Origin of the sequence: Streptomyces sp. WP-1 (assembly GCF_030450125.1) — a bacterium.
GTDB lineage: Bacteria > Actinomycetota > Actinomycetes > Streptomycetales > Streptomycetaceae > Streptomyces > Streptomyces incarnatus.
The window spans coordinates 6,486,828-6,600,000 of record NZ_CP123923.1 but is presented as its reverse complement, the minus strand read 5'-3'; the positions used below and the strand labels follow the sequence as shown (position 1 = coordinate 6,600,000).

Genomic DNA, 113,173 nt, shown 5'->3' with positions numbered 1-113,173 from the left:
AGCGACCACCCCTATGTACTGGTGGCGCGCGACCTCGCGCCCGCCGACACGGCGCTGCTCGACCCCTCCCTGGTGCTCGGCTTCGTGACCGAGGAGGGCGGTCCCACCAGTCACAGCGCGATCCTGGCGCGGGCCCTCGGGGTGCCGGCCGTGGTGGCGCTGCCGGGCGCGGTGGAGCTGGGCGAGGGCACGGTGGTCGCGGTGGACGGCAGCACCGGTGAGGTGTTCGTGCACCCGAGCGAGGAGCGCAAGGCGGAGCTGACGGCGGCGGCTGCCGCGCGCCGGGCCGCGCTGGCCGCCTCGACCGGTCCCGGTGCGACGGCGGACGGGCACAAGGTGCCGCTGCTGGCCAATGTGGGCGGGCCCGCGGATGTACCGGCGGCGGTGGCGGCCGGGGCCGAGGGTGTCGGTCTGTTCCGTACCGAGTTCCTGTTCCTGGACGACAGTGAGAACGCTCCGTCCGAGGAGAAGCAGATCGCGGCCTACCGGCAGGTGCTGGAGGCGTTCCCCGAGGGCCGGGTGGTCGTACGGGTGCTGGACGCGGGCGCGGACAAGCCGCTGGCCTTCCTGACCCCGGCGGACGAGCCGAACCCGGCGCTGGGCGTGCGGGGGCTGCGGACGCTGCTGGACCATCCGGACGTCCTGCGCACCCAGCTGAGCGCGCTGGCGAAGGCCGCCGAGGGGCTGCCGGTCCACCTTGAGGTGATGGCCCCCATGGTGGCGGACCGCGCGGACGCGAGGGCGTTCGCGGACGCCTGCCGGGCGGCGGGGCTGCGGGCGAAGTTCGGGGCCATGGTGGAGATCCCGTCGGCGGCGCTGCGGGCGCGGTCGATCCTCCAGGAGGTCGAGTTCCTGTCGCTGGGCACCAATGACCTCGCGCAGTACACGTTCGCGGCGGACCGGCAGGTGGGCGCGGTGTCGCGGTTGCAGGACCCGTGGCAGCCGGCGCTGCTGGACCTGGTGGCGCTGGCCGCGGAGGCGGCCCGTGCCGAGGGCAGGAGCTGCGGGGTGTGCGGTGAGGCGGCGTCCGATCCGCTGCTGGCCTGTGTGCTGACCGGTCTGGGTGTCACCTCCCTGTCCATGGGTGCGGCGTCGCTGCCCTATGTCCGGGCGACGCTGGCGAAGTTCACGCTGGCGCAGTGCGAGCGGGCCGCGGCGGCGGCGCGGGCGGCGGACAGTGCCGAGGAGGCGCGGAGCGCGGCCCAGGCCGTGCTGTCCGGCGAGTAGTCGCAGGGCGGCCGGTGGCCGTGGCGCGCAGGGGCGTCCCGCCTTCGGGTGGGGCGCCCCTACGCGCGTCCCCTGGCTTCCTGTCCGGGGTGTCCGATGTGGTGTGGTCGGTCAGTGGCGGTGGTCCGGTGCGGTGGTCCCCTCCCCCAGGTCCGGTGGCGCGCAGTAGTCGACGCCGGGTTCCGGGGCGATGAGGTCGCCGGAGTCGGCGTCGGTGCAGTACGCGTCGAACACCTCGGCCGCGGTGAGGGGTTCGAGGGTGCCGGCGCGCAGCCGCCAGCCGTGGACGCGGTCCGCCGCGCCGGGGGCGCTGGTGCGCAGGACGAGTCCGCCGGGGCTGCGGGTGGCGAGGCCCAGGGCGAGGACGCTGGTGAACTCCAGGGCCTCGGCCTCGTCCAGGCGGGCGGCGCCGTGGGCGTCCTCGTCGCCGTGCAGGACGGAGACGAGGGTCTCCGGTGCTCCCATGACGGTGCACACGAGGTGGCGGTCGCCGGGCGGCGCGGTGTCGAGGATGCGGACCACGAGGTCAAAGGCGCGGGTGAAGGCGGCCCGGCCGATGTCCTCGCCGCAGGTGGGGCAGGGGCCGAGGCGGGTCAGCAGGGTGGTGGCGTACTCCCAGGTGGCCCGGCGCACGGCCGCGTCGACGAGGGTGGGGACGAGTGCGGTGAGCGGGCCGCCGTCGTAGGGGACGGTGGGTCCGGTGGCGGCGAGTTCGGCGGTGAAGCGGGTGCGGGTGGCGGGCAGGTCGGGGTTCAGGCCGGTCTCGGCGCAGTAGGCGGCGTAGTCCTCGGGGTCGAACAGGGCGAGGGTGGTGTGACCGCCGTACGCGGCGCGCTTCTTGAGCACGTCCTCGACCTGCCGGAGGTAGGTCGGGTGGTCGTCGAAGGTGAAGCTGCGGTAGCGCCGCATGGCGCGGAAGTCGTGTTCGTCGGCGAGCAGGCCGATGGTGCCGGCGATCTCGCGGCGCAGGACGCTGCGCATGGTCCGGTCGTCGGTGTGCGCCATGTTTCCCCCATGTGTGCGCGGTCGATCAATGCTCACTCACCGTAACCGTCGGCACTGACAATGCCGGGCGGGAGCGCCCTGACCTGCGATTTCCCTGGGGATGCCGACGGCCCCGGACCCCGCCGTCGCGGCAGGGTCCGGGGCCGTGGGCACACGGGTCGGGGCGTCAGCCGCGCTTGCGGGCCAGTTCCTCGTAGAAGGAGAGCAGCGTGAGGTCGTCGATGGAGCCGGGGTTGACCGCCTTCTCCAGCGGGGTGCCCTGGAGGAGGCGCTTGACCGGGACCTCGATGCGCTTGCCGGTGAGGGTGTGCGGGACGCCGGGCACCTCGATGATCTCGTCGGGGATGTGGCGCGGCGAGAGCTGTTCGCGGATGGCCCGCTTGACCTTGTCGAGCAGCGCGTCGTCCAGGCTCGCGCCCGGGGCGAGGTGCACGAACAGCGGCATCCAGTAGCCGCCGTCGGGCTGTTCGATGCCGATGACCAGGGATTCCTTGATCTCGGGCAGGCGCTCGACCACCTCGTAGATGTCGGCGGAGCCCATGCGGACGCCCTGCCGGTTGAGGGTGGAGTCGGAGCGGCCGTGGATGATCACGGTGCCGCGCCCGGTGCGGGTGATCCAGTCGCCGTGGCGCCAGACGCCGGGGTAGGTGTCGAAGTAGCTGTCGTGGTACCGGCTGCCGTCGGGGTCGTTCCAGAAGCGGGTCGGCATGGACGGCATGGGCTGGGTGACGACGAGTTCGCCCACCTCGTCCACGAGGGGCTTGCCCGCGGGGTCCCATGCCTGGAGGTCGGTGCCGAGGGCGGCGGCCTGGAGTTCGCCGGTGTACACGGGCAGGGTGGGTACGCCGCCCGCGAAGCAGGAGCAGACGTCGGTGCCGCCGCTGACGGAGGCGATCCACAGGTCCGCGCCGACCTCGTCGTGCAGCCAGCGGAAGCCGTCGGGCGGCAGCGGGGAGCCGGTGGTGGCGACGCACTTGACGCGGGAGACGTCGTAGTCGCGGGACGGGTGGACGTCGGCCTTGCGGCAGGCCATGACATAGGCGGCGGAGGTGCCGTACAGGGTGGCCCCGGTGCGTTCGGCGACCTTCCACTGGGCGCCGGTGTCGGGGTAGCCGGGGCTGCCGTCGTAGAGGACGATCGTCGTACCCGTGAGCAGGCCGGAGACGAGGAAGTTCCACATCATCCAGCCGGTCGAGGTGTACCAGAAGAAGCGGTCCTCGGGGCCGAGGTCGCAGTGCAGGCCCAGCTGCTTGAGGTGTTCGACCAGGATGCCGCCCTGGGACTGGACGATGGCCTTGGGCAGGCCGGTCGTACCGGAGGAGTAGAGCACCCACAGCGGATGGTCGAAGGGGACCTGTTCGAAGACGGGCGCGGTGTCGCCGGAGGTCACGGCGGACCATTCGAGGGCGCCCTCGGGTGCCTCGGTGCCGAGCAGCGGGATGTGCACCACGGCGCGCAGGGTGGGCAGTTCGCGGCGCAGCTCGGCGACGGTCTCGCGGCGGTCGTGCTCCTTGCCGCCGTAGCGGTAGCCGTCGACGGTGAACAGGACGACGGGTTCGACCTGCTGGAAGCGGTCGAGGACGCTGCGGGCGCCGAAGTCGGGGGCGCAGGAGGTCCATACGGCGCCGACGGCGGCGGTGGCGAGGAGGGCGACGACGGCCTGCGGGATGTTGGGCAGGTAGCCGCTGACGCGGTCGCCGGGGCGTACGCCGAGGGCGCGCAGTTCGGCGGCGAGCGAGCCGACCTGGCCGCGCAGTTCGGCCCAGGTGACGGGACGCGGCTCGTGGGTCTCGTCCACGTGCAGCAGCGCGGGCTGGTCGGGGCGGTCCTCGGCCGCGCGCAGGGCGTGCTCGGCGTAGTTGAGGGTGGCGCCGGGGAACCACTGGGCGCCGGGCATCGCGCGGTCGCCGAGGACCTGGGTGTACGGGGTGGCGAAGCGGACGTCGAACCACTCGGCGACGGCCTTCCAGAAGGCGTCCAGGTGGTCGACGGACCAGCGGTGCAGCGCGGCGTAGCCGCCGTCGGCCGGGGCCCCGTGGTGGGCGGCGGCCCACGCCTGGAACGCGGTGATGCGTGCCTGGGCGATCCGCGTGGGATCGGGCTGCCAGAGCGGCTGGGGGTTCGCGGTCGACATGGGGCGGCTCCCGGGCTGTACGCGTCGTGTGCGTCGGTCCGCGCACGGCTGGGTGTGCGCGTGACGCGGCTGACAGGGACGATGCCATGTGATCGACTTCCGCACCAGGGTGAGCTTCATATCATCCGTCCGGTGAAACGGCGGGTCCGGCAGAGGTGAACGGAAATTGAACGGCGCACGCGCGCGGGGCGCGCGGTGGCAGGGTGAGCAGCATGGACGGTCGTGACCTGGTGCGTTCGATGCGTGTGATCGGTTCGGGACGGGCTGCCCGGGGGGTGCGGGCGGCGTGGCGCAGACGGCGGATCGACGCTGCCGGACTGCCCCGGCGGGGGGTGGAGCGGGCGCGGGTGCCCGGGCAGGTGGAGTGTGCGGAGCCGGGGCCCGGCGGTGGGGTGATCCGGTTCGGCCGTTCGGAGCTGCGGGTCATGGTCGCGGCGAACGGCGCGGTGTTCTGGGGCTGGGACGGGGCGGCGCCGCAGCCGTCGTACGCGCTGGCGGGGAGCGGTCCCGAGCCGGATCCGCGGGCGGTCCTGGAGCCGGACAAGGACGGCGGCTGGCGGGTGGTGGCCGAGCGGGTGACGGTCGTGGTCTCGCGGCGCGGTGTGGTGGAGGTGTGCACGCCTGGTGGTGTGGTGCTGCGCCGGGAGCTGCCGCCGCGCTGGTGGGAGCCGGCCGGCGGGGGCGGGGCGCGGTGGATGCTGCGTTCGGAGGTGGCGGCGGACGCCCGGTTCTTCGGGCTCGGCGGGCGCGCGTCCGGGCCCCGGCTGCGCGACGGGTCGTACCGGCTGTGGAACACCGATCCCGGCGGTTCGTTCGAACCGGGTGACGATCCGCTGTATCTGACCATGCCGGTGCAGCTGGTGGTGGCGGACGCGGGGACGCACCTGATGTTCTACGACACCACGTGGGACGGCACGGTGGTGCTGCGCGAGGGCGAGGAGGGCGCTGGGTCCGGGCACGACCGGGCGGGGCGCTGCGAGCTGCGGATGGACGGCGGACCGCTGCGCTGCTGGGTGATGGTGGGCCCGCCGGCGCGGGTGCTGCTCACCTGGGCCTCGCTGACGGGGGCGCCCGCGCTGCCGCCGGCCTGGGCGCTCGGTCATCAGCACGCGGGGCGGGGGTTCGGCGGTGAGCAGGAGGTGCGCCGGACCGTCGCGGGCTATCAGGAGCGCGGGCTGCCGCTGGACGCCGTGCATCTGGACGTCGACCACCACGACGGCCACCGGGTCTTCACCGTGGACCGGGAGCGGTTCCCGAAGCTGCCGGTGCTCGCGGAGGAGCTGCGCCGGGACGGGATCCGGCTGGTCTCGGTCGTCGATCCGGCGGTGCGGGCGGCGCCGGGTGACGCGGTGTACGACGGCGGTACGGCGGTGGACGCGTTCGTGCGGGACGCCTCGGGGCGGCCGGTACGGGGGGTGGGGCGGGCCGGTGAGTCCGTGTACCCGGACTTCACGCGTCCGCGGGTGCGTCAGTGGTGGGGCGGGCTGTACGAGGAGCGGCTGGAGCAGGGGTTCGCCGGGTTCTGGCACGACATGAACGAGCCGGTGTCCTTCCACGCCTTCGGCGAGCCGACGCTGCCGCGCTCGGCCCGGCACGCGCTGGAGGGGCGCGGCGGGGACCATCGGGAGGCGCACAACGTGTACGGGCTGTGCATGGCGCGCGCGGGGTACGAGGGGCTGCGGGAACTGGCGCCCCAGGAGCGGCCGTTCCTGTTCTCGCGGTCGGGCTGGGCGGGGATGCAGCGGTACGGCGGCACCTGGTCGGGCGAGGTGGCGACGGGCTGGCCGGGGCTGCGGGCGTCCCTGTCGCTGGTGCTGGGGCTCGGGCTGTGCGGGGTGCCGTACTCGGGCCCCGATGCCGGCGGCTTCGACGGCAGCCCGTCGGCGGAGCTGTATCTGCGGTGGCTCCAACTCGGGGCGTATCTCCCGCTGTTCCGCACGCGGGCGAGCCCCCGGGCCGGGCGGCGTGAGCCGTGGGAGTTCGGTGCGGAGGTGCTGGAGCACGCGCGGGCGGCGCTGCTCGAACGCCGGCGGCTGCTGCCGTACTTCGTGACGCTCTCCCAGCTGGCCCGGCGCACCGGCGCGCCCTATGTGCGGCCGGTGTGGTGGAGCGCGCCGGAGGACCGGGAGCTGCGCGACTGCGAGGACACGTTTCTGCTGGGTGACGGCCTGCTGGTGGCACCGGTGCTCGACCCGGGCGCGGACCGGCGGGTGGTGCGGCTGCCGCGGGGGCGCTGGTACGACACGACGACGGAACGGGCCTACGAGGGCCCCGGCCAGGTCCTGGTGGACGCGCCACTGTCCCGGATACCGGTGTTCGCCCGGGCGGGCGCGGTGCTGCCCGTGCGCGGCGACGACGGCCTCGAACTGGAGACCTGGGCCCCGGGCCCCGGCCGGACCGGCGGCGGCCTGGTGATCCGGGACGCGGGCGACGGCTGGGAGATACCGGAGATAGAACGCTATGCGGCCCGCCACCTGGGCGGGAAGGTGATCGTCACGCGAGAGGGCGAGACCGGGGCGAGCGAGCCGGCGTGGCCGGTACGGGTGAGGGGGCTGGGCTAGGGCGGGAGGGGTGGTGGAGGTGGGTGTGTGGGTGGGGCGGGTGTGGGTGGGCCCGCGGGTGGGCGGACGCGGGTGGTGCGCGGGTGAGCGGGGAGTGCGCGGCGGGTGGGGCCGGGCTGGGTCGGAGGCGGGGCGGACCGGTGAGGCGGCTCGGGTGAGGCGATCGCTGCGGGGCCGGTGAGGCGAGCGTCGCGGCGCCGGTGAGGCGAGCGTCGCGGGGCCGGTAAGCCGGGCGTTGTAGGACCAGTGGGCCGGGTGGGTGCAGGACCCTGATCGGCTGGACGAATGTGCGAGGCCGGGTGGGCCGGACGCCCGGGCGAAGCGGGTGCGGGAGGCAGCCGGATGAGCCGGGAGTGCGCGGCGCGTGAGTCCGGGCTCGGCCAGGGGCGAGGCGGGACGGGTGAGGCGAGTGTTGCGGGGGCGGTGGGACAGGGCGGCGCGTGGGTCAGGGGTCGGAGCGGAGGGGAGGCGGGTCGGAGCGGCCGGGTGGGGCGGGAGTGCGCGGAGGGCCGGGGGTGCGGGGGCGCCGGGTGAGCCGGGCACTCGGGGACGCCCGGCTCGGTCGGTGGGTCAGTAGCGGCCCTCGAACCAGGCCCGGGCCGCGGCGCTGTGGAGGGGGAAGGCGAGTTCCCCGGGGCGGCGCAGGAGGTGCCAGCCCTCGGTCTCGGAGGTGGGGACGGGCGGGGGAAGGACGTCGGCCGGGCGTTCGGGGAGGAGACCGAAGAGGAGCAGGTGTCCGTCGGGTGAGCTCATGGCGTCGACGAGGCGGACGTCGCGGGCGGCGGCGTCGATACCGGTCTCCTCCCTGAGTTCGCGGACCACGGCCTGCTTCCAGTCCTCGCGGTCGTCCACGTAACCGCCGGGCAGCGCCGTGCCGCCGCGGGCGGGGGCGATGGTCCGGGTGATGACGACCAGGGCGGTGCCCTCGGCGTCGTACACGGGCTGGAGCGCGATCGCCACGGGCAGCGGGTTGCGGTAGGCGACCGTGCCGCAGGACGGGCAGGTGCGCGGCCAGCCGGTGACGCCCTCCCCATAGGGCGCCCCGCAGGCGGAACAGTGCGATCCCGGCACGGAGTTGGCAAGAGGTTGCTGATTCTCGGACACGCGCGGACTGTATCCGATCACGGGAAGCGCGTCTTCCGTACGCGGTGTTGTCCGGTACGGACACGGTCTGCCCTTTTCCGGCCGGGCGTGCGACACTCCTGACGCTCCGTCAGCTTCGTTCGATCCGCTGTGCCGGGAGGGGCTTTGCCGTACGCCAGGACACCCGTGATCACCGGCTGGTTCACCGGCGAGGGGGCCGGTTTCCGGCTCCTCGGCACCCGCTGCTCGTCCTGCGCCTCGGTCTTCTTCCCGCGCGAGGACGTCCACTGCCGCAATCCGCACTGCGCGGGCGGCGCCCTGGAGGAGACCCCGCTGTCCCGGACGGGGCGCGTCTGGTCGTACACCGACACCCGGTACCGCCCTCCGGCCCCCTTCCTGAGCGACGCGGAACTCCCCTGGGAGCCGTACGCGTTGATCGCGGTGGAGCTGGCGGCCGAGCGGATCGTGGTGCTGGGGCAGGCGGCCCCCGGGATCACCGTCGCCGATCTGGCCGTGGGGATGGAGGTGGAGGCCGTCGAGGGCGTGCTCCACGGCGACGGCGGGACGGAACCGACGGCGACGTGGAACTGGCGGCCGACGGAGGTGACGTCGTGACGGGGGACGTCGCCGTGCTCGGCGCGGGCATGCACCCCTGGGGCAAGTGGGGGCGCGGCTTCGTGGAGTACGGCGCCGCGGCGGCCCGCGCGGCGCTCGCGGACGCCGGTGTCGACTGGCGGGACGTGGGCGCCGTCGTCGGCGCGGACACGGTGCGCGGCGGCTATCCAGGGTACGTGGCGGGGGCGTCGTACGCCCGGGCGCTGGGCTGGCAGGGCGCCCGGGTCACCAGCGTGTACGCGGCCTGCGCGTCGGGGGCGCAGGCGATCGCCGCGGCGCGGGCGCAGATCCTCGCCCGCCTCGCCGACGTGGTGCTCGTGGTGGGCGCGGACGCGGCGCCCAAGGGCTTCTTCCGGCCCGCGGGCGGCGACCGGCCCGACGACCCCGACTGGCTGCGCTTCCGGCTGCTGGGCGCCACCAACCCGGCGTACTTCGGGCTGTACGCGCGCCGCCGGATGGCGGTGCACGGCGACACACCGGAGGACTTCGCGCTGGTCAAGGTGAAGAACGCCGCCATGGGCGCGCTGAATCCGTACGCCCGTTACCGCAGGCGGGTCACCGCCGAGGAGGTCGCCGCCTCCGCGGTGGTCGCCGATCCGCTGCGGCTGCTGGACATCTGCGCCACCTCCGACGGCGGTGCCGCCCTGGTGCTGTCCTCCCTGGAGTTCGCGCGCCGGCACGGCGCCGCGCGGCCGGTGCGGATCCGCGCGGTGTCCACGGTGACGCCCCGCTTCCCGAACCCGGTGCTCGACCTGCCGGACATCGCCACCGACCCGGCGGTCGCGGTGCCGCCCCCGGAGGAGACCTTCCGCGCCTCTCTCGCCCGCGCCGCCTACGAGGAGGCCGGCCTCGGCCCCGGGGATCTGGACCTGGCGGAGGTGTACGACCTGTCCACCGCGCTGGAGTTGCAGTGGTACGAGGATCTGGGGCTGTGCGGCGCGGGCGAGGGGGCGAGGCTGCTGCGCGAGGGCGCGACGGCGCCGGGCGGCCGGATCCCCGTCAACGCCAGCGGCGGGCTCGCCTCCTTCGGTGAGGCGGTCCCGGCCCAGGCCATCGCCCAGGTCTGCGAGCTGGCCTGGCAGTTGCGGGGCACGGCGGGCGAGCGGCAGATCGGGGGCGCGCGGGTGGGCATCACCGCCAACCAGGGGCTTTTCGGGCACGGTTCGGCCGTGGTGGTGGTGCGGTGAGGGGGCGTCGCACGGCTCGCGGACCTCGGGCGGCCGGTCACGCTGTCGCCGGCGACCGTGGTGTGCGGTCCGGGCAGCGCGCGCGACCACCGCCGGGCCGCCGCCCGGCTGGCCCCGCTGAAGCAGGCGGCCGAGGCGCTCGGCGGGGCGAGCCGGGTGCTCGGCCGCGCGGGGCTGACCGGCCATGAGGTACGGCGGGGCGGTGGCTCCGGTGCGGGCGGCGGCCGTCGGGCCGCAGGGGTGAACGGCCGCTCGGCGCAGGCGGCTTGGGCCCCGCTCTGCTCAGCTGCCGACCGGCTGGCGGTGGTCCGCCGTGTAGCGCATGGCGTGCTCGATGAGGTCGATGAGCACGTCCTTGGCCGACTCCCGGTCGCGGGCGTCGCACAGCACCACGGGCACCCCGGGGTCCAGGTCGAGCGCCCGGCGGACCGAGTCGGCGGGGTAACGGGCGGCGCCGTCGAAGCAGTTGACGGCGACCAGGAAGGGTATGGAGCGCCGCTCGAAGTAGTCGACGGCGGCGAAGCAGTCCTCCAGGCGGCGGGTGTCGGCGAGCACGACGGCGCCGAGCGCGCCCTCGGACAGCTCGTCCCACATGAACCAGAACCGCTCCTGCCCGGGTGTGCCGAACAGGTACAGCACCAGGTCCTCGCGCAGGGTGATCCGGCCGAAGTCCATGGCGACGGTGGTGGTGCTCTTGGCCTCCACCCCGCTGGTGTCGTCGACGGGGCGCCCGGCCTCGGTGAGCTGCTCCTCGGTGCGCAGCGGGCGGATCTCGCTGATCGCGCCGACCAGGGTGGTCTTGCCCACGCCGAAGCCGCCCGCCACCAGGATCTTGAGCGTGACGGGCTCGACCGGGAAATTGCCGTGCTCAGGACGCCCGAGGACCATCGTTCACTTCTCCTGCTTGCCGGGGTTCGGGCGACGGCCGGCCGTAGCCGCCGCCACCGGGGGTTTTGATGACGAGTAGGTCGCCGGGGCCGACGTCGGTGGAACCGCTGCCGCCGAGATCGGTGACGCTGCCGTCGGCCCGTTCGACACGGTTCGCGCCGAGCGCTCCGGGGGCGCCGCCCGCCATGCCGTACGGGGGCACGCGGCGGTGCTGGGAGAGGGTGGAGACGGTCATGGGTTCCAGGAACCGGATACGGCGGACCGCGCCGTCGCCGCCGCGCCAGGTGCCGGCGCCGCCGCTGCCGTGCCGGACGGCGAACTCCTCCAGGCGGACGGGCAGTCGCCACTCCAGGATCTCGGGGTCGGTGAGCCGGGAGTTGGTCATATGGGTCTGTACGACGTCGGCGCCGGGGAAGCCGTCGCCCGCGCCGGATCCGGAGGCGACGGTCTCGTAGTACTGGTGCCGTTCGTTGCCGAAGGTGACGTTGTTCATCGTGCCGGAGCCCTCGGCCTGGACGCCGAGCGCCGCGTACAGGGCGCCGGTGATGGCCTGGGAGGTCTCCACGTTGCCCGCGACGACGGCGGCCGGGGGCTCGGGGGCGAGCAGCGAGCCGGGCGGTACGACGATGTCCAGGGGGCGCAGGCAGCCGTCGTTGAGCGGGATGTCGTCGGCGACCAGGGTGCGGAAGACGTACAGGACGGCCGCGTTGACGACGGCGAAGGGGGCGTTGAAGTTGGTGGGGAGCTGCGCGGAGGTGCCGGTGAAGTCGATGGTGGCGCGGCGCTCGGCCCGCCGGACGCGGACCCGGACGCGGACGACGGCGCCCGCGTCGGTCTCGTAGGCGTACTCGCCGTCGTCCAGGGCGTCGATGACGCGGCGGACCGCTTCCTCCGCGTTGTCCTGGACGTGCCGCATGTAGGCCTGTACGACATCGAGGCCGAACTCGTCGATCATGCGGCGGACTTCGTCGACGCCCTTCTGGTTGGCGGCGATCTGGGCGCGCAGGTCGGCGAGGTTGGTGCGGGGGTTGCGGGAGGGGTAGGGGGCCTCGGTGAGCAGGCGCCGGGTCTCCTCCTCGCGGAAGCGGCCGCCCTCGGCCAGCGGCCAGTTGTCGAAGAGGACGCCTTCCTCCTCGATGGTGCGGCTGTGCGCGGGCATGGAGCCGGGGGCGATGCCGCCGATCTCGGCGTGGTGGCCGCGGGAGGCGACGTGGAAGAGGATCCGGGGCCGGGTCCCCGGGCCCGCCGGGGCGTCGGCGGCCGAAGCATCGGTGTCCGGGACGTCGGTGCCCGGGGCGTCGGTGTCGAAGACCGGGGTGATCACGGTGACGTCGGGCAGATGGGTGCCGCCGTGGTACGGGTCGTTGACGGCATAGGTGTCGCCCGGCCGCATCGCGTCACCCCGGCGGCGGATGACCTCCTTGACGCTGGTGCCCATGGAACCCAGGTGGACGGGGATGTGGGGGGCGTTGGCCACCAGGTTGCCGTCCGGGTCGAACAGGGCGCAGGAGAAGTCGAGGCGTTCCTTGATGTTGACGGACTGGGCGGTGGACTCCAGCCGGGCGCCCATCTGTTCGGCGATCGACATGAAGAGGTTGTTGAAGACCTCCAGGAGAACCGGATCGGCTTCCGTGCTCAGACGGGAACTCTGTGTGACCGCGCTGCGTTCCATGAGCAGATGCCCGTCGTCGGTGGCCGCGGCCCGCCAGCCGTCGTCCACGACGGTCGTCGCACCGGCCTCGGTGATGATCGCCGGGCCGGTCACGGTCTCGCCGGGAGGAAGGGCCTCGCGGCGGTGCAGGGGTACGTCGCGCCAGGAGCCGCCGGTGTGCAGGCGGACGGACCCGGGCGCGGCGGGCCTTCCCTCGTACGGGGCGAGGGCGGTCAGATCGGGGGGTGCGGTGATGCCGGTGGCCTCGGCGGAGAGGGCTTCCACGACGATCGGGCGGTCGAGGACGAAGGAGTAGGTGGCGCGATGGCGCTCCTCGAACGCGTCGCGCATGGCCTCGGGTTCGGCCAGTTCGACGGTGAGGGCGGTGTCGGTGCCGTCGTAGCGGAGCTGGGCGCGGTGGGTGACCCGGATACGGTCCTCGGGGATGTCCTCGGCCGTGAGTTCGGCGCGGGCGGCGGCCTCCAGATCGGCGGCGGCCTCGCGGATGCCGGGCATGGCGGCCTGCTCCAGGGGGGCCTCGACCGACTGTTCGCGCATGGCGGTGGTGTCGGCGAGTCCGATGCCGAGCGCGGAGAGGAACCCGGCCATGGGAGGTACGAGGACGGTGCGGATGCCGAGCGACTCGGCGACCCGGCACGCGTGCTGGCCGCCCGCGCCGCCGAAGGTGGTCAGCGCGTAGCGGGTGACGTCGTGCCCCTTCTGGACGGAGATCCGCTTGATCGCGTTGGCGATGTTCGCGACGGCGACGTCCAGATAGCCCTCGGCCACCTGTTCGGGGGTGCGGTCGTCGCCGGTGACCCGGTGGATCTCGCGGGCGAGATCGGTGAACCGGTCGCGGACGAGTCCGGCGTCCGGCCGCTGGTCGCCGCCGGGCCCGAACACGGCCGGGAAGTGGGCGGGCTGGATCCGGCCGAGCATCACATTGGCGTCGGTGACGGTGAGCGGCCCGCCGGCCCGGTAGCAGGCGGGGCCGGGGGCGGCGCCGGCCGAGTCGGGGCCGACGCGGTAGCGGGAGCCGTCGAAGTGGAGCACGGAACCGCCGCCCGCGGCCACGGTGTGGATGTCGAGCATCGGGGCGCGCAGCCGCACGCCCGCGACCTGGGTGTCGAAGACCCGCTCATAGGCGCCGGCGAAGTGCGAGACATCGGTGGAGGTGCCGCCCATGTCGAAGCCGATGACCCGGTCGAAGCCCGCGCGCTGGGACATCCGGGCCATGCCGACGATGCCGCCGGCCGGTCCGGACAGGATGGCGTCCTTGCCGCGGAACTGCCCCGCCTCGGTGAGCCCGCCGTTGGACTGCATGAACATCAGCCGCACCCCGCGCAGTTCGTCGGCCACCTGGCGGACGTAGCGGTGCAGCACCGGTGAGAGGTAGGCGTCGGCCACGGCGGTGTCGCCGCGCGGGACCAGCTTCATCAGCGGGCTGACCTCGCTGGACAGGGAGATCTGCGGGAAGCCGGTGCGGGCGGCGAGTTCGCCGATGGCCCGTTCGTGGGCGGGGTGCAGGTGGCTGTGCAGGCAGACGACGGCGACGGCGCGGATCCCGTCGTCGTACGCCTCTTGGAGGGCGGGCGCGAGCGCGTCCAGGTCGGGGGCGCGCAGCACGGTGCCGTCGGCGGCGATGCGTTCGTCGGCCTCGATCACCCGGGCGTAGAGCGGTTCGGGCAGGTCGATGCGGCGGGCGAAGATGCGCGGCCGGTTCTGGTAGGCGATGCGCAGGGCGTCGCGGAAGCCTCGGGTGATGACCAGGAGGGTGGGTTCGCCGGTGCGCTCCAGGAGCGCGTTGGTGGCGACGGTGGTGCCCATGCGGACGGCCTCGACGGGGTCCGGGGAGTCGCCGAGGAGGGCGCGGATGCCGGTGACGGCGGCATCGGGGTGGTGGCCGTCGCCTGGGATGCCGGGGCCGTCGTCCGGTCCGGGCCCGGGCTGGGCCGGGTGGTCGGAGAGCACCTTGCGCGTGAGCAGGCGGCCGTCCGGGCGACGCGCGACGATATCGGTGAAGGTGCCGCCTCGGTCGACCCAGAACTGCCAGCCTGTCACGTCAGTACTCCGCTTCCGCGCCGGTCACAGCGCCCGCAGGCCGTTGATCACGTCGCGCAGAATACTCTCGTCCGGCAGTTCGGCCGGGGGCACCGGCCGGGTGACATGGACGAGTTCCGCGTGCACCAGGTCGCCGACCAGGACCCGGACGACGCCGATGGGCAGGTCGAGTTCCGCGGCCAGCTCGGCGACCGACTGCGGGGCGCTGCGGCACAGGCCCACGATGTCCACGTGCTCGGGGGAGAGCGTCGGATCCGTCTCCGGGTCGTCGGCGGCGGGCTCCGTGACGACCACCGCGATCAGATCGAGGCGGTGCTGGGCCGTACTGGTCGTACGGCCGCGCGTCATGGCGTAGGGACGGACGACCGGTCCGGCGTCGTCGTCGAACCAGTGGCTGCTCACCTGACCGTCTTCGCTCATGCCATCCCACTACCCGCCCGTGGGCAGGCCCGTGCGCGGGGCGGTGCCCAGGTGCACACCCACCCGCTTGACCAGGAGCGTCATCTCGTAGGCGACCTGGCCGACGTCGGAGTCGGCGTCGGACAGGACGGCCAGGCAGCTGCCGTCGCCCGCCGCGGTGACGAACAGGAAGGCGTCCTCCAGTTCGACGACGGTCTGGCGGACGCCGCCCGCGTCGAAGTGGCGGCCCACGCCCTTGGCGAGGCTGTGGAAGCCGGACGCCACGGCGGCCAGGTGCTCGCCGTCCTCCCGGGTCAGGTCCTTGGACACGCCGGTGGCCAGCCCGTCGCCGGAGAGAATGACGGCCTTGCGGATGCTGGCGACGCGGTCGACCAGGTCGTCCAGGAGCCAGTTCAGCTCCCCGTCGCCCGTCGCCGTGTGGTCGGTCGCCTTCGGTGCGGTCATCGACCGTCCCCCTTAGTGGTTCCTTGTGCTGTGCCGGTGCGGGCGGTCTCGCCCGTGGCATTCTCCTCCCGGCCGCGCTGCCAGCCGCGCTGGAGCGAGGCCATCCGGCTGCGGACCTCGTCGGCGTCCCGGTCGTCGGGCGCGTCGGTGCGCCCGGGGCGCCGTTCGGGGTCCTGCCTGAGCTGAGGGGCGAGGCTGGCCTGCCGCACCCGGCGGGGCAGGGCGCTGTCGCCGGGTGCGGCGGGGCCGTCGCCGTCGCGGGGTGCGCGGGTGGGGCCGCCGGGGTTGCCCGGGCCGCCGGGGGCGTTCGCCGCGGGGCGGGTGCGCCGGGGCAGCGCGGGGATGCCGGGGCGAGCGGTTTCACCGGGTCCGGTGGTCGGCGCGAGGCCGTCGGCCGCTGCCGTCCCGTCCTCCCCGACGCGGTCGGCCGGTTCCGCCGGGCGCAGGGCGGGGGCCGCCCGGCGCGGCAGGGGGACCGGCCCGGCGCGGTGCGGTTCGCGGTCGGCGCGCTGCGGTTCGCGGTCGCCGCCGTACGGGTCGTACACGTCGTACGGGTTCCGGTCGCCGCCGTAAGCGCCCGCGTCGGGGCCGTACGCCTCCCCGGTCGCGCGGTCGTCCGGGGCCGCCGGGTCGCGGCGGGCGGGGTCGGGGCGGTGGGCGCGCTGGTCGGTGACCGGCCTGCCGTGCGAGCTGACCAGCTTGGGCGGCTGGCGGCGCGGCAGCGGTACGAGTCCGTGCTCGCCGGTCTCCTCCCCCACCGGGCGATCCGCCGGGCGCTCCACCGCGCGGTCGTCCCCGGGGTCCTGCCCCGGGCCGTCGTCGCCGCCCCGGGGCAGGGCGCGGCGGTGGCGGAAGAGCCCGCCGCGCTCGCTGTCCTCGTCCGGCAGGGCGCCGGGGAAGTCGTCCAGGGCGTCGAGGCCGACGGGCGCCTCCAGTTCCACCGGGCCGTCCAGGACGGTGGTGGGCAGGCCGGACAGCGGCAGCGGGGCCCGGGAGCCGCCTGCGGCGCGCCCGGAGTTCTTCGCCGTGCGCTCGCGGTCGAGGCGGAAGCCGATGCCGTTGGTGTCCGGGACCTCGTCGCTGAGCAGCGCGTCCGGGATGAACACGATCGCGGTGGTGCCGCCGTAGGGCGAGGGCTGGAGGGAGACGCGGACGTTCTGGCGCTGGGCGAGGCGGCTGACCACGAACAGGCCGAGCCGGTCGGTGTCGGAGAGTTCGAACTCGGGGGTCTCGGCGAGGCGCAGGTTGTTGTCCAGCAGCGCCTCGGGCGTCATGCCGAGCCCCCGGTCGTGTATCTCCAGGGTGAAGCCGTTGGCGACCCGCTCGCCGATGACCTGGACGGCGGTGTGCGGGGGCGAGAACACCGTGGCGTTCTCCAGGAGTTCGGCCACGAGATGGGTGAGGTCGGCGACGGCGGGGCCGGTCACGGCGACCCGCGGCAGGCGCCGTACCTCGACCCGCTCGTAGTCCTCGACCTCGGCGACGGCGGCGCGCACCACGTCCATCAGCTGCACGGGGCGGCGCCACTGCCGGGAGGGCGCGGCCCCGGAGAGGATCACCAGGCCCTCGGCGTGGCGGCGCATCCGGGTGGTGAGGTGGTCCAGGCGGAAGAGGTCGGCGAGTTCGTCGGTGTCCTCGGTGCGGCGTTCCATGGTGTCGAGGAGGGTGAGCTGCTTGTGCAGCAGCACCTGGCTGCGGCGGGCGAGGTTGACGAAGACCTCGGAGACACCGGCGCGCAGTTCGGACTGCTTGACGGCGGCCTCGACGGCGGCCCGCTGAAGGGTGTTGAGGGCCTGTCCGACCTCGCCGATCTCGTTCTGGTCGTACTCCAGGCGCGGCACCTCGGTCTCCACGTCGACCTGTTCACCGGCGGACAGGCGGCGCATCAGGCCGGGCAGCCGGACGCCGGACGCCTCATGCGCCTCCAGGCGCAGCCGCCGCAGGTCGCGGATGAGACCGCGGCCGATCCGGACGGACAGGACGAGGGAGAAGAGCAGGGCGAGCAGTCCGAGCAGACCCGCGACGGCGCCCTGGGCGATGACCCGCATGGCGACGGGGTGCATACGGTCCTGGAAGCGGTCGCTCGCCTGGTCGTCCAGCGTGCCGAGGTCGGCCAGGGCACTGCCCGCGGCCGAGTCCCAGCTCTTGGCGGTGACACCGTCGGGGGGGCCGGAGCCGTGCTCGATGACGGACTGCTCGGCCGAACGCAGCGGGGCGGTACCGGCGTTGTCCCAGAACCGCTCGTAGCGCTCGCGTTCGGAGGCGGGCAGCAGCGGCAGGCTGATGTCGTACAGCAGGGTGCGCTGGGCGACGAGGTCGGAGATCTCGCGGATCTCCTCGCGGGTGAGCCGGCCCGCCACGAGGGAGGAGCCGAGCAGGGCGTCCTCCCGGGAGAGCAGTTCACGGGCGCGGGTGAGGTTGACCAGGGCGTGCGACTGCTTGTCCATCTCGACGTCGTCGATGCCGTCGAGCCCGGCGAGCAGCGAGTAGCAGGGGTCGATCAGGCGGTTGTAGAGGTCGAGGGCCTGGGCGCGGCTGATGGTGCCGCTCTCGACGCTGTGGCGCAGCGAGTCCAGACCGCTGAAGGCGTCCAGGACGGCGGTGAGGTGTTCGCTGCCCTGGGTGCCGAGGCCGTGGCGCAGGTGGCGCTTCTGCGCGTTCTCGCGGACCTTCGCGATCGCACGGTCGCTGGCGGTGCGGGTGCGCTGGAGCGCCGGGAGGGAGTCGGAGGCGCGTGGGTCGGCGAGGTAGACGAGGGTCTGGCGGCGCTCCTGTTCGAGCACGCGGACGGTGTCCTCGGTGGGATAGCCGATGTTCTGCATGACATCGGAGACCCGGAAGAGCTGGGCCACATCACGGCCCGTGACCACCGTGGCGAAACCCCAGATGGCGGTCAGGGACAGCAGCGGCACGAGAAGCAGCGCCACGATCTTCCGGCGGATCGACTTCCCGCGAAAGCGCATGGCCTCCCCCAGCTCGACCCCCGCGGGCCGGGGGTGCGCATGTGCGTCAACAAACGGCGCGAGCCTACTACCGCCATACAGCTAACTCGAAGGCATGTCCGGAAGGTGAACCTCCGCAGCGGCGGCGGTACGGGGCGAGTTGTCCGGGCATTGCGGGAGATTGCCACCGCGATACGGCGGGTACCCCGAGGCCGGACAGCATGGCAGGGAATGGCGGTTGGCTGGAACTTTTCCCAAGGCGGGAATCTTCGCGGGGTCTTGTGCGTCCTTCTGTCAGGGAGTCGGGGGCGGATCGGGCCGCGAAAGCCCCGTCCCGCACACCGGCCGCGTAAATCCGCGCAAGCCGGGCAGCTACTGGGGAGTCGGGGCTTCGGGCATCGGGGCGAGGGGTCCTTGGGCGGTGGGGAGTGAGTGACACGGTGAAGGGCACTGCGGAGCGGTACGGGATACAGCCGGAGTACCGGCCGTTGTGGGTCGAGGAGCCCGCGCGGCGGCATCCGCTGCCCGATCCGGTGCGGGCGGCGGCGGTGCGCGCGCTGATCATCATCTCGGTCACGCTGATAGAGGCGATGGTGGCGTTCCTGTGCACCATGGCGGAGTCCTGGCCGGCGTTCCCCATGGTGATCAGCAGCGTGGTGAGCACCGTGGTGGCCACCTGGGCCGTGGTCGACGTCTGGGTGACCCGCCAGGTGTGGAACCAGCGGTACGGCGTGGTCTCCGAGCCCAGCAGCACGGCCCGCGCGCTGCGCCGTGAGCGGCGGGCGCGCCGGCGTGCGGAGCGGCGGGCCCTGCGGGAGCAGGCGCGGATACGGCGGCGGGGCGGCGCGGGGCAGCTGTCGCACCCCTGAGCCGAACCGCGAGCCGCCACCGCCGGTCGAGCCGTGGCAGGCTCCGGGCCGCCCGGAGCCTGCCCGGAGTCCGGCCACACCCTGTCCGGAACCCGTTCGGCCACCGGCTGGATTCGGCCACTTCGGTACGATGATGTTTCGTATGGCGCGAGCAGGAGCGCTGTGCGCAACAGATTCCGGACCGGCCGACAGGTGGTGGGAGACCAGCCATGGCCCACGCGCAGAAGCAGCAGGCGGCCGGGGCGGTGCAGTCGGTGGACCGCGCCGTGAGCGTGCTGGAGATCCTCGCCCGGGACGGCGAGGCGGGTGTCACCGAGATCGCCACCGAGCTGGACGTGCACAAGTCCACGGCGTTCCGGCTGCTCGGCGTCCTGGAGCACCGGGGTCTGGTGGCGCAGGCGAAGGACCGCGGCAAGTACTACCTGGGCGCCGGTGTGCTGCGGCTGGCCGGGGCGGCGGCGGTGCGGCTGGACATCTCCCAGGAGGGCGTCCCGGTCTGCCGCGAGGTCGCCGACGAGCTGGGCGAGACCGTGAACCTCGCGGTGCTGGACGAGGACGCCGCCGTCAACATCATGCAGGCCCGGGGCACCGCCTCGGTGGCCGCACAGAACTGGCTGGGCCGGCGCACCCCGCTGCACGCCACCTCCAGCGGCAAGGTGCTGCTCGCGCACCAGCCGCCCGCCGCGCGCGAGAGCCTGCTCGCCCGGCCCCTGCGCCGGTTCACCGAACGCACCGTCACCGACGCCGAGGCGCTGCGGGCCGACCTGGACCGGGTGGTGGAGCGGGGCTACGGTGTGACGGCCGAGGAGCTGGAGCCGGGCCTGGCCGCGGTGGCCGCCCCGGTGCGGGCCCACGACGGCGAGGTGATCGCGGCGATCAGCGTCTCCGGCCCGGTGTACCGGCTGAACCCGGACCGGCTGGCGGAGGTGGCCCGGCGCACGGCCGCGGCGGGCACGGAGCTGTCCCGCCGCATGGGGTACGGCTTCTGAGCGGCGGACACCGCAAGACTGCCCGCGCGCTGTAGGACGGGCGGACGGACTCCCCCTCTCCCCCTACGCGTTCACCGCCGCCGGCTTCTTGAACATCCTGGTCGCCGTGATCTCGCTGTGCCCCGCCTCCCCCGCCTGCGGCTGCTGGGGCAGACCGGGGCGCAGGTGTTCCTCGACGCTGATGTACTTCAGTCCCGCCCGCAGGTCCGCGTCGTTGCGCAGCCGGATGACCAGCGGGAACTCGGCCAGGGCCGTGGTGTCGAACAGGCCGGTGGTGTACAGGAGCTGGACGCCGAGGGCGTCGGAGACGGCTCGCTGGAGTTCCAGCAGATAGGTCGCGTTGGCGCGGCCGATGGGGTTGTCCAGGAACAGCGTGCCCGCGTGCCGGTGCTTGTCGCGGCCCCGGTCGTTCGAGCGCAGCGCGGCCATCGTGCAGTACAGGGCGATGGCCGCGGTGAGCAGCTGGCCGCCGGAGAAGACGTCGCCCATCTGCCCGACGGGCACCCGCTCGGCACGCAGCACCGCGTCGGGCTTGAGGATCTCGACGGCCACGCCCTTGGGCTCCAGGGCCGCCGCGACACCGCGCAGCAGCAGGGACATGCCGTCGCGCCGCATGTCGGAGTTCTTCTTGACGGCGGCGCGGGTGGCCTCGTCGATGACCTCGCCGAGCCGTTCGGTGAGCGTGGCCTGGTCGGGCTCCTCGAAGCGGATGCGCAGGAACTCCTGGCCCGACCACTCGCCGAGCCCCTCCGGGAGCCGGGACAGGCGCTGGGCGGAGCGCAGGGTGGCGAGGGCCGACTCCACCAGGCCGCGCAGCCGGTCCACGATCGAGTCGCGATTGCGCTCCAGCTGGGCCAGCTCGTCGGTGAGGACCCGCAGCCGGGGCGCGAAGGCGTCCGCCCACTTCTGCGCGTGCTCGGGCAGCGCGGCGGCGGGCAGCTCGCGGATCTGCTGCCGGGCGGGGGTGCGGACCTGCTCGTAGCGCGTGGAGTTGGCGTGCCGCACCAGCACATCGCTCGCCTCGCGCACCCCGGCCTCGGCAGCGGACAGATCGGCGGCGCAGCCGCGCAGCGAGCGGCGGGCCTCGGCGGCGGACTGCCGCGCCTCCTCCAGGGTCCCGGGGTAGGGCTCGGTCTCCTCCGGCTCCTCCTCGCCGGCCTGCTCGCGCAGCAGGTCGCGGAGCATCGCGGCGATCTCGTCGAAGCCGCCGGCCGCGTCCTCGGCCGCACGGTGGGCGGCCAGCAGTTCGCCGTGGGCGTCCCGGGCCTGGGCCAACGCCTCGGTACGGGTGGCGAGTTCGGTGGTCGCGGTGCGCAGCAGCGCCTGGGCGTGCTCGGCGTCGCGCGGCACCTGGTCCGCGGGCAGCTCGGTGTGCGCCTCGCCGTCCTCGGGGGCGTGCCGCTCGGCCTCGCCGCGCAGCCGGCCGAGCTGCTCGCTCGCGGTGGACATACGGGTCTCCAGGAGCTGCACCAGCTCCTCGGCACGGGCGGCGGCCGCCTGCCGGGAGGGCCCGTCGGAGCCGTCGGGCGACTGGAGGAGCTGCTCGGCACGGGTGCGGACCTTGTTGCTGAGCCGGTCCAGTTCGGTGCGGGCGGCGCTCTCGTCGCTCTCGGCGCGGGCCTGCTCGGCACGCAGATCGGCGCCGACGCCGACCTTCTCGTACACCTGGGACGCGGCCCGGTACGCCTCGCGCAGCGCGGGCAGCGACGCCTTCGGGGTGTCGCTCTCCTCGACCGGTACGTCGTCGGGGGCACCGGCGATCTCGGCGCGCTCGGCGCGCAGCGCGCGGGCGGTGCGGCGGGCGTCGTCGGCGGCGCGCTGGGCGGCGCGGCGGTCCTCGTCGGCGGCGCGGGCGCGGTCCAGACAGGTCTGGGCGCGGGCCTCGGACTCGGTGGCCTCGTCGGCGAGTTCCCGCAGCCGGGCCTGCCAGCCGGCGCGTTCGCGCAGCCGGTGGGCGAGTCCGGCCAGGGCGTCGGCGGCGCGCCGGGCCTTCTGGGCAGCCTCCTGGCGTTCGTCGCGCAGCCGTACGGCCTCGGCGGCGCTCTCCTCGGCCTCCGCGCGCAGGGTGCGGGCCTCGGCGAGTTCGGCCTCGGACTCCTCGGCGAAGGCGCGGGCCTCCTCGGCGGCGCGGGCCAGTTCGAGCAGGCGGCCCGCGGGGCAGCCGGTGCGCCAGGAGGTGAGCCGGGCGGCGAGTTCGCGGTCCTTGCCGAGCCGGGCGGCCAGGGCCCGGATCTCCTCGTCGCGCGCGGTGGCGCGGGCGCGCAGGGCCTGGCGCTCCTCGTCGGCGGCGTGCTCGTCGTGCATGGCCGGGTTCGGCGGCACCAGGAACACGCCGTGCGGGGCGGTGTCTTCGGCGGGGGTCGGGGCGAGCAGGGCGGCGGCGGTGCCGACGGCCACGGCGGAGCGCGGCAGCAGGGCGGCGTCGGCCAGTGCCTCGCGGGCCCGGGCGTGGGTGTCGGGGTCGGTGATGATGACGCCGTCGACCAGCTCGGGCCGGGCGGCGAGCACCCGGGCGTGGTCGGCGGGGTCGACGGCCTGGGCGAGATAGCGCCAGCCGGGCAGCGCGGGGATGCCGTGCTCGCCGAGGAACTCGACGGTGGCGAGGACGTCCGGGCCGGGCGGCAGCAGTCCGCCGTCGCCGAGCGCGCCGAGGATGCGGGAGTCGTCGGCGGCGGCCGTGCGCAGGTCGAAGAGCTGGCGTTCGGCGGTGCCCACCGCGTCGTCGAGGAGCTTTCGCAACTCGTCGGCGCAGCGGTCGAGTTCGGCGGCGGTGAGGGGTCCGGCGGCCAGGTCGTCCCGGTCGGTGCGCGGGGCGCCCTCGGTGTCGTCGGTGCGCTGGGCGGGCAGGCCGGCGCGGGGTGCCGTACCGGGCAGGCCGAGGAGTTCGGCGAGGCGTTCCTCGGCGGCCAGCGCGTCCGCGAGGCGGCGTTCGGCGTCGTGGGAGCGTGCGGCGGCGGTCGCGGCGTCGGCGGCGCGGGCCGCGGTCAGTTCGGCGCGGGACTCGGCGGCGGCCGTCTCCCGGGCGTGCTCGGTGGCTGTGCGGGCGGCCTCGCGGGCGGTGTCCCAGGCGGCGACGGCGGTCTTCTCGGCGTCGGAGGCGGCGAGTGCGGCGCGGGCCGGGTCGGCGTCGGGGGCGCTGTCGTCCAGCCAGCCGGCGCGGACCGCCTCGGCGGTCTCCTGCTCGACCTCGGTGAGCCGCTGGCGCAGATGTCCGGCCTCGCTGCGGGCGCGCTGCGCCTCGGTGGCGGCGGCGGTGGAGTCGCGGTAGGCGGCGTCACCGGCCTCCTGGAGGGCGGCGGAGCGCTCCTCCTCCTCGTTGGCCAGGTCCTCGGCGCTCCCGGCTGCCGCGTGCAGGGCCCGTACGAGGTCCACGGCGGCCCTGGCGCGGGCGGCGAGGGCGGGGGCCGCGTCCCGTTCGGCCTCCTGGATGGCGGCGGAGACCCGGGCGACCCGGTCGGCGGCGGCGCGGTGGCGCAGCACGGCCTCGGCGGCCTGCCAGGCGGAGTGCAGGGTGCGGGCGTCGGCCAGCTCGCGCTTCTGCGCGGCGGCGGACTTCTCGGCGGCGGCGAGGGCCAGCGAGGCGTGCCGGTAGGCGAGTTCGGCGGCGATGAGGGAGCTGCGCTCGCGGGCGCCCTCGGAGTGGGTGACGGCGTACGCGGCGGCGGTGACCCGCTGGGCGAGGTCGGCGGCCCGGACGCGTTCCTGTACGGCGCGGGCGGACAGCCGCCGGGCGAGGGTACGGGTGCGGCGCTCGGCGCCGGCGTGGATGTCCCGGGCGCGCCCGCGGGCGTCGGCGGCCTCCACGATCCGGCCGAGCAGGTCCACCGAGCCGGCCGTGAAGTCGCGTTCGGCGATCAGTTCGGCGCGCCGGCCGAGCTTGCTGCCGAAGCCGCTGACGAGGTCGGCGAGGCCGTCGGTGTCCCGGGTGTCGGTGACCGCGCGCAGCAGCAGGTCGGTGAAGTCGGAGTCCTTCTTGACCGCGAAGAGGCCGGCCGCCTCGCCCTCGTCGGCGTTCATCTCCCGCTGGTAGCGGAAGAGTTCGGGGTCGAGGCCGAGGTCGCCGAGGTGCTCGGTCCAGCGCTCGTGGATCTCCTCCCAGTGCACCTCCAGGTGCGGGTACGCCTTGCCGCCCTCGGTGAGGGCGTCGCGGAAGCCCTTCATGGTGCGGCGGCGGCCCTGGGCGCCGGACACGCCCTCGGCGGCCGGGCGTACGGCGGTGGACTCGGCCACCGGGAGGTTGTCCAGGCTGAGTCCGGGGCCCGGCCGGAAGGAGTACCAGGCCTCGGCGAACTTGCGCGGGTCGTTGGAGACCTGGCGGCCGCGCCACTCGCTGACCTTGCCGACCACCACGCAATCGCCGGTCTGCACATGCTGCCACTCCAGCGCCACATGGCCGCAGTCGTCGGCGAGCAGGAACTTGCGCAGCACGCCGGAGCTGGCGCCGCCGAGGGTGTTGCGGTGGCCGGGGAGCATCACCGAGAAGATCAGCTTGAGCAGGACGGACTTGCCGCCGCCGTTCTCCAGGAACAGCACGCCCGCGGGCGCGGGGCGGCGCGGCGGGCCGGACGGCTCCTCCGCGAAGAACTCCGCCTGCGTGGGCGCCGGATCGGGCACGGGCTCGCCCACGCCGCGCAGGTCAAGCACGGTGTCGGCGTAGCGCGCACCGGCGGGCCCGATGGAGTAGAGGCGGACCCGGGACAGCTCGTACATGGCGGACTCTCGTAAGTCTGGTGAAAGGTGCGGTCGTTCGGGGGCGCGGGGCGCTTCAGTGCGTCGTGCTTCGGTGCTTCAGCGCCTCAGGAGTGGAAGGGGAGGCCCGCGTCGGCCACCAGCTCCAGGTCGTCGGTGTCCTCGGCGGGCAGCAGGCTGGCGGTGCCGTCGGTCACCGGGACCACGCCCAGCTCGATCAGTTCGGCCATGGCGGCGGTACCGGCCATGTCGCGGACCTGGAGCTGGTAGCGGGCGGTGGTGCGGTAGGTGCCGCCGCCCTCGTCGCCGGTGCGCTGGAGGAAGCCGGAGTCGGTGAGGAAGACGAGGGCCTTGGCGACGATGCCGGTGGTGGAGGAGGCGGGCCGGCGGGCGTCCTTGGTGGCGCCGGTGGCGCTGCGTCTGGCCCAGATCCGCCAGGCTGCCTCAAGGCCGGGTGCGTCGGTGGCCGGGTCGGTGTTCTCGCCCTGTTCCTCGGCGCGTTCCTCCAGGCGGCGGCAGGCCTGGCGGACGAACGCGTCGACGCCGTTGACCGTGACACGGCCGATGTAGCCGTCGTCGGCCAGGTCCTCGGGGCGCGGGAACGCGAGGGCGGCGACGGCGAGATGGGCCAGGCCGTGCAGGAAGCGGTCGCCGGAGTCGGCGGTGGTGCGACGCGCGTAGTCGCCCATGCGGACGGCGAACACCGAGTCCTCGGCGGCGGTCACGGCCATCCCGGCGCGCGGGGACACCTCCAGGACGACGAGTCCGAGACCGGCGGCGACGGCGTCGGCGAGCCGGGCGAACGCCGGGTCCTCGCGGTAGCGGCGCAGCAGTTCGGTGTAGTCCTGGTCGCGGGCGGGCTGGAGCTTGGGCTGGAGCCCGTAGGCGACGAGCCGCGCCGCGTCGGCGGCGTCGGCGGGGGTGACGGCGGCGGGGGCCGCCGACGGGGCCGGGGCCTCGGTGTCACTCCACTCGACGTGCTCGCTCACGGCTTTGACTCCTTGTCGCTCTCTGACTCGCTCATGCTGCTTGCGGACCACTCGCGTGCGGTCGCTCTCCTGGCGCTCATTGCCCCCGGCCCGCTCCTACAGCCCGGTCCGCTCATGTAGCCCACTCCGCTCATGCCGTTCACGCCGCCCGGTCCACTCACGCCGCCCGGTCCGCCGCCATGCCGGCCGCGTCCAGCAGCGCCATGCCGACGATCAGATCGGCGCCGCCGAACTCGGGGTCGTCCAGCTCGGTGCCGTCGTCCACGGCGAACAGCAGCTTCTCCTCGCCCTGCCGGTAGGCGGTGCCGACGGCGGGGCTGGCCGCGTGCACCGCCAGCAGGGCCACCAGGTACGCGAGATCGGGGTCGCCGGTGCGCCGGGCCTCGGCGAGCAGCCCGGAGAGTCTGCGCGGGGCGTCGGCGGGCAGGTCGAGCAGCTCCATGGCGGTGGCCAGCTGCTCCTCGCTGAACCGGCTGTCGTCCGGCGTCGCGATCAGGTCGGGCTCGGGCATCTCCGCGCCCAGGTGCTCACGCTCCACGGGCGGGGTCAGCAGGATGTCCACGAGGTCGGCGACCCGCACCGAGACAGGGGTGCGCAGGCCGGTGCCGCGGGCGAAGAAGGCGTCCGTGACCCGGGTGGCCCGCTCGGCGGGGAGAGTCAGCACCGGGGCGACCAGGTGGCCGTACAGGTCTATCCCGGCGGTGCTCGCGGGGGCGGCGAAAGCCTGCCGGTCCTGTTCCGCGCGGAACAGCGGGCCCGCCTCCAGCAGCCGGGACTGGAGCTGGGTGTGCCTGCGGATGCAGTCCTTGACGATGTCGACCAGCTCGGCGGCGCGCCGCTTGTGCTCGGGCTCCTCGGTCTCGTCGCGGGCCTTGCGGATGTTGGTGAGGATCGCGTTCTCGTGCCGGTAGCGGTCGGCCACGTGTTCCAGGGCCTCGGCGATCATGTCGGGGACGGCGTTGAGCCAGTCGACCGCGCGCACGTTGCGCCGGGTGGCGTCGAGGGCGCGGCGCAGGGTCTCGGAGTACTGCACCGTGCGGTAGCGCGCCTGCTCGGCGGCGAGCTGGGCGTCGGCGAGCCGGCCCCGGTTGATCAGCACCTCCAGCTTGACCTCGGCGGCGATCTGGGCGCTGGTGACGTCGGTGTCGAGGGCGCCGACCAGGACGTTGACCGCCTCGTCGGTGGTGCGCAGGTACACCGTGCCGCCGGGGCCCGGGACCTCTTCGATGAGCTTGAAGTCGTAGTCGCGGCGCACATAGGTGCCGTCGGCCGCGAAGGTGCCGTAGACGGCGCGGAAGCCGCGGTCCACGCTGCCGACGTTGATCAGGTTCTCCATGACCCAGCGGGCCACGCGCTCGTGCTCGGCGGTGGGGCGGTGCGGAGCCTGGGCGGCGATGCGGGGGACCAGCCGGGCGACGATCTGCTCGTGGTCGGCGCCGGTGTCGAAGTCCATGTTCAGCGTGACCAGGTCGATGGCGGCGAGGGCCACCTCGGCCATTCCGTACACCGAGTACTCGCCCGCGAGGCTGCCCTTGCGGGCGTCCAGGTCGTGCAGCGGCGCGGTGCACGCGAGCGCGCGCAGCCGACGGGCGAGGCCCTCGTCGGCGGCGGGTCCCGGAGCGGGGCGCTGCGCTGTGCTGAGCTGCGGCTTAGCGGGGTCGGAAGTCACGGTGCACAGAGTAGGTCCTCGGTCTGACATCTACCCAAACGGGAAGCCGTGCCGCTTCGGCCGACCGAGTGCGGGCCGGATTTCGGCGCCGGTTCGACGGGCTTGTCGCGCAGTTCCCCACGCCCCCTTCGGGGCGCCTCATGGGGCGGAGTTCTCGCCCGTCCGGCGCCGGTAGGCCTCCACCACCCGCTCCAGCGAATCCGCCAGGTACCTCTCCAGCAGCCCCTCCGCCGCGCCCCGCTCCCCGGCCTCCAGCTCGCCCAGGATCTCCCTGTTGCGGGTCAGGTACGGCTCGTGCAGCCGGCGCGGGTCGTCCACCAGGTGGAAGGCGAGGCGGAGTTCGGCGAAGACGCTGCGCATCAGTTCGTCCGTGCGGGCGCTGCGGGCGAGGGCGACCAGTTCCTGGTGGAAGTGGATGTTGGCCGTACCCACCGCTTTCCAGTCATCCTCGGCGGCCGCCGTCTCGCCCTCGGTGACCGCGTCGCAGAGGCGCCGCAGGGGGTACGGCGCCTCGCCGAGGCCGCGCACGACGGCGCACTCGACGAGGGCGCGGGTGCGGTAGATGTCCTCGACGTCCTCGACGGTCAGGACCCGCACGAACACGCCCCGGTTGAGCTCGTGGACGAGGAGTCGTTCATGGGTGAGCAGCCGGAACGCCTCGCGCAGGGTGTTGCGGGAGACGCCGAGCGCGCCGCCGATGCTGTCCTCGGACAGCCGGGTGCCGGGCGGGAAGTACCCGTCCGCGACACGGCTCCTGAGGATGTCCGAAACCCGCTCCGCCGTGCTCGTACGGCCCAGGAGGGCGCGGTCGTCGGCCAGTCCCGCCAGTTGCTCTGCCATGCCCGGAATTCAACCGCAGGCAGCGGAACGAAACAACATGAGTATTGAGGGATCGTTGAACAATCCTCTACGGTGCTCGGCACGGCTCACTTCACCGCACCCTCCGTCCCCTCCTGCGAGGTGCCCATGAGCACGACCCCTCCTCCCCCCGCCACCGCACCCGCCCTCGAACACGCGCCCCAAGACGGCACGTTCGGCTGGCTGCGCGACCTCGGCCCGCACGGGTGGCGCGCGTTCGCCGGGGCTTTCGGCGGATATGCCCTGGATTCCTACGACTACTTCACGCTGCCGCTGAGCATGGTGGCGCTCTCCGCGTACTTCGGCCTGGACAGCGGCCAGACCGGGCTGTTCACCACCGTCACACTGGTGGTCTCGGCGGTCGGCGGCGCCCTGGCGGGTGTGTTCGCCGACCGGGTGGGCCGGGTCCGGGCGCTGGTGATCACGGTGCTCACCTACGCGGTGTTCACCGTGGCCTGCGGCTTCGCGCCGGACTTCGAGACGCTGCTGGTCTTCCGCGCGCTCCAGGGCCTCGGCTTCGGCGGCGAGTGGGCGGTCGGCGCGATCCTGGTCGCCGAGTACGCCTCCGCCCGCCACCGGGGCCGTACCCTCGGCGCGGTCCAGAGCTCCTGGGCGGTCGGCTGGGCGCTGGCCGCCGTCGTCTACACGCTGGTCTTCTCCTTCGCGGGCGACGACCTGGCCTGGCGGGTGATGTTCTGGACCGGCGCGCTGCCCGCGCTGCTGGTGCTGTGGCTGCGCCGCCGGGTGCACGACGCGCCGGTGGCCCTCGCGGCCCGCGAACAGGACCCGCGCCGCGGCTCGTTCACCGCGATCTTCCGGCCGGGCCGCGCCGGCGCCCCGGGCCTGCTGCGCACCACCGTGCTGGCGAGCCTGCTGTCCACGGGCGTACAGGGCGGCTACTACACGCTGGCCACCTGGGTGCCGACGTACCTGAAGTCCGACCGCGGCCTCTCCGTCGTCGGCACCGGCGGCTACCTCGCCTTCCTCATCTCCGGCGCGTTCCTCGGCTATCTGACCGGCGGCCACCTCACCGACCGGCTCGGCCGGCGCGCCACCATCTGGCTGTTCGCGCTGCTGTCGGCGGTGTGCGTGCTGGCGTACGCGCACATCCCGCAGGGCGCGAACACCGTGCTCCTGGTGCTGGGTTTCCCGCTCGGGTTCTGCATGTCGGCCATCTTCAGCGGCTTCGGCTCCTACCTCAGCGAGCTGTACCCGACGGCGGTGCGCGGCACGGGACAGGGCTTCACCTACAACACGGGCCGCGCGGTGGGCGCGGTCTTCCCCACCCTGGTCGGCTTCCTGGCCGACAGCTGGGGCGTCGGCGGCGCGCTGGTCTTCGGCGCGGTCGGCTACGGGATCGCGGCGCTGGCGCTGCTCGGGCTGCCCGAGACGCGCGGGAAGGAACTGGCATGACACGGGTGCAGCGCACCGAGGACCGTCCCGTCACCACGCTCGACGAGCGGGCGCCCGCCTGGAGCCCGCGGGCCGCGCGGGCCCGGTTCCGCGCGGGTCTCGCCGGCCCCACGGCCGGGGTCGCGGCCGGGCACACCCAGGCCAACCTGATCGCGGTGCCCGCCGACTGGGCCTACGACATGCTGCTGTTCTGCACGCGCAACCCCCGGCCCTGCCCGGTGCTCGACGTCACCGACGCCGGTTCCCCGACGACGGTGCTCGCCGAGGGCGCCGATCTGCGCACCGATCTGCCGCGCTACCGGGTGTGGCAGGACGGCGAGCTGGTCGCGGAGCCGACCGACGCGCGGCCCCACTGGCGCGGGGACCTGGTGACGTTCCTGCTCGGATGCAGTTTCACCTTCGAATGGGCGCTGAGCCGGGCGGGCGTGCCGATCCGCCACGTCGAGCAGGGCCGCAATGTGCCGATGTACGTCACCGGGCGCCCGTGCCGCCCGGCGGGCCGGCTGAGCGGTCCGATGGTGGTGTCCATGCGGCCGGTGCCGCCCGAGCGGCTCGGGGCCGCGATCCGCGAGAGCAGCCTGCTGCCGGCCGTGCACGGCGGGCCGGTGCACTGCGGGGACCCGGCGGGGCTCGGCATCGCGGACCTCGACCGGCCGGACTTCGGCGACCCGGTGGCCCGCCAGGAGGGCGACATCCCGGTGTTCTGGGCGTGCGGGGTGACCCCGCAGGCGGCGGTGATGGCCTCCCGGCCGCCGTTCGCCATCACCCACGCCCCGGGCCAGATGTTCCTGACCGACGCCCGCGACGAGCAGTACCGGCTGGTCGGCGTCGACTGACAGCGCCGCACGGAAGCCGAACCGGTGCACCGACAGACATACGGGCCGACATGCGTACAGGAGTACAGGCCGACAGACGTACGGCACGACAGACGTACGGACCGACTGGCCGAAGTGCCGACCACCCGACATATCGACTACCCGACTACCCGACCAGGCGACTACTCGATATCCCAACGAACCGACTAGCCAACAGCCCGACGAACGGACGAGCCGACCAACGGACGATCGGACGAACGGACAGGCCGATGAGCCGCCGAGCCGACGAACTCACAGCCCACCAAGCCGACATACCGACAAGCTCATGAGCCGACGAACCGGAGATACGGGAACGACCATGACCGTGATCGATCTGAACGCCGACCTCGGCGAGGGCTTCGGCCGCTGGCGGCTCACCGAGGACGAACAGCTGCTGTCCGTCGTCACCAGCGCCAACGTGGCCTGCGGCTTCCACGCCGGGGACGCGGCCACCATGCGCCGGGTGTGCGAACTGGCCGCCGCCCGCGGGGTGACGATCGGCGCCCAGGTCTCCTACCGGGACCTCGCCGGGTTCGGGCGGCGCGCGATGGAGGTGCCGGCCGCCGAGCTGACGGCCGAAGTGGCCTACCAGATCGGCGCGTTGGAGGTGTTCGCGCGCGCCGCCGGGGCCCGGGTGGCGTACGTCAAACCGCACGGCGCGCTCTACAACCGGGTCGTCCGCGACGAGGAGCAGGCGGGCGCGGTGATCGACGGCGTGCTCCTCGCCGGCCCCGCGCTGCCGGTCCTCGGCCTGCCCGGCTCGCGGCTGCTCGCGCTGGCCGAGAAGGCGGGACTGCCGGCCGTGCCGGAGGCGTTCGCGGACCGCGCGTACACCGACGAGGGCACGCTGGTGCCGCGCAGTCTGGACGGCGCGGTGGTGAGCGATCCGGAGGCGGTCGTACGGCGCTCGGTGGAGCTGGTGCGCTCCGGTACGGTCACCGCGCACTCCGGCGCACGGGTCCGGGTGCGCGCCCGCTCGCTGTGCCTGCACGGCGACACCCCCGGGGCGGTGGAGCTGGCCCGGCAGGTGCGGGCGCGGCTGGTCGCGGCCGGCGCCCGGGTGGAGGCGTTCGCATGAGGGCGCTGCCGGCCGGCCGGGAGGCGCTCCTCATCGAGGTGGACTCGGCCGAGGAGGCGGGGGCCCTGCACGCGGCGCTGCTGCGGCGCCGCGCGGAGGGCACGCTGACCGTCCGCGAGATCGTGCCGGCCGCGCGCACGGTCCTGCTGGACGGACTGCCCGACCCGGCCCGCTGGGCATCCGAACTTACCTCGCTGGAAGGGGAGTTGCCCGCTCCCCCGGCCCGCTCGCCGGTCGAGATCCCGGTGCGCTACGACGGCCCCGACCTCGCCGCCGTCGCCGCGCGCTGGGCGGTCTCCGAGCGGGAGGCGGTCCGTATCCACGCGGGCACCGAGTTCACGGTGGCCTTCTGCGGCTTCGCGCCCGGTTTCGGCTATCTGACCGGGCTCCCGGCCCGCTACGCCGTCCCGCGGCGGGCCACCCCGCGTACGGCGGTCCCGCCCGGCGCGGTGGCGCTCGCGGGGCCGTACACCGGTGTGTACCCGCGAGCCTCGCCGGGCGGCTGGCAGCTGATCGGCGCCACGGACGCGGTGCTCTGGGACCACACCCGCGAACCGGCCGCGCTGCTCTCGCCGGGCACCCGGGTGCGCTTCGTGCCGGTGGAGGGGCCATGACCGACCGTGCGCTCGTCGTCGTAAGGCCCGGGATGCTGACCACCGTGCAGGACCTCGGGCGGCCCGGGTACGCGCATCTGGGGGTGCCCCGCTCGGGGGCGCTGGATCCGCCCGCGGCGGCGCTCGTCAACCGGCTGGTGGGGAACGGGCCGGACGCCGCGGTGCTGGAGACGACGCTCGACGGGTGTGCGCTGCGCCCCCGTTCGACGGTGACCGTGGCGGTCGGCGGGGCGCCCTGCCCGGTGGCGGTCGGCGGCCGCCCGGCGGCGTGGGGCGCGCCCGTGCCGGTGCCCGCCGGTGCGCTCCTGGAGGTGGGCGCGGTGTCGGCGGGGGTGCGCGGCTATGTCGCCGTGCGCGGTGGCGTCACCGTCGAGCCGGTGCTCGGCAGCCGCGCCACCGATCTGCTGTCCGGCCTCGGGCCTCCCCCGCTCGCCGAGGGCACGGTGCTGCCGCTCGGCCGCCCGGCCGGACCGCCCGCGCACCTGGACACGGCCCCGCAGCCGGGCCCGCCGGCCGAACTCGTGCTCCGGGTGACGCCGGGTCCGCGCGCGGACTGGTTCACCACACGCGGCCGGTACGACCTGACCGCGCGCGCCTACCGGGTGTCCCCGGCGAGCAACCGCATCGGCCTGCGCACCGAGGGCCCCCCGCTGGAACGCGCCCGCGGGGACGAACTGCCCAGCGAGGGCATGGTGCTGGGCGCCGTACAGGTACCGCCGGACGGCCGCCCGGTGGTCTTCCTGGCCGACCACCCGACCACCGGGGGCTACCCGGTGATCGCCGTGGTCCACCCCGCCGACCTCCCGGCGGCGGCCCAGGCGGCACCGGGAACGCCTCTGCGCTTCGTGCCGGTGCGAGGACGCTGACGGCGGACGGGAAGGGGCAGGGCGGGGCGGGGCCTCACCGGCTACAAGGCGGCCCGCCCCCGGAGGGACGGCGGATGGCGCGGGCCCGCCCGGCAGGCGGCGCCGACACCTCTGCGACGCCGCCGAGACCGGTGCCCCGGGCGCACGGCGCCCGCGCCTCCCCCGCGTCACCGCCCGGCCGGCGCCCCCTGACCCGTCACAGCGGCGAGAGCCCCGGACGCGGATCGGGTGAGGGTCTCCGGGTCGGTCTCCTCGTCGGCCCAGGCGACATGGCCGTCGGGGCGTATCAGTGCCGCGGTGACCCCGCGCCAGGCGTCCCGGTCGTGCGGGGCGAGCGGTTCGGTGTGCACGACGGTGTCCGGTGTCCGGCCGTGAAGTCCCGCCGCCATCTTGCCGCTCAGGTCCAGCAGGACCCGGTCGCCGCCGCGCAGCAGCTCGAACAGCCGCCGCCCGTCGGCGAACCGGAGGTCGGGGGCCCGACGGCCGGTCAGCGGATGGGCCGGGGCGCCCTGGGCCGGGGGGTAGACCACGGAGAGGCCGGACATCCGCTCGGCGAGGGTGCGGCTGAACTCCGGCACGGTGGCGATGAATTCGCCGAGCAGCCCGCGCAGCGCCTGCCCTTCCGGGGCGTAGGTGGTCATCAGGGCGGTCTGCGCCCGGGTGTTGAGCAGCAGCTCGGCGCCGACCGGATGGCGCTCGCCGTGGTAGCTGTCGAGGAGGCCGTCCGGGGCGGTGCCCCGCAGGACGGCGGCCAGCTTCCAGCCGAGGTTGGTGGCGTCCTGCACCCCCACGTTCAGCCCGGGGCCGCCCGCAGGGAAGTGCATATGGGCGGCGTCCCCGGCCAGCAGCACCCGCCCGCGCCGGTAGGTCTCCGCCTGCCGGGTGGCGTTGCCGAAGCGGGAGAGCCAGCGGGGGTCGCGCATGCCGAAGTCGGTGCCCGCTATGGCCGTGACCCGCGTCCGCAGCTCCTCGAAGGTCAGCTCGCCGGGCCGCTCCTGGCGCAGGGTGTCCGGATCATTGCCCACCACCCGGTGCACCCCGCCCGGCAGCGGGAACACCATCAGCTGCCCGCGCGGCCCGCTCACCGCCGGAGTGGCCGGCGGCGCGTCCAGCACCACATCGCCCATCCAGGCCCACAGCGTCGCCGGAGTGCCGGGGAAGGCCACCCCGGCCGACTCCCGGACCGCGCTGCGTGTGCCGTCGCAGCCCACCACATAGGCGGCGCGGGTCCGGTAGGGACCGTCCGGGCCCTCGACGGTCAGCTCCACCGCGTCCGCGCCCGCCTCGACCCCGGTGACCCGGTGGCCGCGCAGGATCCGCACGCCGTGGCGCACCGCGTGCTCCTCCAGCAGCTCCTCGGTGCGGGCCTGGGGCAGCGAGAGGGTGAAGGGGAAGGGGGTGTCCAGCGGCCGGAAGTCCATCCGCTCGCTCAGCGCCGCGAAGTGCCCGCTGGGTATGCGCATCCCCTCCGCGAGGAAGGGTTCGACCACGCCCCGGCAGTCCAGCACCTCCAGGGTGCGCGGATGCACGGTGAGCGCGCGGGAGTGCGGGCTGCGCTGCGGCCGCGCCTCCAGCACGGTCACCGGCACGTCCCGCAGCCGCAGTTCCGCCGCGAGCCACAGGCCGACCGGGCCGCCGCCCGCGACAACGACCTGCTCCGGCACCGTCTCCATCTCCATCTCCGTCTTCGTCTCCATGAACTCCGTCAACTCCACGAACCCCTCCTCGGGCATACTCCGTCCATACGTCTTGGTCGGTGACCAAGGCGCATGTTCAGTAGACTAGGTCGGTGACCAAGAAGCAAGCTGCGGATGAGACAACCACCCGATCGAGGCTCGATCTGGAGTCCGTCGTACGGGCCGCCCTCGGCGTGCTCGACGAGCGCGGTGCCGAGGCCGTCTCGGTGCGCGGCACCGCCGACCGGCTCGGCGTGCGGATGAACACCGTGCTGTGGCACGCCAAGACCAAGTCACGGCTGCTGGAGCTGATGGCGGACGCGATCGCCGCCGAGGTGCCGTTGGACGGCCTGCCCGGGGACTGGCGCGCCCGGGTGCGCGAACTGGCCCACCGCTACCGCGCCGCGCTGCTCGCGCACCGGGACGGCGCCGCGCTGGTCACGGGCACCTACGCGGCCGAACCGGGCACCCTGCGCTACGCGGACACCATGATGGAGGCGCTGCTCGACGGCGGCCTGTCCGAGCGGGACGCGGCCTGGACCTTCTGGACGGTGCTCTATCTGACGCTCGCGCTCACCCAGGAGCAGCAGGCCCTGGGCGACGCGCGCGAGCACACGCTGAGCACCGCCCTCGCGGGGGGCGACTTCCCGTCGCTGAGCCGGGTGGCCACGCATCTGGAGGACATCGACTTCGACGAACGCTTCGACCACGGCCTGTCCCTGATCCTGCGGTCGCTGACCCCGGCCGAGTCGGACGGCGCCCGCCCGGCGGCCGGGCCCGGGGTCAGCTGATACCGACCTCCAGGTCGAGCGGGCCGGAATCAGGCAGTACGGCGCGCTGCCGGTGCCCGGTCGGGCCGGAATCGGGCAGTGCGGCGCGCTGCCGGGGGCCCGCCGGGGCACGGGCACCGGCCGGGCCCCGCTCCGGAAGCGCGGCCAGGGCGGCGGCGAGCGCGGCCGACGCGGCCAGGTCGAGATCGGCGCCGGTGCCCCGGGCGCTGTGGCGCAGTTCGTCCGCGGCGAGCCGCAGCAGTTGGGGCAGCAGGTCCCGGCAGCGCCGGGCCACCCAGGCGGTGCCGGCGGTGGCCAGCCACAGCAGGTTCGCCGCCCGGGTCGGGGCGGGGAACTCCGGTTCGGCCGAAGGCGGTGCACCGCTCGCGTGGCCCGTCTCGGTGAGCAGGGCGTGGAAGCGCCGGGCGAACTGCCGGTGGCCGCGTTCGCCGGGGTGCAGCCGGTCCGCGCTCCACAGGGTCCGGTCGGCGATCCAGCCGTCGTCGCAGGCGTGCAGGTGCACGGCGCCGTACCGGTCGGACAGGGCGTGCACGACCGCGTTGACCCCGCGCTGGCGGCGGGCCAGCGGTGCGGCCAGGGCGCCCGGCAGGCCGAGCAGCGCGCCGGGGTCGGGCAGGCAGGCGGTGAGCAGGGTGGCGCCCCCGCCGGCGCAGGCCGCGTAGACCTGGTCGAGGCGGGCGGCCACCGCGTGGAGGTCGAAGGTGTGGCGCAGGGTGTCGTTGACGCCGACGACCACCGCGACCAGGTCGGGGCGGAGCGCGAGGGCGGCCGGGGTCTGCCGTTCCAGTACGTCCCGGGTCTGCGCGCCGCTGACCGCGAGGTTGGTGAACCGCGTGCCCGCGCCGAGCGTGGGCGCGAGCAGCGCGGCCCAGCCGCGCGGGCCGTCCCCGGTGATGTCGCCCACGCCCTCGGTCAGGGAGTCCCCGAGGGCGACGAAGCGGACGGGTCTCATGCCACGCCCTCCGGGACCCCCCGGCGGCTGCCGTCGCGGCCGTCCGCAGGGCGCCCGGCGCGGTCCAGCACCTGGGTGTCGTGGGCGGCGAGGAACGCCTCCACGGCCGTGCTCCAGCCGAAGCACTCGGCCCGCGCGCGTGCCGCCTCCCGGCGCTCGGACTCGGGCCGGTCCAGGAGCAGTTCGACGGCGTCGGCGAACGCCTCCCCGTGGTCGGCGGCGGTCGCCCCGGCCGACCCGATGACCTCGGGCAGCGCGGAGGAGGCGCTGACCACCACGGGCGTGCCGCAGGCCATCGCCTCCAGCGCGGCGAGCCCGAAGGTCTCGGCGGGTCCGGGGGCGAGCGCGAGATCGGCACCGGCCTGGAGCGCGCCGAGCGCGGCCCGGTCGGAGAGGTGCCCGAGGAAGGTCACCGGCAGCCCCCGTTCCCGGGCGCGCTGCTTGAGGCGGCCCCGCAGCGGCCCGTCCCCCGCGACCACCAGCACCGCCGGCCGTCCGCGTCGTATCAGCGCCTCCAGGGTGTCGAGCGCGGTGCCGGGGCGCTTCTCCACGGACAGCCGGGAGCACATCACCAGCAGCGTCTCTCCCCCGCGCGCGTGCCGTGCGCGCACGCCGGGGTCGCGCAGCGCGGGGTGGCGGGCCGTCAGGTCGACGCCCAGGGGGGCGCGTACGACATTGCGCGCGCCGATCCGGGCGAACTCGCGCTCGGCGTACTCGGTGGTGCACACCACGCGTGAATAGACGTGCGCGGTACGGGTGTTGAGGGCGTCCGCGGCCCGCCTGGAGAGGTGCTCGGGCAGGCCCCAGGTGCGCAGCACGCCGTCGGCGGTCTCGTGGGAGACCATCACGGCGGGCACCCGCGCCCGGCGGGCCCAGCGGCCGGTCCAGCGCAGGGTGGTGCGGTCGGAGACCTCCAGCCGGTCGGGGCCGAGGCCCTCCAGGAGGGCGGCGAGGCGGCGCCTGTCGGTCAGCACGCGGTAGCCGCCGGTGCCGGGGAGCAGCGGTCCGGGCAGCGTGATGACGCGGCCCTGCTCGGTGTCGGTGTCGGTGTGCCGGTCACCGGGCACGATCAGCACCGGTTCGTGGCCCGCCGCCAGGAAGCCCTTGCCCAGTTCGCGCAGGGCGGTGCGCAGGCCACCGGAGGCGGGTGCGACGAAGTTGGCGAGCCGGACGATCCGCAGCGGCCGGGCGATCGCACCACTCGCATCGGCCATGCCGGTCGCGCCGGTGGTGCCGGTGGTGCCGGTGGTGCCGGTGGTGCCGGTCATGCCGCCACCGCCGTCCGGCGCCCGGCGAGCACGTCCTCGTAGTGTCCGATCAGCCGGTCGCCCACGGCGGCCCAGGTGCGGCCCTCGACCAGGGCGCGGGCGGCGGCGCCGAACGCGCCCCGGCGCGCGGGGTCCTCGGCCAGACAGCGCACGGCGTCCCGTACGGCCTCGGCGTCGCGCGGCGGCACCAGCAGTCCGGTACGGCCGTGGTGGACCAGGTCCAGCGGCCCGCCGACGGCCGGCGCGACGACCGGGACGCCGCTGGCCATGGCCTCCTGCACGGTCTGGCAGAAGGTCTCGAACGGTCCGGTGTGCGCGAACACGTCCAGCGAGGCGAAGATCCGCGCCAGTTCGTCGCCGGTACGGCGGCCGAGGAAGGCGGCGCCGGGCAGCGCCTCGGTCAGGTGGGCGTGGCTGGGTCCGTCGCCGACGACCACGAGCCTGACGCCGTCCAGGGCGGTGACACCGGCGAGCAGTTCGACGTGCTTCTCGGGGGCGAGCCGGCCGACGTAGCCGACGAGCAGCTCACCGCCTGGGGCGAGTTCCCGGCGCAGCGCCTCGTCACGGCGGTCCGGCCGGAACCGTACGGTGTCCACGCCCCGCGGCCACAGCCGCACCCGGGGCACCCCGTGCGTCTCCAGGTCGCCCAGGGCGGCGGTGGAGGGGGCGAGGGTGCGGTCGGCGGCGGCGTGCACGGCGCGGATCCGGCGCCAGGCGGCGGCCTCCCCGGCGCCCATGTAGGTGCGGGCGTAACCGGCGAGGTCGGTCTGGTAGACGGCCACGGCGGGCAGGCCGAGCCGGGCGGCCGCCGCCATCCCCCGGGCGCCGAGGACGAAGGGGCTGGCGAGGTGCACCACATCGGGCCGGTGCGTCACCAGGGCCGCGGCCAGGCGCCGGCTGGGGAGGGCGACGCGGACCTGCGGGTAGCCGGGGAGCGGGAGGGAGGGGACCCGGACGACCGGACAGGGGGCGTCCGTGTCGGGGCCGGTGCCGGGGGACGGGGCGGGGGCGACGACGAGCGGGTGGTGACCGCGATCTACGAGGTGCCGGGCGGTCTGGAGCGCGCAGTGGGCCACGCCGTTCACATCGGGGGGAAAGGATTCGGTCACGATGACGACACGCATACGGGTGTTGTCGCCGCGCCGGACGTGGCCGCGTCAACGTCGATCTTTCCGCGCGGGGAACGTCCCATGAGCGTTGGACTCCGCCGCCGGACGGGCGGGGCAGCGGCCACGGGGCGCTGGTCCGGGGGTCACCCGGCGTTCATCCAGGGCCCCCGGCGTTCGTGCCAGGGGCGGGCGCGCCGGTCGTGTGCGCCGGCGCGTGTCGAGTACGCGAGCCCGTCCTGACGTACGGCGTACGCGGGCTCGTCACGACGTACCACGCACGCCCGTCTCGACGTACCACGTACGCGGGCCCGTCCCGACCTACGCCGTGCGCGGGCCCCCTCGTCAGCCCGCCGACATGTCCGGCCCGAAGCGGCTGCGGACCGCCGTCTGGACCTCGTCCTCCTCGGCCGGGTCGGCGGCGAGGCGGCGGAGGCGTTCGACGACCCGGTTGTCGCCGGTCTCGGCGTGCCGGGCGGCGAGTTCGCGGGTGGTCTCCTCGCAGTCCCAGAGGCATTCGACGGCGAAGCCGGTGGCGAAGGAGGGATCGGTGGCGGCGAGGGCGCGGGCGGCGCGGCCGCGGAGATGGGAGGAGGCGGTCTCGCGGTAGACATGGCGCAGCACCGGCGCCGCGCAGCCGATGCCGAGGCGTCCCGCGCCGTCGACCAGGGTCCACAGCGTGGGCGCGTCGGGGCCCTCGCCGCGCACGGCCTCGCGCAGGGCGCCGAGCACGAGCGGGCTGTCCTGGGCGCCGCCGCGGCAGGCGAGGACGCGGCCGGCGGCGGCGCCGAGCACGTCGGGGCGCTGGGCCCAGCCACGGGCGCGGTCCACGGCGGCGACAGTGCGCATCCGTTCGAAGGCGTCGACGGCCGCCTCCACGACGACCTCGGTGCCGTCGGCGACCGCGGCCTCGACCAGATCGAGCGCCTCAAGATCACCGCTGTCCGCGAGATAGCGCAGGGCGGTGCAGCGGGCCCCGTCGGTGCCGGCGCGGGCGGCCAGCAGGATCTCCGGCCGGTCCTCGGGTCCGGCCACGGCGACCAGACAGCGGGCGGCGGGCACATGGAGGGCGGCGCCCCGGTCGAGGCCCTGCTGGGCCCACTCGAAGACGGCGCGCACGCTCCAGCCGGGGCGGGGCCCGGTCGGCCGCATCTGCCGCTGCCAGCGGTCGAAACATCCGGACTCGTGGGCGGCCCGCACCCGGGCGCCGATGCCGTCGCGCGGATCCTCGGCCCACAGCCGCCAGGGCCGGGGTTCGAAGGCGTCGCGCACGACGGTGGCCAGCTCGGCCTCGCCCTCGGGGTCGGCGGGGAACCGGGCCAGCACGGGAGCGGCGAGGGCGCGCAGCCCCGCGTCGTCGTCGCGCAGCGCCAGTTCGTCCAGCGCCCAGGCCCAGTTGGCGCCCCGGGCGGCGTACCGGCGCAGCAGGTCGAGGGCGTCCCGGCGGCCGTAGGAGGCGAGGTGGCCGAGCACCGCGAGGGCCAGGCCGGTGCGGGACTCGTCCGTCTCCAGGTGGTCCTCGGGGTCGAAGAGGTGGGCCTCGACGGCGTCCAGTTCGCCGTTCAGGTCGAGGAAGAGCCGGGCGTAGTAGAGGGAGCGGTTCTCCACCTGCCAGTCGTGGCGGGGATCGCGCAGCACACAGTGGTTCAGGGCCGCGAGCGCTTCCGCGCGGGGGGCGGTGAGCGCGTGCAGCGTGCCGTCGCCGCGGCCCCGCTGGAGCAGGCCGAGCAGCGTACCGCTGGGCGCTATGACCGGATCGAACATGGGAAACAGCCTCACATCAAGCGTCGACGCAACCGGGGAACACGCATTACCTGGCCGCGTGACACAACGTCGGAGCGTCCGCCGTCTCTTGCTTGCTGTAGCCCATTTCTCTCTGCCTCTCGTCGGTGGCCCATGCGGACCGCATCACGGTCCGCGCGGTGCGGCAACACCTGCCCAGCCATCACGACCGTGAATCACGTCGTCATGATGACCCGCGGTGTGTGCTGCCGCGACCGTATTTCCGGCGGCCCTGTACCGCCTCCCCCGTTTTCCGTGTCTTAGCTGGTCAGAAGCCCGGCGTCAGCTGATGCCGAACAGTTCGAGCACATCGGCCCGACCGAACATCCGGGCGGTGTCGACGGCTGACGGCGTGCCCTCGGCGGGGTCGGCGCCGCCCTCCAGGAGGGCCTTGACGACCTCCGTCTCGCCCTTGAAGACCGCGCCCGCGAGGGGGGTCTGGCCCCGGTCGTTGACCCGGTTCGCCTCGGCGCCGCGGGCGAGCAGCGCGCGCACCGCGCCGGCGTGTCCGTGGTACGCGGCGAGCATCACGAGGGAGTCCCCGCGGTCGTTGGTGAGGTTGGCCGGAACGCCCGCGTCGACGTACGCCACGAGTGCCTCGGTCTGCCCCTGCCGGGCCAGATCGAAGATCTTGGTCGCCAGCTCCACGACCTCGGGGTCGGGGGCTTCGCTCATCGGCCGGACCGCCTCTCATTACAACCGTTCAGGTGAACCGCAAGGGTACTGGCTCGTGCCTCACATGACCCGTTGTGCCCGACGTAAAGATCGCTACGGGCGGGCTCGTCCGCAAATCCCGTGCTCGACGATGCCGCCCCAGGCTCCACCGGACGGGCGAATAGTCACGATATTCACCCGCTTGCGCTCTTTGTCGTATAGGCACATTCTGTGATCCTGGAAGTACTGATGGTGACTGTCCCCCTCGACACCAGGAGGCACCCAATGATCCTCTCCATGTCCGGCGTCGTCCTGCTCGGCACCGTCGTGTTCCTCTACTTCCGCAAGGACGGCCTCAAGGGCTCGCACGCCTGCATCTCGACGCTGTTCGGCTTCTATCTGTCGAGCACGGCCATCGCGCCGAGCATCAAGGCCGGCGGGGAGAGCCTGGCCAGCCTCCTGGGCGGGATCAAGTTCTGACGCCGGTCCCGCACGACGCCCCGCCCGCACGCACCACCAGGAGACAGCAGTGGCCCGGCGCCCACTCCCCCGCATTCTGAGCAAGGACGGCGCGCAGCTCGCCCGGACGCAGCTGGTCCGGAGCCGGGAGCTGGCCCGGACGGCGGCCGACAGCGCCACCGACGTCCTCCATCCGCTGATCACCCTCTCCCGCGGGCTGCGCCTGCTGGCCGCGGCGGGGCGGACCCGGTGGACCGCCACCCCCAAGGACCGGCGCGGGCCGCTGCTGTTCCTGGTGGCCTGCGTGGTCCTGGTCGTGGCACTGGCACCGTACGGGCCGCTGCTCGCCGTCATCACCGTGATGGCGGCGGCGGCCTGGCTGGGCCGCGACCGCACCCCGCCCGCGCCCGAGGGGCCCGACGAGTCCCAGACCGAACGGCTGCGGGCGCTGTACGAGGCGCTGGTCCCGTACTTCTCCGTCCCCGAGGACCCCGCCCCGCTATACACGCACGGCGGGGAGTGGGAGAAGGCGTTCCTCGCGCACGAGTTCGACGACGCGGGGCGCGTCGGACAGCTGGTGCTCCGCTACCCCGCGTACTTCCCGGACGGCGAGCCCGAGACCCGCGCGCGGATCGAGCAGGTGCTCACCGCGAAGGCGGGGCGCGGGCGCGAGTACCGCTTCGGGTGGGACGAGGAGGGCAACCAGCTCGCCGTGACCGTCCTGCCGCCGCTGCCCGCCGACATCGTGGCCCAGCGGTTCGTGACCGCACCGGGCGAGAGCGTGCTCGGCTTCACCGACCCGAGCGAGGTGCAGCGCACCCTCCCCCTGACCTTCGGGGACTACGGGGACTCGTACGAGGAGCCGCGTGATGTCCCGCCGGTCGTCTGGCGCACCGGCACCCGCTCCACCGAGCCGCATCTGCTGGCGGTCGGCCAGCCCGGCAGCGGCACGTCCACCCTGCTGCGCTCCCTCGCCCTGCAGGCCCTCCAGTACGGCGACGTCCTCATCGTGGACGGCGGCGGCACCGGCGACTACGCGTGCCTGACCGGCCGGGACGGGGTGCTGGCCGTGGAGTGCGCGCTGCCCGGGGCGCTGGTGAGCCTGGAATGGGCCGCGCGGGAGACGGAACGGCGGCTGGTCGCGATCAACCTCGCCCGGCAGGCGGGCGACCCGCCGCCGGCCGACACCCGGCGCCCGCTGTGGATCCTCCTCGACCGGCCGAGCGTCCTCACGCACCTCGCCGAGGTGGACGGCCGCGAGGACCCGCAGGACCTGCTCCGGGTGCCGCTGCGGCACGGGCGGGCGGCGAACGTGACCGTCGTCGTCGCCGAGCAGTACGACGGCCTCGACGCGCTCGGCGACGCGGTACGGCAGCACACCCGGGCCCGGGTCGCCCTCGGGCCCGCGGCGACGCGGCAGCTGGAGGCGGTGCTGGGGGCTCCGCCGCGGACGACCCCGCCGGTGCAGGTGCCGCCGGGGCGGGGGTACGCGCGGCTGGGCCAGGGGCCGGTGCACCGGCTCCAGGTGCCGAGGACGCCGGATCCGTACGACGAAGCGACGAGTGAGGGGGACCGGCGGGCGGTGCTGGATCTGCTGCCGCCGAGGGTTGCGCAGCCGGCTCAGCCGATCGACCTCACGAAGCCGGAGCCGGTCCCTGCGGAGCCGGTCCCTGCGGAGCCTGTGGCCGTGGAGCCGGTGGCCGTGGAGCCGGTGGCCGTGGAGTAGGTCTTCGGCTGCGGGTGCGTGCTGGCTGGTCGCGCGGTTCCCCGCGCCCCCTCGGGGGCGCGCCTAGGCCACGAACGTCCGCGGTGACTCCGCCGCCGCTCCCGTTCCCCCGGTCTCCACCAGTCGCGCCGCGGCGGCCAGTCGTACCGCCGCCTCGTCCGCCACCGCTCCCCCGACGGTGAACGGCAGCCGGACGTAGCCCTCGAACGCGCCGTCGACGCCGAAGCGGGGGCCGGAGGGGACGCGGACGCCCGTGCGTTCGCCCATCTCCGCGAGGCGGGAGCCGGAGAGGCCGCCCGCGCGGACCCAGAGGGTCAGGCCGCCCTGGGGGACGGAGAACTCCCAGTCCGGCAGCTCCCGGCGGAGCGCGGCGACGAGGGCGTCCCGGTTCTCCCGGGCCTGCGCCCGCCGCAGCGCCACCGCCTGCTCCCAACCCCCCGTACTGAACAGCCAGTTGACGGCCAGCTGCTCCAGCACCGGCGTCCCCAGGTCGGCGTACGCCCGCGCCGCGACCAGGCTGCGGACGATGTCCGGCGCCGCCCGCACCCAGCCGATCCGCATCCCGGCCCAGAACGCCTTGCTGGCCGAGCCGACCGTGATCACCGTGGAGCCTGCGGGGTCGAACGCGCAGACCCGGCGCGGCATCCCGGCCGCCCCCACCTCCTCCTCCAGCCACAGCTCGCTCATCGTCTCGTCGGCGACGAGCACCGTGCCGGCCGCGCGGGCCGCGTCCACCAGGCGGCGCCGCTGGTCCTCGTCGGCGAGGGCGCCCGTGGGGTTGTGGAAGTCGGCGACCACATAGGCGAGTCGCGGCGCGGCCTCCCGCAGGACCTGGCGCCAGCGGTCCATGTCCCATCCGGCGAGCCCCTCGGCCATCGCGACCGGCACCAGCCGCGCGCCCGCCTCCCGCATCAGCTGGAGGATGTTGGCGTAGGAGGGGGACTCCACGGCGATGCGCTCGCCGCGGCCCGCGAAGAGATGGCAGATCGCGTCGATGGCGCCCATCGCCCCGGTCGTCACCATGATCTGCTCGGGCATCGTGGGGATCCCGCGCGCGGTGTAGCGCTCGGCGATCATCGCGCGCAGGGCGGGCAGCCCGGCCGGGTAGTCGCCGTGCGTGTGCGCGTACGGCGGCAGTTCCTCCAGCGCCCCCTGTACGGCGCGGGTGAGCCAGGGCTCGGGCGCGGGCAGGGAGGCGCAGCCCAGGTCGATCATCGAGCCGAGGGCCTCCGGGGGCAGCGGCTCCAGGCCGCGCGCGGGCACCGGATTGCCCGCCGGGACCGCGGTCCAGCTGCCCGCGCCGCGCCGGGACTCCAGGAAGCCCTCGCCGCGCAGCGCCTCGTAGGCGGCCGCGACCGTGGTGCGGCTCACCGAGAGGGAGAGGGCCAGTTCGCGCTCGGCGGGCAGCCGGGCGGCGACCGGGACCCGCCCCTCCAGCACCAGCAGCCGGATGCCGTCGGCCAGCGCCCGGTAGGCGGGCGGGCGGCGGCTGCCGGGACCGGCGGGCCGTTCCTGCTGGGAGTTGAGCAGCCGGGCGAGCTGCGCGGCCCCCACCGCCGAGGTCCACTGCGCCATGAGATCAGTCCACCTTTCCCGGATTGGCCATGGATGGAGTTTCCTCCCAAGCCACAGAGTGACATGCGTCAGGCCACTACCACTACCCAGGGGGGTATGTCGTGTCCACTCCCGGACCCGGACCTGTAGGACGCCGCTTGGTCCAGCTGTACGGCGGACTGACGCTCTACGGTGTGAGTTCCGCGCTGCTCGTCGCCTCGGGCCTCGGCCTGGAGCCCTGGGGGGTGCTGCACCAGGGGCTCGCGCGGCGCACCGGGCTGAGCATCGGCGAGGTGTCGATCGTCGTCGGGGCGGCGGTGCTGCTGCTGTGGATCCCGCTGCGGCTGCGCCCCGGCCTCGGCACCGTCTCCAATGTCTTCCTCATCGGCCTGGCCCTCGACGGGACGCTCGCGCTGCTGCCCCCGGCGCACGCGCTGCTCGCCCGCGTCCCGCTGATGCTCGCCGGAGTCCTGCTCAACGGTGCGGCCACCGGCCTGTACATCGCGGCGCGCTTCGGACCGGGCCCGCGCGACGGCCTGATGACGGGCCTGCACCAGCGCACCGGGCGCTCGATCCGGCTGATCCGCACGGTCATCGAGGTGACGGTGGTGGCCACCGGGTTCGCGCTGGGCGGCACCATCGGCGTGGGCACCGTGCTGTACGCCCTGTCCATCGGCCCGCTGGCCCAGTTCTTCCTGCGGGTGTTCGCTCTGCCCCCGGCATCGAGCGGCAGCGCGATCGTTGCCGAAAGGACACCCCGCGCAGCGATACTGCGTCGGTGACCACCGCGATACGCCACCCCTACCTCGACCACCCGGGCCCCCTCGCCTTCGCCCATCGCGGCGGAGCCGCCGACGGGGTGGAGAACACCGTGGCGCAGTTCCGCCGCGCCGTGGAACTGGGCTACCGCTACATCGAGACCGATGTGCACGCCACGGCGGACGGCCGGCTCGTGGCCTTCCACGACACGACCCTGGACCGGGTCACCGACGGCGCCGGCCGCATCGCCGACCTGCCCTGGGCCGAGGTCGAGCGGGCGCGGGTGGGCGGCCGTGAACCGGTGCCGCTGTTCGAGGAGTTGCTGGAGACCTTCCCCGAGGTCCGCTGGAACATCGACATCAAGGCGGAGCCCGCGCTGCGGCCGCTGCTCGACCTGCTGGAGCGCACCGGCGCCTGGGACCGGGTCTGCGTGGGCTCGTTCTCCGAGGCGCGGGTGCTGCGCGCCCAGCGGCTGGCCGGGCCCCGGCTGGCCACCTCCTTCGGCACCCGCGGGGTGCTGAGCCTGCGGCTGCGCTCCTGGGGGCTGCCGGCCGCGCCGCGCCGCTCGGCGGTCGCCGCGCAGGTGCCGGAGGCCCAGTCGGGCGTCCCGGTGGTCGACGCCCGCTTCGTCCGCGCCGCCCACGCGCGCGGGCTGCACGTCCACGTCTGGACGATCAACGAACCGGAACGCGTGCACCGGCTCCTGGACCTGGGCGTGGATGGCATCATGACCGATCACATCGACATGTTGCGCAAGGTCATGGAGGAGCGCGGGGTCTGGGTCTGAGCCGACCCGGCACCGGCCGCCCCCGCCTTCGCAGGGGAGCGGAAGCGAGGGCACGATGGGGACCGACACCGTGCGCGCGGGGGCGGCGGACGAGACCGCCGACCTCCGGCGCCAGCAAAGAGGCTGGTACTTCTACGACTGGGCGTACTCCGTCTATTCGGCGAGCGTCCTGACCGTCTTCATCGGCCCCTATCTCACCTCGGTCGCCGAGCACGCGGCGGACTCCGGCGGCTATGTGCACCCGCTGGGCATACCGGTGCGGGCGGGCTCGTACTTCGCCTACTCGGTGTCCCTGTCGGTGGTCCTGGCCGTCGTGGCGATGCCGCTGGTGGGCAGCGCGGCCGACCGCACGGGCCGTAAGAAGCCGCTGCTCGCGGCGGCGGCGTACACCGGCGCGGCGGCGACCACCGGCATGTTCTTCCTGGACGGCGACCGGTATCTGCTGGGCGGGGTGCTGCTCGTCGTGGCCAACGCGGCGGCGGCCGTCGGCGGGATGCTCTACAACTCCTATCTGCCGCAGATCGCCCCGCCCGAGGAGCGCGACGCGGTCTCCTCCCGGGGCTGGGCGTTCGGCTACGGCGCGGGCGCCATGGTCCTCGTCGCCAACCTGGTCCTGTACTCGGCCCACGACTCCTTCGGCCTGAGCCAGGGCCAGGCGGTGCGCATCTGCCTGGCCTCGGCGGGTCTGTGGTGGGGCGCCTTCACCCTCGTACCGCTGCGGCTGCTGCGCGACCGGCGGGCACGGGCGGCGGGCGAGACCGCGCCGGACGGGGTGCCGTCGACGGGGCTGCGGCAGCTGGCGGCGACGGCGCGGGACATGCGCCGGCACCCGCTGACGCTGTCCTTCCTGCTGGCCTACCTGATCTACAACGACGGCATCCAGACCGTCATCTCCCAGGCGTCCGTCTACGGCTCCCAGGAGCTGGGGCTCGGGCAGTCCACGCTGATCGTGGCGGTGCTGCTGGTCCAGGTGCTGGCCGTGGCGGGCGCGCTGGCGATGGGGCGCCTCGCGCGGACGTACGGCGCCCAGCGCACCATCCTCGGCTCGCTGGTGGCCTGGACGGTCACACTCGCCGCCGGGTACTTCCTGCCCGCGAAGGCGCCGGTCTACTTCTTCCTGCTGGCCGCCGCCATCGGCATGGTGCTCGGCGGCAGCCAGGCGCTGTCCCGCTCGCTCTTCTCCCATCTGGTCCCGCCGGGCAAGGAGGCCGAGTACTTCTCGGCGTACGAGCTCAGCGACCGCGGGATGAGCTGGCTGGGCCCGTTGCTGTTCGGCGTGACGTACCAGCTGACCGGTAGCTACCGGTCCGCGATCATCTCCCTGGTGGCCTTCTTCGTCATCGGGTTCGCGCTGCTCGCGCGGGTCCCGGTACGGCGTGCGATCGCCGCGGCGGGGAACCCGGTACCGGAGAAGATCTAGCGCCGATTTAGCGCTGGGCACGAAAGGGCGGTAGTGTACGCGTTTGGCCTGCCAGGCGTACCGTTACTGCGCGTCAAAGATGCCGAAACGCTGGGTGACATCTGCTAGCAGATGTGACAAACCGGGCGCCTGTGGGTAGAACAAGGGGCGGCTACGACGGCGACGCATGACCCGGAACGGGACTCGGAACGGGAATCTTTACCGCCGACCGGACGTTGACCGGATGACGACGACAGCGACACCTGTCCTGTGGGCGACAAGCCCGGGAGGCACGATTCATGAGTGAGCGAGCTCTTCGCGGTACGCGCCTCGTGGTGACCAGCTACGAGACGGACCGCGGCATCGACCTGGCCCCGCGCCAGGCCGTGGAGTACGCATGTGAGAAGGGACATCGTTTCGAGATGCCCTTCTCGGTCGAGGCGGAGATCCCGCCGGAGTGGGAGTGCAAGGTCTGCGGGGCCCCGGCACTCCTGGTGGACGGCGACGGCCCGGAGGAGAAGAAGGCCAAGCCCGCGCGTACCCATTGGGACATGCTGATGGAGCGGCGCACCCGTGAGGAGCTCGAAGAGGTCCTCGAGGAGCGCCTGGCGGTGCTGCGTTCGGGGGCGATGAACATCGCCGTGCACCCCCGGGACAGCCGCAAGTCGGCATAGCGGGCAAGCCGCGAACGCACCTGTACGGACCGCGGGCGCCGTACGTTCTTCGGGACGTACGGCGCCCGCGGTCCGTTGTGCTTCCGGTTCAGCGGGTCAGGGGCGGCCGCTGCTCGTCCGGTCCCGGACGCCCGGCGGGATCCTCGCGGACGACCTCGCCCTGGACGACCTTGCCGTCGGGGCGGTGCATACGGGCCTGCTGGAAGGCGTCGCCCAGGCTGCCCGGGGCGGCGGCCCGCAGCCGCTTCTCGACGGTGTTCTCCGCGAGCCGGCTCACGGCCTTCTGGACCGGGGGCAGCAGCAGGAGCAGGCCCAGGACGTCGGAGATCACGCCCGGGACGATCAGCAGCAGGCCGCCGAGCATGGTCAGCCCGTTGCCCTCGCCGCGCTTGGGGGAGCCGCCCCGCTGGAGCGCCTCGTTGAGGTTCTGGAAGGCCCGTCGGCCCGCCCGCTTGATCACCACGGAGCCGGCCACCACACCGGCCACGAGCAGCAGGAACACGGCCATGCCGCCCGCCGCGCCCGCGACCAGGGTCAGCAGCCAGATCTCCAGCACCAGCCACACGGCGAGGCCCAGCGGCAGATACCTGCGCAGCCGGGAGCGCCGGGGCCGGTCGGTGTACGGGGAGGTCGGAGCGCCTGTCGTCATACCCCCAGTGTGCCTGGCCCCGGCTCAGCGCCGGATAAGGGGCTACGGGGTGCGCTTGTCCTTGCCGGTGAGCTTGGCGACGCGGTCCCCGGCACCCCAGGCGGTGACCCGCCACAACGCCTCGACCAGGATGTCCTTGCTCATCTTGGAGTCGCCCAGCTCGCGCTCCACGAAGGTGATCGGGACCTCGATCACGTGGTAGCCGGCCTTGACCGCGCGGCGGGCGAGGTCGACCTGGAAGCAGTAGCCCTGCGAGGCGACCTCGTCCAGGCCCAGGCCCTTGAGGGTCTCGGCGCGGAAGGCGCGGTAGCCGCCGGTGATGTCGCGCAGCGGCAGATCGAGGGCGAGCCGGGAGTAGAGGCTGCCGCCCCGGGAGATGAACTCGCGGGACTTGGGCCAGTTGACCACCCGGCCGCCGGGCACCCAGCGGGAGCCGAGCACCAGGTCGGCGCTCTTGAGCGCGGTGAGCAGCCGGGGCAGCTCCTCGGGCTGGTGGGAGCCGTCGGCGTCCATCTCGACCAGCACGCCGTAGTCGCGCTCCAGGCCCCAGCGGAAGCCCGCGAGGTAGGCGGCGCCCAGGCCCTCCTTGCCCTTGCGGTGCATGACCTGGACGTTCTCGTCCTCGGCGGCCAGCTCGTCGGCCAGCTTGCCGGTGCCGTCGGGGCTGTTGTCGTCCGCGATCAGCACGTGCGCCTCGGGGACGGCCTTGCGCACCCGGCCCACGATGGTCTTGATGTTCTCCGCCTCGTTGTAGGTCGGGATGATCACCAAGGCCGTGCCGAGCGGACCGAACTCCCTCCCCTGGGCCTTGGCCGCGAGGGTCCCGTCGCCGTCGTTCACTGCTGCCCCTTCTGGTCGTACGCAGGCGTCCACCATAGTGGCCGCCGCCTGGGTGGACGTGACAGCTGGTACGTATGGTGGTGTCGATTGCACAAGAGTGGGGTAAGAACGCGCTTTTCGGGATGTTCCCGGCCTGTTTGCGGCACGTTCTTTTCCTCTTCCGACTGTTCGGATGGTTCCGAACCCGGATGGGTTGCCTCCCCCGCGCTGCGGATGGGGGCCCGGCGCCCTTCGGGCCGACCTGGGACCCGCTGGCTGCGGATCGACCGAGAGCCGTTGTCTACTGAGGCCGGGCCCCACCCGGGGTCACACCTGGCCGACCGGCTGGAACGCTTCCCCGCCGGCACGGGCGCTGAGCCTGGCTGCCAGTGGCGGTGCCCCGGTGCGGGGCGCCGTCCCTGACCCAGCGGTGCGGCGGGGAGGAGCGCGAACGCTTCCCGGTCGGGCGTCCGGTGGTGGACTCGGACGAACCTACCGGCCCTCGGCGCCCGACTGTCAACAGGCCTCTGGCCTGGGCGTCCTCCGTGCCGCCCGGGAGCGGTGCGGAGGATGCGCAGGTCGCGCGAGGCGCCCGGGGCGAGGGGCGGCCGCAGCGCCGCCTCCGGAGATCACTCGCCCGGCCGTACGAAGACCGTCCGGCCGCCCACCACGGTGCGCAGACAGCGCGGCAGCTCGCCGCCGGGGGTGAGGTCGGGCAGGCCGGGGGTGCCGGAGCGGGGGTCGGTCGACCAGCGGGCCACCCGGTCGTCGGGGGCCTGCACCACCAGCTCGCCGGTGCGCCAGACGGCGAAGTCGGCGGGCGCGCCGGGCACCAGGACGCCCGCGTCGTCCCGGCCGATCGCCCGCCAGCCGCCCCGGGTGTGCGCGGTGAAGGCGGCGCGCACGGAGACGCGGTGCTCGGGGGTGTGGTGGAAGGCGGCGGCGCGGACCGTGCCCCAGGGGTCGAGCGGGGTGACGGGGCTGTCGGAGCCGAAGGCCAGCGGGACGCCGGAGCGCAGCAGGGCCGCGTACGGGTTGAGGGTGCGGGCCCGTTCGGCGCCGAGGCGGCGGGCGTACATGCCGTCCGGGCCGCCCCACAGCGCGTCGAAGGCGGGCTGCACGGAGGCGATCAGGCCCAGTTCGGCGAAGCCGGCCACGGTCGTCGGGGTGAGCATCTCGGCGTGCTCGACGCGGTGCCGGGCGGCCCGGATCCGGGCGAGGCCGACCTTCTCGGCGGCGGCGCGCACCCCGTCGACCACCGAGGACACGGCGGCGTCCCCGATCGCGTGGAAGCCCGCCTGGAGGCCCGCCTCGGTGCAGGCGATCACATGGGCGGCGACGGCGTCGGCGTCCAGGTAGGCGGTGCCGCTGTGGTCCGCGTCGGCGTACGGCTCGTGCAGGCACGCGGTGTGCGAGCCGAGGGAGCCGTCGGCGAAGAGGTCGCCCGCGGCGCCGATCGCGCCCAGCTCGCGGGCCTTGTCGACGTCCTGCTCGGCCCAGTAGCCGAGGACCCGGGGTCCGGGCAGGCCGGCGGCGAGTTCGAGCAGGCCGGTGAAGTCGTCCTCGGAGGAGATCCGCGGTCCGCCGCACTCGTGCACCGAGCCGATGCCGAGGGAGGCGGCGTGCGCCAGCGCGGTGCGCTGGGCCTCGGCGCGCTGGGCGGGGGTGATCGCGGCGAAGGCGGCCTTGCGTACCGCGTGATGGGCGTCCTTGGTGAGGGGCGCGTCGGTGCGGGGCAGGCCGCCGCCGGCCATGTCCAGCAGGGCGGTGGTGACGACGGCCGAGTGCACGTCGATCCGGGAGAGGTACAGCGGGCGTCCGCCGGTGGCCTCGTCCAGCTCCGCGCGCGTGGGCGGCCGGCCCCCGGGCCAGCGGGCGGCGTCCCAGCCGTGGCCCAGCAGCACCCGGTCGCCGGGACGGGCGGCGGCGAACTCCCGGACCAGGGCCAGCGCGGCCTCCAGGGAGGGCGCGGCGCTCAGATCGAGGCCGGTCAGGGCGAGGCCGGTGGCCGTGGTGTGCACATGGGCGTCCGTGAACGCCGGGGTCACCAGCGCGCCGTCGAGATCGATCACCTCCCCCACCCCGTCGGCGAACGCGTCCGCCGCGCCCTCCGACCCGACCCAGGCGATATGGCCGGCCTCCACGACCATCGCGGTGGCGAAGGGATCGGCGGGACTGTGGACGTCGCCGTTGCGCAGGAGGAGGGTGCGGTCGCTCATAGGCGACAGTTTCTCTCGGACGGCGCGCGGTGCCGCACCTGGGGCGGCGGGTACCGGCGCGGGGAGCTGGCAACGGACGGGGCGCCGTCCGGCGAGCGGCGGACGGGCCGTCGTCAGATCAGCGGGGGACGGGCCTCGTACGGCGTCGAGAGGACCACCGTCGTACGGGTCGACACCCCGGCCAGGCTGCGCAGCCGGGCCAGGAGCTCCTCCAGTTCGTGCGGGGTCGCCACGCGGACCTTGAGGATGTAGTTCTCGTCGCCGGCGACGCTGTGGCACGCCTCGATCTCGGGCACGCCGGCGAGGCGGTCCGCGATGTCGTCGGGGGCGCTGGGGTCGAACGGTTTCACCGAGATGAACGCGGTGAGGGGCAGCCCGACGGCCTCCGGGTCGACCACCGCGGCATAGCCGCGGATGACGCCACGCTGTTCGAGCCGGCGCACCCGCTGGTGCACGGCCGACGTGGACAGGCCCGTGGCCTTGCCCAGGTCTGTGTAGCTCATCCGCCCGTCCTTGACGAGCAGCTGCACGATCTGACGGTCCAGCTCCTCCATGGCGCCAAAACCTACAGGGCGTTCGATCTTCTCGGACAGCCGACGGCCCTCCAGGGATGCCGGTACGGTCATCTGCTCGCGTCATGTGACGAACGCCACACCGTTCGAACGGGCTCCGTGATGTTCTCGTGATTACCACAGAGGGCGGACGGGAAGTGCTTGCTGTGGTCGTGGCCGCCGAGCCTTTCACGGCCCAGCCTTAGGGGGAGAATCCCATGCAGAGTGTCAAGCGCCCTGGTCGATCCGCGTCCAAGCGGCAGCAGCCGGTGGTCGAGCCCGAGCCGGAGGGCGTCGAACCCGACGCCTTCGAGGACGAGCTGGACGCCTACGACACCTTGGAGATGTACCGGGTGATCTGCCCGGACTGCGCGCAGCCGATCGCGCTGCTGGCGGACGAGGAGATCCTGCCGGAGCACGCGCTGTGCGCCTCGCCGTGGAACCCGTTCGGGCTCACCGTGTGCGCGGGTACGGGCCGTTCGGCCACCGACGCCCGCGCCGCGGACGCGTCCGTCACCCCGCAGGAGCAGGACACCGCCCTGCTGCTGACGCTCCCCCAGGGCCTGGACTGGCGGACACAGCCCTTCTCGCACGTCGGCGGTCCGGGCTCGCGCCCGATGCGGGTGCCGGAGATGCGCCGCCGGGCCGCCTGAGCCCCGCGCACCGGGCCCGCTCCGCGGCGGGACGTCCCTGGACTGACGCTCGATTCGGGCGGGCGGTGACCTGTGCGCCGGGTGCCGCGTTCTCACCGGTATGACACCCCTGCACCCGGTCGCCGGGCGTCGGCTCCAGATCTTCGTGCCGCGTCCCGCGGTGCCGGACCGGTCCAGCGCCGCGCAGGACCCGCCCATCTACCGCGATCTGCTGCGCGCCTGGGCGGATCGCGGCCGTACGCTGCCGGGCCGCCAGGACCCCGAGTGGGTGCGGCTGGCGGCGCCGACGGTGCGTCCGGGCCAGTTCGGCTCGGACCGGTTCAGCGGGCTTCGGGTCCCGCCACGTGACGGGCGATGACCATCCGCTGGATCTGGTTGGTGCCCTCGACGATCTGGAGCACCTTGGCCTCGCGCATGTAGCGCTCGGCCGGGAAGTCGGCGGTGTAGCCGTAGCCGCCGAGGATCTGTACGGCGTCCGTGGTGACCTTCATGGCGGTGTCGGTGCAGTGCAGCTTGGCCATGGCGGCCTGTTTGGCGAACGGCCTGCCGGCGTCGCGCAGCCGGGCCGCGGCGAGGTAGAGGGCGCGGCCCGCCTCGATCTGGGTGGCCATGTCGGCGATCATGAAGCGCAGGCCCTGGAAGTCGGCGATGGGATGGCCGAACTGCCGCCGCCCGGTGGCGTAGGCGACCGCTTCGTCCAGCGCGGCCTGGGCGACGCCGATGGCGCAGGCGGCGATGCCGAGGCGGCCGGAGTCCAGGGCGGACAGGGCGATGCCGAAGCCCTGGCCCTCTTCGCCGATGCGGCGGTCGTCGCCGACGCGGACGCCGTCGAAGTGGACCTGGGCGGTGGGCGAGCCCTTCATGCCCATCTTCTTCTCGGGGGCGGCCGCGCTGAGGCCGGGGGCGTCGCCGGGCACGAGGAAGGCGGTGATGCCCCGGGGGCCGTCCTCGCCGGTGCGGGCCATCACGGTGTAGAAGTCGGCGATGCCGCCGTGGGTGATCCAGGCCTTGGTGCCGGTGAGCACCCAGTCGTCGCCGTCCCGCACGGCCCGGGTGCGCAGGGAGGCGGCGTCGGAACCGGAGGCGGGTTCGGACAGGCAGTAGGCGCCGAGGAGTCCGCCGCCGAGCATCGCGGGGAGGTGTTCGACCTGCTGCTGCTTGGTGCCGTAGGTGGCGAGCGCGTAGGAGGCGAGGGTGTGCACGCTGAGGCCGAGGCCGACGGTGAGCCGGGCCGCGGCCAGCTCCTCCAGTACCTGGAGGTAGACCTCGTACGGCTGTTCGCCGCCGCCGTGCTCCGCGTCGTACGGCAGGCCGAGCAGGCCCGATCCGGAGAGCAGGGTGAAGACCTCGCGCGGGAAACGGCCCGCGTCCTCCTCCTCGGCGGCCCTCGGGGCGATCTCGCGCCGGGCTATCTCGCGGACGAGGGTGAGCAGATCCCTCGCCTCGTCCGTCGGCAATGGACGCTCCACCGGCTGCGGGTCGCGGTCGGACATGGCGTCGGTCTCCTCCCTGGTGGGGAACCGGCGGCACGGCCCACGGGTCAGGGCGGCTCCGCCTGATCGTTCCGTTACGGCCACGGTGCGCACCCCCGGATCACGGAAGCCCGCTGACCAGCGGCTGCGCTGAGTATGCCCGAACATCGGACTCCCGTCACCAGTTAACGACCGCTCACTCCAACATTCCAGCCGGGGGCCGGACGGGTGCGTCCTGACGGGGCCTCCGGGGCAGCTGGGACCACCACCGAAGCCGACCTCCCGGACGACCGGGAACCGGAATCCCGGCGGGGCTGAGCCCAAGATCCAGGGCACTGCTCCGACGGGGGCGACGGGGTGTCGGGGCCGAGGGGGGGCGAGCGGAACCGGGGGCCGGACGCGAGGTGCCCGGGGGCGGAGGCATGAGGAAGCGCGACACCGCAGCCCCGGGACCTCTGGCATTCGGAAGCCCGACGGCCCATGCGGCGGCCCGCCGCATGGCGAGACCCCGGTGGCAGGCCACGCGGGGTTTCGGGGGCAGGCGAGAAGCGCGGCGCGTGGGTTCCGGAGAGCCGGGATCCGGGACGGCCGGGATCGGCGGCCCGGTTACCGGTGACGGTCCGTCCCGGCACCGGTAACCGGAACCAGCGGGCGGAACACCACGGCGTCCCTCGGAACGCCGTTCGGGATCTTCGGAAGCCGCAGCCGGAGGACGAGGGAGGTCGCAGCGGCCTGCCGCAGCGGCCGGGGGCGGATTCGCGATGCGCGCCAGGTCACGGAAACCGGAAGCCGTAGGTCCGGCGCACGCCCGGGCGGCTGGAAACAGCTCCCCCGGCGTTGACCTACTGGTCTAGTCCTCCTACGGTGCTGGACCGGCGCGTCGGCGCGACGCGGGTGTTTCTCTCACGGATGCGAGGAGGCACGATGCGGCAATCTCAGCGGTTTCGGGTGCGGACGCTGGTCTCGGCGGTGTGTGCGGCCGCGATCGGGGTCGGACTGCTCCTCGGGGCGGGAGCCGTCAGCGGGGGCCGGGGCGGGGCCCTCCCGCACGGCAACGCGCCGGGGCTGATCAAGTCCCTGGAGTAGGCGCCCGGCTCAGAGCAGGCCCAGCTGGGTGACCAGCATCGCGGTGACCACGACGAGCACCCAGCCCAGCACGTGTTCGAGGATCTTGGGCCCGTCGTCGCGGGGACCGCCGGTGCGGGCGCGGGCGGCGGTGGCGGAGTGTGCGGTCATGCTGGTACTCACAGAGGTCGGACGTACAGAGCGGTCTCCCCCACCCGTCCGTCCACCTTGCCACCCGCGACGGCGTACGCGGCGATGAGCTTGCTCACATGGTCAGCGCACCCCCACCGCGGCCAGGGCCTTGCGCTGGTGGGCGCTCGGACGGGCCGGGAAGTAGAGGTAGCAGACCCCGCCGGTACCGGAGGCGACTTTGCCGGTGGCGTTGTAGCGCTTGGTGCGCAGCCAGATGTTCTCGAACTCCCGGCGTCGGTACACCCGTCGTACCGCGTCGTCCCCCGGCGAGGCCGGATCGTTGGCGATCACATCGCCGTCCGCGGTGAAGCCGATCACCGTCATCAGGTGTCCGGACGTGCCGTAACCCGCCCCGGTCAGCTCGGTGTTCAGGAACGACTGGGACGTCATGGCCGGGATGCCGGCCGCGATCAGCGTCTCCAGGTCCGTCAGCGAGGCGAGCCGGGTGACGACGCCCTGGAGGCCGGCGAAGGTCGCCGCGTAGGCCGCGTTGAACGGCCAGTTGCCGCAGCCCTCGTACTGGTAGTCGTACGTGAAGCGCGCGGCCGCGTCGACCTGCGGATCGGCGTAGGACGGGTCGACCCAGGACAGCTGGTCGGCCGTGAGCCGGCCGCCCCAGTACTCCACGATCATCTGCGAGGAGGTCGGACTGCACCATGCCTCGCCGCCGCTGTCGTACTGCGGGTACTGGCCCTTGTGGATCTCCTGCGAGTAGCGCGGCACCACCAGTTCCTGCGCGAGGCCGGGTGTGGAGGCCGGGACGGTGAAGCGGTCGGGGATGTCGGAGCCCATCGCGCCGAGCCGCCACACGGTCGGGGTGAGCCGCGTGCCCGGCCTGCGGTACAGGGTCAGGCGCAGCCGGTACGACACCAGGCGCAGCCCGGTGCTCGCGTCGTCGATGGCGAAGGTGTCGGTCCAGACGCTGCTCCTGCCGTCGCTCTGGCCGTCCACCGAGGTCCGCTTGATGTCCTGGTCGCCGGCCGCCCAGCGGCCCATCACGTACCAGGGCGTGTCGCCGCCGTCCGAGTACGTCCCGCTCAACTCCACCTGGATCCAGGTGCCGTCGGGGGTGTGCGCGTTCCAGGAGGAGACGACCTCGGTGGCGGGGACCGTGAGCCGGTACCGGGGGGAGGTCCAGGTGGCGTACTCCCAGGGCGCGGTGGTGCCGGTGTGCGGGTCGGTGTAGTCGACGGTGCCCGCGGGGGCGCCGATGACCACGCCGGGGCGGGCGCCGGAGACCGCGCGGGCGCCCCGGGCGGTGCCGGTGCGCCACTCGCTGTAGGTGGTCCAGGCGTGGTAGTCGATGGGGCGGGCCCCCGTAGGAGCGGATGCGGCGTCGGCGACCGTCCGCGTGGTGGCGGTCCCCCGCCGGGCGGCGGCCGCGGCGGGCGTGGCGGCGCCGGCCACCGCGGCGGCGACCGCGACGGTCAGAACGGTGCGGCGGGACGGCTGTTGGGCTCTGCTCATGGGCGCGATTACCCCCAGGTGTCCGGAGTCGTGGCTGGATCATGTGCACGTCGTGCGCCAACTATGAAGCAGCCGCGGGGCCCCTGCCAGCACTTGGGCGGATGCCGCGCCATGAATATTGGTCTGATCCGGTGGCGGTGCCCGCGCAGGAGCGACAAAGGCCCCGGCCCCGATACCGTGGAAGCGGTGCCGGGGCCGGGGCCTGGATGCGCGTGGATCTCAACAGATCATCAGATCAAGTCCATGGCCGCGATCTCGTCCGGGCGGCCGTAGCTGATCGGCCCCTGGAAGCGGCGGCGGGCGGTGGCGAACCACCAGACGGTGGCCACGAGCAGGACGACGACGAGCGCGATCGGCGCGTAGTTGAAGGAGTCCACGGTGATCGGGGACGCCTGCGGCAGCATGAACAGGATGCTGCTGAGCGCGATCCAGATCACGGCGAGCCAGCCGACCGGCTTGCTCCAGCGGCCCAGGTTCCACGGGCCGGACTCGAACGCGTCACCGAGCCGCAGCCGCAGGAAGATCGGGACGGCGTAGGCGAGGAACAGGCCGACCACGTTGACGCTGACGATCGCGGTGAAGGCGGTGTGCGACCACCAGCCGGGCACGATGAGCGCCAGCGAGCAGGCCACTGCGAGCCAGACCGCCTTGACGGGCGTACGGGTGCGCGGCGAGACGGAGTGCCACAGCCGGGAGCCGGGCATGGCGCCGTCGCGGGAGAAGGCGAAGATCTGCCGGGTGTTGCTGGTGAGGTTGGCGAGGCCGCAGAAGAGCATCGCGCCGATGACGATGAGGAGCATGACCTTGGCGGTGCTCAGACCGAGGCCGTCGATCAGGATCTGCACGGGCGGCGCGCCGTTGGCCGCCTCCTTGGCGTAGTCCTTAATGCTGTAGACCAGCGCCAGCATCAGGATGAGACCGGTGATCGCCGAATAACCGATGGCGCGGGTGATCCCCTTGGGCGCGTTGACCGTGGCTTGCACCGTTTCCTCGGACATGTGGAAGCTGCCGTCGAAGCCGGTGAACGTCCAGCTGGTGACCAGCAGGCCGAGCATGCCGCCGTAAAGTCCGCTCGTGAAGCCGGTGTTGTTCTCGAAATGCGTGACGAAGGACGCCGACTGATGGTGATCCGGTATCACTATGAGTGCGCCCACGATCACGACGAGTCCGATCAGCAGCCACCACACGGAAATGCGGTTGAGGACGGCGACGAGCTGCACCGTGTACGTGTTGGCGAGTCCCTGAAGCACGATGATCAAGGCCGTGATCAGCACCGTCTGATGGACGGTCGGCTGGTAGGAAGGCCACTGGAGCTGCACGAACGCCTGGATGAAGGTGGCCGCCGCATAGCCGGTCGCGGCGGTGCCGCCGATCTGCCCGACGAAATTCAACCAGCCCGTGTACCAGGACCAGGCACCCTTGTGCCGCTTGGCGAGCTTACCTGCGGAGAAATAGAGGGCACCGCTCGTCGGATACGCGGAGGCGACCTCTCCCATGGCCGCTCCGATGAGCAGAACCATGATCGAGACACCGATCCAGCCGAACACGAGAATGCGGGGGCCACCCGCGTTCATACCGAATCCGAAGGACGAGAAGATACCCGAGAGAATATTGATGATGGTGAAGGAGATCGCGAAATTGTCGAACGCCTTGAAACGGCGGGTGAGTTTCCGCGGATAACCCATCGCGTGCAGGGTCGCGTCGTCGTCGAGCACGACCGCGTCTTCTCCGGCACGGGCCTTGACCCGGGGAGCAGACATCCGTTCTGACACAGATCGGCCTTTCTCTCGTGCCTCTCGGGCGCTCGGGGGGCGGCGCCCGATGAGGGTGGGGGACGGGTGACGACAAAGGGGGTCAGGCGGGTCCGGGCACGGGCAGCCCGCAGGCGCGGCGCGCCCGGGAGAGCTGTTCGGCGGGGTCGCCGAAGGCACTCCAGGGCATGCGCGAGGCGTACGGGCCCATCGCCGTGAAGACCGCGCGGGCCTCGAACTCGCGCTGGCCCATGACCAGCGCGTGCGCGAGATAGGCCAGGTCGAGCACCGGCGTGAAGCGGTAGCCGGGCACCGCCGGGAGCCAGTTGTGGTAGATCGCGAGCGCGGTGGCGCGCCACTGGGGCTGCTCCCAGACGCGGTCGGCGAGCAGCTGGGTCGGGTTGTAGCTCTCCACCAGGGCGACCAGGGGCAGCAGGCGCAGCGCGGAGTCGGCGGGCGCGCGCTGGCTGAGGAAGGCGGCCACGTCCCAGGCCGCGTTGACCGAGCCGCCGTGCCGGGCGAAGAACGCGGAGAGGAAGCGGTGGTGCGCCTCGCGGTGCCAGGGGTCGAGGGTGAGGATGTGCGCGAACAGCCGCCACGGGCCGGGCGGCGCGGTCAGCAGGCCCTGCGGGGCGGGGTCGCGCAGCCGGTGCAGCCGGGCCATGGCGAGCTTGGCGACCCAGGGGGTGGGGTCCCCCGGGGCCAGCGCGGCGGCCCGGTCGCAGGCGGTGAGCGCTATGCGTTCCAGGGCCTCGGCCCGGTCGTCGTTGCCGTCGGCGGCGCGCAGGGCGCGCTGGACGGCGACGCGGGCCCACATGAGGGCCGCCTCGGGCGAGGGCTCCTCGTCCAGCCAGCGTTCGACCAGGTCGGTGCCGGCCGCCTCGGAGGCGAGGACCAGGGAGCGGTGGGCGCGCAGCGCGAAATCCTGGCGCGTCTCGGCCAGCGCCTCGTACGCGTGCCGATAACGGCCCGCGCGGACATCGACGCAAACGCCGGCCAGGACTCGGTCGTCGGCAGCCGGGTGCCACACATACTGCCCTTCGAATAACTCCGCGGCCATGTCCCCTGCCTTGTCCCCGTACCGTGTCCCCGGCCGCCGCTTCTCGCGGTAGCGCAGGAGGCACCTTACTCAGCACGGCGGACACCCGGAACGCCGAATTCGACATATCGGTCAGCGATTCGAGAATGTTTATAGAAGTGCGCGGGGCGGCCCCGGGCGGAGGGTGGTTCAAGGGGTGACTTTCTTTCGCGGGCCCCTCGGCGGCCCGGCCGCCGTGCGCCGCTACTAGACTCTTTCCGGAAAACCCCCCACACCGCATCACACCTTCGGGAATCGTCATTCAGCACCTCGCCGCCCGGCTGCGGGCCCTGCCGCCCTCCCTCGGACCGGTCCGGCTGATCGCCGTCGACGGGCACGCGGGCTCCGGGAAGTCGACCTTCGCCGGGCGGCTGGCCACCGCGCTGGGCGGGGCGCCGGTGCTCCATCTCGACGACATCGCCAGCCATGAGCGGCTGTTCGCCTGGACCGACCGGCTGATGACACAGGTGATCGAGCCGCTGGCCCGGGGCGAGGCCGCCGCCTATCTGCCCTACGACTGGAACGCCCGGACGTCCGGCCCGCCGCGCCCGCTGCCGCCCGCGCCGGTGATCCTGCTGGAGGGCGTGGGCGCGGGCCGCCGCGCGCTGCGGCCGTTTCTGGCCGAACTGCTCTGGATGGAACTGCCCCGCGAGGAGTCCTGGGCGCGCGGCCGGCGGCGGGACGGGGCGGCGCAGCGGGAGTTCTGGGACGGCTGGGTCGAGGCCGAGCGCGCGCACTTCGCCGACGACCCCACCCGCCCCCACGCCGGGCTTCTGGTGCGCCAGACGGACCGGGGGTACGAGGTGCTGCCGGGGCCCGAGCGACCCCAGGGATCGGGCCAAGGAGTGACCCACAGTGATGGCCCCACCCCCATGTGGTGAAATTGTGAAGGCTCTTGTCGGCCAACTTCCCGAAGTGCCCCAACTTCGCTTGACCCGGGGGCCGTACAGGTCTTACGTTCTCAATGTGCGGCGAATCGAAGCCGCCCGAAGACGCGAAGCCCCCGGTTGTTCCCCCGTGATCGGGGGCTTCGTTCTGCCCGCGCACCGCTTTCCGGGCCCGCTGCGCGCCGATCCGATCACCCTCGGTCACTGAAGCGCCCGGATTCCGTCCGCTCCCACCTCGCCGAACGGCCTGTACCGCACCCTTCGGCACGCGGTACCCACGCGGGTACGATGCCCTTGGTGCGACCTTCGGGGACAGCCTCGCGCACCTGCAACTCCGGTCCGCGGCACGGCGGTTCGGCCGCGGCGGCCGCCGGGCGACCGTCCGGCGGTGAACCACGGGGCACGGTCTGTGGGGGACGTGATGGACTTCGGCACGCAGGGCCCCGAGGCCCCGGCCGACCTCGCCTGGCTGCGCGGGGTCGACGCCTACACCATGGGCGCCTATCCGCAGGCGGAGGAGGAGTTCCGGGCCGCGGTGCGGATGGACCCGGGCATGGCGGACGGCTGGCTCGGGCTGCACGCGCTCCGGGTCGACACCACCACCGCGCTGCTGCGGATGTTCCGGCACCGCGAGCGCTTCGGCGAACAGCGCGCCCGGCACCGCCGTACGATCAACTCCTGGTACTGGCTCGGCTGGTGGGTGCAGCCGGTGCTGGAGAGCCCGCGCGATCTGCTGCTGGCGCACGCCTCGCACTGGCTGGACGGCCGGCATGTGCCCGAGCTGGACCGGGCGCTGGCCGGGCTGCCCCCGGTCGACACCGATCCCCAGGTCCGCTTTCTGCACGCCTGCCGCTCCTACCTGGTCAAGGACTGGGAACAGCTGGTGCGGCACACCGATCCGCTGCTGGACGATCCCCTGCTCGGCATAGAGGCGGGGCTGTTCGGCGGCATGGCCCGGGTCCGCCTGGAGATGTACGGCCAGGCCGAACCGCTGCTGTCGGCGGCGCTGATGCGGTGCCGCAGCGAGCAGCCCCAGCGCAAGGAGCTGCGCTACTGGCTCGCGCGGGCGCACGAGGGCACCGGCCGCTCCGCCGCCGCACTCCCCCTCTACCGGGCCGTGCACCGCGTCGACCCCGCCTTCATGGACACCTCGGCGCGGCTCGCGGCGATCTCCGAGGGGGACGGGTACGACGACGCGGCCGACCTCGCCGCGATCACGCTGACCGGTGCCGGGCAGGACACGGTGGACGGACCCGACGGGTTCGATCCGTTCTTCGGCACCGAGGGACGGGATCTGCGGCTGACGGAGCCGGATCTGCCGACCGGGCCGCTGCCGGCCGTCTCCGAGCCGGGGGTCCGCGCCCGGGGCGGGGCGCCCGGCTCCCCGCTGCCCACCGGGCCCACCGATCCCGCGCTGCTCGAACAGGCGCTCGCCGAGCTGGAGCGGATGGTCGGGCTCGAACCGGTCAAGCGCCAGGTGAAGGCGCTGTCCGCACAGCTGAACATGGCGCGGCTGCGGGCCGGTCAGGGGCTGCCCGTGCAGCCGCCGAAGCGGCACTTCGTCTTCTCCGGGCCGTCCGGGACCGGCAAGACGACGGTGGCGCGCATCCTGGGGCGGGTCTTCTACGCCCTCGGGCTGCTCGGCGGCGACCACCTCGTCGAGGCGCAGCGGGCCGATCTGGTCGGCGAGTACCTCGGGCAGACCGCGGTGAAGGCCAACGAACTGATCGACTCCGCGATCGGCGGGGTGCTGTTCGTGGACGAGGCGTACTCGCTCTCCAACTCCGGGTACGGCAAGGGGGACGCGTACGGCGACGAGGCGCTCCAGGTGCTGCTGAAGCGGGCCGAGGACAACCGGGACCACCTCGTGGTGATCCTCGCGGGGTATCCCGAGGGCATGGACCGGCTGCTCGCGGCGAACCCCGGGCTGTCGTCCCGCTTCACGAGCCGTGTCGACTTCCCCTCGTACCGGCCCGGGGAACTCACCGAGATCGGGAAGGTGCTGGCCGCGGAGAACGGGGACCAGTGGGACGAGGAGGCGCAGGAGGAGCTGCGGTCGATCGCCGGGCACGTGGTCGACCAGGGGTGGATCGACGAGCTGGGCAACGGGCGGTTCCTGCGCACGCTGTACGAGAAGAGCTGCGCGTACCGGGATCTGCGGCTGTCCACGTACGCCGGGTCGCTGACCCGCGACGACCTCGCGACGCTGCGGCTGGCCGATCTGATGCAGGCGTACGGCGAGGTGCTGTCGGGGAGGGGACCGCAGGACCCGTCCCCGGCGTAGGAGGCGACGTGCCCCGTGAGGGGCGCGGGGACTGCGCGAGCGACCCATCACCGAGCCGCATTCGCACAGCCCCCGCACCCCCCTGTGCGGGGAGCGCCTATGTGGCGAGCGCCTGTTCCGGGAAGCCGGGGATCTCCCGGTGCGCGGGGTCCCGGACCTCGCCGACCAGCATCTCCAGGACGTCCTCCAGCGCGACCAGACCCAGCACCTTGCCGGACGGGTCCGCCACCTGCGCCAGGTGGGTGGCGGCGCGGCGCATGACCGTGAGGGCGTCGTCCAGGGGCAGCTCGGCCCGCAGGGTCGTCATCGGGCGCCAGATGTTCTGCGGCACCGCCCGTTCGGAGTCCTCCAGGTCGAGTACGTCCTTGACGTGGACGTACCCCATGAAGGCGCCCTGCTCGGTCGCCGCGACCGGGAAGCGGGAGTACCCGGTGCGCGCGGTGAGCCGCACGATCTCCCCCGGGGTGACCGCGGGCGTGACCGTGACCAGGGACTCACGGCGCAGCAGGACGTCGGTGACCGGGCGGGAGCCCAGTTCCAGGGCGTCCTCCAGGCGCTCCCTCTCCTCCGGGTCGAGCAGGCCCGCCTGTCCGGAGTCCTCCAGGAGCCGGTTGAGCTGCTCGCTGGTGACCACCGCCTCGACCTCGTCCTTGGGCTCCACCCGGAACAGCCGCAGCACGGCCTGGGCGACGGCGCCCAGCGACACCGTGATCGGCTTGCACACCCGGGCGAACCAGACCAGACCCGGGCTGAGCCACAGCGCCGCCTTCTCGGGCGCCGCCATCGCGAGGTTCTTCGGCACCATCTCGCCGATGACCAGGTGGAAGAAGACCACCGCGGCCAGCGCGATGACATAGCCGAGCGGATGGATCACGCCGTCCGGGAGGTGGACCGCCTCGAACACCGGCTCCAGCAGATGTGCCACGGTCGGTTCGGCGACCGCGCCGAGCGTCAGGGAGCACAGGGTGATCCCGAACTGGGCGGCGGCCATCATCTGCGGCAGCCGCTCCAGGCCGTACAGCACCTGCCGGGCCCGGGTGGTGCCGAGCGGTTCGATCTGGCTGCGGCGCACGGAGACGAGCGCGAACTCGGCGCCGACGAAGAAGCCGTTCGCCAGCACCAGCAGCGCGGCGAGGACCAGTTGGAGCACGCTCATCGGGCGGCCTCCGCGATGTTCGCCGCCGGGGCCGTCCTGACCAGGCGGACCCGTTCGGCGCGGTAGTGGCCGACCTGGCGGACCGCGAGCCGCCAGCCGGGCAGTTCGGCCCGGTCGCCGGGGGCCGGGATCCGGCCGAGCAGATCGGCGACCAGTCCGGCGACGGTCTCGTACGGCCCCTCGGGCACGTCCAGGCCTATGCGCTGGAGGATGTCGACCCGGCAGCTGCCGGCCACGTCCCAGGCGGGCCTGCCGTCCTCGGGCGGGGCGGCGGCCAGCTCGGGCACGTCCTTGGCGTCGTGCTCGTCGCGGACCTCGCCGACCAGTTCCTCGACGATGTCCTCCAGGGTGACCACGCCGGCCGTGCCGCCGTACTCGTCCACCACGACCGCGATGGGCTGTTCGCTGCGCAGCCGGGCCAGCAGGGGCTGGACGGGCAGGGTCTCGGGGACCAGCAGCGCGGGGCGGGCGATGCGGCCGACCGGGGTGCGCAGCCGGTCGTGCGCCGGGACGGCGAGGGCGTCCTTGAGGTGGGCCATGCCGACGATCTCGTCGATCTTCTCCCGGTAGACGGGGAAGCGGGACAGTCCGGTGGCCCGGGTGAGGTTGACCACGTCCTCGGCGGTGGCCGAGTCCTGGAGCGCGCTGACCTTCACGCGCGGGGTCATCACGTGCTGCGCGGTCAGCTCGCCCAGCGAGAGGGTGCGTACGAACAGGTCGGCGGTGTCCTGCTCCAGGGCGCCGGCCTGCGCGGAGTGCCGGGCCAGGGAGACCAGTTCGCCGGGGGTGCGGGCGGAGGCCAGTTCGTCGGCGGGTTCGACGCCGAGGGCGCGGACCAGCCGGTTGGCGACCGTGTTGAGCGCGGCGATCACCGGCCGGAACAGCCGGGAGAACCGATGCTGGGGGCCCGCGACGAAGCGCGCGACCTGGAGCGGCCGGGAGACCGCCCAGTTCTTGGGCACCAGTTCGCCGATCACCATCTGGATCGCGGAGGCCAGCAGCATGCCGACGAGCACGGCGGCACCGGAGGCGATGCCGTCGGGCAGGCCGAGCGCGGCGAACGGGGCGCCCAGCAGCCGGCCCAGGGCGGGTTCGGCGAGCATGCCGACGACCAGGGAGGTGATGGTGATGCCGAGCTGGGTGCCGGAGAGCTGGAAGGAGAGTTCCTTCAGCGCCTCCACGACCGTACGAGCGCGCTTGTCGCCGTCGGCGGCGGCCTTCTCGGCCTCGGGGCGCTCGACCGTCACCAGACCGAATTCGGCGGCCACGAAGAATCCGTTGGCCAGGATCAGCACGAACGCGGCTGCGAGGAGCAGCAGAGGGGTGGTCACGATGCCGCCGCCTCCCCGGTATGTCGGGTGGGGGCGGCGCAGGTACTACAGGACGATCCGTCCATCGCCGGGGGGATTCACTCCTCGGGTCGCAGGAACCCCTGGCACCGGGCGGCGCACAGGGGCGGAGGCGCGATCGGCGCGGCCTCCGCCCACCAGGTTAATCAAGACCGGGGCCGGGCGGGCAGGGTGGGCGACCCGGAGTCGCCCCCGGGTCAGCCCTGATCTTCCCCCGGGCGGACGGCCGAGCGGGCCTCGGCGAGCGCCCGCAGCGCCTTGGCGTCGGCGATCGCCCGCTGCCTGGCGATGCCCGGCTGGATGCCGAGCGCGGGCAGGCTGGTGCCGTCGCTGAGGTTGAGGAACACCCAGGGATCGCCCGGACGGAGGTTCACCTGAAGGATCTCCGCCCAGTCCAGGCGCCGCCTGCTGGCGATGTTCACGACGGTGACGCCGCTCTCGTCGGCGACCACCTTGATCCGGGCCAGCTGGGCGAGCACCCAGAAGATCAGCGCCCCGGTGACCACGAAACTCATCCGCTCCCCCGGGCCGAGGCCCTCCAGGAGCAGGGCGACCGCCGAGATGGTGAGGAAGATCGCCACGGCGGCGGTGAGCAGGACGGCCCGGGTGTGGCCCGGCCGGAAGGTGACGGGGAGGCTGGGCAGGGTCGGCAGGTCGGACATCACATACCCCTCAGAGGCGGCAGGCGTGGATGGCCGTGGTCAGGATGGCGCGGGCGCCGATGGCGTAGAGGTCGTCCATGATCCGCTGCGCCTCCTTGGCGGGGACCATGGCGCGGACCGCGACCCAGCCCTCGTTGTGCAGCGGGGACACGGTCGGGGACTCCAGGCCGGGGGTGAGGGCGACGGCCTTCTCCAGCTGCTCGACCCGGCAGTCGTAGTCCATCATCACGTACGTCCGGGCGACCAGGACGCCCTGGAGGCGGCGCAGGAACTGCTGGACCCTGGGCTCCTCCGTGTCCGCGCCGGTGCGGCGGACCACGATGGCCTCGGACTTCATGATCGGCTCGCCGAAGACCTCCAGGCCCGCGTTGCGCAGGCTGGTGCCGGTCTCCACGACGTCGGCGATGACCTCGGCGACGCCCAGCTCGATCGCGGTCTCCACGGCGCCGTCCAGGTGGACGACGGAGGCGTCGACGCCGCTGTCGGCGAGGTGCCGGGCGACGATGCCCTCGTACGAGGTGGCGACCGTACGGCCCTTCAGGTCCTCGACGCCGGTCGCGGTGCCCGGCTTGCCGGCGTAGCGGAAGGTGGAGCGGGCGAAGCCGAGCGCCAGGATCTCCTCGGCGTCCGCGCCGGAGTCGACCAGCAGGTCGCGGCCGGTGATGCCGATGTCGAGGCGGCCGGAGGAGACGTAGATGGCGATGTCGCGGGGGCGGAGGTAGAACAGCTCGACCTCGTTGCCCGGGTCCACGACCCGCAGTTCCTTGGTCTCCCGGCGCTGCCGGTAGCCGGCCTCATGCAGCATGTCCGCCGCAGGGCCGGACAGGGAACCCTTGTTGGGGACGGCGATGCGCAGCATGAGGACGGCTTCCTTTGCGGTGAAGGGGGCTGGTGCGGTGTGCCGCGGCACGGCGCGGCGGTTCGGTCAGAGGTGGGCGTAGACGTCGTCCAGGGAGATCCCGCGGGCGACCATCATCACCTGGACGTGGTACAGCAGCTGGGAGATCTCCTCGGCTGCCGCCTCCTTGCCCTCGTACTCGGCGGCCATCCAGACCTCGGCGGCCTCTTCGACGACCTTCTTGCCGATGGCATGGACCCCCTTGCCGACCAGTTCGGCGGTGCGGGAGGTGGCGGGATCGCCGTGGGCGGCCTTGTGCTGGAGCTCGGTGAAGAGCTCCTCGAACGTCTTCTTGGACATGGTGGTCCTCACCCTACGCGCTCCGACCGGCGCCTCAGTGCCAGGGTTCGGATACCGAACGCAGCGTCGCGGCCGTCGAGACCGCCGCGATCACCGCCTCGTGGCCCTTGTCCTCGCTGGAGCCCTCGATGCCGGCCCGGTCCAGGGCCTGCTCCTCGGTGTCGCAGGTGAGCACGCCGAAGCCGACCGGGACGCCGGTCTCCACGGAGACCTGGGTGAGGCCCTGGGTGACGCCCTGGCACACGTAGTCGAAGTGGGGGGTGCCGCCGCGGATGACGACGCCGAGGGCGACCACCGCGTCGTAGCCGCGCGCGGCCAGCACCTTGGCGGCGACCGGGAGCTCGAAGCTGCCGGGGACCCGGATCAGGGTCGGCTCGTCGATCCCGAGGTCGCCGAGGGCGCGCAGGGCGCCGTTCACCAGACCGTCCATCACCTTCTCGTGCCACTGCGCCGCGATGACGGCGACCCTGAGGTCGCCGACGTTGCGTACGGACAGTTCCGGTGCACCCTTGCCGCTCACGTCTCTCCTAAGTGCCTTCTCGCCGGTGTTGCTTGCTTACTGGTTCTACTGGTTCGGGCAGGTGGCCGGGGTGTCCAGCCAGGGCAGGTCGTGGCCCATCCGGTCCCGCTTGGTGCGCAGATAGCGCAGATTGTGCTCGCCCGCCTGGACCGGCATCGGCTCCCGCCCGGCGACCCGCACGCCGTGGCGCTCCAGCGCGTCGGCCTTGTCGGGGTTGTTGGTCATCAGCCGGACGCTGCGCACGCCGAGGTCGGCGAGGATCTGGGCGCCGGCCCCGTAGTCGCGGGCGTCGGCGGGCAGGCCGAGTTCCAGGTTGGCGTCGAGCGTGTCACGGCCCCGCTCCTGGAGTTCGTAGGCGCGCAGCTTGGACAGCAGGCCGATGCCGCGGCCCTCGTGCCCGCGCAGGTAGACCACGACGCCGCGGCCCTCCTCCTGGATGCGGGCGAGGGAGCTGTCCAGCTGGGGGCCGCAGTCGCAGCGCAGCGAGCCGAAGACATCGCCGGTGAGGCACTCGGAGTGCACCCGGACCAGGACGTCCTCGCCGGTGCCGATCTCGCCGTGGACGAGGGCGACGTGCTCGACGCCGTCGACGGTGGAGCGGTAGCCGTGCGCGGTGAAGGTGCCGTGCCGGGTGGGCAGCAGGGTCTCGGCCTCGCGGCGGACGGTGGGCTCGGTGCCGCGGCGGTGGGCGATCAGGTCCTCGATGGAGATGATCGTCAGGCCGTGCTTGCGGGCGAACGGGATCAGCTCGGGCAGCCGCAGCATCCGGCCGTCCTCACCGGCGATCTCCACGATGGCGCCGGCCGGGCGCAGCCCCGCGAGCCGGGCGAGGTCGACGGCGGCCTCGGTGTGGCCGTTGCGCTCCAGGACACCGCCGGGCCGGGCGCGCAGCGGGAAGACATGGCCGGGGCGCACGAAGTCGGCGGGCCCCGCGGTGCCGCTCGCGAGCAGCTGGAGGGTGGTGGCGCGGTCGGCGGCGGAGATGCCGGTGGTCACGCCGTGCGCGCCGGAGGCGTCCACGGAGACGGTGAAGGCGGTCTTCATCGACTCGGTGTTGTCCTCGACCATCTGCGGCAGCCGCAGCCGGTCGAGTTCCGCGGCCTCCATGGGGGCGCAGACCAGGCCCCGGCACTCGCTCATCATGAAGGCGACGATCTCGGGGGTCACCTTCTCGGCGGCGATGACGAGGTCGCCCTCGTTCTCCCGGTCCTCGTCGTCGACGACGATCACGGGGCGCCCGGCGGCGATGTCGGCGACGGCCTGCCCGACGGGGTCGAGGGTGAACTCCTCGACGCTGTCGCCGTCGTAGGAGTAGGAGTAGGGGTCGTAGAGCGGGGTGGCCGAGGTCATGCCGGTGCTCCTTCCAGAGCGGGCCGCGTGCTCTTGCGGGAGCGCAGCCACCAGTCGCGCATGCCCCACAGGACGAGTGCGCCGTAGATGACGTAGACGAAGCCGGAGAAGGCGTAGCCGTTGGTGAAGTTGAGGGGGACGCCGACGACGTCGACGAGCAGCCAGGCGAACCAGAACTCGACCATGCCCTTGGCCTGCGCGTACATCGCGACGACGGTGCCGACGAAGATGTAGGCGTCCGGCCAGGGGTCCCAGGACAGTTCCGGGAACGCGGTGAACAGCAGGGCGACGGCGACGGTGCCGATCGCGGCGGCGCCGATCAGGGCGGCGCGCTCGCGCCAGGTGGCGAAGCGGGGAGAGATGTGGCCGTCGCCGGTCCCGCCCCGGCCGCGGTTCCACTGCCAGAAGCCGTAGAGGGCGACGACCATGACGACGGCCTGCTTGCCGGCGCTGCCGGTGAGGTGGCCGTAGAAGGCGGCGAAGAGGACCAGGCCGGAGACGAACTGCACCGGCCAGCTCCACAGGGAGCGGCGCCAGCCGAGGACGAGTCCGATCAGGCCGAGGATGTTGCCGGTCATGTCGGACCACAGGATGTGCTGTCCGAAGAGGGTGAACGCCTCGGTGTTCAGCGAGTTCACCGGCCGGCCTCCTGTCCGCTCCCGTCGGCGCGGCCCACCGTGAGGAGGCGCTCGACGTACTTGGCGATGACGTCCACCTCGAGGTTGACCGGGTCGCCGGGCTGCTTCACGCCGAGCGTGGTCAGGGCGAGGGTGGTGGGGATGAGGCTGACGGTGAAGTGGCCGGGGCCGGCGTCCACGACGGTGAGGCTGATGCCGTCGACGGTGATGGAGCCCTTCTCGACCACGTAGCGGGCGAGGCCGGCGGGCAGGGAGATCTTCACGATCTCCCAGTGCTCGGAGGCCGTGCGCTCCAGGACCTCGCCGGTGCCGTCGACATGGCCCTGCACGATGTGGCCGCCGAGACGGGCGCCGACGGCGGTGGGGCGTTCGAGGTTGACGCGGGAGCCGGTGGTGAGCGCGCCCAGGCTGGAGCGCTTCAGGGTCTCGGCCATGACGTCGGCGGTGAACTCGTCGCCCTCGTGGTCGACGACGGTGAGACAGACCCCGTTCACGGCGATGGAGTCGCCATGCCGGGCGCCGTCGGTGACGACGGGGCCGCGGAGCCGGAAACGGGAGGCGTCGCCGAGGTTCTCGACGGCGGTGACCTCACCCAGCTCTTCGACGATTCCGGTGAACACTTCCCGGGTCCTCCTGCCTCATGGGGCACGGACTCCGGGGCCTGTCGACGGACGACAGAATCTACGGGTGAGCACACACTCGGGGCGTCGCCGAAAAGGGCCCGTCCGGATACGGACGAGACCGGATACGGCGGCGCGCACACGGAACGCATGCCCGCCCGCCGCGCACTGCCTCCCATCCGGACTTTAACCGTCGGTCCAGGAATTTCACCTGGTCAACCGGTCGCTGGAGGCGACCGGGTCGCGGACTGTAACCGCCGGTTCGGACTTTCACCGACCCCGGAGTGCGCTGCTTCTGGTACACGGCCAGTGTGCCACGCCGGGCGGCCGCGCCGACAGGGGGTCCGTGTGGGCTCGCTCACACTCCGTACCCCCCGGAGGCGGGCGCCGCGAGCCCCGCCCCCAACTCCCCCCTCTTCGGTGCGGGTTGGCCCCTCCAGCCCCATTGACCGTAATGGTCTAGTCCTTTTAGGGTGCCGATCGGGCCCGGCGGCGGTGACGACGGCCCTTGCCCGCCGCCGGGTCGCCCAGCCCTCCGGAACCGGGGCGATGCCGCGTCTCGCCCTCGCGCCCTGTCCGGGCGCGGTCCGCCGACGGGATCCGGCCCGTGGGTCCGGTCCGGCCGGCGCCGCTACGACGGGACCGGTGACCGGAGCGGGGCGGACCACAGCTCGTCCTGGGCCTGGTCGCGGGCCGTCAGCAGGGCGCCCCGCAGGACGGCGGAGCCACCGAGTGCGCCGACGCGGACCTCGGTGGGCAGGGGCGACATCGCCCCGAGCCGCTCCGCCACGAGCCCGGCGAGCACATCGCCCCCGGCGTGGCCGATCTCTCCGCCGAGCACCACGCAGCCGGGGTCCAGCACGGCGACGACGGAGGCGGCGCCGATGGCGAGACGGTCGGCGAGGGCGGAGAGGAAGCGCGCACAGGCGTCGGCCTCCGCCGCCGTCCCGGCGAACCCCGTCACCGGCTTCCCCTCCTCCGCCGCCCCCGCGAACTCCCTCGCCGGCTCCCCCTTCTGTTCCGGCCCGCCCAGCCCGCCGGACTCCCCCGCCGCCGTGACCCGCTCCACCGCCCACCGCACGACCCCCGCCGCCCCGGGGCCGTCCGGTGTCGTCGGTGTCGGCAGGCCGTGTTCCCCGGCGAGGGAGACGACCGCCGCCGCACCCGCCAGTGTGTGGAAGCCGCCCGTGCAGTCCGTGGCGGAGGGGAGCGTGGGGGTGCCCGGCACCGGGAGGAAGCCGATCTCGCCGGTGCCGCCGGAGGCGCCGCGGCGCAGGGTGCCGTCGAGGACGACCGCCGCGCCGGTGCCGTGGCCGAGCCAGAGGAGGACGAAGGTGTCGCGGTCGCGGGCGGCGCCCTCGCGCTGTTCGGCGAGGGCGGCGAGGTTGGTCTCGTTCTCCACGGTGACGCGGGCCCCCGGCAGCCGTTCCTGGAGGGCGGCGGACAGGCTGCGGTGCCACGCGGGCAGCCCCGCGGAGTCGCGCAGGTCACCCGTGGCCGGGTCGATGAGGCCCGGCGCGCCGATGCCGGCCGTGTGCAGCCCCTCGACGCCGGCCCGCCCGACGGCCCCCGCCACCGCCGCCACCACCCGCCGCACCGCGGGCCCGGTCCCGGTGTCCCCCTCGATCGGCACGGACGCCTCCGCGAGCACCCGCCCCACCAGGTCGGCGACCAGCACGACGACCCCCTCGGTGCGCACATCGAGCGCCGCCAGATGGGCGCGGTCGGCGGCGATGCCGTAGAGCCGGGCGTTCGGTCCCCGGCGGGCCGCGCCGGACTCCCCCACGACGGTGATCAGCCCGGCCGCGCCGAGCCGTTCGACGAGATCGGCGACCGTCGGCCGGGACAGCCCCGTCAGCTGCTTCAACTGCCCCGCGGTCAGCGGGCCCTGGTCCTGGAGGAGCCCCAGGGCCAGCCGGTCGTTGATGGCCCGGGCGGTGCTCGGTGATGCGGGCATGGCGGGGATCCTTCCACATCGGCGGGGCGGGGCCTCGGCGGAATAAGCGCTATCTATCAGGCAGGGTCCCTGATAGTTTACGACGCGCCATCACCCGGGGAGGAACGCAGACATGCGGGACCTGAGCGCAGTGCGCCGCGCGCGGTACGCCGTCGCGGCCGTGTTCGCCGTCCACGGCGCCGTGACCGGCTCCTTCGCGACCCGGGTGCCCTGGGTCCAGGACCACGCCTCGCTCGGCGCGGGCCGGCTGGGCTTCGCGCTCGCCTTCACCGCGCTCGGCGCCTCCTGCGCGATGCCGCTCGCGGGCCGGATCAGCCACCGCTTCGGCAGCCGCAACGCCCTGCGCGGGCTGATCGCCCTGTGGACCCTCTCCCTCGTCCTGCCGTCCCTCGCCCCGAATCTGCCCACCCTGTGCCTCGCGATGTTCGTCTACGGCGCGTGCGCGGGCATGGCGGACGTGGCGATGAACGCGCTCGGCGTCGAGGTGGAGCGGCGGCTCGGCAAGTCGGTGATGTCCGGCCTGCACGGGATGTGGAGCGCGGGCGCCCTGATCGGCTCGGCCGCCGGCACCCTCGCCGCCCACCTCGGGGCCGACGCGCGCACCCACTTCCTGCTGGCCTCGGCCGTCCTGACCGTGCTCGGCCTGCTCTCCTGCACCTGGGTGCCGGACATACAGCCCACCGAGGACGAGGAGCCCCCGCCCCGGTTCGCGCTGCCGCCCCGCTCCGCGCTGCTGATCGGCATGGTCGGCTTCTGCGCGGTGTTCGCGGAGGGCGCGAGCCTCGACTGGTCGGCGGTGTTCCTGCGGGACCGGCTGGACAGCTCGGCCACCCTCGCGGCGGCGTCGACCACCGCGTTCATGCTGACGATGGCCGTGGCCCGGATCGCCGGGGACGCGGTGGTGAACCGGTTCGGCGCGGTGCGCACGGTCCGGGCAGGCGGTGTGCTGGCCGTCCTCGGCGGTCTGCTGGTGGTGCTCGCCGGGCAGCCCGCGGTGGCGATGGGCGGCTTCGCCCTGATGGGGCTCGGCATCGCGGTCGTCGTACCGCTGTGCTTCGCCGCCGCCGGGCACGCCGGGCCCAACCCGAGCCAGGCCATCGCGGGCGTGGCAACCATCACCTACACCTCGGGGCTGATCGCGCCCAGCTTGATCGGCGGAGTGGCGCAGGCGACCAGCCTGGTGGTCTCGTTCGGCGTGGTGACGGTGCTCGCGTGCGGGCTCACGGTGTGCGCGGGTGTGCTGCGCTCCGCCGAGCGCGGTGGGGCGCGGGAGGTCAGCCCGCGGGCCGCAGCAGTTCCCGGGCCACGGCCCTGAAGCCGTCGCTCCACGGCGCCGGGCGCAGGGTGGTCGCGTCGAGCCGGACCAGCACCCGCTCGCCCCGGGCGTAGGTCGCGGCGCCGTCCGCCGAGCAGAAGCGGAAGCCGTAGGTCAGGCCGGTGTTGCCGAGCCGTTCCAGCCACAGGTGCACGGCGTAGCGGCCGGGGCTGGTGACCGGGGCCTCGTAGCCGATGCGCAGTTCGCGCACCGCGTTGCAGGCGTCCCCGGCCGCCACCCAGTCACCGTCGAAGCGGATGCCGTGCTCGTGCCACAGCTCGGTCCAGGCGCGCTCGACCAGCAGCGGATAGCGGGCGTTGTGCAGCAGGCCGAGCGCGTCGAGGTCGTCGAAGTGGACGGTGACGGGGATCAGCCGGCCGTACGAGACGGCGGGGACGGAGGGGGCTTCGACGGTCACGGCGGACTCCTGGGGCAAGGCGGCCGGGGGCGGCCCCCGGGACGTACGGTCATCCATACTAAGCGACCGCTCAGCACGCCCCCCGGGACGCCCCGGGCACACCCCCGGCGCACACCCCCGGCGCGCCCCCGCGCGGACGGTGTGCGCGGAGCGCGCCGACGACCGGCGACAATGGTGCGGACACCCCCCTGTCCCCCGGCCCGCTCGGCTGCCCGGACACGAGGACGCAAGGACGCACCACAGAAAGCGAAACCCCACCATGGACCTCGGCGTGCGCTGGAAACTGCACGGTGACGGCAAGACGCCCGCGCCCGGAGCGGTGGTACGGCCCGACGAACGGCTGTCCTGGCCCCGGACGGTGGGCCTCGGCGCCCAGCACGTGGTCGCGATGTTCGGCGCCTCCTTCGTGGCGCCGGTGCTGATGGGCCTGGACCCCAACCTGGCGATCATGATGTCCGGCGTCGCCACGGTCATCTTCCTGCTCGCCACCCGCGGCCGGGTGCCCAGCTACCTCGGCTGCTCGCTGTCGTTCGTGGGCGTGGCCGCCGTCATCCGCGCGCAGGGCGGCACGAGCGCCACGGTGACCGGCGCGACCCTCGCCGTCGGCGTGGTGCTGTTCCTGGTGGGTCTCGCGGTGCAGAAGTTCGGGGCGCGGATCATCCACGCGGCCATGCCGCCCATCGTGACCGGCGCGGTCGTGATGCTGATCGGCTTCAACCTGGCCCCGGTGACCGCCTCCACCTACTGGCCGCAGGACCAGTGGACGGCGCTGCTGGTGATGCTGTTCACCGGGCTCGCGGTGGTCTGCCTGCGCGGCTTCTGGTCCCGGATCGCGATCTTCCTCGGGCTGATCTTCGGCTACGGCATCTCCTGGGTCTTCGACCGGGTCTTCGGCAGGATCCACTCCGTGGGCGGCGACGGCAGGCTGACCGACCACTGGCGGCTGGACCTCTCGGGCGTGTCCAAGGCCGACTGGATCGGTCTGCCGCACTTCCACGGCCCGTCCTTCCAGTGGTCGGCGATCCTGGTCGCGCTCCCGGTCGTCATCGCGCTGGTCGCGGAGAACGCGGGCCACGTCAAGGCGGTCGGCGAGATGACCGGCGACCCGCTGGACGACAAGCTGGGTACGGCGATCTCGGCCGACGGCGTCGCCTCCGTGCTGTCCACCGCGGTGGGCGGACCGCCGAACACCACGTACTCCGAGAACATCGGCGTGATGGCCGCGACCCGCGTCTACTCCACCGCCGCGTACTGGGCGGCCGCCTGCTTCGCCCTGCTGTTCGGCCTGTGCCCGAAGTTCGGCGCGATCGTGGCCGCCATCCCGGGCGGTGTGCTCGGCGGCATCACGGTCATCCTGTACGGCATGATCGGCCTGCTCGGCGCGCAGATCTGGCTCAACGCCAAGGTGGACCTGCGCAACCCGCTGAACCTGGTGCCGGCCGCCGCGGGCATCATCATCGGCGTGGGCAACGTCAGCATGAAGTTCACCAGCAACTTCTCGCTCAGCGGTATCGCGCTGGGCACCCTGGTCGTCATCACCGGCTACCACGCGCTGCGCGCCTTCGCCCCGGCCCACCTCAAGCAGCAGGCGCCGCTGCTGGACGAGGGCACCTCCAGCTACGACCCGGAGTCCGGGAAGCCCCCGGCCGCGGAGTCGTAAGGAGCCGTTCCCCCGTTCCGGCGACGCACCGGGCCGGTCGGCACCCCGGCCGGGCCCGGGCTGCGACCCTTCCCCCATGTCGCAGTCGTCCCCCGTCATCGGCCCCGCCGGCACCACCGGCCCCGTCGAGGCCGTGGTCTCCCGGATGCGGGCGCTGGCCGCCGTCCTGCCCGAGCGGGACGGCGTCGCCGTCTTCAACCGGGTCTACCTCACCGTCACCGAGGACATCGACCGGCGTCTGGGCGCCGGGGAGTTCCCCGATCCCCGGGCGGCCGCGGCGCTGGACGTGCGCTTCGCCGAGCGCTACCTCACCGCGATCGACGCCGCCGAGGCGGACCTGAGGCCGCCCGCCTGCTGGCGCCCGCTGTTCCAGCTGCGCCGCCACCCCCATGTCCGGCCGCTCCAGTTCGCGCTCGCGGGCGTCAACGCGCACATCGGGCACGACCTGGCCCTCGCCGTGGTGGACGCCTGCCGCACCGTCGGCTGCGAACCCGCCGATCTGGCCGACGAGTTCGACCATGTCGGCGAGATCCTCACGGCCCTGGAGGAACGGGTCCGCGAAGACCTGATGCCGGGTCCCGATCTCCTCCAGCTCGCCGACCCGCTCACCCATCTCCTGGCCGCCTGGAGCCTGGAGCGCGCCCGGGACGCGGCCTGGACGGCGGCGCGGGCCCTGTGGGCGCTGCGGCACAGCCCGGACATCGCCGGGGAGTTCGCCGAACGGCTGGACGCGGCGGTGGGGTTCGCGGGCAGGATGCTGCTGACGCCGCTCGCGTGCTGAGAGCGGCGCGCGCCCGACAACCCCCTGCTCGGCAAGAACCCGATGGTGAAGGAGCGTTGGTATGACGACCCGGCTCGGTCTCGGTCTCCCCCAGATGCGGCAGTTCTCGATCGGCAAGGACGTCCCGGCGGTGGCCCGCGCCGCCGAGGGCATCGGCTACGACAGCCTGTGGGTCTTCGAACGGGCCCTGTTCCCGGAGCCCGCCACCCAGGGGCTGTACGGCATCGACGGCCTGCCCTGGCCCGACGAGTACCGCTCGGTGGCGGAGCCGCTGGTCGCCCTCACCCTGGCCGCCGCGGCCACCGAGCGCGTGGAACTGGGCACCAGTGTGCTGGTGGCGCCGCTGCATCTGCCGTTCCAGCTGGCCAGGGCGCTGGCCACGCTCGACGCGGCGAGCGGCGGCCGGGTACTGGCGGGCCTCGGCACCGGCTGGTCCCTGGACGAGTACGCGGCCGCGGGCGTACGGCCCTTCGAGGAGCGCGGCGCGGTGCTGGACGAGATCATCGACGTGTGCCGCGCGGTGTGGGGCCCGGACCCGGTCGCCCACGACGGCCCCCTGACGACCATCGCCCCGGCCGTCGTCGGGCCCAAGCCCGCGCGCCCGATCCCGATCCTGCTGGCCGCGGGCAACCGGCGGTCCTGGCGGCGCCTGGTCGACAAGGCCGACGGCTGGCTGCCGGTGGCCATGGGCGGCACACGGGTCGCCGACCAGTGGCGGCAGCTGCGCGAACTGGCCGAGGAGCGCGGCCGTACGGAGCCGATCCGCTCGGTGCTGCGGGTGAACGCCGAGCTGCGGCGCGAGACGTACGAGGGCGGCGACCGCCGTCCGTTCCAGGGCAGCGTCGACCAGATCGTGCGGGACCTGGCGGAGTACGCGGAGATCGGCCTGGAGGAGATCCTCCTCGACCTCCAGAGCACCGCGCGGGACGCGGCGGAGCTGACGGACGTCGCCGCCGAGGTGTTCGAGAAGGCGCGGGCCGCCGGGGTCTGACCGGCCGCCCGCGCCTCTGTCCCGGGCCGGTGCCGCCCGGTCAGTCCTCCGGGAGTTCCACGGGCGCGATCTCGTCGTAGACGTCGCCCGGGCCCGGGTTGGTCGCGTCGGTCTCGCCGCCGAAGTGGTGCATGACGCCCCAGACCGCGTTCAGCGCGGTCTGGATGGCGCCCTCGGCCCAGCCCGCCGTCCAGGAGATGTCGTCGCCGGCGAGGAAGATGCCCCGCTTGTCGGCGGGCAGCCGGTCCTGCATGAAGTGCGTGAACAGGCGCCGCTGGTAGCGGTAGTGGCCGGGCAGGTTGGCCTTGAACGCGCCCATGAAGTAGGGCTCGTTCTCCCAGGAGACGGTCACCGGGTTGCCGATGATGTGCTTCCGGATGTCGACCTTCGGGTAGATCTCGCCGAGCGACTTCAGCATGACCTCCATCCGCTCGTTCGCGGACAGCGGCAGCCACTTCAGACTGTCGTCGCACCAGGTGTACGACAGGCAGATCACGGCCGGCTTGTCCGGACCGTCGTCCAGGAGGTAGGTGCCGCGCGTCATGCGGTCGGTGAGGGTCATCGACATGACGTCGCGCCCCGTCGGATTTCCCCTGTCGTCGACGGCCTTGTCCAGCCAGAACGGCCGGTCGACGGGCACGAAGAGCTTGCTGGACTCCATGTAGTGGGTGCGCTCGATGGCGGTCCAGTGGTCGATCGGGAACAGCGAGTCGTCGCAGGCGATCTTGGACAGCAGCATCCAGGACTGGGCGGTGAAGATCGCCGCCTTGTAGGTGCGGATGTCGCCGTTCGCGTCCGTCACGGTGATCTGGTTGCCCGCGGTGCGGTGCAGCCGGGTCACGGCCGGGCGCGGCTCGCCGTTCGGGTGCAGGGAGCCGAGCGAGGTGCCGTGCGGCCAGTGGACGATCTTCGCCGGTTCGCGCTCCCACAGGCGCAGCGGCAGCTGCTGGGAGCCGCCGACGATGCCCCGGTGGTGGTCGTCGGCCTCGGTGTAGACGACGCGCAGGATCTCCAGGATGGAGTTGGGGAAGTCGGTGTCCCAGCCGCCGGTGCCGAAGCCGACCTGGCCGAAGATCTCCCGGTGCCGGAAGGACTTGAAGGCCTCGGAGTCGCACAGGAAGCCGTAGAAGGTCTGGTTGTCGAGCTTCTCGACCAGCTTCGCCCAGATCTCGCGGATGCGCGGCACGTCACGCTCGCGCATCGCGCGGTTCATGTCGGAGAAGTCGGCGCCCTCTTCGAGGCACTTGTTCCAGGCGTCGGCGACGTCCCGGTACACCTGGGGCAGGTCGTCGACGGTGACGGCGTAGTGCGACTCGCCCTTGAGGTCCACGACGGTCGAGGGGGTCGCCTCGGCCAGCGGGTTCGGGAAGGGCCGGGTGGTGAGGCCGACCAGGTCGATGTAGTGCTGGAGGGCGGTGGAGGAGGGCGGGAAGCGCATCGCGCCCAGCTCGCAGTTCAGCTCCTCGTCGCAGCCCTCGAAGCCGACGGTGCGCAGCCGGCCGCCGAGCTGGTCGGCCTCGTAGACGACGGGCTTGAGGCCCATCTTCATCAGCTCGTAGGCGGCGACGACACCGGACAGGCCGCCGCCGATGACGGCGACCTCGGTGCCGTGCTCGGTCGCCGGGATCTGGCCGATGCCCGCCGGGTGGGCGAGGTAGTCGTCGTAGGCGTAGGGGAAGTCCGGGCCGAACATGGTGATCGGCGGCTGCTGCCCGTCGGTGTGCTCGACGGCGTTGGGCACCGTGGACGTCATGGGGTACGGACTCCTTGCGCGGAAGAACTGAGAGAAGAGAAGGGCCGGTCGAGGGAGCGTCGGGTCAGCTCAGGGAGCCGTACAGGTCCGGACGGCGGTCCTTCAGGTAGGGGTTGGCCTCGCGGGAGGCGGCCAGGAAGGCCGGGTCGGCGTCGGCGAACACCAGCTGCTCGGCGCGGCCGGCGCGGGTCCGCGGGACACCGTCGGGTCCGGCGAGGACGGAGAGGCCGACGAACTCGAACTCCCCTTCCTGCCCGACCCGGTTGACGTACGCGACGTAGAGCTGGTTCTCGAAGGCGCGCACCGGGATCATCGACTCGGCGACGAACTGGTACGGGTGCATCTGCGCGGTCGGGACCAGCAGCAGGTCGGTGCCGGCGAGGGCGTGGGCCCGGACGTTCTCCGGGAACTCGACGTCGTAGCAGATCAGCAGGCCGACGGTGAGGCCGTTCAGCTCGGCCTGGACGACCTGGTGCCCGCCCGGGGTGAAGTGGTCGCGCTCGAAGCAGCCGAAGAGGTGGGTCTTGCGGTAGTTCGCGAGCCGGGTGCCGTCGGCGGAGATCAGCTGCGCGGAGTTGTAGACCGTGTCGCCGTCGCGCTCGGGGTAGCCGTAGGCGATCGCGAGGCCGCGGCGGACGGCGATCTCCGCGACCGCGGCGGCCGAGGCGCCGTCGGCGGGCTCGGCGAGGCGGCCGATCCCGTCGCCGATCGCGTAGCCGGTGAGGAACATCTCGGGTGCGGTCAGCAGCGCGGCGCCCGCGGCGGCGGCCCGGCCCGCGGCCTCGTCCAGAACCTGGAGGTTCTCGGCGACGGAGCCGGGGTGGCCGGAGCTCTGGAGCAGGGCGGTGCGCATGCGTCTACCTCACCGGTCACGGAGGGGGTTCGGGGTCAGATAGACGGTACGGTCGGCGCGCTCGGCCGGACAAGGAGCAGCCGTTGCGCGCCGGTGCGCGGTTCGTTGCGTACGAGGGGGGCGGGGCGGCGATTCGTTGCGCGCCCGCGCCGGGAGGCGGCCGGGGGGCGCTGTGCGGGCGCCCCCGTGCGCTTCGGGGCCGGCGTTACTTGCCGGTGCCGACCGGGTCGACGGTGATGCCGGAGCCGCCGTTCTCGGTGACCGGGACGTTGACGCGGGCGTTCAGGGTCGTGGAGTGGGTCTCGTTCGGCGGGGTGACGACGAGCTGGGTGAAGGTCACACCCGAGCCGCCGGAGTTGTTCGGCGGGTAGTGCAGGGTGAAGCGGGTCTCGGCGCCCGGCTGGAGGGTGACGGTGGGGGCGGCGAGCTTGCTGCGGGTGGCGCTGTCCGTGCCGTCCTTGCTCTTCAGGTCCACGCCCGGGAAGCCGTGCAGGGTGCAGTTGGCCGAGCCGGTGTTCTTCATGTTGACGATCAGCTGGCCCTCACCCATGCCGCCCGAGGTGCTGAAGGCCAGGTGGGCGGTGGTGCAGGCGGCGCCGGAGGCACGGCCGGAACCGGTGGGGCCGTGGGTGCCGCCCGACTGGCCGCCGTTCTGGCCGGTGGAGCCGCTGGAGCCGGTGGTGCCGGATCCCGAGGAGGCGGTGGCGCCCGTCGAACCGCCGCTGCCGCCCGATGCCTGGGCGCCCGAGGTGTCCGAGGCGGCGCCGCTCGGCGCGGAGGAGTCGCTGCCGCCGGAGTTGCTGTCGCTGCTCCCGCAGGCGGTGAGCGACAGGCCCGCGGCGACGGCGACGGCGAGCAGCGAGATCTTCTGGACGCGCATGTTTCCCCTTAAGAGGTCCGGCTGACGTGCTGTTCCCTGAGACAACCCGGGTGGATCAAGGGTTCCGGCCGACACGGGTCCCCTACATGGCTGTTACAAACACTAGATCTCGCGCAGCCGGTCGACGATCTCCCGCAGGAGCCCGGGGTCGGCGGTGGGGCCGCCGGCCGGGTCGCGGCGGGGCGCGGCGATGCGGACGAGGCCCGCCTCGGCCAGGTCGCCGAGCAGCACCCGCACCACGGTCAGGGGCAGGTCGGCGTCCGCGGCCAGCTCGGCGACCGGGCGGGGGCCGCGTCGTACCAGGTCCAGCAGGGCGGCGCGCGCGTGGTCGACGCCGGCGCCCGCGGCGTCCGCCGCCTCCAGGGCGGTGACTTGGGACATCAGGTCGACGGCATGCCGGTCCGAGGGCCGGGTGCGGCCCCGGGTCACGGTGTAGGGGCGCACCATCGACCCGGTCTCGTCCTCGTACCAGTGCTCGTCGCTCACGGCGGGATCATGGGGTGGCACGGGCCGCCGCGTCCAGATGACTGCCGAGACGGCGGACCAACAGGGCCATCTCGTGGGCGAGTTGGCCGACGTCGGTGTTGGCCTCGCTGAGTACGGCGAGGCGGCTGCCGTGCCCTGCCGGGGTGATGAACAGGTAGGCCTCGTCCAGCATCACCATGGTCTGGCGCACCCTGCCCGCGGCGAACCGCTGCCCCGCGGAACGGGCGAGGCCGTGGAAGCCGGAGCAGACGGCGGCCAGGTGCTCGATGTCCTGCCGGGGCATGCCCTCGGAGCTGCTCAGCGCGAGGCCGTCGGCGGTGAGCAGCACGGCCTGGCGGACGTGGTCGGTGCGCGCCACGAGGTCGTCCAGCAGCCAGCCGAGGTCCGTGCCGGGTGTTCCGGCGGGCGCGGCGGGCGCGGCGGGCGCGGCGGGCGCGGCGGGCGCGGCGGGCGCGGCGGGCGCGGCGGGCGCGGCGGGCGCGGCGGGCGCGGCGGGCTGGTCACGGGTCTGGTCGTCACCGTGCATCGTCGGTGTCCGTCCCTTCGTCGACGTGGTTGTTCACGGTGTCGCCATCACTGGCCCCGGCCTGCGCGGGCCGCGCGGGCATCCCCTTGCGCCCCTGATCGAGCCCACGCTGGAACGCCCCGAAGATCGCCCTCATCTCCTCGGCATCCACCTCCCGCCGCCCGCCCCGCGCCTGCGGCTCCTCCCGCAACTGCCGCGCGAGCGAGGCTTGCCGGACACGGGTGGGGAGAGCGGGGGCGGCAGGCTCGGACGGCTTCTGCCACCCGGCACCGGCCGGGGACGCACCGGAACTCCCGGCCGGCGCGGACCCGGCCCCCGCCGCATCCCGGCCGGCACCGGACTCGTGCGTTCCCGGACGCCCGGACGGCGTCGGCCGCCCGGCCCCGCCCCCGTCCGTACCGGGCAGCACGGGCGACGGCGGCCCGGACTCCGCAGGATCGTTCCTGCGCCGTGACGGCAACGGCCGTACCCCGCCATGCCCGGCACCGGTCAGCGCGGCGGTCGGCTCGGGTGCCGTCGGTGGGGCCGGCTCCCCGGTCTCCGCCAGGATCGACTCCGGGAGGAGGACCACCGCGGTCGTACCCCCGTACGGGGAGTCCCGGAGGCTGACGTCGATGCCGTGGCGGGCGGCGAGGCGGCCGACGACGTAGAGGCCGAGGCGGTCGTGGCGGGTGGGGTCGAAGGCGTCGGGGTCGGTGAGGGTGCGCTCGGCGTGGGCGCGGGCCTCGGCGTCGAGGCCGAGGCCACGGTCGTCGATCTCCAGCACGAAACCGCCGCCGACCCGCCCGGTGCGCAGCGTCACCTGGGTGTGCGGCGGCGAGAACACCGTGGCGTTCTCCAGGAGTTCGGCGCAGAGATGGACGACGTCGGCGACCGCGTCCGCCGCGATCCCGGTGTCCGGCATCGGCGGCACCACCACCCGCGCGTAGTCCTCGATCTCGCCGACCGCCGAGGAGACCACCCGCGCGATGGGCACGGGCCGGCGCCAACGGCGGCCGGGCGCCGAGCCGGAGAGGATGATCAGGCTCTCCGCGTGCCGCCGCATCCGGGTGGTGAGATGGTCGATGCGGAACAGCTCGCGCAGGATGTCGGGGTCCTCGGTGCGCCGCTCCAGCGTGTCCACCAGCTTCAACTGCCGGTGCACCAGCGCCTGGTTGCGGCGCGCGATGTTGAGCAGCACCGCGAACAGGCCCCGGCGCAGGGTCGCCTGCCGCACCGCGGCCTCGACGGCGGCGAGCCGCGCGGCGTTGAAGGACCGGCCGACCTGCCCGATCTCGTCGTCGCGGTCCCCGGCGGCGGCGAGCGGCGGCGCCTCGGCCACCGCGTCCACCTCCTCACCGGCGCTCAACCTGCGCATCACATCGGGAAGCTGCCGCCCGGCGAGCACATCCGCCGCGTCCCGCAGCGCCTCCAGGCGGCGCGAGATCCGCCGCGCGCCGCGCATCGCGAACCACAGCGACAGCCCCGCGACGGCCAGCCCGGCGGCACCGGCGATCGCGGCCTTGGTCAGCTCCCGGTAGGCGAACGCCCGCCCGCGCGCGGCGGAGTTGTCACCGGCCTCGGTGCACAGATCGCGGTACTGCTCGACGATCCGGTCGGCGGTCGAGCGCCAGCCGTCCGCCGCGACCGCCCGGGACGCCCCGCCCGCCCCGGCCCGCAGCAGCGCGTCCTCGCCCTGGACCAGCGAGCGGTACAGCGCGCCGTCCTGGAACTTCTCGAACAGGGCCCGGGAGTCGGCGGGCAGGTCGGGCACATAGGTCTGCTGGAAGACGCGCCGGTCCTCGATGGTCTGGGTGAGCGCGCCGTACTGGCCCGGGGTCAGCGCGGTGCCCGCCGCCCCCGCCCCGACGACCAGCGCGTCCTCGCGGGAGACGAACTCGCGCACCCGCACCAGCTCGAAGACGGTCCCGGTCTCCCGGGCGAGCTGCCCGGCCTGGAGCGCGGTCAGCGTGGACTGCACATCGAAGGTGGGCTCGATCAGCGCGCTGTACTGCTCGACCGCCCGGTCCCAGCCGATCCTCCGGGTGAGCACCCGCTGCCGCAGCCCGTCCAGCCGGTCGGTGGCCGTGACCATCGCGTCCAGCGACTGCCGCTGGCGCGCCGTGAGCCGGCTCCGGTCGCCGCCGCGGATCGCCTGCCGCATGGCCTCGACCGCCTGGTCGGTGCGGCGCTGCTGGCCGAGCAGCCGGCCCGCCCCCGCGGCGTCCCGGCCGCCCGCGCCCAGATAGGCGGCGGACATCCGGCGCTCGATCTGGATCTGCCCGACGGCGGTGTCCACGGGGGTCCCGAAGTCGTCGTACACCCCCTGGACCCGGATCAGCGCGCGCAGCTCCGCGGTGACGGACACCATGGCGAAGCCCCACAGGGCCGTCAGGGCGACCGCCGGGGCGAGCGCGAGCGCCACGATCCGGGTGCGGACGGTGGTGGGACGGCCGAGGGGCCAGCGCATGGAAGACCTACCGGTATTACCAGTCAGTAGAGAGCCCGCACAACCTACGGGACGGTCACCGCGAACCGCAACGGCGACCGCCGGTAACCCCAGGTCAGCTCACAGGGAACGCAAAGGAGGCGAGGACCGCCGCATGGTCGGAGGGCCATTCGTTTCCGGCCACGTCCGGCCAGGGGCGGGGGTCCCCGGTGACCAGGGTGCGCGCGCCCCGGACGGTCAGGCCCCGGTGCAGCACGTAGTCGATCCGGTCCTGCGGCTCGGCCCGGCCGCTGCCGTCCTCGTGCACCGGGTGGATCGGCGACCAGGTGTGCCCGGGGGCCGCGACGGGGTCGGGGTGGGCCTGGCGGTAGGCGTCGGCGAGCCCCGCCTCCTCGGCGGCCTTCGTCACCGGCCAGGCCACCTCGGGCCGATCCAGGTGCGAGGGGCAGTTGAAGTCGCCGGTCAGGACGACCGGGACGCCCTCCTCGGACGCCTGCTCGATCCGCTCCAGCGCCTCGCGCAGCTGGGTGAGCCGGACCTCCTCGTGGGCGATCAGCCCGGCCGCCGGCAGCCCGTCGAAGGCGGACTCGTAGGGCCCGTACGGCGTGTAGTGCAGATGCGCGGTCCATACGTCGACCGCGCGGCCGGGGGCGATCCGGACGCGGACGCCCGTGGCGCCGTAGAAGCCGACGTCCGGGTCGCCGAAGCGGGCGGTGATCGGGTGGCGGCTGATGACGCCGAGGTTCTCGCCGGCCCGGTGGTGGTGCCAGCCGAGGGCCTCGGCCAGCTCCTGGGCGGCGGTGCCCGCGGTCTCCTGGAGCCCGACGACATCGGCGCCGCTGTCCAGGATCACCTTGACCTGCTTGGCCCGGTGGTCGTCGACCTTCGCGCCGCCGAGCCAGAGGTTCCAGCTCAGGACGGTCAGCGCGGGCGCGGCCATGGCCCTCAGCTCCTCGACGGTGACGTCCGCCAGGCTGCCCCGCACGGTGCGGCCGGGCGCGGCGGCGATCGGGGCGAGGGAGGGTACGGCGAGCACCGCGCACCCGGCGGCCTCGGCGGAGGCCACGCCGGTCGGGGTGTCCTCGACGGCCACGCAGGCGCCCGGCTCGACGCCGAGGGCGCGGCAGGCGGCGAGGTAGGGCTCGGGGTCGGGCTTGGTGCGGACGGTGTCGTCGGCCGTGACGGAGAGCGCGAACCGGTGGCTGCCGAGGGCCTCGATGACGAGGTCGGCGACCGCGCGCGGGGACGCGGTGACCAGCGCGGTCGGCACGCCCTCGGCGGCGAGCGCGTCGAGCAGGGCGAGGGCGCCGGGGCGGGGCACGATCCCGGTGCGGACCCGGTCGGCGAACTCGCGGTGGAGCCCGGCGGCGAGGTCGTGGGCGGCCCGCCCGGTGGCGCGGGCGAGCCAGTGGGCGGTGTGCTCCACCGGGCGGCCGAGGACGTCCGGCTGGTCGGCCTCGGTCAGCGGCCGTCCGGCGACCGCCTCGACCGCCTCCCACCACAGGTGCTCGGTGTCCACGAGCGTGCCGTCCATGTCGAACAGGACGGCCTGGAGCGGGAGTCGGGGGTTGTGGGGGGTGGTCACGTGGGTGTCTGTCCTCAGTTCTCGGTGCGGGCGGCCACGAGCACGGGGCGCTCCGGCAGCGACGCGGTGACGGCGGCTGTGGCGCCCAGGCCCGCGGCCTCGTGCGCGGGCAGGTCGGCCTTGGCCTCGGTGCCGTCGGCGAGCCGTACGGTGAGCCGGACGACGGCGCCGAGGAAGGCGGTGGCGACGACCCGGGCGCCGCCCTGCTCGTCGGCCCGTACCCGCAGGTTCTCGGGCCGTACCAGCACGTCCACCGTGCCGTCCGCGGCCTCGCCGTCGGCGGGCAGCCGCTGTCCGAGCACCTCGACGGTGCCGTCCTTCAGCTCGCCGGGGATCCGGCTCATGGTGCCGACGAACTCGGCGACGAAGGCGGTGGCGGGGCGGCCGTACAACTCGGCGGGTTCGGCGCACTGTTCGAGCCGTCCGGAGCGCATCACGGCGACCCGGTCGGCGACGGACAGGGCCTCCTCCTGGTCATGGGTGACGAACAGGGTGGTGATGCCGAGTTCCTGCTGGAGCCGGCGGATCTCCTCGCGCAGGCTCAGCCGGACCTTGGCGTCCAGCGCGGACAGCGGCTCGTCGAGCAGCAGGACGCGGGGGCGCAGGGCGAGGGCGCGGGCGAGCGCGATGCGCTGCTGCTGGCCGCCGGAGAGCTGGTGGGGGAAGCGCTCCCCCTTGTCGCCGAGGCCGACCAGCTCCAGCAACTCGGCCGCCCTGGAGCGCCGTTCGGCCGCGCGCACGCCCCGCATGCGCAGCCCGAAGGCCACGTTGTCGACGGCGTTCAGATGCGGGAAGAGGCTGTACGACTGGAAGACCATCCCGGCGTCGCGGCGGTGGGCCGGCACCTGGGTGATGTCCCGGCCATCGACCAGTACCGCGCCGGAGTCGGGGTGTTCGAACCCGGCGAGCATGCGCAGGGCGGTGGTCTTGCCGCAGCCGGAGGGGCCGAGCAGGGCCAGGAACTCGCCGGGGCGGACGGTGAGGTCGAGTCCGTCGAGGGCGACGGTGGCACCGAACTCGCGGCGCAGAGAGCGGAATTCGACGGTCGCGGCCTGCTCGGTGGCGGGCTTCTCACGTGTGGTGGCGGTCATGGTGTGTGGTCATCCCCGGGAAGGAGCGGTTCGGTTGCGTCCGCCGCCGACGCCGGCGAGCGCGAGGAGCAGGGCCCAGGTGACGAGCAGGCTGAGCACGGACACGGCGACGGACATCTGGGCCTGGTCGCTGCCGACGTTGTAGATCCATACGGCGAAGGGCTGGTAGCCGAGCAGCTGGGCGACGGTGAACTCGCCGAGGACCAGTGCCAGGGTGAGGAAGGCCGCGTTCAGCAGTGCCCCGCGCAGGTTGGGCAGTACGGCCCGGACCAGCGCCTGCGGCCAGGAGGCGCCGCAGCTGCGGGCGGCCTCCACCAGGGTGCGCACGTCGATGGCGCGCAGGCCCGCGTCCAGCGCCCGGTACACGAAGGGCAGCGCCATCACGACGTAGGCGAGGACGAGTACGACGGGGAAGCCGGGGTTCTGGATCGCCACGAAGGTCTGGAACAGCGGGGTCCTGGACAGATGGTCCGGTCCCCATTTGAGCACGGTGACGATGCCCGCGACGAACGCGATCGGCGGCACCACCAGCGGCAGCGAGCAGACCACCTCCACCACCGGGCGCAGCCGGGGCGCGCCGAGCCTGAGGGCGACCACGGCGGGCACCATCAGCAGCAGCACGACGACGATGGTGGCCACGGCCAGCTCCAGCGACAGCAGCAGGCTGGAGACGAAGCCGCCGGTGGAGAGGATCCTGGTGTAGGCGTCGAAGCTGATGCCGTCGGGGTCGTCCACCGTGAAGACCACGGAGGCGGCGAGCGGGACCAGGAAGTACAGGGCGGCGAGGCCGAGGACGGCCCACCGCCAGGGGGTCAGGCGTCGAGCCATCGGGCGCTCCGGCGTTGCAGGGGCAGGTACACGGCCATCACCACGCCGGCCACCAGGACCATGTCGAGGCTGAGGGCGAGGGCGACGTTCTCCTGCCCGACCAGGACGTTGCCGGACAGGGCGTCGGCGATCTGGAGGGTGACCAGCGGGACCGCGCTGCCGACCATCGCGGCGGCGGTGGCGTAGGCGGCGAAGGCGCTGCCGAACAGCAGCACGAATCCGCCGAGCAGGGAGGGCGCGAGCACGGGCAGGGCCACGTGCCGCCAGTACTGCACGCCGGTGGCGCCGTTGTTCAGCGCGGCCTCCCGCCACTGGGCGCGCAGGCCGTCGAGGGCGGGGGTGATGGTGAGGACCATCAGCGGGATGAGGAAGTACAGGTAGACGAGGACCAGGCCCCAGAAGCTGTACAGGTCCCAGCCGCTGTCCTTGAGGCCGAGGTGCAGGGTGAGCACGCCCGCGTTGCCGAGGGTGGCCACGAAGGCGAAGGCCAGCGGGACGCCGCCGAAGTTGGCGAGCACCCCGGAGGCGGTCAGCACGGCCTCGCGCAGGGCGCGGGAGCGGGAGCCGGCGACGGCCTGGGCGAGCGGCAGTCCGAACAGGGCGCCGAGCACCGCGGAGATCGCGGACAGCTTGACGCTGCCGAGCAGGGCGGTGAGGTACGCCCCGTGCAGCGAGGCCGTCATGTTGGCGCCGGTGTAGGAGGTGGCGCCGGTGGTGGCGTCCTTCGCGGTGAAGGCGCCGTCGAGGATCGCGAGGGCGGGCAGGCCGAAGGCGACGGCGGTGAAGACCAGCAGCGGGAGCACGGCCAGCCAGCCCGGGGCGCGGCGCCGTCGCTTCGCCGAAGCGACGGGCGCCACGTCCGTGCGCGTCAGAGCGGTGGTCATCCGGAGACGGCCTTACCCCAGCTCTGCGCGATGACCGTCTTGGCCTTGCTCTGCTCGGCCTCGGTCGGGAAGGACGCCGATCCGGTGACCTTGGGCAGCTTGGCGGCGGCCGTCTTGTCGAGGGTGCCGGCCGATTCCATGGAGGTCATCAGGGCCGGGCGGGCGTAGCCCTTGAGCCACAGGTTCTGGCCCTCGGTGCTGTACAGGAACTCCTGCCACAGGCGGGCGGCCGCGGGGTGCGGGGCGTCCTTGGTGACGGCCTGGGAGTAGTACTGGGCGTACTGGCCGTCACTCGGTACGACGACCTTCCAGTCGAGGCCCTTGGACCTGAACTCGTCGGCGTAACCGGCGTTCAGGTAGTCCCAGTCGATGGAGATCGGGGTCTCGCCCTTCTCCACGGTGGCCGGGGTGGACTCGACCGGCGTGTAGTTGCCGTTCTTCTTCAGCTTGGCGAAGAAGTCCAGGCCGGGCTGGATGCTGTCGAAGGAGCCGCCGTTCGCGAGCGCCGCCGCGTAGACGCCGCCGAAGGCCGAACCGGACTTGGTGGGGTTGCCGTTGAGCGCGACCTGGCCCTTGTACTGGGGCTTGAGCAGGTCCTTGAAGGTGGTCGGGCACTCCTTGACGCGCCCCGCGTCGCAGCCGATGGAGATGTAGCCGCCGTAGTCGTTGTACCAGCGCGCCTGCGGGTCCTTCTGGCCGGCCGGGATGTCGCCGAAGGACGACACCTTGTAGGGGGCGAGCAGGCCCTGCTGGGCGGCGCTGAGCGCGAAGGAGCTGCCGAGGTCGAGGACGTCGGGGGCGCGGTCCTGGCCCTTGCGGGAGGTGACGGCGTTGATCTCGTCCTGGCTGGAGCCGTCGGGGCTCTCGTCCTGGATCTTGATGCCGTACTTCTTCTGGAAGGCGTCGATGATCGCGCCGTAGTTCGCCCAGTCGCGGGGCACCGCGATGATGTGCAGCGAGCCCTCCTTCTTGGCCGCCTCGACGAGGGCGTCCATGCCGCCGAAGTCGGCCGCGGAGGTGGCGGTGGCGGCGCTCTTGCCGTCCTTGGTGGTGGTCGACGCGTTGTCGGGGGCGGCGCCGCAGGCGCTCAGCGCGAGCGCGGCGACGACGGCGAGGGAGCCGCCGAGCACGGCGTTTCTCGGCAGGGACAACTTCACGGTCTCTCCAGGGGAAGCACGGGAGTGAGGTGCTACGAGGGTTTGTAGACCCGCTCGACAAACTTGTCTGAACAAGTCGGCCTCAGTACGCCCGTCCTCGGTGACCGGTCCGTAAACACGGAGGGAACATCAGCAGCTGTTTCCCTGCACAGTTGCGGCCCGCCCGGCACACCGTGCAACGTCGATTAGGCTGGTCACGCTGTGCACAGCCGCCTACGCAGAGGGGAAGCATGACGGCGCGACACGAGGAGATCGCCGACGAGCTGCGCCGCGCGATCGACCGCGAGCAGTACACGGTCGGCAGCCGGCTGCCCTCGGAGTCGGAGCTGGCCGCCCACTACGGCGTCTCGCGCGGCACGGTCCGCCAGGCCGTCGCCGCGCTCACCGCGGAGGGGCTGATCGGCTCCCGCCAGGGCGCCCGCCGCGTGGTCCTCGCGAGCCGCCGCAGCCAGAGCTTCGAGGAACTGCGCAGCTTCGCCCAGTGGGCCCGCGCGATGGGCCGCGAGGCGACCGGCCGGGTGGTCGAGCAGTCCTACCGCCCGGCCACCCACGAGGACGCCGTCCGCCTCCAGCTCCCGCTGCGCACCCCGGTGCTGCACGTCCTGCGGCTGCGCGGCCTGGACGGCGACCCGGTCCTGCTGGAACGCACGGTCTACGCCGACTGGATCTCCCCCGCCGTCGAGTCCATCGAGCCCGGCTGCCCCTCCGTCACCCAGCGCCTGTACGACGACACCGGACTGGTCTTCGCCTACGGCGAGCACATCATCGACGCGGTCGCCAGCGGCGCGCGCGACGCCGAACTGCTCCATGTCCGCCGCACGAGCCCGCTGCTGCGGGTGCGGCGCGTGACGACGACGCGGGAGGGGCGGCCGGTGGAGTGGTCGGACGACCGCTACCGCCCGGACGCGGTGACGTTCCGCGTGCACAACTCGATCGGGAACAACGCGCTGTCGCGGAAGGCGGCGGATTAGAGCGCCCCGAGGAAGCGCGGGAACCGCGCGAGGAGCCACGACGGAGCCGCGGCCGGGGACACGACGACCGGAGCCGGGTGCTATCCCGGCGCCCCCGAGGAGAACCTCCGCAACAGGGGCGACAGCACCAGCACGGACTTCGTCCGCTCCACGAACGGCTCCCCCGCGATCCGCTCCAGGACCCGTTCGAAGTGCCGCATGTCGGAGGCGAAGACCTGCGCGATCGCGTCCGCCTCCCCGGTGACCGTCGACGCCGCCACGACCTCCTGGTACCGCTCCAGGCCCCGCAGGATCGTCTCCGGCGAGGTGTTCCGCCGGCAGTAGATCTCGATGTAGCCCTCGGTCTCCCAGCCGAGCGCCGCGGGATCCACCCGCACGGTGAATCCGGTGATCGCGCCGGTGGCCCGCAACCGGTCCACCCGCCGTTTCACCGCGGGCGCGGACAGTCCGACCAGTTGCCCGATGTCCGCGTAGGAGCGGCGGGCGTCCTCGGCGAGGGCGTGCACGATGCGTTCGTCGAGATCGTTCAGCACAGCAGGTGGTTCACTTACTTCTTTGCGAGTACTTCTTCAGCGAGACGGGACCGGCGAAAGCCGTACAGGAAGTAGAACACGATCCCGACCGCCAGCCAGACACCGAACACCGTCCAGGTCACGGCGGACAGGCTTCCCATGAGCCACACGCAGAAGAAGAAGCCGAGCGCGGGCAGCAGCGGCGACAGCGGCACCCGGAAGGTGCGCCGCATCCCGGGCCGTGTCCGCCGCAGCACCACGACCGCCACATTGACGAGCGCGAAGGCGAACAGCGTGCCGATGCTGGTGGCGTCGGCCAGCTGTCCCAAGGGCACCGCCGCCGCGAGGACGCCGCAGAACAGGGACACGATGACGGTGTTGGCCCGCGGGGTGCCGCTCCCCGGATGCACCCGCTCGAAGATCCTCGGCATCAGGCCGTCGCGGGACATGGCGAACAGGATGCGCGTCTGGCCGTAGAGCACGGTCAGCACCACGCTGGCGATGGCGATGACCGCGCAGAAGGCCAGCAGGGTCGCCCAGAAGCGCTGTCCGGTGACGTCCCGCATGATCTGGGCCAGCGCCGCCTCGGAGCCGCCGAAGGTCCGCCACGGCCTCGCGCCGACCGCGACGGCGGCGACCAGCACGTACAGGGCCGTCACGATGACCAGCGACAGCATGATCGCGCGGGGCAGGTCGCGCGGCGCGTCCTTCGCCTCCTCGCCCGCGGTGGAGGCCGCGTCGAAGCCGATGTACGAGAAGAACAGGGTGCCCCCGGCCGCGCTGACCCCGGCCATGCCGAGCGGCATGAAGGGCCGGTAGTTCCCGGCCCGGACGCCCATGAGGCCGACGGCGCAGAACAGGATCAGCGCGGCGATCTTCACGCACACCATCACGGTGTTGACCCGCGCGGACTCCTTGGCGCCGCCGAGCAGGAACACCATGGCGAGCAGGACGACGATCAGGGCGGGCAGGTTGAAGACGCCGCCGTGGCCCGGCGGGGCGGACAGCGCGGCCGGGAAGGCGAAGCCGACGGTGCCGTCCAGCAGCTCGTTCAGGTACTGGCCCCAGCCGACCGCCACGGCGGCGACCGAGACGCCGTACTCCAGGAGCAGGCACCAGCCGCAGACCCAGGCGATCAGCTCGCCCATCGTGGCGTAGGCGTACGAGTAGGAGGAGCCGGCGACCGGGATGGTGCCGGCGAGTTCGGCGTAGGACAGGGCCGAGAACAGTGCGGTGAAGCCGGCGAGCACGAAGGACAGGATGACGGCGGGACCCGCCTTGGGGACGGCCTCGCCGAGGACCACGAAGATGCCGGTGCCGAGCGTGGCCCCGATGCTGATCATGGTCAGCTGCCACAGCCCGAGGGAGCGCCGCAGCGTTCCGCCCTCACCCCGGCCGCCCTCGGCGACCAGGAGTTCCACGGGCTTGCGGCGCATCAGGCGCGCCCCGAGGCCCGCGGACGGCTGCCGACGCGTGATCATCGCGTCCACGGTACGTCACCCGGCGCGACACCGCGCTCCGGTCGCCGGACGCCGTCGGCCCCCGACGGGCGCGGCGGGGGCCGACGGGCGCGGGATCAGCTCCAGCTGGCGTGCAGCGGCTTGCCCTCGGCGTAACCGGCGGCGCTCTGGACGCCGACGATGGCCCGCTCGGCGAACTCCTCCAGCGAGTCGGCACCGGCGTAGGTGCAGGAGGAGCGGACGCCCGCGATGATCGAGTCGATCAGGTCCTCGACGCCCGGCCGGGCCTGGTCGAGGAACATCCGGGAGGTGGAGATGCCCTCCTCGAACAGCGCCTTGCGGGCGCGGTCGTACGACGACTCCTCCGAGGTGCGGTTGCGCACCGCGCGCGCGGACGCCATGCCGAACGACTCCTTGTAGGGGCGGCCGTTCGCGTCGTGCTGGAGGTCGCCCGGGGACTCGTACGTACCGGCGAACCAGGAGCCCACCATCACGTTCGAGGCACCGGCGGCGAGCGCCATGGCCACGTCGCGCGGGTGGCGGACACCGCCGTCGGCCCACACGTGCTTGCCGTACTTCTTCGCCTCGGCGGCGCATTCGAGGACCGCGGAGAACTGCGGGCGGCCCACGCCGGTCATCATCCGGGTGGTGCACATGGCGCCGGGTCCGACACCGACCTTGATGATGTCCGCGCCCGCGTCGATCAGGTCCTTGACGCCCTCGGCGGAGACGATGTTGCCCGCGACGATCGGCACCTGCGGGTCGAGGGCCCGCACCACCTTGATCGCGTCGATCATCGACTCCTGGTGGCCGTGCGCGGTGTCGATGACGAGCGTGTCCACGCCCGCGTCGAGCAGCTCCTTGGCCTTGCCCGCCACATCGCCGTTGATGCCGACGGCGGCGGCGACGCGCAGCCTGCCGTTCGCGTCCACGGCCGGGGTGTACAGGGTGGCCCGCAGGGCGCCCTTGCGGGTGAGGATGCCGGCCAGGCGGCCGTCCTTGTCGACGGCCGGGGCGTAGCGGCGGTTGTGGACGTCGAGGGTGTTGAAGGCCTCGCGCGGGTCGATGTCCGCGTCCAGCAGGAGCAGGTCCTTGGACATGACCGCTTCGAGCTGGGTGAAGCGGTCGACGCCGGACAGGTCCGTGTCGGTGACGACGCCGATGGGCCGCCGCTCGCCGTCCACGACCACGCCCGCGTTGTGCGCCCGCTTGGGCAGCAGCGCGAGGGCGTCGGCGACGGTCTGGTGCGGGGCCAGCACGATGGGGGTGTCCAGCACCAGGTGGCGGCTCTTGACCCAGGAGACCACGTCGATGATCACATCGTTCGGGATGTCCTGCGGGATGACCACGAGGCCGCCCCGGCGGGCCACGGTCTCGGCCATGCGGCGGCCGGCGATGGCGGTCATGTTGGCGACGACGAGCGGGATGGTCGTTCCCGTGCCGTCCGGCGAACTGAGGTCCACGCCCTGCCGGGAGCCCACCGCGGAGCGGCTCGGCACCATGAACACGTCGTCGTACGTCAGGTCGTACGTGGGCCGGATGTCATTGAGGAAACGCACGTGCCGCACATCCCAGTCGTTCAGAGGTGACCCCCCGACGGGTGCGCCAGGGGGAAAAGAGCACGTACTTCATTCTCCCATGACCCGGGCCCACGCGTCCCCGGGCGGAACCTCCAGGGTGACCGGCCCGGTTTCGGAGGATCCGCCGAAGGCCCTCCCGGTCAGTGCAGCGCGGTGCGCGCCTGGTCCAGGAACGCCTCGCGGGCCCTGTCCAGCACGTCCGGGCGGGCGTCGCGCCGCACCTGCTCCAGGAGCGCCGTGGCGGCGGCCGCCACCTCGCCGGGTCCCTCCAGGACCACCAGGTCATGGGCGCGCTGGAGGTCGGTGCGGTCCCCGGGCCGCCCCTCGCCGGTCCGGCGGGTCTCGGCGACGGCGCCCACCGCCTCCAGGAACCGGATGTACGTCTGCCGCCGCTGGTCGTGGACGCGCGCCGCCCGCTGCTCGGCGGTGCTCAGCCGCAGCGCCTCCAGGGCGGCCGCCGCCTGGCGCTCCCCCGCCTCCCGGGTGGAGCGCGCCGATATGACGCTGCCGCCGAGCGCGGCGCCGGCGCCGATGAGCGCGGCCAGCAGGGCGATGAGCCACTCGTTCATGGAGTGCATTCTGCATGGACACGGCATACCGCCGGGCCGATTCGGCCGTCCTCGGTACGATCACCTGGCCGGCCCGGCGCGTCCCGGCACCCCGTGCGGGGAGGAGCGCGCCGAGCAGACGGGAGAGTCAGGTGAAGGACGGCCGGGCGACGGGCGGCGAGCGCTCCGTCCTGTTCGCCGCGCGGTCGCAGAACGCCCTGCACCGGCTGCTCGACACGCTCCCCGTCTTCGCGGGCGACGACCGGGTGCACCGCTGCTTCACCCTCGTCCCGGGCTCCGCGTTCTCCCTGGACGCGCTCGCCGCCATCGACCGCGCGGGCGGCCGCACCCTTCCCTGGACCACGGCCGTCGAACGGACCTTCGACCTGATCCTCGCCGCGAGCCCCAAGGGCGATCTGCACGCCCTGCACGGCCCCCGTGTGCTGCTCCCGCACGGCGCCGGGTTCAACAAGTCGGTGCCGGGCGAGGGCACCGAGGACTCCGCCTCCGGTCTGGACCCCGCGCATCTGCTGCGGCCCGACGGCGCCCCGCTCGCCACCCGGTACCTGTTCTCCCACCCCAGCCAGATCGCCCGGCTGGCGCCGTCCAGCCCTGCGGTGGCGGCCCGTTCGACGGTCGTCGGCGACCCGCTGATGGAACGGTTCCTGGAGTCCCAGGACCGCCGCGACCGCTATCGCGCCGCCCTGCGCACCGGCGCCCGCACCCTCGTCGTGCTGCTCTCCACCTGGGGCCCGGAGTCCCTGATCGGCCGCCGCCCCGGCCTCCCCGCCGAACTGGCCGCGGCCTTCCCCCACGACGAGTACCAGCTCGCCCTGGTCCTGCATCCGAACGAGCGCGCCCGGCGCGGGGCGCTCGACCTCGCCGAGTACCTGGACCCCGCCCGCCAGGCCGGTCTGATCCTGCCCGCGGTCCACGAGGAGTGGGCGTCGGTCGCCATCGCGGCGGACCTCCTGATCACCGACCACGGCTCGGCGGCCCTCTACCCGGCCGCCCTCGACCGCCCCCTGCTCGGCGCCTACGACGGCGGCGGGGAACTCCTCCCCGGCAGCCCGATGTCCGCCCTCCTCACCGACGTCCCCCGCCTCTCCCCGCACCTCCCCGGCCCGGACGCGGCGTCCCGCCTGGCCACGGCGCTCCTCGCACACCGCCCGGGCAGCAGCCGCGCCCTCGCGGAGCCGGCCTTCGCCGAACAGGGCCAGGCTCTCGACCGGCTGCGGGAGACCCTGTACGACCTGCTGGACCTCACCCCGTCCGGCCGCCCCGTCCTCCCCCGGCTGCTCCCCGACCCGGCACCGGCACCGCTCACCCCCGCCGCCTTCGCGGTCCGCGTCGAGTACGACGGCCACGGGACCCCGCGGGTGCTGCGGCACCCGGCGCATCTCGTGCCGCCCGCCCCCGCGCACCACCTGTCCGCCGAGGTGGGCGCCGCGCACCGCCGGTTCACCCAGAGCGCGGCCCTGCTGCACCGCCATGCGGGCGACCGCCAGGGCGCCTGGACGGAACCGGCCGGCGAGTGGACACTGCGCACCCTGGCGGACCACCCCGGCGGCCGACGCACCGCCGCGATCGTCCTCTCCCCCACCCACTGCCTGCTGCGCCCCCGCTCCGGCCCGCTGCTGTCCGTGCGGCTGGGCCCGGGGGACGGCGGGCGGCGGCCCGCACCGGTCGACCCGGTGGCCGTCCTGTCGGCGGTCCATGCCGCGCTGCTCACCGGGCGGGCCGCCCCGGGCACCCGGCTGGTCTGCGCGGTGGGCCCCCACCGGGTGACGGCCCATCTGACCCGGGCCGACCCCGAGGAGTCCGCCCTACCGGTCTGAGGCCGGCTCGGCCAGACCGAGCCGCTGCCACAACTCCCGCGCCGCCACCCGGTGTTCCTCCGCCTCGGCCTCCTCACCCAGGCTCGCGGCGAGTTCCGCGAGGGCGTCCAGCACCCGGGCCTCGTCCCGCACGCCCCGCACGGCGCGTGTCTCCTCCAGCGCCGCCCGGTACCGCGCGCCCGCCTCCGCGCCACGGCCGAGCCGGGCGTACACCCCGCCGAGGGCGAATTCCGCGCGCCCGGTGAGCCGGGTGCGGCCACCGGCGGCGAGCTCGTCGCGGGCCCGTTCCAACAGGTCGGCCGCGCGCTCCAGTTCACCGAGGTGCGCGAGGGCCTCGCCGAGCCGGTACCGCTGGAGGGTGGCCCCGTAGGCGTTGCCGATCTCCTCGTGCACCGCCCCGGACGCCTCGAACTCCCGTGCGGCCTCCGCCCAGTTGCCGCGCGCCGAGCCGAGCATGCCGAGGAACTCGCGCGTGGAGGCGGCGAGTTTGCGCTCCCGCTCCGAGGTGCCGAAGGCGCTCTGGACCGTGGACCACGCCTGGTTCAGCTGCCGCTCCGCCTCCTCGAACTCCCCCTGCTCCCACAGCGGCCGGGCCAGCTGGCAGCGCATCCGGACCAGCAGCGGGAGATCACCGGCCTGCCGCGCGGCGGCCACGCCCCTGCGGAACGCGTCGATGTGGTCGCCGTAGTGCGGGTGGTTGAGGAAGTGCGTCCACAGGGGTTCGCAGAGGGCGGCCGCTTCCAGGAGGCCCCAGTCGCCGTCCCCGGCGGTGCCGACGGTGTGGGCGACGCGGACGCAGCCGAACAGGGTGTGCCGTTCGGCCTCCAGCCAGTGGTAGGCGCGGGCCGCCGCCTCGCCCCGGGCGTCGCCGGACTGTTCGAAGAGCACATCACGGGTGCCGGGCACCGGCGGTGCCTCGGCCGCCGTCTTCAGGCGCGGTCCGGCCGCGGCCAGGTCCGCGCGCTGGGCCTGGCGCAGATACCAGCGCACGAGCCGCCGTAGCGCCTCCTCGCGCTCGCCCTGGTCGCCGTGGGACTCCGCGCGGCGGCGGGCGTGGGCGCGCAGCAGCTCCGGGAGGCGCTCGCGGCCGTCGGCGCCCCGGCCGTCCAGCAGCCCGGCGGCCCGCAGTTCGGCGAGCGCGTCCTCGGTGGTGTCGAGGTCCCGGCCGAGCAGGACGTCGGCGGCGGCGAGGGTGAAGGAGGGGCCGGGGAAGTGGCCCAGCAGCCGGTAGAGGCGGGCCGCGTCGGGGCCGAGGCCCTCGTAGGCCGCGTCCCACACCTGTTCCACCACGGGGATGCCCCTCTCCCTCAGTTCGGTGCCGAGCCGGTCGAGGAGCCGGGCCAGCGGCGGTTCCTGGTGGCGGCGCAGCCAGTTCCCGGCGATGTGCAGCGCGGCCGGGAGCCCCGAGCACAGGTCGAGCAGCCGGCGCGTCTCCTCCGGTTCGACGGCGAGACGGGCGTCCTTGGTGACCCGCTCCAGCAGTTCCAGGGCGTCGGCGGGGTCGAGCGGCGCCAGCGGGAACTCGGTGGCCGCGCCGGCCTGGAGGTCGTACAGCGGCCCATGGCTGGTGACGATCACCAGGCTGTCGCCCGAGGCGGGCAGCAGGGGCTCCACCTCGGTGCCGTGGCGGGCGTTGTCGATGACGAGCAGGAGCCGCTTGCCGTGGGTGAGGGACCAGTACTGGCGGGCCCGCTCCCGGAACACCGGCGCGATCCACTCCGCGTCGAGCGCGCGCAGCAGCTCGCCGAGGACGTCGGCGACCTCCACGGCGCCGTCGCGGCGTACGTCGTCCAGGTCGACGTAGAGCACGCCGTCCGGGTGGTGCCGGTGCAGGGCGCGGGCGAGGCGGAAGGCCAGTTCGGTCTTGCCGGTGCCGGCGTGGCCGCGCAGCAGCAGGCACAGCGGGCGGGTGCCGCCGTCGGCGGGCCGCCGGTCCCTCACCAGTTCTCGGGCACGCGCCTGCTCCCGCTCACGGTCCACAAAGTGCGCCGGCTCCGCCGGAACCTGATACACCACGTCTGACTGGCCCCCGTCCCGCATCGCCCGGCATCACCACGAGCCTATCGGCAAAGGGGAGTTGACATGCCGTGGTGCGGGGGTGTCGGCGGGGCGGGTGTGGCCGGGGAAGGCGCGGCGGCCGGTGCGGGGGGGGCGTCGTCAGACCAGCGCGAGGGCCACCGTCAGCGGAGCGGGGCGTTCGCTCGCCTCGGTGAAGACCTCGCGGGCCACCCGCCACTCCTCGGGGCGGGCCTGTGCGTACGGTTCCCATCCCGTGACGACGAGCAGCAGCCCGCGTTCGCTCGCTTCGGAGGGCCAGACCGAGGGGTCGGAGAGGCTGTCGAGGAGCGCGTCCCAGTTCCGGCCGAACCAGTCGGGCAGGTGGAGGGCGCGGGCCACGGCGTCCATCAGGGCGGACTTGTCCGTGACGCCGGTGAGGTCCAGGGTGACGACCCGGCGGTCCGTGAGGTTGTCGGTCATCTCAGTACCGCCCGGAACGAGTTGTAGTGATCATCGGTGTAGTAGAACTCCCCGCCCTGCCCGGTGATGACACGCCGCGCCCCGCGATCGCGTGAGCCCGGTGTCTTCACGGTGTACTCGTGGTAGTAGCCGCGCTGGTGCTTGGGCAGATGCCGCTCGAAGTTACCGAAGACGATCCCGTCCCGCGCGTAGGGATAGGGGCCGCCCCGGTCGATGAGCGCCAGCGTCCGCCGCGCCTCGGCCGGCAACCGCGACGCGGGCACGGTCGCCATGCCCTTGGCCCAGCCGGGAGTGGCGACGGATCCGGCGGACGGACCCGCGGACGGACCGGTGGGCGTCCCCGTCGTGCCGTGCCCCGTCGTCTCCGTCGGGGAGCACCCGGCCAGCAGAACGGCGAGGACGACGAGCAGCCCGGCGAAGAGCCGGGACAAGGACCGGGACAGAGGCCGGCCGGGCGCCGGGGAACGGCGCCGTTCGCACGGCGGGGGGACGGAGCGGGACGACGACAGCATGCGGACGATGCTGCCATGGCGGTCACGGGTACGACGACCGGACGCCGGCAGGGAGCCGGACGACGGTACGACCGGGCCGCCCGACCGGAGGAGTTCCGCCGCCTCTGTCGCCGCCCGGGCCGCATCGCCCCGGCCACAGCACAGCCGTACCGTCGGCCCGGTCTCGGCGGACCGACGGCGTACGGCGTTGAGGACCGCCCCCCGGCCCCTTACTGCCCGTCGGGGTCCTGGCGGCTCAGCGCGGGCTTCGGGGTCGGGCCCGCCGTCATCAGGTAGTCCGCGGCCGAGGTGTCCGTGACCAGGCTGGTGACCAGCCCGGAGCGGAGCACCGCGTCGATCGCGGCCGCCTTGCGCTGGCCACCGGCGATCGCGACGACCTCCGGGATACGGCGCAGCTGGTCCGCCTTGACGGTGATGCACCGCTCCCCGAGGTCCCGCCCGATCCGGCGCCCCTCGGCGTCGAAGAGGTGCGCGGCCATCTCGGCGGCGACGCCGAGCGAGGCGTAGTGCGCCCGCTCCTCGTCGCTGAGCATGTCGTGCACCGTCGAGATACCCGGCTCCCAGGAACCGATGGAGACACAGGCGACCGTGACCTTGTCGAAGTACTCGAAGGCGCGGGCGATCCCGGTCTGGTTGCGCAGGGCCGCCGCGGTGGCCGCGTCCGGCAGCAGCATCGGCGCGTAGATCGGGTGGGCGTCGCCTCCCGACACCTGCGCGGCACGGCGCACGGCCTCGACCGAGCCGCGCTCGGAGGTACCGGCGTCGTACACACCCGTCAGCTGGACCACCGTGCACGGCGGCAGCCGGTCGAGCGCGGCCGCCATGTGGATGGTGGAGCGGCCCCAGGCCATCCCGAGCACGTCCCCCTCGTTGACCAGTTCGCCGAGCAGGTCCGCGGCGACCTCGCCGAGGTTCTCGGGATCGGGGGTCTCCTCGGCCTCGGCCGGGGACTCGACCACGACGGCGTGCCGCAGGCCGTAGCGGGCGCGGAGCGCGTCGGAGCGCTCGGCGTCCAGCTCGGCCGGTACGCGGATCTCGATGCGTACGAGATCCCGTTCGAGAGCGGTTTCCAGGACCCGGGCCACCTTGAAGCGGCTGACGCCGAACTCCTCCGCGATCTGGATCTTGGACTTGCCCTCGAGGTAGAAGCGGCGGGCCATGGCCGCCGCCTGGACCAGCTCAGCGGGTCCCATCCGCATGGCTGACCGGCCCGCCGACATACCCGACACGGCGATCTCCTCACTGCTGTTCACACTCTGGATTCGCCGTTCATCCTTGCAGATCCGGCGCGACTGATCCGCCCTGATGGGCGGCGTTCTCTCAACCGTTCACGTAGCCGTGGCTCAGTGGTCGCATGCCCAGGACGCCCTGGCGGTGGCCGTCTCCGCCTGGGCGCGCAGGGCACGCACCGCCTCCGCCGGGTCCTCCGCCCCGTAGACCGCCGAGCCGGCCACGAACACATCGGCGCCCGCCTCCGCGCACCGCTCGATCGTGGCCGCCGAGACGCCGCCGTCGACCTGGAGCCAGAGCTGGAGGTCGTGCTTGGCGATCAGCTCACGGGTGCGGCGGATCTTGGGCAGCATGATGTCGAGGAAGGCCTGGCCACCGAAGCCCGGCTCGACGGTCATGATCAGCAGCATGTCGAGTTCCGGCAGCAGATCCTCGTACGGCTCGATCGGCGTCGCGGGCTTGAGCGCCATGGAGGCGCGCGCGCCCTTGGCGCGGATCTCGCGGGCGAGGCGGACCGGGGCGGCGGCCGCCTCCACGTGGAAGGTGACCGACGAGGCGCCCGCCTCCACGTACTGAGGGGCCCAGCGGTCGGGGTCCTCGATCATCAGGTGGCAGTCCAGCGGGGTGTCCGTCGCACGGGCCAGGGACTCCACCACCGGCACGCCGAGCGTGAGGTTGGGGACGAAATGGTTGTCCATGACGTCGACGTGGAGGTAGTCGGCGCCCTGGACAGCCTTGGCCTCCTCCGCGAGGCGTGCGAAGTCGGCGGACAGGATGCTGGGGTTGATCTGCGCGGCCATGCCCCAAGACTGCCATGTCCGAGGCACTGATGTTCGCGCCTGTCCACAGGCGAGACCGCTCATCATACTGATCCGTCATTCGTCGGATGGTCAGCCCGCGCCTGTGGATAACCGACGGCGACGAAGCGCACGCGTGCGGTGAAATGGGGACCGCGCAGCCGCTCTTCGCGACCGTCAGCCGGCGGTCCTGCGGATCAGCGCGAGGTACATCGCGTCAGTGCCGTGCACATGCGGCCACAGCTGGATGTCCGGGCCGTCCCCGAGCGCGGGGACTCCGGGCAGCAGCGGCCGGGCGTCGACGAGTTCGGCGTCCGGGTACTGCTTGAGCACATCGGCGACGACCACCCGGGTCTCGGCGAGGTGCGGGGAGCAGGTGGCATAGCCGACCACGCCGCCGACGCGCACCGAGTCGAGCGCAGTGCGCAGCAGGGCGCGCTGGAGGGGAGCGAAATTGTCCAGGTCCTCGGGACGACGGCGCCAGCGCGCCTCGGGCCGCCGGCGCAGCGCGCCGAGCCCGGTGCAGGGCACGTCCACCAGTACCCGGTCGAAACTGCCGGACCGCCACGGCGGCCGCGTGCCGTCCGCCGCGATGACCTGGTACGGCCCCGGGTTGCCGGCCAGCGCCTTGGCCACCAGACCGGCCCGGTGCGGCTGCTTCTCCGAGGCGAGGAGCACGGCACCGCGTTCGGCGGCGAGCGCCCCCAGCAGGGCGGCCTTGCCACCGGGTCCCGCGCAGCCGTCGAGCCACTTGGTGTCCGGCCCCTCCAGGGGCGCGTTGGCCAGTGCGAGGGCGACCAGCTGGCTGCCCTCGTCCTGCACCCCGGCGCGGCCCTCGCGCACCGCCTCCACCGCGCCCGGCTCCCCGCCCTCGGCCAGCCGCACGGCGTACGGCGACCAGCGCCCGGCCTCCGCGGCCTCCTCGCGCAGCAGCTCTTCGGCGGTGGCCCGGCCCGGCCGCGCGACCAGCGTCACCCGGGGCCGCTCGTTGTCGGCCGCGAGCAGCTCCTCGATGCCCGCGCGCCCGCCGCCCAGGGAGTCCCACAGCGCGGAGACGACCCAGCGGGGGTGGGAGTGCACGACGGCGAGGTGGCCCTCGGGGTCCTGCTCGTAGGGCGGCGCGACCTTGTCGATCCAGCCGTCGAGGTCGTCCTGCGCGATCTTGCGGAGCACCGCGTTGACGAACTTGGCCCGCCCGTCGCCCAGCACGACCCGGGCGAGCTCCACGGTGGCGGACACGGCGGCGTGCGTCGGGATCCGGGTCCCGAGCAGCTGGTGCGCGCCGAGGCTCAGCACGTCCAGCACCGGCGGGTCGACCTCGCGCAACGGCCGGTCCACGCACGCGGCGATCACGGCGTCGTACGTGCCCTGCCTGCGCAGCGTCCCGTACACCAGCTCGGTCGCGAGCGCGGCGTCCCGCGCGTCGAAGTCGTCCTTCTCCCGCGCCTTCCTCAGCAGCGGGGGCAGCACGAGGTTGGCGTACGCGTCCCGCTCGTCCACCGCCCGCAACGCCTCGAAGGCCAGGATGCGGACGGGGTCCTTCTTGGGACGCCGGTAGGGCTTGGCGGGCTTATGACCCCGCCGCGACTGCTCGCTCACGAAAAAGGTGCTCCGGAGGTGAAAAGGGGTATGCGGCCAAGCCTACGTCGAGGGGGGTGACCGGGGGCACGGGGGTGGGGAGGGGGGAGGGGGTGGGGCGGGGGGGAGGGCCCCACCGGAGACCGCAGCGGAGCACGACGAAGGAGGCCCAGCGTCGCCCCGCCGCCACGCCCGGCCCCGCCACGCCCTGCCCCGCCACGCCCGCCCCCCTCGGCCTGAACGACGGCTCGGACGGACTCAGCCGCCCAGCGTCTCCCCCTCGCCGATCCGTGCGCCCCGGGCCCAGTCCGCCGCGCGCATCGGCTTCTTGCCCTGGGCCTGGACCCAGAGGAGTTCGACGGCGTAGGAGCCGGTGCCCACGTGGACGCTGTTCTTGCCCGCGGCGAGGTGGCCCGGGGCGAGGTCGGTCCGCTCGGGGACGGGGGCGGCGTGGATGAGCTTGAGCCGCTCGCCGCGGAAGGTGGTCCAGGCGCCCGGCGCCGGGGTGCACCCGCGCACGACCCGGTCGACGCGCAGCGCCGGCGCCGTCCAGTCCACCTCGGCGTCCTCGACATTGATCTTCGGTGCGAGGGTGATGCCCTCACCCGGCTGCGGTACGGCCTTCAGGGTGCCGTCCTCGATGCCGTCCATGGTCGCCGCGAGCAGCCCCGCCCCCGCGAAGGCCAGCCGGGTGAGCAGGTCGCCGCTGGTGTCGGTGGGCCGGATCTCCTCGGTCACCGTCCCGTACACCGGACCGGAGTCCAGGCCCTCCTCGATGAGGAAGGTGGACGCGCCGGTGATCTCGTCACCCGCCATCAGCGCGTGCTGCACGGGGGCCGCGCCGCGCCAGGCGGGCAGCAGCGAGAAGTGCAGGTTGACCCAGCCGTGGGCCGGGATGTCGAGGGCGACGCGGGGCAGCAGCGCGCCGTAGGCGACGACCGGGCAGCAGTCCGGGGCGATCTCCGTCAGCCGTGCCAGGAACCCGGGATCCCGCGGCTTGGCCGGCTTGAGCACCTCGATGCCGGCCTCCTCCGCCCGCTGGGCCACGGGCGACGCGACCAGCCTGCGGCCCCGGCCCGCGGGGGCGTCGGGCCGGGTGACGACGGCGGCCACCTCGTGCCGCCCGGAGGCGAGCAGGGCGTCCAGGGCGGGAACGGCGACCTCGGGGGTACCGGCGAAGACGAGCTTCATGGGCGGGATCGGGCCTCTCGGGCGGGGATCGGACGGGCAGCGCACCAGTCTATGACCGCCCGGGAACCGGCACCGCGCGGAGCACCGCGGCGATCGACTCGCCCGACGCGCGCGTCAACTGGAAGAGGGCGGCGCACGGGTGGCTCGACGGCGTACGCATATGCCCGCACGCCCCCACCCCGTGACCAGCGGCGCGCAGACGCGTTGGTCAAGAAAGAGTTGACCACATAGGGCCGCTTCGGCCGCCCGATTCCTTTCAACGCCGGTTCGAGAGGCTTGTTCATGGCCGACCATGCAACCCACGACGCCCAGGCTCGGGCCAGCCTGCACTTGCTGGTGCGGGACATCGAGCGGGTCCGTCGGCAGGTGGACGCACTGCGCACGCTCACCGCCCAGTTGGGCAACGTCTACCGTCCGCGCCGCACCGGGCCGTCCACGGGCTTCGTCGTCTACGGACGCGCCCCCGCCCCGACGGTCCGCCTCGCCCAGGAACTCCGGGACAGTGTCGAGACCCTGGTCACGGCCGCCGTGGACTTCGACCGCTCGCTCGGCTTCTCCTGGGACGCGGTGGGCTCGGCGCTCGGGGTCACCAAGCAGGCGGTGCACCGCCGTTACGGCGCCCGCCGCGCCGCCGCCCAGGCGGCCGCCGAGGCCGAGCGGGCCCCGGAGCCGTCCGGCACCCGCACGCTCAATGTGAACGCCGGTCTGCCCACGATGCCGGTGCCGACGGTCCCCGCCGCGCGCTCCATGCCCACCCAGCCGACCGCGGGCAGCCCCACGCTCCGGGAGGACGCCCGCCCGACGGCCTTCCCCGGGCCGCGCAACGGCTGACCGCCCTCGCCCTCCCGGGACCCCGGGCAAACCCTCCGGGAGGGCTCCTCAGGGGCCGTCCCAGCCAGGGCGGGGCCGAATCTCCGGGAAGTACCGGGGAAGCCCAGGGAATCCCCCGGAAACACGCCCCCACCGCCCCGGGGGCCGGCCCCTCACCCGATATCCGGCGGATCGATCCGCACCCGTACCCGCGCCGCCTCCCCGCTCCCCCGCGCCATCCGCGCGGCCTGCGCGGTCTTCAGGGCGGAGGCCAGTGCCGAGCCGCTGCCCGGAGGGACCCGTACGAGGGCCCGTTCCCAGTGCTCGCCGGGCGGCGGCGCCCCGGGCCTGCGCGGGCCGCCGGGCGGGGCGGGCGGCACCGGGACCGGCCCCAAAACCTCGGCGTCCGACGGCAGTTGGACGGCGGCGAGGAACTCGGCGACGGCTTCCGGTGTCCCGGACACGGCCGCCATCCGGGACACCGGCGGGAAGCCCAGCTCGGCCCGCTCGGACAGTTCCCGCAGCGCATGCCCCACGGGGTCCCAGCGCACCAGCGCCTGCACGGGCCGCAGGGTCGGCTCGGCCACCACGACCACCGTGCCGCCCTCCGTCTGCGGCCGGACCAGCGCCCCCGCCGCGATCCACCGGCGCAGCGCGTCCTCACCGGCCCGCAGATCGGGCCGTACGAGCATGGCCCAGCCGTCCAGCAGCAGTGCCGCCGCGTAGCCGCCCTCGGCGACCGGTTCGGCGCCGGGGGTGCTCACCACCAGCGCGGGCGCGGACGGCACGGTGTCCAGTACGTGTTCGCGCCCCGAGGTGCGCACCGGTACGGCGGGAAAGGCGCGGCCCAGTTCCTCGGCGGTGCGCCGGGCGCCCACCACCTGGGCGCGCAGCCGGAAGCCGCCGCACTCGGGGCAGTGCCAGTCGCTCTCCGCGCGCCCGCACCAGCCGCAGCGCAGCACGCCCGCGTCCTGGCCCTGGAGCGGCCCGGAGCAGTGCGGGCAGCGCGCCGGTGCCCGGCACTGGTCGCAGGCCATGCGCGGGGCGTAGCCGCGGCGCGGCACCTGGACCAGCACCGGTCCGTGCCGCAGTCCCTCGCGGGCCGCCTGCCAGGCGAGGGTGGGCAGCCGGGCGGCGCGGGCGGCCTCGTCGCGGGCGAGGTCCTGGTCCCCGACGGTGCGGACGAGGGGTGCGGACCGACGGATCTGCTCGCGTCCGGCGACCAGGGGGCGCGCCCAGCCGCTCTCGACCAGTTGGGCCGCCTCCACGGTGCAGGCGAAGCCGCCGAGCAGGAAGGCGCACTTGTCGAGGGTGGCGCGCAGCAGCAGGACGTCGCGGGCGTGCGGCTGGGGGGCGTGCTGCTCGCTGTGGCTGTCGTCGCCGTCGTCCCAGATCGCGACCAGCCCGAGGTTCCGTACCGGCGCGAACATGGCGGCCCGGGTGCCGACGACCGCGCGCACCGATCCGCGCCGTACCGCGAGCCACTGCGCGTACCGCTTCTCGGGTCCGGCGTCGGCGGTGAGCAGGGCGTGGTGGCCCTGGCCGAGCAGGGCGGTCAGGGCGGCGTCCACGCGGGCGGCGGCCCGTCCGTCGGGTACGACGACGAGCGCGCCGTGTCCCGAGGCGAGGGCGGCGGCGACGGCGCGGGCCAGTTCCTCGCTCCAGCGGGGTCCCGGCAGTGCGTGCCATACGGCCCGGGGGGCGCCGCCGTCGGCCAGGGTCCGCAGGAAGGCGCCGCCCTGTTCGTACCGCGTCCAGGAGCCGGGTTCGGGTGCTTCGGGGGGCGGCAGGGGTGCGGGCGAGGTCCGTTGTTCGGCGCGGGCGTTGCGGGGCGGTACGGCGAGCTGGAGGACGTCGGCGAGGCTGCCCGCGTACCGGTCGGCGACGGCGCGGGCGAGGCCGAGGAGTTCCTCGCTGAGCACGGGCTCGGGGGACACGACCTGGGCGAGTGCGGCGAGGGGGCCGGAGTAGTCGGACTCGGCCCGCCGTTCGACGAGGAAGCCGTCGATGAGGCCGCCGCCCTCGCGGCGGCCCTCGCGCACCCGGTGCCGTCCGGCGCCGAAGCGCACGCGCACCCGGACGCCGGGCTGTGCCTGTTCGTCCAGTTCGGCGGGGACCGCGTAGTCGAAGTAGCGGTCGAGGTGGAGGACGCCCTTGTCGACCAGCACCCGGGCGACCGGCAGCCGCTCGGCGAGCGCGGCGCCCCGCCAGGTCCGCGGTTTGGCGCGGGGCGTCCTGGCCTTGCGCACGCTCTCCCGGATGAGCGCAAGCTGCTCCGGCGGCGCTCCCTCGGCGCCGCCTTCCCCGTCCGTCCGGGGCCCCCCGTTCTCGCTGCTCACGCTTGCATTCTTACCAAACCCCACTGACAACGACCCGGGGTGCCGCCCTCCGCCCGGGATCGTCCCGGCCCCGGCCGCGCCGTACGGCGTCCCGCGCTCGCTTCGGCACCGGGCCGCCGCCTCAATTCGTTACCGGCCAGCTCCTGGCCCTGCCTAGGCTCGCCCCCATGACCGAACCGACACCCGACCCGCTGGAACGCCTGAGAGAACGCCTCGTCGCCCCGGGGAGGCGCTGACCGGTACCGTCGCCGGTTTCGACGGGGGCGATGTGCTGGTGCTGCTGGACGGCGACGCGCCGGGGCTCCCCTCCGGTCGCGTCCCCGGGCACGAACTGACCTGGCGCGATGTCCGGCACCCGTCGGACGTGTTCACGGTGGGGCAGCGGATCCGCGCGGAGGTGACGATGCGCGGCGGGCACGACGGCCGGACCCGTCCGCGCGGGCCTGTGAGGACGAGGCGCTGTACGGCTTCCTTCTGGGTCTCGGGCGCGGGGACGTCGTCGCGGGGACGGTGTCCTCCGTGCACCGCTTCGGGGTCTTCGTGCGGATCGACGGTGAGCCCGCGCATCCGGTCCACGCGGGGACCGGGTCCGTCAATGTCCCGGAGCTGTCGTGGTCCCGGTTCGGGGATCCGGCGGAGGTGGTGGTGCCGGGGCAGCGGATCCGCGTCCGGGTGCTCGGCTCGGACACCCGCCGGGGCCAGGTGGCGCTGTCCCTCAAGGCGCTCCAGGACGATCCCTTCGACCAGTTGGCCGTGGGCGCCGGGGACGTCCTGACCGGGCCGGTGACCAAGGTCGTCCCCTTCGGGGTCTTCGTCCGCGTGAACGGGTTCGTGGAGGGGTTGGTGCACTCCGACGAGCTGGGTGGACGGAGCGCCGGGGAGGGGCAGGAGCTCCGGGTCAGGGTCCTGGAGGTCGACCGGGCGCGGCGCCGGGTCCGGCTGGGGCTCGCCGGCTGAGCCGGGCCGGGCCGGGGGGAACCCCGGCCCGGAGAACGGCGAGGCCCGGCCCCCCGAAGGGAAGCCGGGCCTTGTCGGACGATCCTGGATCAGACGCCGGCGGCCTTGCGCAGGGCGTCCACGCGGTCGGTGCGCTCCCAGGTGAAGTCGGGGAGCTCGCGGCCGAAGTGGCCGTACGCCGCGGTCTGGGCGTAGATCGGGCGGAGCAGGTCGAGGTCGCGGATGATCGCGGCCGGACGCAGGTCGAAGACCTCGTCGATGGCCTTCTCGATCCGGTCGGTGTCGACCTTGTGCGTGCCGAAGGTCTCCACGAACAGACCCACCGGCTCGGCCTTGCCGATCGCGTACGCCACCTGCACCTCGCAGCGCGAGGCGAGGCCCGCGGCCACGACGTTCTTGGCGACCCAGCGCATCGCGTACGCGGCCGAGCGGTCCACCTTGGACGGGTCCTTGCCCGAGAAGGCGCCGCCGCCGTGGCGGGCCATGCCGCCGTAGGTGTCGATGATGATCTTGCGGCCGGTCAGGCCCGCGTCACCCATCGGGCCACCGATCTCGAACCGGCCCGTGGGGTTGACCAGGAGGCGGTAGTTCTCGGTGTCCAGCTTGATGCCGTCCTCCAGCAGCGCCTTCAGCTCCGGCTCCACCACGAACTCGCGGATGTCGGGGGCCAGCAGCGACTCGAGGTCGATGTCGGAGGCGTGCTGCGAGGAGACGACGACCGTGTCGAGGCGGACGGCCTTGTCGCCGTCGTACTCGATGGTGACCTGGGTCTTGCCGTCGGGGCGCAGGTAGGGGATGGTGCCGTTCTTGCGGACGTCCGACAGCCGCTTGGACAGGCGGTGCGCCAGGAAGACCGGCAGCGGCATCAGGGTCGGGGTCTCGTCGGACGCGTAGCCGAACATCAGGCCCTGGTCGCCCGCGCCCTGCTTGTCCAGCTCGTCGTGCTCTCCACCTGCGGCGGCGCCCTCGACGCGGGACTCGTAAGCGGTGTCGACCCCCTGCGCGATGTCCGGGGACTGCGCGCCGATGGACACCGACACGCCGCAGGAGGCGCCGTCGAAGCCCTTCTTCGAGGAGTCGTAGCCGATCTCCAGGATCTTGCCGCGGACGAGGGTCGCGATGTCCGCGTACGCCTTGGTGGTCACCTCGCCGGCCACGTGCACCAGGCCGGTGGTGATGAGCGTCTCCACGGCGACCCGGGAGGACGGGTCCTCGCGCAGAAGCGCGTCGAGAATGGTGTCGCTGATCTGGTCAGCGATCTTGTCGGGGTGACCCTCGGTCACGGACTCCGAGGTGAACAGGCGACGGGACACAACGCTCCCTGTGGTTGCAGCGGCTGCTGGCTGATCATTTGCAGTCGACGCGGGGCTGCGCCCGGTCGACGTTCAACAGTTTATCGGTCGTGGTCGGCCGATGGGCCACTGTCTCGCCTCTCGGGAGCGCTGTGACCTGCGGCACGGGCATTGTGCACAATGCCCGACGACCTTGGCCAGGGTAACGGTCCCCGACTTGAGCATGGCCTGAATCCGTCTTCGGATTCGCCCGGCCGGCCGCGCCGGGGTCAGTCGAGGCGGTCCACGACGAGGTCCCAGACGATGTCGGCGAGGGCCTCCTTGGGCCCGTGCGGCACGGGGTTCTCGCTGCCGTCGGCGCCCAGTACGACGGCTTCGTTCTCCTCGGAGCCGAAGGTCTTGCGCTCCCCCACCTCGTTGACGACGAGCAGGTCGCAGCCCTTGCGGGCGAGCTTGGCGCGGCCGTTGGCGAGGACGTCGTCGGTCTCGGCGGCGAAGCCCACGATCACCTGTCCGGCCCTGGCCCGTTCGGCGGAGACCTCGGCGAGGATGTCCGGGTTGCGGACCAGGACGATGGGCTCGGGCTCCTTGTCGTCCTTCTTCTTGATCTTGCCCGTGGCGTAGGCGGCGGGGCGGAAGTCGGCGACGGCCGCGGCCATGACGACGGCGTCGGCGTCGGCTGCGGCCTTCAGCACGGCCTCGCGCAGTTGTACGGCGGTGCCGACCCGGACGACGTCCACGCCCGCGGGGTCGGGCAGGTGGGTGTTGGCCGCGATCAGCGTCACCCGGGCGCCACGGGCGGCGGCGGTGCGGGCGAGGGCGTAGCCCTGCTTGCCGGAGGAGCGGTTGCCGAGGAAGCGCACCGGGTCCAGGGGCTCGCGGGTGCCGCCCGCGGAGACCACCACATGGCGGCCGCGCAGGTCGGGCTCCTGGACGCCGCGGGCGAGGACGCGGCGGCAGACCTCGAAGATCTCGCCCGGGTCGGGCAGCCGGCCCTTGCCGGTGTCGACCCCGGTGAGGCGGCCGACGGCGGGTTCGACGACGACGGCGCCGCGGCGGCGCAGCGTGGCCACGTTCTCCTGGGTGGCCGGGTGCTCCCACATCTCGGTGTGCATGGCCGGGGCGAAGACCACGGGGCAGCGGGCCGTCAGGAGGGTGTTGGTGAGCAGGTCGTCGGCGAGGCCGTGAGCGGCCTTGGCGAGCATGTCGGCGGTGGCGGGGGCGACGACGACGAGGTCGGCGTGCTGGCCGATGCGGACGTGCGGGACCTCGTGCACGGAGTCCCAGACGTCGGTGGCGACGGGGTTGCCGGACAGGGCGGAGAAGGTGGCGGCGCCGACGAAGTGCAGCGCGGACGCGGTCGGCACCACGCGCACGTCGTGGCCGGATTCGGTGAACCTTCTCAGCAGCTCACAGGCCTTGTAGGCGGCGATGCCACCGCTGACCCCCAGTACCACCCTCGGCTTGTCCACCATGTCTCCTCGGTCCGGAAAAACCTGCAACACCCATGACACACCACAGGCCCGGCAGCATGGCTGCCGGGCCTGTGGATAAAACCACCTGCGGTCTGAACGTACTACCGGGCGAGCCCTCGAACTGCTGGGCGAACCCCCGGAGTACTACTGCGCGGGGCCCTCGATGGCCTCGGAGGTCAGCAGACCGGCGTTGATCTCGCGCAGAGCGATCGAGAGCGGCTTCTCGTGGACGTGGGTGTCGACGAGCGGACCCACGTACTCGAGGAGGCCCTCGCCGAGCTGCGAGTAGTACGCGTTGATCTGGCGAGCACGCTTGGCCGCGTAGATCACGAGGCTGTACTTCGAGTCGGTTGCCTCGAGGAGCTCGTCGATCGGCGGGTTGATGATGCCCTCGGGCGCGGTGATGGAAGAGGACACGCTCTACCTTCCGATGGATGGAAAAGAATCAATGATCGTGATCAGCGTCACGATTACACAACGTCCATCAAGGCTAGCAGCTCACGGGCCACGTCCTCGACGGAGGTGTTGACCAGGGTCTCGTCGAACTCCGGCTCGGCCGCCAGTTCGGTCCTGGCCGCCTCCAGGCGGCGCTCGATGACCTCGGGCGACTCGGTGCCCCGGCCGGTCAGCCTGCGCACCAGCTCCTCCCAGGAGGGCGGGGCCAGGAACACCAGCCGTGCGTCGGACATCGACTCACGGACCTGGCGGGCACCCTGGAGGTCGATCTCCAGCAGGACGG

General features: G+C 73.7%; 97 protein-coding genes, 2 pseudogenes and 1 riboswitch (2 of these 100 only partly in view). Of the genes and pseudogenes, 33 read left to right on the top strand and 66 right to left on the bottom strand.

All coding sequences use genetic code 11. The features are described from left to right. Nucleotides 1-1,227, top strand: partial view of a phosphoenolpyruvate--protein phosphotransferase gene (gene ptsP, locus QHG49_RS29300; RefSeq protein ID WP_301491841.1) — the 3' portion only. The gene continues 444 nt to the left of window position 1, outside the view; the window shows 1,227 of its 1,671 coding nt (coding positions 445-1,671); the start codon falls outside the window, past its left edge; its stop codon occupies nt 1,225-1,227. 111 nt (nt 1,228-1,338) lie between these two features. On the opposite strand, the gene QHG49_RS29295 is transcribed toward ptsP, so the two are convergent. Further along, nucleotides 1,339-2,232 (bottom strand): hypothetical protein, encoded by an 894-nt coding sequence (locus QHG49_RS29295; protein WP_159699464.1) that lies wholly within the window; start codon nt 2,230-2,232, stop codon nt 1,339-1,341. 166 nt (nt 2,233-2,398) lie between these two features. Beyond that, nucleotides 2,399-4,366 (bottom strand): acetoacetate--CoA ligase, encoded by a 1,968-nt coding sequence (locus QHG49_RS29290; RefSeq protein WP_301491840.1) that lies wholly within the window; start codon nt 4,364-4,366, stop codon nt 2,399-2,401. A gap of 212 nt (nt 4,367-4,578) precedes the next feature. On the opposite strand from QHG49_RS29290, the gene QHG49_RS29285 reads away from it, so the two are divergent. Further along, the gene (locus QHG49_RS29285; RefSeq protein WP_301491839.1) at nt 4,579-6,927 is read left to right on the top strand and encodes a glycoside hydrolase family 31 protein; all 2,349 of its coding nucleotides are present in this window, start codon (nt 4,579-4,581) and stop codon (nt 6,925-6,927) included. Between the two features lie 570 nt (nt 6,928-7,497). Here QHG49_RS29285 and QHG49_RS29280 read toward each other — a convergent pair. Next, on the bottom strand, nt 7,498-8,031 hold the full coding sequence (locus QHG49_RS29280; RefSeq protein WP_145490068.1) for an NUDIX domain-containing protein: 534 nt from the start codon (nt 8,029-8,031) through the stop codon (nt 7,498-7,500). Nucleotides 8,032-8,196: 165 nt separating this feature from the next. On the opposite strand from QHG49_RS29280, the gene QHG49_RS29275 reads away from it, so the two are divergent. From QHG49_RS29275 to QHG49_RS29265, 3 genes and pseudogenes are all read left to right on the top strand, one after another. Then, nucleotides 8,197-8,625: a Zn-ribbon domain-containing OB-fold protein gene (locus QHG49_RS29275; RefSeq protein WP_159707957.1), complete on the top strand. Its 429-nt coding sequence runs from the start codon at nt 8,197-8,199 to the stop codon at nt 8,623-8,625. Further along, nucleotides 8,622-9,812: a lipid-transfer protein gene (locus QHG49_RS29270; protein ID WP_301491838.1), complete on the top strand. Its 1,191-nt coding sequence runs from the start codon at nt 8,622-8,624 to the stop codon at nt 9,810-9,812. Before QHG49_RS29275 ends, QHG49_RS29270 begins: the two co-directional genes overlap by 4 nt. Nucleotides 9,813-9,839: 27 nt before the next feature. Next, nucleotides 9,840-10,013, top strand: a pseudogene (locus QHG49_RS29265) (GGDEF domain-containing protein); the annotation flags it as partial. Between the two features lie 81 nt (nt 10,014-10,094). Here QHG49_RS29265 and QHG49_RS29260 read toward each other — a convergent pair. From QHG49_RS29260 to QHG49_RS29240, 5 genes are read right to left on the bottom strand one after another with little or no spacing between them, the layout of a single operon-like run. Continuing rightward, on the bottom strand, nt 10,095-10,700 hold the full coding sequence (locus QHG49_RS29260) for an ATP/GTP-binding protein (protein WP_145490071.1): 606 nt from the start codon (nt 10,698-10,700) through the stop codon (nt 10,095-10,097). After that, the gene (locus QHG49_RS29255; protein WP_301491837.1) at nt 10,681-14,412 is read right to left on the bottom strand and encodes a hydantoinase B/oxoprolinase family protein; all 3,732 of its coding nucleotides are present in this window, start codon (nt 14,410-14,412) and stop codon (nt 10,681-10,683) included. Before QHG49_RS29255 ends, QHG49_RS29260 begins: the two co-directional genes overlap by 20 nt. 24 nt (nt 14,413-14,436) lie before the next feature. After that, on the bottom strand, nt 14,437-14,832 hold the full coding sequence (locus QHG49_RS29250; protein ID WP_145490077.1) for a DUF742 domain-containing protein: 396 nt from the start codon (nt 14,830-14,832) through the stop codon (nt 14,437-14,439). A gap of 9 nt (nt 14,833-14,841) precedes the next feature. Next, on the bottom strand, nt 14,842-15,276 hold the full coding sequence (locus QHG49_RS29245) for a roadblock/LC7 domain-containing protein (RefSeq protein WP_145490080.1): 435 nt from the start codon (nt 15,274-15,276) through the stop codon (nt 14,842-14,844). Then, complete coding sequence (locus QHG49_RS29240) at nt 15,273-18,239, bottom strand: nitrate- and nitrite sensing domain-containing protein (RefSeq protein ID WP_301491836.1); 2,967 nt, start codon at nt 18,237-18,239, stop codon at nt 15,273-15,275. The genes QHG49_RS29245 and QHG49_RS29240 overlap by 4 nt, the downstream gene beginning before the upstream one ends. 332 nt (nt 18,240-18,571) lie before the next feature. On the opposite strand from QHG49_RS29240, the gene QHG49_RS29235 reads away from it, so the two are divergent. Then, the gene (locus QHG49_RS29235) at nt 18,572-19,087 is read left to right on the top strand and encodes a hypothetical protein (protein ID WP_280118861.1); all 516 of its coding nucleotides are present in this window, start codon (nt 18,572-18,574) and stop codon (nt 19,085-19,087) included. A gap of 209 nt (nt 19,088-19,296) precedes the next feature. After that, a complete protein-coding gene (locus tag QHG49_RS29230; protein ID WP_301491835.1) occupies nt 19,297-20,076 on the top strand; it encodes an IclR family transcriptional regulator in 780 nt (259 codons plus the stop codon). Nucleotides 20,077-20,139: 63 nt separating this feature from the next. Here the strand turns inward: QHG49_RS29230 and QHG49_RS29225 are convergent, their stop codons facing one another. The 4 genes from QHG49_RS29225 to QHG49_RS29210 form a co-directional block, all read right to left on the bottom strand. Next, entirely contained in the window at nt 20,140-24,786 is a 4,647-nt protein-coding gene (locus tag QHG49_RS29225; protein WP_301491834.1) for a hypothetical protein, read from the bottom strand. A gap of 86 nt (nt 24,787-24,872) precedes the next feature. Beyond that, complete coding sequence (locus QHG49_RS29220) at nt 24,873-25,754, bottom strand: hypothetical protein (RefSeq protein ID WP_159699491.1); 882 nt, start codon at nt 25,752-25,754, stop codon at nt 24,873-24,875. 157 nt (nt 25,755-25,911) lie between these two features. Further along, complete coding sequence (locus tag QHG49_RS29215) at nt 25,912-27,453, bottom strand: hypothetical protein (RefSeq protein WP_201300520.1); 1,542 nt, start codon at nt 27,451-27,453, stop codon at nt 25,912-25,914. Between the two features lie 108 nt (nt 27,454-27,561). Then, nucleotides 27,562-28,263 (bottom strand): GntR family transcriptional regulator, encoded by a 702-nt coding sequence (locus QHG49_RS29210; protein WP_145490096.1) that lies wholly within the window; start codon nt 28,261-28,263, stop codon nt 27,562-27,564. Between the two features lie 126 nt (nt 28,264-28,389). Between QHG49_RS29210 and QHG49_RS29205 the strand changes: the two genes are divergently transcribed. The 5 genes from QHG49_RS29205 to QHG49_RS29185 all read left to right on the top strand — a co-directional run bounded on the left by QHG49_RS29205 (nt 28,390) and on the right by QHG49_RS29185 (nt 33,106). Beyond that, complete coding sequence (locus QHG49_RS29205; protein ID WP_301491831.1) at nt 28,390-29,694, top strand: MFS transporter; 1,305 nt, start codon at nt 28,390-28,392, stop codon at nt 29,692-29,694. After that, on the top strand, nt 29,691-30,530 hold the full coding sequence (locus QHG49_RS29200; RefSeq protein ID WP_159699500.1) for a putative hydro-lyase: 840 nt from the start codon (nt 29,691-29,693) through the stop codon (nt 30,528-30,530). The genes QHG49_RS29205 and QHG49_RS29200 overlap by 4 nt, the downstream gene beginning before the upstream one ends. Before the next feature lie 337 nt (nt 30,531-30,867). After that, nucleotides 30,868-31,626, top strand: a complete 759-nt coding sequence (locus tag QHG49_RS29195; protein ID WP_159699503.1) for a LamB/YcsF family protein — start codon at nt 30,868-30,870, stop codon at nt 31,624-31,626. Then, a complete protein-coding gene (locus tag QHG49_RS29190; RefSeq protein WP_301491829.1) occupies nt 31,623-32,240 on the top strand; it encodes an allophanate hydrolase subunit 1 in 618 nt (205 codons plus the stop codon). Before QHG49_RS29195 ends, QHG49_RS29190 begins: the two co-directional genes overlap by 4 nt. Then, on the top strand, nt 32,237-33,106 hold the full coding sequence (locus QHG49_RS29185; RefSeq protein WP_301491828.1) for a biotin-dependent carboxyltransferase family protein: 870 nt from the start codon (nt 32,237-32,239) through the stop codon (nt 33,104-33,106). Before QHG49_RS29190 ends, QHG49_RS29185 begins: the two co-directional genes overlap by 4 nt. A gap of 167 nt (nt 33,107-33,273) precedes the next feature. Here QHG49_RS29185 and QHG49_RS29180 read toward each other — a convergent pair whose 3' ends face one another. After that, nucleotides 33,274-34,779, bottom strand: coding sequence for an FAD-dependent monooxygenase (locus QHG49_RS29180; RefSeq protein WP_301492958.1), 1,506 nt, complete (start codon nt 34,777-34,779; stop codon nt 33,274-33,276). Between the two features lie 116 nt (nt 34,780-34,895). On the opposite strand from QHG49_RS29180, the gene QHG49_RS29175 reads away from it, so the two are divergent. Beyond that, nucleotides 34,896-35,573 carry a TetR/AcrR family transcriptional regulator C-terminal domain-containing protein gene (locus QHG49_RS29175; RefSeq protein WP_301491827.1) on the top strand — a complete coding sequence of 226 codons (678 nt, stop codon included), beginning with the start codon at nt 34,896-34,898 and terminating at the stop codon, nt 35,571-35,573. Here QHG49_RS29175 and QHG49_RS29170 read toward each other — a convergent pair. From QHG49_RS29170 to QHG49_RS29150, 5 genes are all read right to left on the bottom strand, one after another. After that, the gene (locus QHG49_RS29170) at nt 35,566-36,525 is read right to left on the bottom strand and encodes an SGNH/GDSL hydrolase family protein (protein WP_301491825.1); all 960 of its coding nucleotides are present in this window, start codon (nt 36,523-36,525) and stop codon (nt 35,566-35,568) included. The genes QHG49_RS29175 and QHG49_RS29170 overlap by 8 nt on opposite strands. Next, the gene (locus QHG49_RS29165; protein ID WP_301492957.1) at nt 36,522-37,739 is read right to left on the bottom strand and encodes a glycosyltransferase; all 1,218 of its coding nucleotides are present in this window, start codon (nt 37,737-37,739) and stop codon (nt 36,522-36,524) included. The genes QHG49_RS29170 and QHG49_RS29165 overlap by 4 nt, the downstream gene beginning before the upstream one ends. Nucleotides 37,740-37,789: 50 nt before the next feature. After that, entirely contained in the window at nt 37,790-38,917 is a 1,128-nt protein-coding gene (locus QHG49_RS29160; protein ID WP_301491824.1) for a glycosyltransferase family 1 protein, read from the bottom strand. 327 nt (nt 38,918-39,244) lie between these two features. Then, the gene (locus QHG49_RS29155; RefSeq protein WP_159699518.1) at nt 39,245-40,663 is read right to left on the bottom strand and encodes a HEAT repeat domain-containing protein; all 1,419 of its coding nucleotides are present in this window, start codon (nt 40,661-40,663) and stop codon (nt 39,245-39,247) included. Nucleotides 40,664-40,963: 300 nt separating this feature from the next. Beyond that, nucleotides 40,964-41,356, bottom strand: coding sequence for an ankyrin repeat domain-containing protein (locus tag QHG49_RS29150; protein ID WP_145490125.1), 393 nt, complete (start codon nt 41,354-41,356; stop codon nt 40,964-40,966). Nucleotides 41,357-41,620: 264 nt separating this feature from the next. Between QHG49_RS29150 and QHG49_RS29145 the strand changes: the two genes are divergently transcribed. Further along, nucleotides 41,621-41,815, top strand: coding sequence for a hypothetical protein (locus QHG49_RS29145; RefSeq protein WP_111586624.1), 195 nt, complete (start codon nt 41,621-41,623; stop codon nt 41,813-41,815). A 49-nt stretch (nt 41,816-41,864) separates the two neighbouring features. Then, a complete protein-coding gene (locus QHG49_RS29140) occupies nt 41,865-43,520 on the top strand; it encodes a hypothetical protein (RefSeq protein ID WP_301491819.1) in 1,656 nt (551 codons plus the stop codon). Nucleotides 43,521-43,583: 63 nt separating this feature from the next. On the opposite strand, the gene QHG49_RS29135 is transcribed toward QHG49_RS29140, so the two are convergent. Next, the gene (locus tag QHG49_RS29135; RefSeq protein WP_145490136.1) at nt 43,584-45,095 is read right to left on the bottom strand and encodes a PLP-dependent aminotransferase family protein; all 1,512 of its coding nucleotides are present in this window, start codon (nt 45,093-45,095) and stop codon (nt 43,584-43,586) included. Between the two features lie 137 nt (nt 45,096-45,232). Here QHG49_RS29135 and QHG49_RS29130 point away from each other — a divergent pair, with 137 nt between their 5' ends. The 4 genes from QHG49_RS29130 (at nt 45,233) to QHG49_RS29115 (ending at nt 48,693) form a co-directional block, all read left to right on the top strand. Beyond that, entirely contained in the window at nt 45,233-45,856 is a 624-nt protein-coding gene (locus QHG49_RS29130) for a YitT family protein (protein WP_370530518.1), read from the top strand. Next, a complete protein-coding gene (locus QHG49_RS29125; RefSeq protein ID WP_145490142.1) occupies nt 45,853-46,620 on the top strand; it encodes a glycerophosphodiester phosphodiesterase in 768 nt (255 codons plus the stop codon). The genes QHG49_RS29130 and QHG49_RS29125 overlap by 4 nt, the downstream gene beginning before the upstream one ends. A gap of 55 nt (nt 46,621-46,675) precedes the next feature. Next, the gene (locus tag QHG49_RS29120; RefSeq protein ID WP_301491816.1) at nt 46,676-48,040 is read left to right on the top strand and encodes an MFS transporter; all 1,365 of its coding nucleotides are present in this window, start codon (nt 46,676-46,678) and stop codon (nt 48,038-48,040) included. Nucleotides 48,041-48,318: 278 nt separating this feature from the next. Next, nucleotides 48,319-48,693 (top strand): RNA polymerase-binding protein RbpA, encoded by a 375-nt coding sequence (locus QHG49_RS29115; RefSeq protein WP_009187548.1) that lies wholly within the window; start codon nt 48,319-48,321, stop codon nt 48,691-48,693. An 88-nt stretch (nt 48,694-48,781) separates the two neighbouring features. On the opposite strand, the gene fxsA is transcribed toward QHG49_RS29115, so the two are convergent. From fxsA to QHG49_RS29095, 4 genes are all read right to left on the bottom strand, one after another. Then, nucleotides 48,782-49,342: an FxsA family membrane protein gene (fxsA, locus tag QHG49_RS29110; protein WP_145490147.1), complete on the bottom strand. Its 561-nt coding sequence runs from the start codon at nt 49,340-49,342 to the stop codon at nt 48,782-48,784. Between the two features lie 42 nt (nt 49,343-49,384). After that, complete coding sequence (locus tag QHG49_RS29105) at nt 49,385-50,182, bottom strand: polyprenol monophosphomannose synthase (RefSeq protein ID WP_145490149.1); 798 nt, start codon at nt 50,180-50,182, stop codon at nt 49,385-49,387. 608 nt (nt 50,183-50,790) lie between these two features. Beyond that, nucleotides 50,791-52,380, bottom strand: coding sequence for an amidohydrolase (locus tag QHG49_RS29100; RefSeq protein WP_145490151.1), 1,590 nt, complete (start codon nt 52,378-52,380; stop codon nt 50,791-50,793). 113 nt (nt 52,381-52,493) lie between these two features. Then, entirely contained in the window at nt 52,494-52,934 is a 441-nt protein-coding gene (locus tag QHG49_RS29095; protein ID WP_085562598.1) for an Lrp/AsnC family transcriptional regulator, read from the bottom strand. 215 nt (nt 52,935-53,149) lie between these two features. Between QHG49_RS29095 and QHG49_RS29090 the strand changes: the two genes are divergently transcribed. After that, nucleotides 53,150-53,584, top strand: coding sequence for a hypothetical protein (locus QHG49_RS29090; protein WP_145490155.1), 435 nt, complete (start codon nt 53,150-53,152; stop codon nt 53,582-53,584). 100 nt (nt 53,585-53,684) lie between these two features. Beyond that, complete coding sequence (locus tag QHG49_RS29085; protein WP_301491809.1) at nt 53,685-53,942, top strand: hypothetical protein; 258 nt, start codon at nt 53,685-53,687, stop codon at nt 53,940-53,942. Here QHG49_RS29085 and QHG49_RS29080 read toward each other — a convergent pair. Continuing rightward, nucleotides 53,905-55,077, bottom strand: coding sequence for an acyl-CoA dehydrogenase family protein (locus QHG49_RS29080; protein WP_301491808.1), 1,173 nt, complete (start codon nt 55,075-55,077; stop codon nt 53,905-53,907). The genes QHG49_RS29085 and QHG49_RS29080 overlap by 38 nt on opposite strands. A gap of 903 nt (nt 55,078-55,980) precedes the next feature. Here QHG49_RS29080 and QHG49_RS29075 point away from each other — a divergent pair. Continuing rightward, entirely contained in the window at nt 55,981-56,142 is a 162-nt protein-coding gene (locus QHG49_RS29075) for a hypothetical protein (RefSeq protein WP_301491806.1), read from the top strand. Between the two features lie 9 nt (nt 56,143-56,151). On the opposite strand, the gene QHG49_RS29070 is transcribed toward QHG49_RS29075, so the two are convergent. The 4 genes from QHG49_RS29070 to QHG49_RS29055 form a co-directional block, all read right to left on the bottom strand. Beyond that, entirely contained in the window at nt 56,152-56,292 is a 141-nt protein-coding gene (locus tag QHG49_RS29070; protein WP_145490161.1) for an SCO1431 family membrane protein, read from the bottom strand. A gap of 102 nt (nt 56,293-56,394) precedes the next feature. After that, nucleotides 56,395-57,780 (bottom strand): peptidase C39 family protein, encoded by a 1,386-nt coding sequence (locus QHG49_RS29065; protein ID WP_301491805.1) that lies wholly within the window; start codon nt 57,778-57,780, stop codon nt 56,395-56,397. Between the two features lie 230 nt (nt 57,781-58,010). Beyond that, the gene (locus QHG49_RS29060) at nt 58,011-59,552 is read right to left on the bottom strand and encodes an amino acid permease (RefSeq protein ID WP_145490167.1); all 1,542 of its coding nucleotides are present in this window, start codon (nt 59,550-59,552) and stop codon (nt 58,011-58,013) included. Nucleotides 59,553-59,634: 82 nt separating this feature from the next. After that, the gene (locus tag QHG49_RS29055; RefSeq protein ID WP_186337899.1) at nt 59,635-60,591 is read right to left on the bottom strand and encodes a hypothetical protein; all 957 of its coding nucleotides are present in this window, start codon (nt 60,589-60,591) and stop codon (nt 59,635-59,637) included. Between the two features lie 257 nt (nt 60,592-60,848). Here QHG49_RS29055 and QHG49_RS29050 point away from each other — a divergent pair, with 257 nt between their 5' ends. Beyond that, complete coding sequence (locus tag QHG49_RS29050) at nt 60,849-61,490, top strand: uridine kinase (protein ID WP_244320366.1); 642 nt, start codon at nt 60,849-60,851, stop codon at nt 61,488-61,490. Nucleotides 61,491-61,917: 427 nt separating this feature from the next. Then, nucleotides 61,918-63,780, top strand: coding sequence for an AAA family ATPase (locus tag QHG49_RS29045; RefSeq protein WP_159699545.1), 1,863 nt, complete (start codon nt 61,918-61,920; stop codon nt 63,778-63,780). A 97-nt stretch (nt 63,781-63,877) separates the two neighbouring features. Here the strand turns inward: QHG49_RS29045 and QHG49_RS29040 are convergent, their stop codons facing one another. The 10 genes from QHG49_RS29040 to QHG49_RS28995 all read right to left on the bottom strand — a co-directional run bounded on the left by QHG49_RS29040 (nt 63,878) and on the right by QHG49_RS28995 (nt 73,230). Then, nucleotides 63,878-64,936 (bottom strand): hemolysin family protein, encoded by a 1,059-nt coding sequence (locus tag QHG49_RS29040; protein ID WP_145490176.1) that lies wholly within the window; start codon nt 64,934-64,936, stop codon nt 63,878-63,880. After that, nucleotides 64,933-66,267, bottom strand: a complete 1,335-nt coding sequence (locus tag QHG49_RS29035; protein WP_159699548.1) for a hemolysin family protein — start codon at nt 66,265-66,267, stop codon at nt 64,933-64,935. Before QHG49_RS29035 ends, QHG49_RS29040 begins: the two co-directional genes overlap by 4 nt. A 215-nt stretch (nt 66,268-66,482) precedes the next feature. Then, entirely contained in the window at nt 66,483-66,947 is a 465-nt protein-coding gene (locus tag QHG49_RS29030) for a PH domain-containing protein (RefSeq protein WP_145490182.1), read from the bottom strand. 10 nt (nt 66,948-66,957) lie between these two features. Then, entirely contained in the window at nt 66,958-67,806 is an 849-nt protein-coding gene (gene hisG / locus QHG49_RS29025; protein ID WP_145490185.1) for an ATP phosphoribosyltransferase, read from the bottom strand. A 66-nt stretch (nt 67,807-67,872) separates the two neighbouring features. Next, nucleotides 67,873-68,145, bottom strand: a complete 273-nt coding sequence (locus tag QHG49_RS29020; RefSeq protein ID WP_007491392.1) for a phosphoribosyl-ATP diphosphatase — start codon at nt 68,143-68,145, stop codon at nt 67,873-67,875. A 34-nt stretch (nt 68,146-68,179) separates the two neighbouring features. Next, nucleotides 68,180-68,665 carry a 6,7-dimethyl-8-ribityllumazine synthase gene (ribH, locus tag QHG49_RS29015; RefSeq protein ID WP_145490188.1) on the bottom strand — a complete coding sequence of 162 codons (486 nt, stop codon included), beginning with the start codon at nt 68,663-68,665 and terminating at the stop codon, nt 68,180-68,182. Nucleotides 68,666-68,710: 45 nt separating this feature from the next. Next, nucleotides 68,711-70,015: a bifunctional 3,4-dihydroxy-2-butanone-4-phosphate synthase/GTP cyclohydrolase II gene (locus tag QHG49_RS29010; RefSeq protein ID WP_301491799.1), complete on the bottom strand. Its 1,305-nt coding sequence runs from the start codon at nt 70,013-70,015 to the stop codon at nt 68,711-68,713. Further along, complete coding sequence (locus QHG49_RS29005) at nt 70,012-70,653, bottom strand: nicotinamide mononucleotide transporter family protein (RefSeq protein WP_145490193.1); 642 nt, start codon at nt 70,651-70,653, stop codon at nt 70,012-70,014. The genes QHG49_RS29010 and QHG49_RS29005 overlap by 4 nt, the downstream gene beginning before the upstream one ends. Continuing rightward, nucleotides 70,650-71,273 carry a riboflavin synthase gene (locus QHG49_RS29000; RefSeq protein ID WP_301491798.1) on the bottom strand — a complete coding sequence of 208 codons (624 nt, stop codon included), beginning with the start codon at nt 71,271-71,273 and terminating at the stop codon, nt 70,650-70,652. The genes QHG49_RS29005 and QHG49_RS29000 overlap by 4 nt, the downstream gene beginning before the upstream one ends. Nucleotides 71,274-71,434: 161 nt before the next feature. Then, nucleotides 71,435-71,565, bottom strand: a riboswitch (FMN riboswitch). Between the two features lie 339 nt (nt 71,566-71,904). Further along, the gene (locus QHG49_RS28995; RefSeq protein ID WP_301491796.1) at nt 71,905-73,230 is read right to left on the bottom strand and encodes an ROK family transcriptional regulator; all 1,326 of its coding nucleotides are present in this window, start codon (nt 73,228-73,230) and stop codon (nt 71,905-71,907) included. Between the two features lie 112 nt (nt 73,231-73,342). Between QHG49_RS28995 and QHG49_RS28990 the strand changes: the two genes are divergently transcribed. After that, the gene (locus QHG49_RS28990; protein ID WP_301491795.1) at nt 73,343-74,545 is read left to right on the top strand and encodes an MFS transporter; all 1,203 of its coding nucleotides are present in this window, start codon (nt 73,343-73,345) and stop codon (nt 74,543-74,545) included. Here QHG49_RS28990 and QHG49_RS28985 read toward each other — a convergent pair. Beyond that, nucleotides 74,505-74,963, bottom strand: a complete 459-nt coding sequence (locus QHG49_RS28985) for a thioesterase family protein (RefSeq protein WP_301491793.1) — start codon at nt 74,961-74,963, stop codon at nt 74,505-74,507. The two genes, QHG49_RS28990 and QHG49_RS28985, sit on opposite strands and share 41 nt — an antisense overlap. 259 nt (nt 74,964-75,222) lie before the next feature. Here QHG49_RS28985 and QHG49_RS28980 point away from each other — a divergent pair, with 259 nt between their 5' ends. The 3 genes from QHG49_RS28980 to QHG49_RS28970 all read left to right on the top strand — a co-directional run bounded on the left by QHG49_RS28980 (nt 75,223) and on the right by QHG49_RS28970 (nt 78,395). Next, nucleotides 75,223-76,623 carry a uracil-xanthine permease family protein gene (locus QHG49_RS28980; RefSeq protein ID WP_159699563.1) on the top strand — a complete coding sequence of 467 codons (1,401 nt, stop codon included), beginning with the start codon at nt 75,223-75,225 and terminating at the stop codon, nt 76,621-76,623. Nucleotides 76,624-76,699: 76 nt separating this feature from the next. Continuing rightward, complete coding sequence (locus QHG49_RS28975; RefSeq protein ID WP_159699566.1) at nt 76,700-77,404, top strand: DUF5995 family protein; 705 nt, start codon at nt 76,700-76,702, stop codon at nt 77,402-77,404. A gap of 61 nt (nt 77,405-77,465) precedes the next feature. Then, nucleotides 77,466-78,395, top strand: coding sequence for a TIGR03619 family F420-dependent LLM class oxidoreductase (locus QHG49_RS28970; RefSeq protein WP_159699569.1), 930 nt, complete (start codon nt 77,466-77,468; stop codon nt 78,393-78,395). Between the two features lie 40 nt (nt 78,396-78,435). Here the strand turns inward: QHG49_RS28970 and QHG49_RS28965 are convergent, their stop codons facing one another. The 11 genes from QHG49_RS28965 to QHG49_RS28915 all read right to left on the bottom strand — a co-directional run bounded on the left by QHG49_RS28965 (nt 78,436) and on the right by QHG49_RS28915 (nt 90,866). After that, nucleotides 78,436-80,148 (bottom strand): NAD(P)/FAD-dependent oxidoreductase, encoded by a 1,713-nt coding sequence (locus tag QHG49_RS28965; protein WP_145490217.1) that lies wholly within the window; start codon nt 80,146-80,148, stop codon nt 78,436-78,438. Between the two features lie 64 nt (nt 80,149-80,212). After that, nucleotides 80,213-81,001, bottom strand: coding sequence for a carbon-nitrogen hydrolase family protein (locus QHG49_RS28960; RefSeq protein ID WP_301491792.1), 789 nt, complete (start codon nt 80,999-81,001; stop codon nt 80,213-80,215). Nucleotides 81,002-81,206: 205 nt separating this feature from the next. Next, entirely contained in the window at nt 81,207-81,881 is a 675-nt protein-coding gene (locus QHG49_RS28955) for a DUF4232 domain-containing protein (RefSeq protein ID WP_145490222.1), read from the bottom strand. Nucleotides 81,882-81,983: 102 nt separating this feature from the next. After that, nucleotides 81,984-82,367 carry a DUF742 domain-containing protein gene (locus tag QHG49_RS28950; RefSeq protein ID WP_301491789.1) on the bottom strand — a complete coding sequence of 128 codons (384 nt, stop codon included), beginning with the start codon at nt 82,365-82,367 and terminating at the stop codon, nt 81,984-81,986. A 7-nt stretch (nt 82,368-82,374) separates the two neighbouring features. Beyond that, nucleotides 82,375-82,893, bottom strand: a complete 519-nt coding sequence (locus QHG49_RS28945) for a roadblock/LC7 domain-containing protein (RefSeq protein WP_370530517.1) — start codon at nt 82,891-82,893, stop codon at nt 82,375-82,377. Further along, on the bottom strand, nt 82,883-85,342 hold the full coding sequence (locus tag QHG49_RS28940) for an ATP-binding protein (protein WP_301491788.1): 2,460 nt from the start codon (nt 85,340-85,342) through the stop codon (nt 82,883-82,885). Before QHG49_RS28940 ends, QHG49_RS28945 begins: the two co-directional genes overlap by 11 nt. A 94-nt stretch (nt 85,343-85,436) precedes the next feature. After that, nucleotides 85,437-86,906, bottom strand: a complete 1,470-nt coding sequence (locus QHG49_RS28935; protein WP_268982619.1) for an HAD-IA family hydrolase — start codon at nt 86,904-86,906, stop codon at nt 85,437-85,439. A 14-nt stretch (nt 86,907-86,920) separates the two neighbouring features. Next, nucleotides 86,921-87,997 carry an ABC transporter ATP-binding protein gene (locus QHG49_RS28930; protein WP_301491787.1) on the bottom strand — a complete coding sequence of 359 codons (1,077 nt, stop codon included), beginning with the start codon at nt 87,995-87,997 and terminating at the stop codon, nt 86,921-86,923. Between the two features lie 9 nt (nt 87,998-88,006). Beyond that, nucleotides 88,007-88,825 (bottom strand): ABC transporter permease, encoded by an 819-nt coding sequence (locus QHG49_RS28925; protein ID WP_301491786.1) that lies wholly within the window; start codon nt 88,823-88,825, stop codon nt 88,007-88,009. Beyond that, complete coding sequence (locus QHG49_RS28920; RefSeq protein ID WP_145490237.1) at nt 88,810-89,709, bottom strand: ABC transporter permease subunit; 900 nt, start codon at nt 89,707-89,709, stop codon at nt 88,810-88,812. Before QHG49_RS28920 ends, QHG49_RS28925 begins: the two co-directional genes overlap by 16 nt. Then, nucleotides 89,706-90,866, bottom strand: a complete 1,161-nt coding sequence (locus tag QHG49_RS28915; RefSeq protein ID WP_301491784.1) for an ABC transporter substrate-binding protein — start codon at nt 90,864-90,866, stop codon at nt 89,706-89,708. Before QHG49_RS28915 ends, QHG49_RS28920 begins: the two co-directional genes overlap by 4 nt. 230 nt (nt 90,867-91,096) lie before the next feature. On the opposite strand from QHG49_RS28915, the gene QHG49_RS28910 reads away from it, so the two are divergent. Then, the gene (locus tag QHG49_RS28910) at nt 91,097-91,837 is read left to right on the top strand and encodes a GntR family transcriptional regulator (protein ID WP_301491782.1); all 741 of its coding nucleotides are present in this window, start codon (nt 91,097-91,099) and stop codon (nt 91,835-91,837) included. 80 nt (nt 91,838-91,917) lie between these two features. Here the strand turns inward: QHG49_RS28910 and QHG49_RS28905 are convergent, their stop codons facing one another. The 4 genes from QHG49_RS28905 to QHG49_RS28890 all read right to left on the bottom strand — a co-directional run bounded on the left by QHG49_RS28905 (nt 91,918) and on the right by QHG49_RS28890 (nt 95,958). After that, nucleotides 91,918-92,370, bottom strand: a complete 453-nt coding sequence (locus QHG49_RS28905) for an Lrp/AsnC family transcriptional regulator (RefSeq protein ID WP_037650980.1) — start codon at nt 92,368-92,370, stop codon at nt 91,918-91,920. 14 nt (nt 92,371-92,384) lie between these two features. Next, the gene (locus QHG49_RS28900; RefSeq protein WP_145490246.1) at nt 92,385-93,830 is read right to left on the bottom strand and encodes an amino acid permease; all 1,446 of its coding nucleotides are present in this window, start codon (nt 93,828-93,830) and stop codon (nt 92,385-92,387) included. Nucleotides 93,831-93,925: 95 nt separating this feature from the next. Beyond that, entirely contained in the window at nt 93,926-95,368 is a 1,443-nt protein-coding gene (locus QHG49_RS28895; RefSeq protein WP_301491779.1) for a GuaB1 family IMP dehydrogenase-related protein, read from the bottom strand. A gap of 161 nt (nt 95,369-95,529) precedes the next feature. Continuing rightward, nucleotides 95,530-95,958 carry a hypothetical protein gene (locus tag QHG49_RS28890; protein WP_301491778.1) on the bottom strand — a complete coding sequence of 143 codons (429 nt, stop codon included), beginning with the start codon at nt 95,956-95,958 and terminating at the stop codon, nt 95,530-95,532. A gap of 14 nt (nt 95,959-95,972) precedes the next feature. On the opposite strand from QHG49_RS28890, the gene QHG49_RS28885 reads away from it, so the two are divergent. Continuing rightward, entirely contained in the window at nt 95,973-97,775 is a 1,803-nt protein-coding gene (locus QHG49_RS28885; protein WP_301491775.1) for a translation initiation factor 2, read from the top strand. On the opposite strand, the gene QHG49_RS28880 is transcribed toward QHG49_RS28885, so the two are convergent. The 7 genes from QHG49_RS28880 to fmt form a co-directional block, all read right to left on the bottom strand. Continuing rightward, complete coding sequence (locus tag QHG49_RS28880; protein ID WP_301491774.1) at nt 97,764-99,755, bottom strand: ATP-binding protein; 1,992 nt, start codon at nt 99,753-99,755, stop codon at nt 97,764-97,766. The genes QHG49_RS28885 and QHG49_RS28880 overlap by 12 nt on opposite strands. Nucleotides 99,756-99,932: 177 nt before the next feature. After that, nucleotides 99,933-100,253, bottom strand: a complete 321-nt coding sequence (locus tag QHG49_RS28875; RefSeq protein WP_301491772.1) for a barstar family protein — start codon at nt 100,251-100,253, stop codon at nt 99,933-99,935. Next, a complete protein-coding gene (locus QHG49_RS28870) occupies nt 100,250-100,684 on the bottom strand; it encodes a ribonuclease domain-containing protein (RefSeq protein WP_244320359.1) in 435 nt (144 codons plus the stop codon). The genes QHG49_RS28875 and QHG49_RS28870 overlap by 4 nt, the downstream gene beginning before the upstream one ends. A 290-nt stretch (nt 100,685-100,974) precedes the next feature. After that, entirely contained in the window at nt 100,975-102,018 is a 1,044-nt protein-coding gene (locus tag QHG49_RS28865) for a sugar-binding transcriptional regulator (RefSeq protein WP_159699606.1), read from the bottom strand. 90 nt (nt 102,019-102,108) lie between these two features. Continuing rightward, complete coding sequence (gene rpe, locus QHG49_RS28860; protein WP_301491771.1) at nt 102,109-102,795, bottom strand: ribulose-phosphate 3-epimerase; 687 nt, start codon at nt 102,793-102,795, stop codon at nt 102,109-102,111. Between the two features lie 174 nt (nt 102,796-102,969). Continuing rightward, on the bottom strand, nt 102,970-104,391 hold the full coding sequence (locus tag QHG49_RS28855) for an RsmB/NOP family class I SAM-dependent RNA methyltransferase (protein ID WP_301491770.1): 1,422 nt from the start codon (nt 104,389-104,391) through the stop codon (nt 102,970-102,972). A gap of 237 nt (nt 104,392-104,628) precedes the next feature. Beyond that, on the bottom strand, nt 104,629-105,561 hold the full coding sequence (fmt, locus tag QHG49_RS28850; RefSeq protein ID WP_145484040.1) for a methionyl-tRNA formyltransferase: 933 nt from the start codon (nt 105,559-105,561) through the stop codon (nt 104,629-104,631). Nucleotides 105,562-105,843: 282 nt separating this feature from the next. Here fmt and QHG49_RS28845 point away from each other — a divergent pair, with 282 nt between their 5' ends. Then, nucleotides 105,844-106,392, top strand: coding sequence for a hypothetical protein (locus QHG49_RS28845; protein WP_159699645.1), 549 nt, complete (start codon nt 105,844-105,846; stop codon nt 106,390-106,392). Between the two features lie 152 nt (nt 106,393-106,544). Here QHG49_RS28845 and QHG49_RS28840 read toward each other — a convergent pair whose 3' ends face one another. Next, on the bottom strand, nt 106,545-108,710 hold the full coding sequence (locus QHG49_RS28840; protein WP_301491769.1) for a primosomal protein N': 2,166 nt from the start codon (nt 108,708-108,710) through the stop codon (nt 106,545-106,547). A 268-nt stretch (nt 108,711-108,978) separates the two neighbouring features. Here QHG49_RS28840 and QHG49_RS28835 point away from each other — a divergent pair. Together QHG49_RS28835 and QHG49_RS28830 are read left to right on the top strand one after the other, a co-directional pair. Continuing rightward, nucleotides 108,979-109,053, top strand: a pseudogene (locus tag QHG49_RS28835) (hypothetical protein); the annotation flags it as partial. Nucleotides 109,054-109,229: 176 nt separating this feature from the next. Next, nucleotides 109,230-109,667 carry a S1 RNA-binding domain-containing protein gene (locus tag QHG49_RS28830; protein ID WP_301491768.1) on the top strand — a complete coding sequence of 146 codons (438 nt, stop codon included), beginning with the start codon at nt 109,230-109,232 and terminating at the stop codon, nt 109,665-109,667. 89 nt (nt 109,668-109,756) lie between these two features. On the opposite strand, the gene metK is transcribed toward QHG49_RS28830, so the two are convergent. The 4 genes from metK to gmk all read right to left on the bottom strand — a co-directional run. Continuing rightward, nucleotides 109,757-110,980: a methionine adenosyltransferase gene (gene metK, locus QHG49_RS28825; RefSeq protein WP_111587008.1), complete on the bottom strand. Its 1,224-nt coding sequence runs from the start codon at nt 110,978-110,980 to the stop codon at nt 109,757-109,759. Between the two features lie 248 nt (nt 110,981-111,228). Further along, nucleotides 111,229-112,431 (bottom strand): bifunctional phosphopantothenoylcysteine decarboxylase/phosphopantothenate--cysteine ligase CoaBC, encoded by a 1,203-nt coding sequence (gene coaBC / locus QHG49_RS28820; protein WP_301492952.1) that lies wholly within the window; start codon nt 112,429-112,431, stop codon nt 111,229-111,231. A 147-nt stretch (nt 112,432-112,578) separates the two neighbouring features. Further along, nucleotides 112,579-112,851: a DNA-directed RNA polymerase subunit omega gene (gene rpoZ / locus QHG49_RS28815; protein WP_005319902.1), complete on the bottom strand. Its 273-nt coding sequence runs from the start codon at nt 112,849-112,851 to the stop codon at nt 112,579-112,581. Between the two features lie 53 nt (nt 112,852-112,904). Continuing rightward, nucleotides 112,905-113,173, bottom strand: partial view of a guanylate kinase gene (gene gmk, locus QHG49_RS28810; RefSeq protein WP_111587006.1) — the 3' portion only. The gene runs 325 nt beyond the window's last position; the window shows 269 of its 594 coding nt (coding positions 326-594); its start codon lies beyond the right edge, outside the window; its stop codon occupies nt 112,905-112,907.

Coding starts and splice junctions, on each gene's coding strand:
- QHG49_RS29240 (WP_301491836.1), bottom strand. CDS start 18,239: ATGCGCTTTCGCGGGAAGTCGATCCGCCGGAAGATCGTGGCGCTGCTT.
- QHG49_RS29135 (WP_145490136.1), bottom strand. CDS start 45,095: ATGGCGCAGTGGACCTCGGCGGTGGGGGCCGCGCAGCTCGCCCGGCTG.
- QHG49_RS28920 (WP_145490237.1), bottom strand. CDS start 89,709: ATGACCACCGCTCTGACGCGCACGGACGTGGCGCCCGTCGCTTCGGCG.
- rpe (WP_301491771.1), bottom strand. CDS start 102,795: ATGGCCGCGCAGATCAACCCCAGCATCCTGTCCGCCGACTTCGCACGC.
- QHG49_RS29080 (WP_301491808.1), bottom strand. CDS start 55,077: ATGTCCGACCGCGACCCGCAGCCGGTGGAGCGTCCATTGCCGACGGAC.
- QHG49_RS28885 (WP_301491775.1), top strand. CDS start 95,973: ATGGACACGGCATACCGCCGGGCCGATTCGGCCGTCCTCGGTACGATC.
- QHG49_RS28930 (WP_301491787.1), bottom strand. CDS start 87,997: ATGACCGCCACCACACGTGAGAAGCCCGCCACCGAGCAGGCCGCGACC.
- QHG49_RS29085 (WP_301491809.1), top strand. CDS start 53,685: ATGACACCCCTGCACCCGGTCGCCGGGCGTCGGCTCCAGATCTTCGTG.
- QHG49_RS28875 (WP_301491772.1), bottom strand. CDS start 100,253: ATGACCGACAACCTCACGGACCGCCGGGTCGTCACCCTGGACCTCACC.
- QHG49_RS29120 (WP_301491816.1), top strand. CDS start 46,676: ATGGGGACCGACACCGTGCGCGCGGGGGCGGCGGACGAGACCGCCGAC.
- QHG49_RS28890 (WP_301491778.1), bottom strand. CDS start 95,958: ATGAACGAGTGGCTCATCGCCCTGCTGGCCGCGCTCATCGGCGCCGGC.
- QHG49_RS28845 (WP_159699645.1), top strand. CDS start 105,844: ATGGCCGACCATGCAACCCACGACGCCCAGGCTCGGGCCAGCCTGCAC.
- QHG49_RS29055 (WP_186337899.1), bottom strand. CDS start 60,591: ATGGCCGCGGAGTTATTCGAAGGGCAGTATGTGTGGCACCCGGCTGCC.
- QHG49_RS29030 (WP_145490182.1), bottom strand. CDS start 66,947: ATGTCCGACCTGCCGACCCTGCCCAGCCTCCCCGTCACCTTCCGGCCG.
- QHG49_RS28945 (WP_370530517.1), bottom strand. CDS start 82,893: ATGCACGGTGACGACCAGACCCGTGACCAGCCCGCCGCGCCCGCCGCG.
- QHG49_RS28940 (WP_301491788.1), bottom strand. CDS start 85,342: ATGCGCTGGCCCCTCGGCCGTCCCACCACCGTCCGCACCCGGATCGTG.
- QHG49_RS29190 (WP_301491829.1), top strand. CDS start 31,623: ATGAGGGCGCTGCCGGCCGGCCGGGAGGCGCTCCTCATCGAGGTGGAC.
- QHG49_RS29295 (WP_159699464.1), bottom strand. CDS start 2,232: ATGGCGCACACCGACGACCGGACCATGCGCAGCGTCCTGCGCCGCGAG.
- QHG49_RS29145 (WP_111586624.1), top strand. CDS start 41,621: ATGATCCTCTCCATGTCCGGCGTCGTCCTGCTCGGCACCGTCGTGTTC.
- QHG49_RS29045 (WP_159699545.1), top strand. CDS start 61,918: ATGGACTTCGGCACGCAGGGCCCCGAGGCCCCGGCCGACCTCGCCTGG.
- QHG49_RS28925 (WP_301491786.1), bottom strand. CDS start 88,825: ATGGCTCGACGCCTGACCCCCTGGCGGTGGGCCGTCCTCGGCCTCGCC.
- QHG49_RS28980 (WP_159699563.1), top strand. CDS start 75,223: ATGGACCTCGGCGTGCGCTGGAAACTGCACGGTGACGGCAAGACGCCC.
- QHG49_RS29160 (WP_301491824.1), bottom strand. CDS start 38,917: ATGCGTGTCGTCATCGTGACCGAATCCTTTCCCCCCGATGTGAACGGC.
- QHG49_RS29205 (WP_301491831.1), top strand. CDS start 28,390: ATGAGCACGACCCCTCCTCCCCCCGCCACCGCACCCGCCCTCGAACAC.
- QHG49_RS29115 (WP_009187548.1), top strand. CDS start 48,319: ATGAGTGAGCGAGCTCTTCGCGGTACGCGCCTCGTGGTGACCAGCTAC.
- QHG49_RS28975 (WP_159699566.1), top strand. CDS start 76,700: ATGTCGCAGTCGTCCCCCGTCATCGGCCCCGCCGGCACCACCGGCCCC.
- QHG49_RS29245 (WP_145490080.1), bottom strand. CDS start 15,276: ATGACCGCACCGAAGGCGACCGACCACACGGCGACGGGCGACGGGGAG.
- QHG49_RS28995 (WP_301491796.1), bottom strand. CDS start 73,230: ATGCCCGCATCACCGAGCACCGCCCGGGCCATCAACGACCGGCTGGCC.
- QHG49_RS29090 (WP_145490155.1), top strand. CDS start 53,150: ATGCAGAGTGTCAAGCGCCCTGGTCGATCCGCGTCCAAGCGGCAGCAG.
- QHG49_RS29095 (WP_085562598.1), bottom strand. CDS start 52,934: ATGGAGGAGCTGGACCGTCAGATCGTGCAGCTGCTCGTCAAGGACGGG.
- QHG49_RS28990 (WP_301491795.1), top strand. CDS start 73,343: ATGCGGGACCTGAGCGCAGTGCGCCGCGCGCGGTACGCCGTCGCGGCC.
- QHG49_RS28965 (WP_145490217.1), bottom strand. CDS start 80,148: ATGACGTCCACGGTGCCCAACGCCGTCGAGCACACCGACGGGCAGCAG.
- QHG49_RS28955 (WP_145490222.1), bottom strand. CDS start 81,881: ATGCGCGTCCAGAAGATCTCGCTGCTCGCCGTCGCCGTCGCCGCGGGC.
- QHG49_RS29250 (WP_145490077.1), bottom strand. CDS start 14,832: ATGAGCGAAGACGGTCAGGTGAGCAGCCACTGGTTCGACGACGACGCC.
- QHG49_RS29185 (WP_301491828.1), top strand. CDS start 32,237: ATGACCGACCGTGCGCTCGTCGTCGTAAGGCCCGGGATGCTGACCACC.
- QHG49_RS29285 (WP_301491839.1), top strand. CDS start 4,579: ATGGACGGTCGTGACCTGGTGCGTTCGATGCGTGTGATCGGTTCGGGA.
- QHG49_RS29225 (WP_301491834.1), bottom strand. CDS start 24,786: ATGTACGAGCTGTCCCGGGTCCGCCTCTACTCCATCGGGCCCGCCGGT.
- hisG (WP_145490185.1), bottom strand. CDS start 67,806: ATGCTGCGCATCGCCGTCCCCAACAAGGGTTCCCTGTCCGGCCCTGCG.
- QHG49_RS28910 (WP_301491782.1), top strand. CDS start 91,097: ATGACGGCGCGACACGAGGAGATCGCCGACGAGCTGCGCCGCGCGATC.
- QHG49_RS29020 (WP_007491392.1), bottom strand. CDS start 68,145: ATGTCCAAGAAGACGTTCGAGGAGCTCTTCACCGAGCTCCAGCACAAG.
- QHG49_RS29150 (WP_145490125.1), bottom strand. CDS start 41,356: ATGAGCGAAGCCCCCGACCCCGAGGTCGTGGAGCTGGCGACCAAGATC.
- QHG49_RS29170 (WP_301491825.1), bottom strand. CDS start 36,525: ATGAGACCCGTCCGCTTCGTCGCCCTCGGGGACTCCCTGACCGAGGGC.
- QHG49_RS29155 (WP_159699518.1), bottom strand. CDS start 40,663: ATGTTCGATCCGGTCATAGCGCCCAGCGGTACGCTGCTCGGCCTGCTC.
- QHG49_RS28900 (WP_145490246.1), bottom strand. CDS start 93,830: ATGATCACGCGTCGGCAGCCGTCCGCGGGCCTCGGGGCGCGCCTGATG.
- QHG49_RS29290 (WP_301491840.1), bottom strand. CDS start 4,366: ATGTCGACCGCGAACCCCCAGCCGCTCTGGCAGCCCGATCCCACGCGG.
- QHG49_RS29010 (WP_301491799.1), bottom strand. CDS start 70,015: ATGACCTCGGCCACCCCGCTCTACGACCCCTACTCCTACTCCTACGAC.
- fmt (WP_145484040.1), bottom strand. CDS start 105,561: ATGAAGCTCGTCTTCGCCGGTACCCCCGAGGTCGCCGTTCCCGCCCTG.
- QHG49_RS28970 (WP_159699569.1), top strand. CDS start 77,466: ATGACGACCCGGCTCGGTCTCGGTCTCCCCCAGATGCGGCAGTTCTCG.
- QHG49_RS29075 (WP_301491806.1), top strand. CDS start 55,981: ATGCGGCAATCTCAGCGGTTTCGGGTGCGGACGCTGGTCTCGGCGGTG.
- QHG49_RS29195 (WP_159699503.1), top strand. CDS start 30,868: ATGACCGTGATCGATCTGAACGCCGACCTCGGCGAGGGCTTCGGCCGC.
- QHG49_RS29215 (WP_201300520.1), bottom strand. CDS start 27,453: ATGTCAGACCGAGGACCTACTCTGTGCACCGTGACTTCCGACCCCGCT.
- QHG49_RS29165 (WP_301492957.1), bottom strand. CDS start 37,739: ATGGCCGATGCGAGTGGTGCGATCGCCCGGCCGCTGCGGATCGTCCGG.
- QHG49_RS29200 (WP_159699500.1), top strand. CDS start 29,691: ATGACACGGGTGCAGCGCACCGAGGACCGTCCCGTCACCACGCTCGAC.
- QHG49_RS28960 (WP_301491792.1), bottom strand. CDS start 81,001: ATGCGCACCGCCCTGCTCCAGAGCTCCGGCCACCCCGGCTCCGTCGCC.
- QHG49_RS29040 (WP_145490176.1), bottom strand. CDS start 64,936: ATGAGCGTGCTCCAACTGGTCCTCGCCGCGCTGCTGGTGCTGGCGAAC.
- QHG49_RS29260 (WP_145490071.1), bottom strand. CDS start 10,700: ATGGTCCTCGGGCGTCCTGAGCACGGCAATTTCCCGGTCGAGCCCGTC.
- QHG49_RS29210 (WP_145490096.1), bottom strand. CDS start 28,263: ATGGCAGAGCAACTGGCGGGACTGGCCGACGACCGCGCCCTCCTGGGC.
- fxsA (WP_145490147.1), bottom strand. CDS start 49,342: ATGACGACAGGCGCTCCGACCTCCCCGTACACCGACCGGCCCCGGCGC.
- QHG49_RS29100 (WP_145490151.1), bottom strand. CDS start 52,380: ATGAGCGACCGCACCCTCCTCCTGCGCAACGGCGACGTCCACAGTCCC.
- QHG49_RS29065 (WP_301491805.1), bottom strand. CDS start 57,780: ATGAGCAGAGCCCAACAGCCGTCCCGCCGCACCGTTCTGACCGTCGCG.
- QHG49_RS29230 (WP_301491835.1), top strand. CDS start 19,297: ATGGCCCACGCGCAGAAGCAGCAGGCGGCCGGGGCGGTGCAGTCGGTG.
- QHG49_RS29070 (WP_145490161.1), bottom strand. CDS start 56,292: ATGACCGCACACTCCGCCACCGCCGCCCGCGCCCGCACCGGCGGTCCC.
- QHG49_RS29180 (WP_301492958.1), bottom strand. CDS start 34,779: ATGGAGACGGTGCCGGAGCAGGTCGTTGTCGCGGGCGGCGGCCCGGTC.